We start from the raw sequence: 115,343 nt of genomic DNA, 5'->3' as shown, positions 1-115,343 counted from the left end.
GGTCCCTCTCGGCACAGCTCTCTGACTCACCAGAGACACACGGAACCTCCGCGCGGTGGGCCGGACAGCGAAAAGGACAAGATCGTGAGACAGAATGCCGGGCCAACCGAATTAGACAACGCGAGAACACGCAGGTCGTCACGACGGAACGGGACATTCCAATTGCGGCCCTACACGAGACCGAAGGGCTTCCCGCAGCGGACCGCAAGCCGTACAAGCCGTGGTCCTACGACTCGGCAAACGCCGAACTGTACATCCCGCGCCTGGAAGCGGGGCAGGACCGCTGGTTCGCCGCCGCGCTCTCGGATCAGAAGGGCAAGGCGCCCTCGCGTCTGGCAGTGTTCGCCGAACGCCCCCAGCACAAGCGCTGGGAGATGGTCTCCGTCGTCGACCTGGACAGCCAGAAGCGGCCGGACATCGCCCTTGACCGGGACGGGTACGCGACGGCCGTTCCCGCCGTCGGCACCAAGCGGCTGGCAGCGGACGCCGACCTGCTACGCACAGCCGTGCTCGACAACTTCGCCACCGGAGGCACGGACACCGGGACGAAGGTCTTCGCGCCGACCAAGGCAAGCAAGCGGCAGATCGAGGTTCACGACAAGACCGGCACCCGCTACGGGAACCAGGGCACCACCGTCTTCGCCGGCGCCGCCAACCGCTACACGGACGCCTACGCCCTCAGGACCACCGACGGCGGCGCGTTGATCCTCTTCTCCCACACGCACACCCAGACCGACGCCGTCGCGCACTCCGGCCTGCAGATCAACCCCGGCAAGGACGACCGGGCGTGGCTCCACGACGTGCCCCGCACGTCCATCACGTACACGTTCGTGTGCAACGACGCCGCCACCGTCCCCGCGAAGGCCGAGCCGTCCCGACTGATCGGCTACACCTGCGCCCGCACCGACGCCTCCGGCCCCCCGGTCGCCTCCTGACCGGACCGCGTGAAAGCGCACCACCCCTGACGGGCCGCGCGCCCCTGATGGCCGCCCGCCGTCCCCGCTTCCCTGCTCGATCCGGAGAACTCCCTGTCCACACGTTCCTTCATCGCCCGCCCCACCACCGGCACGGGTTACAGTGGCATCCACGTCCAGCTCGACGGCGTACCCAGCCACCACCTGCCGCTGCTCCTGGCCGCCTACCAGTACAAGTTCGGACGCGATGTGGAAGCCATGTCCCGTCACCTCATCGACGACGTCGCCGTCGGCTGGGACGAACTGGGCACCGACCTCCTCGACGGCGCCCCGCCCTCGCTCGTGGCTGCGCTGACCGGCGGCGAGCAGTGGCCCAGCCGCACCCTCGACCGCCTGATCACCCCGGACGGCTCCCCGCCGCGGCGCATGTCGGTCACCGACGAGACCGCAGACGGGCAGGACATGCAGTGGGGGTACATCCTGCACACGGAGGGCATCGAGGTGATCAGCCTCCTCCACGAGGACATCGGCCCGGTCGTGGACTGGGCCACCGACCCGCGCACCGCCTTCAACGACCACCCGGCGGCCTGGTCCTCCCTCGACCCCGCACCGGTTACCCGGGCATCGCGCAGCACGCCGCCCCCGGGCGCTCCCGCTGCATCCCCGGCGAAGGCCCACGCCCCGCGTCCCGCCACGCGCCGCTAGTTCACTCTCGCTTCCCGGAGCCTCCCCTGCCCTCGCACACCCTGCCCCTGATCACCGTCGTCATCGCCAGCCGCCTGCGCGAAGACCGGCTCGACTACCTGACCGCCATGCACGCCAGCCTCACCCGGCAGTCCGTGCCGTGGGAGGCCGTGATCGCGCTCGACGGTGCCTCGCCGGACCGCCTGCCCGACCCGCTCGCGCAGGACTCCCGCGTCCGCACGCTTGCTCTGCCGCGCCCGGTCGGCACCGCCTGCGCCCGGAACCTGGCCCTCGCCCATGTCCGCACCCAGTACACCAACTGGGCAGATGACGATGATGAGTTCACCGACGACGCCATGGCTGTGCGGCTGAACATCCTGAAATCGACGGGGGTCGGCTGGTGTGCGGGATGGAGCGAGGACCTGCACCCCGATGGCTCGACCACCCTGTGGCGCTGCCCCGCCCCGCCCGGCCGGCACGAGGCTGGCGACGTGTGGACGTACTGGAAGTCGCCGGCGGACACCATCCCCATCGGGCCGACCACCATCCTCGCCCGCACCGACCTGGTGCGCGCCGCCCCGATGGGCGGGCTCGTCCAGGGCGAGGACTACTGCGCCGCCCTCGGCGTCACCAGCCTCGCCCCCGGGATCCTGCTTCCCCTGCCGGTCTACCGGTACCGCAAACACCCTGGCCAGATGACCCGCCAGGACGCCTATGACGTCCTGGAGCCGGAGGCTCGGCGGCATGCGTGGAACTACGGACGCAGCCTGCGAGCCGCCCTCCGCGCCCGGGAGACAAGCGCTGCGGCCGGGGTGGTCTGATGTCTTCCTCCGTCACTCCGGCCACATTCGACTACCTGGCCAGGCGTCTGGAGGAACTGGCCGCCTCATTCCCCACCAGCCCCGAAGCCGTCAACCTGATCACGCTCACCGACGACATCGGCGTGCTGGCCCACCATCTGCAGCACACCATCGAACACGCGCAGGAACGGTTCACCACACCGCAGACGGTCTACCCGCCCGAACGCGTCGCCCTGGTCCAGCTCGCCCGGGCCGCCGCCGGTATCACGCGAGTTCTGGACACACTCGCCGAAGCCCTGACCTACGCCACGACCGGCTTCCAGCGCGAGGCCGTGGAGGATCTCGCCCACTCGCCTCTGCGCAACGACCCCGAAGTCCTGCGGATCATGACCGCCGAGAAGTACGTCGCGGCCCGCGCACGCCTGCGCCATACCTCCGCCGCCCTGCGCGCGACCTCCACCCCGGCACCGTCTGGGCCGTCCACCCCGCGCGCGACCGGCCCACGGACCCAGCCAGCTGCCGCCGCCCAGTCACGGCAGCCGAACCGCCACTGAACGACACCAGCAGACCCCGGGATGCCCCCGAACCCTCTTGCCGAGATCCGGCTCGCCTACAACCGCGCCGCTGCCCCGGCCGCCATCGCCCAAGCAGTAGCAGTGGGCCAACACCGCCTTGGACCAGGCCGGATTCACCAAACGGGACGACGGAAGCGACAGCATGCCCGGCCCCGACGTTCGCCCAGCCCTCCCCGGCGGACCCGCCCCCTTGAGACCAGCCCGTCGTACTACGACCCATCCGCCGTCCCCTCGCCGCTGACCAGTAGAAAGAAGGGGTCCTTCTCTGTCCGACCACTTCCGCTTCCGTGCCCATCCCGAACATGGTTTCGTCGCCACCGCCGCACCGAGCTTCACCCCTCACCTGGCCGAGTGGTTCCTCGTCCGCGAGCAGTTCGAGCCCGTCCCCTTTTCGCCGGGCCTGTACCGGCTCACCGAGCCGGAGCGCGAGGGGCTGCGCCGTACCCGCCAGGCCGTCCACGACCTGCGCAGCCTCGGCTACAGCGTGCCGACCGACATTCGCCCCGACCCGTCCCTCTCCGCCGGCCCACCACGCCCGGCCCGGCCGAACGGGCTCCAGGAGCGCCGCAGCCGTCTCGCCCAAGCAGCAGCCGGCCGAACAACGCAGCGCGCCACACCGCCCACCACTTCCCCGCCCTCGGCCCGACCGATCCCGCCGAAGCCCGCCTACGCACCGACCGTCCACCTGACGGCCTCGGGCAGTGGACGGTCCCGATGACGCCCGCGAGCAATCCGACCCCGGACGGCTCCGTCCCGGTGACACCGGAACTCACAGACGGTGCACGCAACTTCCGGCTGCGGATGGCGGTCATCGACCGCGAGAGCGAGGCCGCGCTCGACATGACATGCGACCGCTACGGTCGCACCGTCCACGCAGGCGCCGCGGCAGCCGCACGAGCCCACCGCAACAGGGCGGCGGCGGAGGCGTACACCACACACCTCGCCCCGCACGCCGACACTCTGCTCGACGCCGCCCGCCGTGCGCTCGACGAACTGCCACCCGCCCGGCACCTGGCCGCATGGCGGGCCGTGCTGGACGGCCTGGCCGCCTCTGCCGCCGAGATCCGCCGGACCCTCGACCGGCCGGACACCCCCGGCTCCCCGGCCGAACGCGCACAGCACTCGGCCCTATGGCCGCACCTCGCCGCCTGGGCGGATCACAGCTTCATCGCCAGCGACCTCGCCGACAAGAACAAACACCACCACCACAAAGCCCCGCTGACCGACGAAGAACAGCGGATGTGGACCGAGAGGGCCCAGGCCGCGCAGAAGCGAGGCGAGCTGGAGCTGACCGAGTCGTGGTATGCCGCCGACGGGCAGCCGATCACCCTCGCCCACCTCATCGAGAACGATGACTCGACGCTGGTCGCGCTGCGAGGCGACCCGGACGCACCGGGCTGGCAGGTGATCGGGCACTACGCCCACGAATACGAGGCAGGGAAGGTACTACCTGCCCCGGTCCCGCCCGGTGTGCTGCGCGCGGACGTCTCCCGGTTCAACCGCCCGGCGCCGGTCCCGGAGGTGTCGCTGCAGGAACTCATCCGCGACGTCGTCGAAGGCCAGACCGCAGGAGACGCCTCCGAAGCTCTCCTCGGCGCCGTCCAGCGCGGCTACACCCCGGGCCCGATGGTCCGTCTCCAGGAACTCCTGGAAACAAGCAGCCAGTTCGCCAGCGCGCTGGAGACCGTGCAGGGCCGCCAGATCGCCGCCCGCCTCTCGGCGCTGGGCCGGCAGATCGAGTTCCTCACCCGCGAAGTCGAGGAGGCGGCCGAGGACCTCGGCGCGACCGTCGCCGTCCTGCCGCCGCACCGCACCCCCGTGCTGCGCGTCCGCCCGCGGCCGGCCGTGGACACCGCACCACCCACGCCGCCACCCCGCGCCATCACGCCCGCCCGCCACCGCTAAGCACCGAGAAAGCACCCGTTGTCCCTGACCGCATCCCCGGCCCCGGCCCCGCGCATCTCCTACGGCGCGGTGCTGGGCAGCCCGTACGTCGCGCGCCTCCTCGGCGGCACCCTCACCGGCCGACTTCCCAACGGCATGGCGCCCGTCGCCATCCTTCTGTTGGCCACCGCGAGCGGCAGCAGCATCGCCTTCGGCGGACTGCTCAGCGCCCTGTACGGGCTGTCCTCCGCGCTGTCCCAGCCAGTCAAGGGACGCCTCATGGACCGCCACGGCCAGAGCGCGGTACACCTTCCGGCCGCCCTGCTCAACTCGGCCCTCCTGGTGGCTCTGCCCCTGGCCGGACCGTACGGCGGACCGGGCCTCGCCACGGCCATCGTCGTCGGCGGCGGCCTGACCACGCCTCCCCTGGAGGCCGGACTCCGGGCGCTGTGGCCGAGCGTGCTGCCAGACCCCCGGCTGCGGCACGCCGCACTCGCGCTCGACACCGGCACGCAGGGCCTGCTGTACATCGTCGGCCCCCTGCTCTCCGCCGCGCTCGCCTCCGCGTACAACCCCGCCGTCGCGCTCGCCGTCACCGCAGCCCTCGGCCTGGCCGGCACCGCCGCGGTCGCCCTCGCTCCGCCGTCGCGACGCTGGCGACCCGAACCGTTCGTGGGGCAGGACGCGGCCCCGGCTCGGCAGTCGGCCACCCCTGCCGCGTTGCTGCTGTTCGTTTTCCTCACCGGCATCGGGTTCGCGATCGGAGCCATGAACGTGTGGTCCATCTCCATGGCCGAGCACCACCACCAGGACATGCTCTCAGGCATCATCCCCGCCGCGTTCTCCACCGGCGCCTTCCTCGGCGGCCTCATCTACGGAATCCGCACCTGGACCGGCACCACCACCAGGCGACTGATCATCGCCACAGCCGCGTTCCTGGCCGGGTGGCTCCCGCTCCTTGCCCTTCCTGCCCCGTATGCGGCCACCGCCGCGGTCACCGTGCCCGGTGCGTTCCTGACCATCGTGGTCGCCTGCGCCTACGTCACCACCGACGCCCTCGCCCCCGCAGGCCGCACCAGCGAGGCGTACGCGTGGCCCAGGCTCGCGATCGGCGCCGGGCAGTCCGCCGGCACCGCCCTCGCCGGACGCTTCGCCGAGCAGCCTCTCGCCAGCGCTGCGCTCCCCGCCGCCGGCGCGGCCTTCGCTCTCACCGTCCTTCTCGCCGCTCGCCGACGTCTCGGCTCCACCGGACACATGCAGTGCGGCCGGCACCGCCGCCCGCTCCGAGGCCGGCACAAGACGCCCTGATCCTGGCGCAACACCCCCACTTTCCAACCCTTTTGAGGAGATCCATTTATGGCTGTTGTTGGTACACCCGGCTATCAGAACGTGCGGAAAGGCGAGTCAGGTAGCTGCGGGGCGGTGAGGGCCCGCCCTGGAGCATGTCGGCAGTCATTGCCCATCGTTCGTGGTCCAGCCACGCACCGTTGATGTGCTGGAAGCTCCGGGCCCGCCTCGCCTTCGCCCAACACCCCACCGCTTTCCCGCCACCACCGATAGGAGATCCGCCTTGCCCGAAGCACCAGCAGAGCCGTTCATGACGATCCGGCACACCATCACCGGCGAGATCACCACCACCGGCTACAACGCCGCCGCCCGGCGGATCCTGCTCCAGGCCGGCTTCGAAGAGACGCCAGGCTGCGCCTGCCGGGCGACGGAACCCGATACGGAGCGGACGCACGGGCCTGCTCGGCAGCCGGCGAGCTGCTCGTCGCCGACCATCCCCTGCACCTGGACCGAGCCCTCGGTCGGCCGGTGAGCGCCGACGGTACGCCCCGGTTGGCCCGGTCGCCGATGTCGGCACAGTCCGTGAGCCGCTCCGAGAGCGGCCAGCCTCTCCAGCGCATCGCCAACCCCGCCCGCACCCGCACCTGTTGAAGGACCCTCGTTTTGACCACACCCGGACCGCCTACCAGTCCAGCGCGCACCAAGGGCGGCGAACTACGGGCCAAGGTGGCCCAACTGCTGGCCGACCGGCCGGCGGACACGCTCACCATCGGGGACATGGCCAGGCAGCTGGGCCACTCCCACGGCGCCGTCCGCAACGCCGCCCTCACCCTGGTGCGACGCGGCGAGGCCGACCAAAGCGGGACCGGACAACCGGAGTTCCTCGCGAACGCGAGAACCGCCGCAGCCGCGCAGACCGCTGTGATCAGCCCACCAGGCACCCACTCTCCCCGCGCCCAGCCGGCCACGGCCCGCACCACCACTCCCGCAGCAGCCACGCCCAGGCAGACCGGCCCGATCCGCCGCGCCGGGGGCCAGCTCTACCACCCCCGGGAGCTGGCCGATCTGCCCGACGTCGAGGCGTTGAATCGCCTGCGCGACGCCGACGTGCCGGTGCTGCTCTACGGCCCTCCGGGCACCGGCAAGACGAGTCTGGTCGAGGCGGCGTTCGAGGACCTGCTCACCGTCGCCGGTGACGGCGACACCACGGTCGGCGACTTGATCGGCGAGTACACACAGGACGACGCCGGCGGCTACGTCTTCCAGTACGGTCCGCTGGTCACCGCGATGACCGAGGGCCGCGCCCTGCTGATCGACGATGCCACCTTGATCTCACCGAAGGTCCTGGCGGCGCTGTATCCCGCAATGGACGGGCGCAGGCAGATCCAGGTCAAGGCCCACAAGGGCGAGACCATCAAGGCCGAGCCGGGCTTCTACGTGGTGGCGGGCCACAATCCCGGCGTCCACGGGGCGGTTTTGACGGAGGCGCTCGCGAGCCGGTTCAGCGTGCAAATCCAGATCGGCACGGACTATGACCTCGCCCTGGCCTTGAGGATCGATGCCCAGGTGGTCCGCGTCGCCCGACACCTCTCCCGCCAAGTCGAACTCGGCGAGCTGGGCTGGGCCCCCCAACTGCGAGAGCTGCTCAGCTACCAGAAAACCGAGGCCGTCCTCGGCACCAAAGCCGCGCTCGCGAACCTGGTCGGCATCGCCCCTGTGGAGGATCGCGACGCCGTCGCCGCTGCCGTCATCAAGGCCGTCGGCGTCAAGGAGGTCGCTCCCCTCACCCTCGGCAAGCAGCTCTCCGCCTCGGCCGTCCGGCAGCCCCCGGGCAGCACCGGCCCCGCGCACCGGGGCCGCTCGCGATGAGCGCCCACCACCACGTCCAGTCCCCCGCCACCACACCGGACGACGACGCCGACCTCGCGCGATGGGACGACGACGGCGCCCCGCCCGCGCAACCCCGTTCCTCCCCGCACTTGTGGCTACGCGTGGGAGCCGAACTCGGCGACCGGCTGGTCGCCCTCTCCGGCCGCCAGGACCTCCTCGTCACCTGCCGCCCCGGCACACGCAGCGGCGCACCGGCCGCATTCTTCCCCACTCTGGGCGAGGTCGAGTTCGACGCCGGCCTGTTCGCCCCGCTCCAGCCCCACGAGATCCATCCGCGGATCATGGGCGACGAGGAGCGATATCCCGCCGCCTGGGGAGTGTTCGTCCACGAGGCCGCGCACGCAGCCCACTCCATCTGGACGCAGCCTGCCGGAGCGAACCCCCGTGTCGTCGAGGCCGCGCTCCTGCTGGAGGAGAGCCGCGTCGAAGGCGCACACCTGATCACGCGGCCCACGGACCGCACGTACCTGCGCACCAGTGCCCGAACCCTGGTCATGCCCGACACCGCCCACCCCACCCTCCAAGGCATCGAGCACGCCGCCGCCGTGGCGGCCCTCGTCCTCGGCCGCCGTGACGTCGGCATCCTGGACGCCGGCGAGACCCGAGCCGTCGCCGACCTGTGCGAAAAGGTGCTGGGCGCAAACCTGCTGGCCACACTCACCCGCATCTGGACCGCAGCCCACCAGTGCGCCGACCACGACGCCACGACCATGCTCGCGCACGCGAAAGAATGGTGCGACGCTCTGGACACCGCAGCCCCCGCCCTGCCCGTGCCGGAGAACCTCACCGATCTGCTGTCCGGCGCCGTGGGGGCCGTCATGGACAGCACGGCAGCCACCGACGCCGCCGACCTCGCGGCACAGGCCGCAGCGACCAACGCCATGGCCGCACAGTCCAAAGCGCAGGCCCAGGACCGCGCCCAGCGGGCCGACCAGCGACGCAAAGCCGCCGCCACCGCCAAGTCGGTCTTCAACGCCCATGGCACCACCGTCACCCCCGACGGCACACCGGCGCCCTACGGCAACCCGGTCACCGGCACCCGCAGGCCCACCGCCGCCGAGCAGCGTGCCGCCGCGCGCCTGAGCCGCGCCCTGCGTGCCGCCGCCTACCGCGAGCGGACCGAGGAGCGGACCACCAGCCCCACCCCGCCCGGCCGCCTCAACATGCGCGCGGCCCTCGCCCGCGACGCTCAGCGCGCGGCCGGGTCGGTCCCCACCGCGGAACCGTTCACCCACACCCACCGCCGAAACACCCCCACCCCACCGCTGCGTGTGGGTATCGCCGTCGACGTCTCCGGCTCCATGCGAGCCGCCTGCGCGCCCGTCGCGTCCGCTGCCTGGATCGTGGCACGCGCAGCAGCCCTGACCGACCCCGACTCCCTTACCGCCACCATCGCCTATGACAAGCACCTGACCGCATTGACCCGACCCACCCACCGAGCACCAGAGCGCGTAACGACGTTCGATGCCAACGGCGGCCACCACAACCTCGGCGACGCCATCGACGCCCTCGACCACGGCCTCGAACTCAGCCGCCCCGGCGCCGGCCGCCTCCTCGTCATCGTCACCGACGCCCGGTACGGCAGCGACGAAACCGCTCAAGCCGTCACCCGCATCAAGCAGCTCACGACCGCCGGCTGCGCCGTACTCCAACTCACCCTCACCGCCAAGTCCCACCACTTGCCGGGGACCACCTTGCTGCACCTGCCCCAGCCCTCCAGCGCTCCCGTCGCCATCGCCACGGCGGCCACAGACGCCATCCGCAGGACACGCTGAGACGACGCAGAAGGCGGAAGCGTCCCCGAGACCACCGCCAAGCACTCCAGACCACCTCCGCAGGCCAGCCCATGTCGCGCGCCGCTGAACCCCCACCATCAGTCCGCTCGACCACACATACCCGGCCTTAACCCCTGAACTGCCCGCCACGGCAAGGAGATCACCCAGAACATGGCTGTCCGTACGACCTGGAAAATTGTCCACAGCTGTGGACACGAAGTGACGCATAACCTGTCCGACCGACCTGCCGACCGGCGCGCGGGATTCGCCCGCTGGCTCGAAGGCCGCGACTGCACCGACTGCTGGAAGGCCGCCCGCGACGCCGACACGGAATCGAAGGAGGCGTGGCTCGCCGCCAAGCGTGCCGAGGAGCAGCAGGCCGCCCGCGAGTGGGCCGAGCAGTTCGACATGCCGCAGTTGGAAGGCCCGGCCAAGGCCCTGGACTGGGGCGAGCGCTCCCGCCACCAGCTGATGACGGCCGCGCACACCGCGCTCGTCGTGGAGGGGAGTTGGGACGAGGCGGACTGGGCGGAGCTGGAGGAGAAGGCCCGCGCCATCACCGCCGCCGGATGGTGGATCGACCAGCGCGACGCAGGGGGCACTGACCTGCTCGAACTTCTCGACGCTGCAGGCGAGAACGACCGCGGTACGGAGAACCCGTTTCGCTGACGGCGGGGGAACATAGCCGGGAAACGCCGGTTAGCCAAACCGGCGTTCCTCCGGACCATTGTTCCTCCCACCCCGCCACCGATTGCGTGGAAGGAACCCATGTCCCAGCCCCCGCCCACGTCTGCCTTCGCGCCGACGCCCGACCCGCTCACCTCCGACCGGGACATCACGCACCAGCACTTCCAGGCCGGTGACACCGTCGTCGTCCTGAAGGGGGTGGCCGGCGGGGAACTGTGGGGCGACGCGATGCGCATCGTTGCCCCGTCCTGGCACACCCCGACCGACGAGGACGGCTGGCGGCTGCGTGATGCGACCGGCGGCGCCCAGTCCTACGTCACCGGCCACCCCCGCTACCTCGTACACCTCTCGCGCCGCTGCCCGGACTGCCTGATCTACCTGCGGGCCATGGAAGACGCCCTCCTGCCGCAGTACGCCGACCGCAACGAGCTGATCGACTGCGGCTGGTACACCACCACCGCCCTCAACCAGTTGGTGCACATCGCCGACGTCCGGGGGGGCCGGTGATTCCCCGCCTGCACGAGCGGACCCACACGCCGCACGACCCGCTCGCCGAGGCGCTGGGGCGGCCGGTCTCGCCTCACGAGGGCCTGACGGAGTACACGGTCGTCGCCCACTGGCCGGGCCTGGATTACTTCACCCTGGACGACGAGCAGAGGATCTGGACGTCCGTCCAGTGGGCCGAGCACCTCGAAGACCCGTATCTGGAGCAGCCGTTCGCCGCCAGCCCGGACGACGACCGGCGGGCGATCCTCCACCTTGACATCCGGCTTCACCCGGACGACCGGGAGCTGACCGGCCCCGAGTGGGCTGAAATCGCTCACCGGCTCGCGCGGGCCGCCGGCATCGAGATTCCCGGCAAGGAGCGCGGCTGCCGGTGGATTTCCGTTCAGGCGCAGCCCGGACGCCTCGATTTGATCGCCAATCTGATCAGCCTCGACGGCGCGTGGCACGCACCGCCCGCCGACATCCTGCGGCGCCTTGCGGACGAGTCGCGCCGCATCGAGCAGGACCTCCGCCTGATTCCCGTGCGCTCCGGCCCCACGGCGCGGCCCGCCCTCCGGCCGGCGCCCACGGCATCGGCCCAGCTCGCGAGCGTCCTCACGCAGCTCGCCGACGAGCACGTCGGTCCGCTGGCCACGGTCCGCGGACTCATCGAGCACACCGCGCACCGAGTCGCACGCCAGCCCGGCGCCGCCGGCACCGACACGGCGCACCGCCTGGAGCTGATCGCCCGCCGCCTCCACGCCATCCAGCAGGACCTGGACACCACCGCGGCCCACCTGGTCCAGCCCCGGGTCGCCGCCGCACCACCCGCCGCCCGGTACACCGCCCACCGATCGCCGTAGGAGAAACGTCTCCTTGCCCCGTACCGACCGCATCCTCGCCGCTTCCGCCGAACTCCTCGCCCGCGGCGGCGACTCCGAGGCGCACAGCGTCCTGCAGCGCGCCGGTTTCATCGCCGTTGTCCGCGTCCACGAGACCTACCACCGCGCCCCCACCGGCCTCACCGAGGACGGCGAGTCCGATCTCGCCATCGACGCCGTCGCCCTCCTCCGGGCCGCCGGGTACCACGTCGACTGCGACGAGGACTTCGACACTGGCTACCGGCCGGCCAGTTACCTCCCGCTGGGCTCCTCCGTAGCCCACATCGCCGAGCGCATACGCGAGGCCACCACCACGGAAGAGGCGGCCGACGCCCTGACCGAGCTGACCGCAGCCCACGACGGCATCCTCGCCGCGCTGGAGGAAGTGCTCATCGCCACCGCCGACTTCCACGACGGGCTCGGCCAGGCGGCCGACCCCTACATCGCACGGCGGTTGCGCTACCTCGTCGACGAGCACCTGCACGTCATCCGCACCGACGTCGCCCACACCCGCAACGCCCTCGCCGACCGGCACGCCCCGCACCCGGGCCGCAGCACCTGCACCGGTCAGGTCCCCGCCCCCGAACACGAACGCTCCGCTGTGTGCGCCTGCCCGCCCCCGCCGCGCACGCTCCCGGTCCCGCCGCCCCCCGTGGCCGCCGGACTGCGCCGCTGACCCTACTTCGCCCAAGGACACCATGCACGACTACGACACCTCCGAGCGCCTCGCCTCGTACGCCGACGTCCTCGCCGGCGAACTCCCCGACACCTGGACCAGCACTCACCTCCCGCCGGACGCCAAGGGCGACCTCACCGAACTCGCCGACCGCATCTGGGACTTGGGCCTGGTCGCCGCGTCCCTCGCCGAGCACCCGCTGCGGCAGGCAGCCGTCCTGAGCCGCCCCGACGGCGCCCAACTCGTCCTTGTGGACCGGCACGATGAACGCGACGGGTTCCTCCTCGCCGCCGTCGCCCCCCGCGCCCTGCCCGACGAGGCGTACCGCGCCGTCCCCGAGCCCAACGGCATCGCCCTGGCGGACGACCCGTTCCTGGGCGCCGAGCAGGTCGCCGGCGACCTGCTCACCCGCTACGACAGCGCGCTCGCCCAGGTCCGGCACAACGCCCTGGGCGGCATCCAGCCCTCCCAGCCGGACCGGGTCGTCCTGACCTGGCAGCCGGACGGCAGCGTCGCCACCGCCCCCGTCGACGACCGTGCCGGCGCGATCCTCGTCGCCCACGGCTTCGTCCAGGACCCGCAGAGCGGCATCTACCGCCTCACCGGCGACGACACCAGAGCGCAGGCGCGCGCCCTGCGCGAGCTCGGCCCGCAACTCGACGCACTCGGCATCGGCACCGCCCTCCAGCACCCCGCAGGCCGGACCGCGCCCACCTCCGCCCCAGCCTCCATGCCGCCCTCCCCGGCCGGCAGTCGTGCGCCGGCCACCAGGGCTCGATGAAGCAGACGGAGCCCGAGTTCTGGGTGCTGGAGTACATCACCATCACCAAGGACCCCCGCACCGGCCTGGTCGTCGCCATCGGCGGCACCGAGAAGGCGGCTTACATTCTCCAGCGAACCGGCGGCTTCCTCTCCGCTCCCGGACCGAGCGGGAACTACCACCGGCTTCCCCACGGCCTGCCCGTCGAGCACCAGCGCCTGAAGGCGACCGCTGCCTCGCACGCCCTGCTTGCCGCCGGTCACAGCGTCCACCTCGACCCCGCCCTGAACGCGCTGGTCACACCGGACAGCGAACACAACGCGGCCCTGCGCTTCCTCACCCAGCTCGCCGAGCGGGCCTCTGCCGCCAAGACCAGCAGTGCGGTGGCCGAGGTGCTCACCGAGATCGCCGCCCCGGTCAATGGACTGCTGCCCCTTACCAGGGAAGTGGTCGTCCGGGCCTGGATCGCTGCCAGTGCCCTCCAGGGGGCGGCCCCCGGCGAGGAACCCGAACCCCTCGCACGGCTCAGGGACACCGCGAACTCCATGAGCCAGGCCGCGTGCGTGATCCTCCACGCCCGCAACCACGCCGCCCGGGCTCCGCAGCCGGCGGCCCTCACACCGCCGCCGAGCACCGCCCATCCCTCGGCCTCCCGCCACCGTTGATCCCAGAGGGAAACACATGGCCAACCTGGCCGACGAGTACGGCACGGACGTTGAGATCTACGTCAAGACCCTGACGACCACCCTCCACGCCGACACCCCCACCGGCGCCCCCGCCCAGCTCCATGACTTGCTGGAACAGCTCGGCCTCGAACGCCACGAATACCCCACGGGCGCGCCGCTGTACATCTGACACACGGTGCCCGAACACCTTGGTGCCGACGAGCAGAAACGCCTGGCGACCCGCGCCATCCCCGCCCTGCTCCTGGCCGGGTACGAGGTCAACTGCACGCCCGACGTCTTCGAGGAAGCCACCTACCGGCAGGCCGTGCACGACATACGTGCCCGCGCGGCCCGCCCTGCCGCGCAGCCTCCGGCACCGGCCGACTCCCCCTCGCGCCCCGCACCGTCCCGGCGCACCCCGTAAGACCCCCTGGTGGCCCCGGCACCTCGCCGGGGCCACCCACCGCACCGCTCGATCCCGGAGAAACCCGTAGCAGCCCGCACACCCCCACCGATCAGCAACCGGCTCCAACCCCGACTCGCGACAGCCCTGTTCCGCCGCTACCTGTGTGCCTGCATCCCGACGGGCCCCGACCGCGCCTCGCCGCTGGCCGGCGCCCGCCCGGAGGCCGTCCTCGCCGAGACCCAGCGCGTCGGCCACCGCCACCACCACTGACCGCACCCCGCCCCGGAGGAGCATGTCCCACCCCGCCCCCTACCCGGTGAGACTGGCCGACGAGATCACCCGCCAACTGGGCCAGCTCGCCGACCACCTCTCTCAGCTTCCCCCTCCCCAGGCCGCGCAGGTCATCGCCCGCGTCCTCGACCCGGACACCGGAGTCCTCGGCGGCATCACCCACCTCGTCGCCACCGGCAGCGTGTTCGCCAAGGACCAGGCCGAACGAGGCGCACTCCCCGCAGAGGTGTGGCTCGCCCTGGGCCGTGCTTCGAACGAACTGCACGACATCACCCTCGACCTGGACGAACACAAGGACACCCTGCGGCACGTCGGCACCCAGCCCGCCACCACCGCGGCGAAGCTCCCGGCCCCCGCACCGCTCGTCGTCCGGCGGCACCGGTGAAGAAGAAGCAATGGCAGGGCTGGGGTCCAGGCGAGCAGGCCGAGCAGCACTACCTCGTCCAGCCCCGTGCCCTCTCCGGCGGCGGCGACGTCCGGCACGTCTCGGAGTTCCTGCGCGCCTCGGGCTGGCGGGACAAGTCCAAGCCGAACGGCCCGCTACTCATGGAAAGCCCCGACCGCACCGTCCGTGTCGCCTACGACCCCTACATCCTGCCCGGCGGGTGGACTATCCACGGCCAAGCGGACGGCCTGAAGGGCGCATGGACGGCGAACCTGGGCCGACAGACGCCGGTGGAGATCGTCGCCGGTATGACCGACGCCCTCACCCGCCCCCGCTCCGCCCACGCCCCCAACGTCTGGGCGCCCCTGCAGGAGCAGAACTGGCACACGCGTTCCGAGGGCGAGCACTATACGGCGACCAGCCCCGACGGCACCGCGTGGATGCAGTACCACCACAGCCCCGACGGCACGGCGATGTGGTGGACCGGAGCGAAGGACCAGCAGGGAAACGGCTGGACGGCCAACTTCACGCCCAACACCCCGATGCACCTGGTACAAGCCCTCTCGGCCGAACTCGCCAATCCCGATCCCGTGATGCGTCCGCGCGGGCGCGTGCCGCACAGCGCACAGATCCGCACCTGGTCGGTCTCCGTCAAGCCCTCCCAGCTCAGTGCGTGGCAACAGGCCCGGATCACGGCCGCCCGCGCCGCCACCTGGGCCCAGGGCAGCGCTCGAAGCACACGGCCACGCACCACCGCCCGTACCCATACCCCGGCCGGCGGTGCCCGGACCCGCCGCTGACCCGACGTACCCGTCCCAAGGAGCCCGATGCCCGCACTCACCCCGGACACCATCCACGCCGCGACCGAAACCCTGTCTGACCTCACCGACTACCTGCGCGAGAACCCTGACCCCGTGGAGGCCCTCGCCCTCGTGGAGCCCCTTCTCGATGAGTACACGGGCCTGCCCGTCCAGCTCGCCGACATCCTGCGCGCCCTCGCCCGCACCCTGCAGGAACACCTGGACACGCCGCGCACCGCACAGGTCGACCTTCTGATCACCGAGTTGCGCACGGCCGCGTGGGAGCAGGCCGACCAGCACACCCTCCACTACGTCCTGGACGACCTCCGCGACCTGTACGGCAGCACCGCCGCGAGCGAGCAGGGGGACGGCCTGTGCCGCTGAGCGAACGGCAGCTCGCCGCGTTCACCGACAAGCACGCCTGGCAGATCCCGTTCGACACCAGCCCCCGTCACCTCGCTGGCCCCGGGGATGCCCGCCACGTCACCCACGGCCTGGCCGCCGCCGGGTGGAGCGCCGTCTCCGACCCGTTGAGCGCCGAGATCGTGCTGCGCAGCCCCGACCTGCGCCACCGCCTCCAGTTCGACCCGCAGTCCACCACCTCCGCATGGTGGCGGCTGCGGGCCGAGCCCGCCGGCACCGAGCCGGGCTGGTACGCCGAGTTCGGCGAACTCGTGCCCGCCGAGGTCCTCGCCCGGTTCACCGACGCCCTCATCGCCCCGCCGCCACAACATCAGGACCCGTGGCAGCCGGTGACCTCGGCAGGGTGGCACCGCGATTCAGACGGCACAGCGCGCTCGCCAGACTCCATGTGCCACATCGAACTGCGCCCGTTGAGCGAATTCAGCCGCGGGCCGTCCTGGCACGTCGAGACCCGTGAGCCCGGCCACGGAGAGTTCCGCGGCCCGTGTATCTGGCACGCCTACTTCGACGAGAGCACCCCCGCCCGCCTCGTCGGTTCGTTCCTCACCGCGCTGGTCGACGCTAGCCCGCTCCAGCGCGGCATGTACGACCGCACCGGCCACTACAGCGCCGTGCAGGAGTCCAGCCCGCTGCGCCCGCAGCAGGTGGTCGACGCGCACACCGCGCGTATCGAGTCGCTCCGCGCCCGGGCACGCTCCGCCCGCCGGCAGCAGATGAAACCCGCACCGACCCCGGCGAAGGCCCACACCGCCCAGCCAGCGGCCCGCCGCTGAACCGACAGGACTCCTCATTTCCGCCGATCACCGCGCACACCGCGACTTCCTCCGTCACCTCGACCGCTACGTGAGCGACAGCAAGAAGATCCTCGATGCCTGGGACGCCTACTCCGACGAGCACACCGACCTCGACGGATGGCCCTACGACGACTACGCCTACGGTCTGCGCGCGAGCCAGCGCGACGCCGACACCGCCGAGGCGTTCGAATCGCTCCGTTACGGGGCCCGTCACCTGCTGGCCACAGCGGAGACGCAACTGGGCCGCCTGCCGGAAGGTACCGTGCAGAGCCGCTGGGTCTACCAGTTGGGTGTCCTGCACGCCGCCCTCGGCCGGCTCGAGCAGCTGCACGAGCAGTGGCTGGAAACCCGAGACGCCCTGCCCGCCACCGCTAAGCCCGGCACTACGGCCTTCGACGACGCCCTCGCCGAGTACCACGCCGAATCGTGGAGCTACCTCGACGACTGGGCCACCCATGGCAAGACACTCCGCGAGATCAACGCCGCTGCCCGCAGCGCCCCCTCACCTCTGGCGCCTGCACCATCGCCGGCTCCCGCGGCCGACCGGCGAACCCCGGCACGGAGGTGACCATGCCCCTGGCTCCCGAGACTGTCGAGGTCGACTTCATCGCCCCGCGCCACCTGGCCGGTGGCGGTGACCCCGCCTGGATCACTGTCCCTCTCCACCGCGCCTGCAGTGCATCCACGGCAACGACCCCCTGATGGCGCGCGTCCTGCTCTCCAGCCCGGACCAGAAAGCCCTCCTGCGCCTGGAGCCCGAACCCGACGGCCAGTGGTGGACCCTTCACCACGCTGCGGAGCCGGACCGGCCCGCGTGGTACGCGAGTTTCGGTGCCCTCACCCCGGTCGAACTGATCGCCGCTGTTACCGATGCCCTCACCGATCCAGCCGCAACCGCGAGCAGACCGTCCGATCCGTACGAGCCGCTCCAACAGATCGGCTGGTCGCCCGCCTCCGCGGACAACGGCCTCGTGTCACCCGACGGCACCGCGTACGTCCAGCGGCTGGGCAGCGCGGAGGAACCGGGCGCCTGGTTCGTCACCGCCGCACTCGGCCCGGACCGGCCTGTGTGGCAGGCCCGCTTCGGCGCGCACACTCCTGCGCGCCTGGTCGCCGCGTTCACCGCTGCGCTCGCCGATCCGAATCCCGTAGCGCGCATCGACAGCGGGCGCAGTCTCCCGTCCCGCGACCCGAACGTCGTCGCCCGGAGGACCACGGACGTGCTCGCGGTGTACGTGTCCGGGGCGCTGGAAGAACGCGTCCACTCCCTCGCTGCCCGGCACACCAACCCGCCGACGAGTCCGCTCCGCTCGCGACAGCCGCCGGCCAAGAACCACCCCAGCCGCTGATCCCACCGCCCCCGCCCGGAAGCACGTAGCCCTTGCCCCCTTCCTCCTCCAACAGCAACACGGACGGGTACGACCTCGTCCTGCGCCTCCTTCTCGGCGTGCTCGCCGTCGTCGTCCCCCTCTCCCACCTCGCCTGGCTGTCCGGCAACGTCACCGCCTACCTCACCGGCGCCGACTGGGCCCCTTACCAGCCGACAAGCGCCCTGCTCCACCCCGATCAGCTGTGGCCCAAAGCGGGAGAGACGTCCCTGCTGATCGGTGCCCGCATCGTCCCTGTTGTCCTTCTCCTGGCCCTCGGTGTGGGGGTGGGCGTCCTGTGGGCCCGGCACAAAAACCGCAGCAGCGCCCGGAAGAAGAAGATCACCGGCATGGCCAAGGCCCGGGATATCGAGCCGCTGATGGCCAAGGCGATCACCGACAAGGCCCGCTCTCTGCGCCCGAGCCTGAAGGACGCCAAGCACATCGAGGCCCGCGACACCGGCATCCTGCTCGGCAACCTGCAGGGCACCAAGCACGAGGTGCGCATGGGCTACGAGGACGTGGCCGTCGCCATCATGGCGCCCCGCTCGGGCAAGACCACCAGCCTCGCGATCCCCTCCATTCTCGCCGCGCCCGGCCCGGTCCTGCTGACCTCGAACAAAGCCGCCGGCGACGCCTTCACCGCCACCTACGACGCCCGCGCCCGCGTCGGACAGGTGTGGTCGATGGACCCGCAGCAGATCGCGCACGCCGCACGCGAGATGTGGTGGAACCCCTTGGCGGACGCCAAAACCCTGGACGGCGCCGGGCGGTTGGCCGGCCACTTCCTCGCCGCCTCGGTGGACGCGAGCCAGCAGGGCGACTTCTGGTCCAAGGCCGGATCCAACATCCTCGCCCAGCTCTTCCTCGCCGCGGCCCTCGACGACCGGCCGATCACCGACGTCATGCAGTGGCTGGCCTTCCCCGCCGACCGCACCCCGCTCGACATCCTCCGCGACCACCAATTCGCCGCCGTCGCCGCCCAGCTCAAGGGCACCGTGGAGGGACCGCCGGAAACCAGGGATGGCATCTACGAGACCGCCCGCCAGTACGCCGCCGCGCTGCTGAACAGCGAGATCGCCGCATGGGTCACCCCGCAGAAGGACACTCCTGAGTTCAAGCCGTCCGCGTTCGTGACCTCCACCGACACGCTCTTCCTGCTCAGCAAGGACGGCGGCGGCGGCGCCTCGGCGCTGATCGCTGCGTGCGCGGACTCGGTGATGCGGGCCGCGACCGCTCAGGCCGAACGCGCCGGCGGACGGCTCGACCCGCCCATGCTCGCGATCCTCGACGAGGCCGCCAACGTCTGCAAGATCAGCGACTTGCCGGACCTGTACTCGCACCTCGGGTCGCGCGGCATCATCCCGATCACCATCCTGCAGTCCTACCGCCAGGGCCAGAAAGTGTGGTCGGACGCCGGAATGGACGCCATGTGGTCCGCCTCAACCGTCAAGGTCATCGGCTCCGGGATCGACGACCCGGACTTCGCGGACAAGCTCAGCCGTTTGATCGGCGACCACGACGTCGAGACGACCTCCACCTCGCACTCGGAGTCCGGCAAGTCGACCTCGGTCAGCATGCGGCAGGAACGAATCCTGCCCGCCGACGCCATCCGCGCCCTCCCCAAGGGCACCGCCCTCTGCTTCGCCACCGGTATGAGGGCCGCCATGCTGGACCTGCGCCCGTGGTACCTGGAGCCCGGAGCGAAGGAGCTGTCCGCAGCGTCGGCCCGCGCGTCCAAGGCGATCACCGCCCGCGCCGTGGCGAAGCACGCGCCGACGCAGTCCGACTTCGGGAAGGCCGTGTGAGCGCCGTCCGGCTGCATCTGGTGCCGGTGCGCTCACGTGAGGCGAAGGACTTCGTGGGCGCCTGGCACCGCCACCACCCGCCGCCCGCAGGTCAGATCTTCACCGTCGGAGCCGCCGACGAGCCCGGCACGCTGCGCGCCGTGGCCATCGTCGGCCGGCCGGTTGCCCGACACCTTGATGACGGCACCATCCTCGAAGTCACCCGGACCGCCAGCGACGCCGCACGCAACGCCAACTCCCTGCTGTACGGAGCATCGTGGCGCGCGGCGAAAGCCCTCGGTTACCAGCGCCTGATCACCTCTACCCAGACGGGCGAGAGCGGCGCGTCCCTGTGCGGCGCGGATGGCACCTGATCGCCAGCCGCCCGCCCCGGGCCAGATGGCACACCCCCTCCCGGCCCCGGGCCGGCCACGGCAACGGCCACATCGCCCGCTTCCTGTGGCAAGCCCCCTGAACCACATGCCTGGAGACGCCCTGCACACTTACGAACCCACCGACCTCGACGAGATGTCCCCGCGCCAAGCCGGAGACGCCGTGACCACGGACATCCGCGACCACCACATCACCGTGGACGGCACCGGCCTGTTCAACGCCACGCGACACATCGGCCTGCTGTGCCACCTCGCCGCCCGCATGGCCGCCTACGTCGAATACCCTCTCGCCCCGAACATCGCCGGCCTCCCGCCCGCCAAGCCCCTCGGCGCGAGCGCCGGCCACGTCGGGCGGTCCATCGCCCACTACACCCAGGCCCTCGCCCCGCTCATCACCCTCACCACCACGGCGCAGGACACGCTCCAGCAAAAGCTCGACTCGCTCGACCACCACAGCCGCCTGCGGATCCACCTCGACGACGCCAGGCGGGCCCTGGCAGCAGCCCGCACCGCGCTGGAGGTACCGCGGACCCCCGCTGCTGCGAGCGCACCCACCCCAGCTTCGTTGCCCACCCCGGCTATCCGGCGCCGCGCATGACGACACCGCCCACCGATGGCCTTCTCTTTGAAGTGGCCCCGCCACCGACGCCGGTTGAACGGCTCATGCTGCTCGCAGACCAGTACGTGGCACACAACGACACGCTCGACCGCCTCCTGCGAGCCGGATCCCAATCCGAGCCTGACGCCTACGTCGCTTCTGCCCAGCGACTCGCCTCCGCGACCCGCACCGCCATCAAAGCGGTCACCGACGAACGCCTCTACGAAAGTCACGAACTGTCGGACGCGGTGGTCCGTCTCCAGCAGCTCGCCTTCCTGAGCAGCGCCTCCACGGACCACCGTCTTCCCATGGCGCGCACCCTGACCGCCCTGGCCCCCGAAGCCGCCATGAGCTGCGCCGACAGCATCGCCCACGAAATCCGCCGCCGACGCTGGAGCACCACCGATGCTCCAGACCACCAGCTGACCGCCACGCAGCGCACCGCCCTGTGGGAGATCGCCTGCGGGCACGTCGTGGCCACCCGCTCCCTGGGACGGCAGTACGTCCACTACCGCGACGAGCGCGTGCTCATCGGCACACTGCGGTCGTTGGAGGCGAACGCTCTGGCCGAGCGCGTCCCGAACTCCGCGTCCTCCGCCTACACGGGCGGACCGCTTCAAGACCGAGTCCGTCTCACCGCCGCCGGCACCACCGCCCTGGCCGCCGCCATCAGCCGCCCGACCACCGCCAGGCCACCCGGCACCACACCCGCGCCCGCCCCCACCGCCGCGACGACGGCCACCCGAAGCCACTGATCGACCCTCCGGAGCCACACCACCCCATGCCCCTGCTCGACCTGGCAGAACACGCACAACAACTCCGCACTTTGGCGCGCGACTTCGAGCGATCACGCCGCTGACTTTCCCGCCCGGCCGCTGGGGGTCGTCTCCCCGATATCCGCCCGCCCCCAGGACGGCGGCAAGCGCAGTGAGGTGCCGAACGGCCAGTTCCACGAACCCGGCCCGGACGGCGAACGGCTGCCCCCTACTGATCCCCCCTTTTTGGAAGTCCTACCTGTGCGCAACCCTCCTTCTGCCACTGAGGTGTTGTCGGTCTCCGCCGCGGACGGCACTCGCCTGTCCGTCTACCGCGACACCCCGGTGCGCCCGCGTCCCGGCGGCGCGACGGTCGTGCTGGTGCACGGCGCGTCCGTCACCGCGGACCTGTGGCGCGTCCACGCCCGGCACCTGACCGGCCTGGGCCTGACCGTCGTGCGCTACGACCAGCGCGCACACGGTCACACCCCGCGCGGCCAGGCACCGCTGACGATCCGGCAGCTCGCCGACGACCTGCACCACATCCTGACCCACGTCGTCCCTGCCGGACCGTTCGTGCTCGCCGGACATTCCCTGGGCGCCCTCGTCCTGCAGGAACTCGCCGCCCTGCACCCCCAACACCAGGCCCGCATCAGGGGCATGGTGCTGCTGTCGGCCACCGCACGCGGGGCGAGCGTGCTGCCCGGACGCGACCCGCGCGCCTGGCTCCTGGCCGCCGGACGCAGCCTGTTCGCCCTGACCTGCACCCACGCGCCCCAAGCCGTGGACCGGCTGCGGCACCGCCTGCCCACCACACACCCCTACAGCCTCGCGCCCCACCCTTACCGCCCGGCCGACGGGCCACCGCAGTGCCGCCACGGCATCCGCCACACCCACACCCGTGATCTCGCCGACCTGTGGCAGTGCCTGCGCCGCTACCAGCCGCGCGACGCCACCGTGCTCAACCAGTTCGGCGACCGGCTTCTGCTGATGGCCGGCGCGGACGACCGGCACATCCCCGCCGCCCACACCAAGCAGCTGGCCGCCCAACTCCCTGCCGCCCGCCTGGAGATCCTCTCCCGCACCACGCACGCCCTGCCGATCCGCCACCCCGCGCTCATCAGCGACCGCATCGCCCGCATCGCCGCCGAACCGAGCCCCCACCCTCCTCACCCCCAGGACCGATCATTTCCGAACTCCCTGCCTTCCGGGCAATTTCACTAGGTGCCGGTCTGTACCGAGTTCAGCGTGTTGCATGCGGTCTGCAGCGGTAGGGCATGGTTCTGTTCCGGGCCATGAGCGATCAACTGCGGGGCTTCAGGTCCCGCTTCGGGGTCTGGTACCTGCGCCGCTGCGAGCCCGACCGGCTGGTGCCGTGGTACGCCTCCGACCCAGTGCTGGCCGGTCTGCCGAGCTTGCGGGAACTCGCGGATGACCACGGGACTCGCACGGGTCAGGAATTCCTGATCAATTCCGACGGGCGGGTCATTTCCGAGGTCAATGCGTTCTTCGGGTCGTTGCGGATGCGGAACCGGTCAGCGGGGACCCGGGAGAAGTACGGGTACGCGCTGTGCACGTGGCTGGGCTTCCTCGACGCGGTGGGGGGCCGCTGGGACTCCGCCAGCACGGAGGACGTCGAGGGCTTCAAGTTCTGGCGGATGACGGACGAGTCGAACCCGGAGCGGGTGGCCGGTGGGACCGTGTCGGACAACCTGGACGCGATCAACGCCTTCTACGACTGGGCCGCTCCCAGTTTCGGAGTACGTAATCCGGTGATCCGGCTGGTGCACCAGCGGGGTTCGTCCTACACGGGTACTGCCGGTTTCGAGGCCGCACCGCATGTGGTGCGCGACCGGGACGTGAAGTGGTTCGATCCGGGCGGCTACGCCTTGTGGCGGGATGTGGGGCTGCGGGGCCTGGACCGTGAGGGCCGGGAGGTGTCGAGGTGGCGGGGCCGTAACAGTCAGCGGGACTGCACGTTCACGGACGGCCTCTACGGCACCGGGCTGCGGCTGACGGAGTGGGCCAGCACCTTGATGCTGGAACTGCCCGGCGAGAGCGTCAGCAGGAACTACTCCACGTGCCGGCTGGCGTCGGCGTGCGCGAAGGGCGGCCGGGGGCGGCGCTATTGGATGCCGCGCACGGTGCTGGCCGACGCGCTCGGCTACTGCGAGGGCGAGCGAGCTGCAGCGGTACGCCGCGCCCAGCGGGCCGGCCGCTACGAGCGGCTGTCCGAGGTCCTGGTGCTGCACCGGGTGCTGGGCCAGCGGCGGCTGCAGCTGGTCGACGGCACGGGATCGCTGATGCGGGTGTCGCTGGACGCGCTGACGCCGCAGGTCCGCAGGCGGATCTTCCTCGACACCCCGGCGGGGCTGGCTCCGGCGGTCTTGTGGCTGAACGAGGATGGGCTGCCCCGGGCTCCGCGCGGGTGGCAGCACACCTTCGACACCGCCAACGAGCGGGTGGCCCGCTCCGGGCTGGAAGGGGTGGCGGCAACCGCTCACATGCTGCGCCATTCGATGGCTCTGCGCTGGTTCTCGGTCGGGCGGCTGCTCTATGAACGCCGCTTCGCCCATCTGGACGGCGAGGAACTGCGGGACTTCCGGGCCCAGTTCGGCGACACCTGGCACCTGGTGCAGACCCTTTTGGGGCATGCGGACGTGTCCACCACGATCGACACGTACCTGGAGCCGTTCCGCGACCTGGATGTCGCCCTGCTGATCGAGCACGCCCACGGCACGGTCCTGGCCGAGCTGATGGCGGAGATGTTCGCCGCCCACCGGCAGGTCATCACCGCCCCGGCGGTGACCGGATGAGCGGGGCGGGACGCCGGGCGGTGCTGCCCGGGGCCGGTTACCGGCTGCCGCAGCGGTTGTTCGTCGACGACAGCCAGTGCCGGGTGCTGTTCTTCCCGGAACGCGGCGGCGAGCCGGTGGACATCGACCTGTCGGTCCTGCCGGTCGCACGCGAACTGCGCGACTGGATGGCCCTGGGAGTGCTGGGGGTGACGGGCCCTGCCGGGACTCGCCGCACCACCACCTCGGCCCTGGACACGGTGAACATCCTGAAGCGGTTCGCCCGTTATCTGGCTGCCCTCTCCAACCCTCCGACTGCTCCGGCCCAGCTTCGGGCCATCCACCTGGACGGATACATGCTGACCGGGGCGACCACGCTGCACCGGGACATTTCTGCGCTGCGGACCATCTTGCGGTTCGCCCCCGATCCGCCGTCGGAGTTCGCCGCCCGCCTGGCCCAGGCACGGGTCGCCAAGTCCGATACGCCTACCTGCAGTTACACCGCAGCCGAGTTCCGGCGCATCACCACGACGGCGCGATCCGAACTGCGGACCGCAGCCGCACGCATCCGCGCCGGCCGCCATCTCCTGGCCGACTGGCGGGCAGGCTCCATCGACCGGGAGAGCGACCGGCTCCGCTGGGAGATCGGTGATCTGCTGGACCATCTCGACCGGCACGGCGACATTCCCCGCTACGAGTGCGGAACACCACGCGCACTGGAGGTCGTGCGCCGGGTCGGCGGCATCGGCGCGGTCTTCGCACACCTGCACCTCACCCACCACGAGACCGGCGCCGCCGCGGTCCTGCTGCTCTGCCTGACCGGACAGAACTACTCGACCCTGGCCGCGGCAACCACCGCCCACCACCGGCCCGACGCGCACGCCGGGGGTACTCCGACCGCTCAGCTCGACCTGGTCAAACCCCGTCGCGGAGGCCGCCGGGCCGCAATGACCGTGGCCTTGCGCGATGTCCCGGCGGAGCCGGCGGAGGCGCGTGAGGACCTGAACACCCCATTCGGGGTCCATGCCCTGCTGCTGGACCTGGCCGCGCCCGCCCGCAACCGGCTGAAGTCCGACGCGCTGTTCGCGTTCTACAACGCCCGCAACGCCAGTGGCTTCGGCCACGGCCTGCCCAAGCAGATCCTGCAGCTGTGGGGCAAGGCCACCGATCTGGTCTGCGACGCACCCGATGCCGAAGGCCGGGCGGTGCCCCTGCACATCGACAGCCGCCGGCTGCGGCTGACCTGGCTGGAGATCAACCAGCGGCCGGTCGCCCACACGGAGACGACGCTGGCCAACGAGTACCTGGCCCGCAACCGCGGGAATCTGGCCGAGTACCAGAAGATCGTCGCTGATGTCCTGGACCAGCAGGTCGCCCGCGCCCGCACCGCTCCGCCGATCCCCGTGCTGTCCGCCCAGGACATCGAACAGGCCCGCACCGACCCGGCGGCGGTGGCCGTCCGGCACGGCCTGGACACGACCACCCTCCAGCAACTGATCACCGGTCGTCTGGACACGGTCCTCGCTGGCTGCACCAACCCGCTGGCCAGCCCCTACACCCCGGCTGGCAAGCCTTGCGGCGCTTCCTTCCTGCTCTGCCTGTCCTGTCCCTGCGCCAGAGCGACACCGGCCCATCTGCCCGTTCAGGTTCTCGCCCTGGATGCGCTGAAGGCCCGTCAGCAGGAGATGACGCCCCTGCGCTGGGCCGAACGTCTGGCCGAACCGACCGCCCGTCTGACCGACCTGCTCAGCCACTATTCGCCTGCCGCCGTCGCGGACGCCCGCACTTCTGCCACCCCCGCCGACCAGGCGCTCGTTGACCGCTTCCTGAGCCGAGGACTGGACCTGACATGACACCCGCCCTGCCCGCCGCCGCGCCGCCTGTCCGGCGCCTGCTGCCCGGACCCGACACCCCGGTCCTGGCCACCCGCCCGCTGCGTCCCGGCACGAGGGCCGATGACCTCTCACTGTTCGGTGAGGACCGCTGGAATCTGACTCCGGGCTTCTTCCAGGAGCACACCTCCCGCACCTGCGTGGACTTCCACGATGCCCCGGCCGCCTTCCGGCTCCCGATCAAGCTCCTGGCCTGGCTGATGCTCAACCATCAGGACGCCGACCACGGCGGCTTCCTCCCGGGCATCCCACGGCCCGCCGTCCGCACCGTCGTTCCCTACTGCCGATACCTCAAGAGCTTCGCCCACTGGCTGGAGAACCGAGGCATCACCCGTTTCGGCCAGGTCACCGACACGGACCTGGATGCCTACGCGGCCGACATCAAGGACGCGGCCGTCTCCCACGAACTACGCGAGGACTTCCTCGCCGTAGTCGTACGCACCTGGACACTGCGCGATCTGCTGCCCGACGAGGACGACCGCCTGCCCCAGGCACCGCCCTGGAACGGTGAGCGCATCCAGGACATCCTGGGGCAGCGCCGCACCAGCGAGGAGAACCGCACCCCGCGCATCCACCCCGCAACCATGACGCCGCTGCTGAAGTGGGCTCTGCGATTCGTCGAGGACTTCGCGGACGACATCATCGCCGCCTTCGACGAGTACAAGACACTCTCCCTCCGCGCCAGGGCCGCATCCACCCGAAGCGCCGCTCCACCCGGCAAGCAGCGCCGCCCGCCGGGCACGGTTCCCCTGCTGGTGGCCGAGCTCGCCGACGACTACCGGGCCCGCGGCCTGCCCCTGCCCGGACGCCGGAGTGCCGACGGACACACCACCATCAACACCCACTTCCTCAGCCTTCAACTGGGCGTCCAGATCACCCGCGCAGCCGCCAGCACTCTCGCGCACTCGGGACTGCCCGTCGCGGACGACACATACCTCACCACGCCCGTCCACGGCCTCCTCGACAACGAGCCCTGGCTCACCACTCGCATCACCTACGATCAGGCCCCCGTCCTGGCCCGCCACCTGAGCACCGCCTGCCTGGTCATCGTCGGATATCTGTCAGGTCAGCGGCCCGGTGAGACGCTCAACCTCGAACGCGGCTGCGTCGAACACGACCCGGTCACCGGCCTGATCCTGCTGCGCGGCAAACACTGGAAAGGCGTCCGCCACCCCGACGGCGCTCTCCGCGCCGAAGGGGAACAGCGAACCGATCCCTGGGTGGTCACCGCCCCGGTCGCCACCGCTGTCACCGTGCTCCAACGTCTCCACGACGCGCGGCTGCTGTTCCCCAACACCCTGCTCGTCAATGGCAAATCCGAGGCGGGACCCCTGCGGGAACGCGTCGGCCGGGCCCGCAACGACTCCGGCTGCAACAAGGACATCACCGAACTGATCGGCTGGATCAACGACTACTGCGCAGCCCGGCACCGCGACGACGCGATTCCCGCCGATCCCACCAATCCGAAGATCGCCCTCAGCCGCCTACGCAGAACGCTTGCCTGGTTCATCGCCCGTCGCCCCCGCGGCCTGGTCGCCGCCGCGATCCAGTACGGCCACGTCCGCGTCAACATGACCCTCGGCTACTCCGGCAACTACGCCTCCGGCTTCCCCGACGACCTGGCCTTCGAGGAATGGCTCGCCCGCCTCGAAAGCCTCGCCGAAGCCCACGACCAGCTCCAGGCCGGCGAGCACGTCAGCGGCCCCGCCGCCGACACCTACCGCCACCGCGTCGCCGCCTCCGCCAAGTTCACCGGCCGTGTCCTGCGCACCACCCGCGAAGCCCACACCCTGCTCACCAACCCCGACCTGCAGATCTTCCCCGGCCAGGGCATGACCTGCGTCCTTGACCCCGCCCGCGCCGCCTGCCGGCTGAGTACTGACGAACGCAGCAGTCGCCGCACCCCCGACATCGACGACTGCAGACCCTCGTGCGTGAACATCGCCCGCACCGACCGCGACATCGACTTCCTGCGCACACGCGTCGACACCCTGCAGGCCATCGTCGACGACCCGCTCGCCCCACCCATCCGCCACGCACGCGAACAACACGAGCTCGCACGGCTCCAGCAGGTCATCGCCAACCACCAGGAGCCCCGGCCATGAGCACCAACCGCACAGCCGAACGCGACGCCATCCGAGCGGCAATGCAACGCCTGCTGGCCGGCACACCGACCTGCTCCACCGGAGCCCTCACCGTCATCCAGCTCGCCGCCGAGGCCGGAGTAAAGCGATGGGTCCTCACCCACAAACACCCCGACCTTCGCAAGGAATTTGAAAAAGCCCGGGAATCTGTGAACGGAATTCCCGCCGCGTTCCAAACCCTCCAGGCCAAGGTCGACGACCTCGAAGCCGCACACAAACGGCTACGCCAGCACAACAGCGAACTGACCGAACGAAACGAGATCTATGCCCAAGTCATCCACGCTCTCACCACCGAACTCGCAGAGCTCCGACGAGACAGGCCCCTCCCAGCGAACGTCCGCCGTCTCCCGGCCGAAGCCACAACACCACCGCGGGCCTGAACTCTGTGCCGCCGCCCGGCTGGCGTCACGGTCGGCTCGGCGACCTCCGCACTCACGGGCGGCGGCTACACACGCTCAGCTGGTCAAAGTTCCCTGGTGGAAGTACATCCGCCAGCCCGTCTCTGTCAGGCGCCACAACGAACTCCGCCATGCCCGGCGGCCCTGGTTGTCGGCGAAGTACGTCAGATGGACGATGCCCGGAGCAAGGACGGCACCGGACATTTCGCTGACCTTGACCGGAGACTCCGGGGACACCGAGCCGCCGCTCGTCACGGTGAGGATCGACTCCACATCCCACCGGCGTCCAGAAGCGCCGATCTCGGTGAACTCCGGATCCAGAAGCTCCAGGACACGGGCCGGAGAAGCACGCACCTCAGGGTCGAGAAGCCGCAACTCCCCATCAATGGCCGCTTGCACGGCCTGCTCACTCTCATCCGCCATGCAGGAACCCTACGGACACGCCTGCCCGGAGCACAGCGAATTCTTCACGCGACGCGGCCACGGCACGGAGATGCCGCCAAGACTCGCGAACATCTCTGAACAGGCGATGGCCACCTGGCCCCGGAACTCGTGCGCAGGTGCTGCCGTCCGACGCGAACGAGGCCAGCCACTGGCGCTCCGCGCCAGAGGCTGGATGCAACAGCCCCGAATAGGTGACAGAGGTGCCGGTATCCAGTCCAGCGCCATGCTCGCCCTCTCCGCACAAGGCATCCTCCCGAAGGTCGACTACGCAATTTTCGCCGACACGGGCTGGGAACCTAGAGCCGTTTATTCCCATCTCGACCGGCTGGAGCGAGAAATAGCCGGACCCGCAGGCATACCCGTTCTCCGCGTATCGTCCGGAAACATACGCAACGATGCCCTGGACCCCGACCACAGGTTTGCGTCGATGCCGCTCTACGTCCTGAACAAGGACGGAAATCCGGGTATGACCAGGCGGCAATGCACCGGGGAATACAAAATTAATCCGATCAAGAAAAAGGTCCGCGAAATACTCGGCTACCCCTATCCGGCACGCATCCCCAAGGGCGTCTTCGTCGAGCAGTGGGTCGGCATCTCCACCGACGAATTCCACCGGGCCAAGGACGCCGACGTCAAGTACATGCGCAACCGGCACCCGCTCATCGACATGGGCTGGTCACGATCCGACTGCGTCCGCTATCTGACGTCGCTCGGTCTGGCCGACACCCCGAAATCGAGCTGCCTTGGGTGCCCGTTCCACGGAAACGCCCAATGGCGCAACATCCGCGACAACTCCCCGGAGGAATGGGAGGACGTGGTGGAGTTCGACGCAGCCATCCGCAAGGGAAACGCCCGCGCCAACGCCACCGGCAACCGTCTGCTCGGCGAGGCGTTTCTCCACCGCTCCCGCGTACCCCTCAGCGAAGCTCCCATCGATCACGTCACCGCCGCCGAATGGGCGGCGATGCAGCAAGAACTCACCGACAGCGGACCGGACCTTCAGGAGGTGGAGCAGGGCGTCGTCGACGGCTGTTCCCCGTGGGCCTGCCGCGGTGAAGCCGAGCCGGTACAGGACGACTTCGGGCTGGCCTCTTGACCATCCTGGACCTGTTTGCGGGACCGGGCGGATGGAGCCACTCGCTTAACGTCCTCGGCGTACGGGACGTGGGCCTGGAATGGGATGAGTGGGCCTGCAAGACCCGTGCGGCGGCAGGGCAGTTGACCATTCGCACCGACGTGGCGCTTTATCCCGTCTGGCCCTTCCTCGGCAAGACCGCCGGGCTGATTGCGAGCCCGCCCTGCCAGGCATGGTCCATGGCCGGCAAGCGCCTCGGCCTGGTGGACCAGCCGCTCGTGCACCAGGCAGTGGCAGACCTCGCCGCCGGACGCGACACCCGCGAGAAGCTCCTGACCGCCTGCCGGGACGAACGCTCGCTGCTGGCCGCCGAGCCCATGCGCTACCTCCACGCCCTCAACACCGTCGGCGAGCCTGAGTGGGTCGCCATGGAAGAAGTGCCCGACGTCCTGCCGCTGTGGAAGCAGTACGCCTCCGTGCTGCGCGGATGGGGCTTCTCCGTCTGGTACGGGATCCTCAACGCCGCCAACTTCGGCGTACCGCAAACCAGGCGGCGGGCAATCCTGCTCGCCTCCCGCGTCCGCACCGCCCAGCCACCACCACCCACGCACGCCCAGACCGCCGAGCCGGAGAGCCTGTTCGGGCCAGGCCGTGACCGATGGGTGTCGATGGCCGAGGCCCTCGGCTGGGGCGCCACCGACCGGCCCGTCCCCACCGTCTGCGCCGGCGGCGGACCCGGCGGCGGGCCCGAACCGTTCCCTTCAGGCTCCCGCAAGACGCTCTCCGACGCCCGGGATCGCGGCACGTGGATGCCGCGGCCGAAGGCTGTGGTCCTGCAGTCCCGCCGCGAAGGAACCGGACGGGCCGCCCGGCTCGGCACCCGCGAGAACCCCACCGCCACCGCCCCGGCGCCGACGTTCACCGCCGAGGCGCACCGCTGGTCCTGGTCCCTGCGCAGCAACAACCCGGCCAACGCCACCATCCGTCCGCTGTCCGAGCCAGCAGGCACGCTGTTCTTCGGTCACCGGGCGAACGAGTGCACCTGGGTCGCCGCACCGGCCCTCGCACCGATGCAGGACACGGACACGCCAGCGGTGCCGGAGCCGATCCGGATCACCGCCCGCGAGGCCGGCCTCTTGCAGACCTTCCCTGCCGACTACCCCTGGGCCGGAAACAAGGGCCAGCAGTTCTCCCAGATCGGCAACGCCGTACCGCCGTTGCTCGCCGGCCACCTCCTCGCCCCGCACCTCGGCGTCACCCTCGACCCCAACGACTTCACCCTCGCCGCCTGATGTCCTACACCCCCGAACCTGACGAGGACAGCGACCTCGACGACCTGCCCGACACGCATCCGCCGCCGCCCGTGCACTACGTCGAGCAGGCCCTCCTCGGCGCCCTTCTCCTCGATCCGCACCGTCTCGCCGACGTGACCGGCATCGCCGGCAACTCGTTCTCCACTGCCGCGCACTCCGCCTTGTACACAGCGATCAGCACCCTGCCCCCGCCCGACCCTGCCGAGCACGCCAAGAACACCAAGTGGCTCGACCAGGTACTCGCCACAAGCCGCGAGCAGGCGCGCGGACTGACCGCCTCCTACCTGCACACCCTCGTCCAGGTCTGCCCCTGGCCCCGCCACGCACCGGCCTACGCACGGATGGTCGAGGCCGAACACGCCCGCCGCCGTCTGCAGACGGCCGCCGAACGCCTCGTCCAGACCGTCCACGATGCCTCCCACCCACAGCCCGTCCAGACGGTGCTCGCCGAGGCCGACGCGCTCGCCGCGGTCGTGGACGACATCGCGAGCCGCTTCCCACCGCGCGCCGGCGTCCTGCCACGCACGCTGGCACCGCCGCCTGCCATCACGCCCGACTACATCGAGGCAGTCGAGGAGGAGCGGCTGCTGCTCGCGACCGCCACCGCCCACCCATCCGATATCGAGTCCGTCCGGTGGCTGCTCCCCGACGACCTCACCCGGCCGCTGCACGCCGGCCTGTGGCAGTGCCTGACCGCTCTTGCCCGGCGCCGCGAGCCCGTCGACCCGGTCACTGTCCTGTGGGAGGCCCAACAGCGCGGTCTGCTGGACGACGGAAGTGAACCGGGAGAGGTGCTCCGCCTGCTGGCCGAACCAGCCGGGTCCGTGGAGCACTGGGGCGAGCGCGCCCTGCAGCGCTCCCTCCTGGCAACCGCCGATCACACCGGCAGACGCATCGCGGCGTACGCCGGCGACCCGGCGAACACGCCGTTCCAACTCGTCGCCGGCGCCCGCCGATCCCTCGCCGAGATCGGCGCCGTCCGCACCCGCTGGCAGCACGCCACCAAAACGGTCCCGCCGCAGCGACCGAGGCCGGCGCCCACCACTCGTGCCGGCCCGCCGACCACCACGGCCGCCCACAGCGCCCGCGCCGCGCGAGCAACCCGATAGCACCCCGCATACGCCGGTGGCCGGACCCGAAGACCCGGCCACCGGCAGAAGAGACGACACCCCAACGTGACCACTGCACTCCCCATCGACGCCCACGTCCGCCTCGACACCCACCCCACCCATCCCAGCGCCGTGACCGCCGTCCTGACCGGCACCCAGGCCCACATCGCCCACTTGGGTCTGGAGGCAGCCGACTGGACCGTCGTCGCCGACAACGTCCTGGTCCTGGTCCGCATCGACCACGAGGAGCCCTACTGGGCCCAGGACGCAGCCAAGCACCTGACCGCCGAAGGCGCTCAGGAGTTCGGCGGCGACACCACCCCGCTCGCGCCACAGGTTCATGTCCCGGACCACGATGAGGTGGCTGCGGGCGCGCGTGATGGCGACGTTCCACAGGTTGAGTTGGCGGTGGACCCAGCCGATGGCGCCTGCGTGCATGCCCTCGCCTGCGACGAGGGAAAAGACCATGACGTCGCGTTCCCCTCCCTGGAAGGTGTGTACGGTGCCGACGCGCACGCGCTGCTGGTCGTATTGCCGCAGCCGGTCCCGGAGTTCGTCGGCTTGCGGCTTGAACGGCGTGGCCACACCAATCGAGGCGTCCTCAGGAAGCTGTTCCAGCAGCGTGCGTACGAAGCTGTCCACCTGTCTGATCTCGTCATAGTTCACCCAAGAGCTGCCGGACGGGGACCGGGTGGCTGGGCCGGGAACGTGCGACCAGAAGATTGATCGCCTCGGCAGGGACGGCCGGCCTCGGGTGTCGGTGAGGACCGTCAGGCCCTGTTCGTAGATACCGTACGGCTTGAGCCGCACCTGGCCGTCTCCGGGGACGATCTCCACGCGGCGGATCAGCAGCGGGGCGAACTTCGGGTGCCGCCACGGCCGACCGCCACGCGGTCCGGTCACGAGCACGGCCGGGTAGCGGCCCAGAGTTCGGCCTCCTGTTCGGTGGCGGACTCGATCAGAAGGCTGGCCTCTGCCGGGCCGGGGATGCAGCCGTCGTCGTCGACATCACCGGACAGAAAGCGCTCCGAGCCGGAGAGGCAGACATATAGGCGGACTCCCGATCGCCTACAGACATCAGCGGTGTATCGGTCTCGTCGGACAGCACGCACTCGCGGTAGTACTCGAGCAGACGGGGCCAACTTGGCCGAGACTGCGCGGACTTGCAAGTGCTTGCCTGCTCTGCCCGCTGGCGGGCGCTGGTGACGACATGGCCCCAGTGCCAATGGCGGCCGAGGCGGAGGATCTGACGGCAGCCGGTGGGACGAGGTGGCCGGCCGGGCTGAACAGGCCGCAGGCGGTGGGGTTCCCATGCCACCGCTTGTACGGGCCGGACCTACAGCTACGGTCCTGTGACGACGTCGAGAAGCCAGGCTTCGGTCTGCTCGGCGACTTCCTTCCAGACCGGGTCGAGCGACAGACAATGACCAGCGTCCTCGCGATAGATCTCATACGCCCCGAGGGCGCGACCGAGGGCACGAACGTGGTCGGCCGGCGCAAGAACGTCGTCGCCGGCGGCGACTACGAGTGACGGCGCCCGGACCGCAGCGACGTCGACCTCAGCAGTCCAGCGTGTAGCCTGCCAGACGGCCGTCGGCGACTCCGGTTGGAGCCGCGCGTAGTACGTCTTCGCGACCTCCTGGTTGACCCGCGGCCAGAACAGTTCGCGGGCGACTTCCAGCGGCGGCGGCCCCCATGGCTGGTCCATGTCGATCGCGAGATCCACCGGTTCTGGAGCGAAACGCCCCGGCAACACCGGTGCCATGAGCGCGATCGCAGCCAAGTCTCGACCAGTGGTCGCGGCGTAGGTCAAGGTGGCCAGTCCCCCCATGCTCTGTCCGACGACGATCGGTGCAGCGTCGGTCGTCTCAGCCAGGCGCGCGACCGCGATTTCGACGTCTTCGGCGACTGCAGTGATGGGACGCTTGAGCCACTGCTGCTGCTCCATGGGTGCAGAGGAGCCGTGTGAGCGCCAGTCCAATGCGACATTGCGCCAGCCGCGCGCGGCGAACCAACCCTGCCATTCGGCAAAGCACCACGCGCCGTGGCACCCACCGTGGACGAAGACGATCGGGTTGGCGTGGGTGGCTCCGCCATCCGGTTCGACCTGCGTCAGCGCGATTCCGTCGACAACTTCGGTTGTCGTAGAGGAAGTCTTATTTGGCATATGTTGATCGTCCCTGCGAAGCGGGCAGTTCTGTGTCACCCGCACGGGGCAATTCGGGGTCTTGCGAACCTGCGGCGCAGGATTGCGTCTCAGACCGGTGGTGACGACACGTTCGACCGCGCCGCGGTAGCGGCCCGGTGCTGGGGAAGCTCTGCGCGGGCATTCACGCACAGCGCGCCGATCTGGTGCCCGCGGCGGGCAAAGATCGCGACGAGTCTGCGATGGGTGCCGGTCTGGATGTCGATTTCGTCGGCGGCGATGGCTCGACCGACGAACCGCGTCTTCGCGTCGAACTGGTCGGAGCAGAAATAGAGGATGGGGGCGTAGGCGTCCTCTGCGCCCAGCAGTGTCGGTGCGGCGTGGCGTCCCTCCGTCACGTTGGTCCACTGTTCGACCCGCATGTCCTCCTCGAAGAACGGGTGTACCACCGGGCCACGCCGCCGGCAGCGACGACGTCGGGGACGGTAGTTCGCAGGGCGAAGTCGCAGACAATGCCGTCGGATACGGCCACTCCGCTGCCGGAGAGCCGACCAATGACCGGCACCGCATCGAGTGCACCGACCACGAGGTCGGCACGGACCGACTCGCGACCGGGCACCGAGACGACGTACTCCTCACCAACACGGTCGACGCCCGTGGCAAGCCCATTGCTGGCCGCCGCGCCGCAGATGCGCAGTGGCCACGCCCTGGCCGACCAGATCACCACCGCTCTGGCCGAGCAGACCGTGCAGGTCTCTGGCACGACCTCGGGGGAGTTCATCTCCGGAACGGCAGAGTCCCTCTCCGTCGTACTCAAACGCCGAGACGTCCTGGAAACGCGGGTCGCCGCCCTGCTGGAGGCCCATCCTCTCGCCAAGGTCCTGACCTCCATGCCCGGGGTCGCGGTCAGGACCGGAGCCCGCATCCTGGCCGAGGTCGGCGACGCCGGCGTGTTCCCCACCGCCGCCCACCTGGCCTCCTACGCGGGACTGACCCCCCGCGACCCATCGCTCTGGGACCTCCATCCGGGGCGAAGGACCGACCCGCGGCGGCAACAAGATGCTCAAACGGGCCCAGTTCCTGGCCTCGTTCGCCTCGCTGAGCAGCCCCGAATCGCGGACCTACCACGACAAGAAGCGCGCCGAGAAGAAGCGCCACAACGCGGCCCTCATCTGCCTCACCCGCCGCCACGTCGACGTCCTGCACGCCATGCTCAAGCACCGCACCCTTTACCGACCCGGGCACGAACAAACAGCCTGACCAAACCCACAGCCTTGACCGAACAGATAGAAGCACCCCCAGACCATCACCACACCATGATGCTCGTGCAGACGCCGGAACCACCTGCCCAGCTCGTCGCCGAGGGCGCGCGCCATCGGCACCGGCGCCACCTCGATGACCGTCGTGAGCACTCCGATCCCGGTCGCCCTGGCAGTCACCTCGAGCGCGGCGAAGTCGCCGCCGATCACCGCGACACGAGACGCGGCTCGTAGGCGTTCCCGTAGCGGCGCTGCGTCATCGGCCGTCCGCAGGTAGCAGATGTGCTACCGCAGTCGTCCACGCGCACGACCAACGAATTTCCATGTCCAGCAGTTTCCCTTTCACCCTGGGTGGCCGTCGCGGCGACGGGAAGTCCCGCCTTCAGGGCGACCATGGAGTACTCCTAAATCTCGGCCGTACTCGGTCCCGGACCCGGGCGGGCCCAATACACCCGAACGGGGACTGTGTGGCGGCAGCAGCTTTCCTAGTGTCTTTCCCATCGCTGCAGCGTCTGCAGGCAGAGCCGCAATGGAGGAAAGTGCCGTGAGTGGTCTGGTCGTCCGTAGGACCTTCGCCCAGATAGAGGAAACCCATCTCGCCGCCGGACGGACGGACGGCCAGGGGCCGCTGAAGAAGATCGCGGTCTGCGCCGTGGTCACCAACCCGTTCGCCGGCCGCGGTTACGTCGCCGATCTCTCCGAGCTCATAGAAGCGTCCCAGGAGATCGGCACCCGACTCGGTGAAGAGGCCGTGCGTCTGCTCGGCCAGGCACCGCAGAGCTACGGCAAGGCGGGCGTCGTCGGCACCGACGGCGAGCAGGAGCACATCAACGCCGCGCTCACCTCCACCTTCGGCAACGCCCTGCGCGACGCGATCGGCGGCGGCAAGGCGTGGATCACGTCCGTCACCAAGGCGGGGGCCGCCGGCACGACCATCGACGTACCCCTCGCCTTCAAGGACGAGATCTGGGTCCGCAGCCACTACGACGCGATCACCGTGCACCTCCCTGACGCCCCCCACCCCGATGAACTGGTCATCATCGCGGCGGTCGCCAACCGGGGCCGGATCAATGCCCGGGTGGGTGGAATGACCGCCGCCGAGGCGAAAGCCACGGACACGTCCAAGGCGACGTCGTGAGCAGCATCGCCGTCACCGGCGCGGGCACGATCCTGTCCGGCGACCACCGGCAACCCGTCATCGCGGACGCCGATACCGTGATCGCCGTCGACGGCACGATCACAGCGGTCGGCCGGAGGGCGGAACTGGCCGCACAGGTGAAGGCAAGCGAGGTCGTCGTCGACGCCCAGGGCGCGACGATCGCCCCAGGGCTGATCGACTCGCACTGTCACGTCGTACTCGGGGACTACACACCTCGTCAGAAGACCGTCGACTTCCTGGCCAGTTATGTGCACGGCGGCATCACCAGCGTGGTTTCGCCCGGCGAGATCCACGCCCCCGGACGACCGCACGACGCCACGGGCGTCAAGGCGCTGGCCATCGCCGCCAGGTCCTGCTTCGCGGGCTTCAACCCAGGAGGCATGACCGTGCACGCGGGGTCCGTCGTCCTCGAACCGTGCTTGACCGACCAGGACTTCGCGGACCTCCAGGCCGCCGGTGTCCGCCTCGCCAAGTTCGGGTTCGGGCTCTACGAGGACCCGGCTGACGGATACGACCAGGTCCGCGCCGCGCAGCAGCACGGCATCACGGTCATGTGCCACTCCGGCGGTGCCAGTATTCCCGGCAGCAAGCCGATCACACCGGAACACCTGCTCCACCTCGCGCCCGACGTGTGCGGACACATCAACGGCGGCCCCACGTCGCTGCCGGCTGCGGGCGTGGACACGATCATCGAGCAGACCGGGATGGCCCTGCAGCTGGTACAGGCCGGAAATCTCCGGTCCGCGGTCCGGATCATCGAGAAATGCCACGCGGAGGACCGCTTCGACCGTGTGGTCATCGGCTCGGACACGCCGACCGGCACCGGTGTGATGCCGCTGGGCGTCATCAAGACGGTGGCGGAGCTCTCCTCCCTGTCCGGTATCGACCCGGCCCAGGTGTGGGCTGCCGCCACCGGGAACAACGCCCGGACCTGGAGCCTGCCCGCCGGTTTCATCGCCGCCGGGGCGGCCGCTGACATCGTCGTGATGGACGCGCCCTGGGGATCGACCGCCGACGACGCGATCGCAGCCCTGGCCATCGGGGACATCCCCGGCATCACCGCCGTGATCACCACCGGTGTCCTGCGAAACCTGACCAGCCGCAACACACCCAGGGCGGCGCGCCTGGTGCAGGTCGAGCCGGCCATGCCACACCTCGCCGCCGCCGGTCACTAGAGCAATCCCCGACTGGGGCCATCAGCGGAACGTGCCCCGCGTGAACAGGAAGAGTGTCATGTCCGTCCAGGTGATCTTCGAACCGGCCAAGTGCCAGGGGTACGCCAACTGCCTCATCGAAGCCCCCGAGATATGGGACTTCGACGAAGACGGCAACAGAGCGGTCCTTCGCCTGAGCGACCCCGGCGACGCACTGCGAGCTAAGGCCGAGGCGTCCGCCCGCTGCTGCCCGGCCCAGGCCATACGCGTCGAGGGGCCGAAACCGTGAAGCGCATCGTGGTGGTTGGCGGTTCTCTGGCAGGCGTCAACGCGCTGGAGGAGATACGGGAACGCGGCTTCTCAGGCGAACTCGTCCTCGTGGGCGCGGAGTTGTACCTTCCGTACACCAGACCGCCGCTGTCCAAGGAGGCGCTGGCCGGCGGAGTCGACCACGGAGAACTGGCGTTGCGGCCCTCCGGCTGGTACGCGGAGAACGGCGTCACCCTTCGCCTCGGACACGCTGCCTCGGGCCTGGACACCCACCGTCGAGTCGTCCTGCTGGACGACGGGAGGACGATCGCGTACGACGGCCTGGTCATCGCGACCGGCTCGTCCTCGCGCAGACCCGCCCAAACAGCCGGGATCACCCGTGCCCACGAGCTCCGCGGCATCGACGACGCCGAGCGGCTGCTCCGGATCCTCCGGCGCTCCGGTCATCTCGTCGTGATCGGCGCGGGCTTCATCGGAATGGAGGCAGCCGCCACCGCGCGAGGGCTGGGGCTCGACGTGACGGTCGTCGACATCGCCGCGTCGCCGATGAACCGGGCCTTCGGCCCCGGGGTGGGCGACTGGTTCCGACGTCGGCACGAGGCACACGGCGTCCGCGTCCTCTGTGCCACGGGTGTCGCAGAGATCGAGGAGAAGGGCCCTCGAACTCTGGTCCGGCTGGCCGACGGGGAGACCCTCACGGCCGATGCCCTGCTCGTCGCCGTCGGCGCGACACCCGCCACATCCTGGCTGGCCGGGTCCGAGGTGTCGCTCGGGGACGGAATCCTCTGCGAACCGGACCTCGCGACCAATGTCCCCGACGTCGTGGCCGCCGGGGATGTGGCCCGATGGCACAACCGGACATTCGACGAGTCGATGCGCGTCGAGCACTGGACCAACGCCGTGGAGCAGGGCCGTCACGCCGCCGCGACCCTGCTCGGCGAGCAGCGCCCCTTCGAGTCCGTCCCCTTCTTCTGGACCGACCAGTTCGACGCGAAACTGCGCTGCGTCGGCCGGCCGGGGGCAGCGGACGACGTCGCGATCCTCGCCGAGAACGACACCACCCTCGTCGCGGTCTACGGCCGCGGAGGACTCCTGAGCGGCGCCGTGTGCGTCAACGCTCCACGCCAACTCGCCACGCTGCGCCAGGCGGTCGCTGCCCGCACACCCTTCCCCGAGGTGGTCGGGTCCGGCCTGGTCGCCTCCTGACCCGCCCCAGCACAACGCCTCCCTACCCAAGGACACAGATGACCAGCACAGCCATAACCGAGAACCGTGACGCCCTGTCGATCATCGAACTGTTCCCGCAGGACGAGGACTGGTCGCTGCAGACGATGCGTCTGCTCGCGCAGGTCGCCGTTGGCGGCGCCGACCTCTTCGAGTGTGCGCGCACCGCCGCCCGCATCGGTCGTACAACGACCGACGGTGAGATCTGGCAGCGAGAATGGAGCCGTACTGCCGAAGAGGTCGCGGCTGCCGGCGAGGCGGCCCTGGAACGCGGTGACATCACCACCGCGCAACGGTCCCTGCAGCGGTCGTGCAGTTACTACCGGCACTCGGAGTTCTTCCTCGCGTCCTCCGACCCGCGCCGAGAGCAGGCGTACAGGAAGGGGACGGCGAACTTCCAGAAGGCCGCCGAGCTCACCGACGGACTGATCGAGCGCATCCAGGTCCCCTTCGAGGGAACGACGATGGACGGCTACTTCGTCCGGCCCGACACCTCGGACACGCCCCGGCCCACGGTCCTCTTCCTCGGTGGCGCGGACTCCTGGGCCGAGGAACTCTACTTCCTGGGCGGCTCCGAGTTCCCGGCCCGCGGCATCAACGTCGTCTTGGTGGACACTCCCGGCCGCGGCAGCTCCCTGCGCTTCAAGCAGCTCTACAGCCGTCCCGACTACGAAGTCCCCGTCGCGGCCATCCTGGACTTCCTGGAGCAGCGCCCCGACGTCGACGCCGACCGCATCGGACTCGCCGGCGTGAGCTTCGGCGGCTACTACGCTCCCCGGGCGGCAGCCTTCGAGCCGCGGGTGAAGGCGGTCGCGGCCTGGTGCGGCACGTGGAGCATCCTCACCGACTTCTACGAGTTCTACCCGCCCCTGCAGCAGCAGCTGCAGTGGCTGACCGGGTCCAAGGACGACGCCGAGGCGCGCCGCAAGCTGGCCGATTTCACGCTGGACGGCGTGGCCGAGAAACTCAGCATCCCGGTCTACGTGATGCACGGCACCGACGACATCATCATGGACATCGCGGGTGCCCAGCGCTTCATCGACGCCCTCACCACGGACGACGTGACCGCCGACATCTACGACGGCGCCGGCTCGCTGCACTGCAGCTACGACTACTTCTCCGTCGCGACCGCGCGCCTTGCCGACTGGTTCGTCCAGCGGCTCGGCTGAGGCACGGAGACCGCCATGTACTCAATCCACCGGCTCCTGTGGGACATCCGCCGGCATCCCGATGTGGCGGCCCGTTATCGGTCGAGCCCCGACGAGGTTCTCGACGCCTACGGCATCACCGGGGAGTTCCGCACCTGGATGAAGGACCTCGACTTCAAGTCGATGTACGAGCACAGGGTCAACCCGTACCTGCTGTATTTCTGCGCGATCCAGCTGGAGGTCGACCGAGCCGCGTACTACGCGCAGATCCGAGGAGAGAAGTCCTGATGAGAACGCACGGCCGCATCGTCGGCGCCTTCGCGGCATCCCACTCGCCCGGCATCACCGGGTGGCCAGAGCGCGCCGCGTCCGACGCTCGGGCCACGGTGGAGCAGGCGTATGCCGACGTACGTCGTCGCATCGAGGACCTCGAACCGGACGCCGTGATCGCGGTGTCGGTCGAGCACTTCACCAACTTCCACCTCGGCAACCTGCCCGCCTTCGCGATCGCCACCGGAGATTCCTATCTCGGGCCTGCGACCGCGGAGATGGCCGGCTTTCTACAGGTCGAGCAGCACCAGTACCCGGGCGCGGCCGCCCTGGGCAGCCACCTGTACGCCTTCGCGCTCGGGGCGGAGTTCGATCCCGCCCTGGTCGAAGGGGGACTGGAGTTCGACGAGAACTTCTGCGTCCCGCTGAAGCACCTCGACCCCGGCTCCAGGTACCCCCTGGTCCCCGTGATCGTCAACGGAGTGAACCCTCCGTGGCCCACGCCCAAGCGCTGCTACGCCTTCGGGCGCATGATCCGCGAGGCCGTGGAGAGCCAGTCCGGAGCCGAGAGAGTGGTGGTCCTCGCCACCGGCGGTCTGTCGCACTGGGTCGGACTCCCGGAATCCGGCGACATCAACGAGGAGTTCGACCGCGACTTCATCGCGCGGCTGGAGTCGGGCGATCCGGAGCGCCTGACGGAGTACACCGGCGAGGAGATCGACCGGGCCGGCAACGGCGCCCACGAGATCCGTACCTGGCTTGTCGCCGCGGGTGCGGCCGGGGTCGGCTTCGACGTCCTCGCCTACGTGCCGGTACCCGCCTGGCTCACCGGCACCGCGGTCGCCGCAGCCCGGCTGTGACCACCGCATAGGCCCCACAAGAAAACGCACTGCCGCCAGGAATTCAGGAATTACAGAAGGAGTTACCGTGAGCAAGCTTCCCAAGATCACCGGACGCGACATGCGCGGTGTGATGGCCTACCCCCCGACCCCGGCCCTGCCCGGCGCCGAGCGCGTCGACGCGGTCGACACGGTCGACCTGGACGAGACCGAGCGCATGATCCGCAACCTGATCAACGACGGCGTCGATGCGATCGCGCTCAACGGCACCCTCGGCGAGATGGCCACCCTCACCCTGGAGGAGTGGAAGGCGTACGCGGCCTGTGTCGCAGAGACCGTCCGGAGCGTCGACGAGGACTTCCCGGTCTTCATCGGCGCTACCACGCTCAACACCCGTGACACGGTCTCCCGGATGAAGTACCTGGCCGATCTGGGGATCACCGGCACGCTGCTCGGCCGGCCGATGTGGGGGGAGATGGTCGCCCCGGTGATGGAGCGCTTCTACCGCGACGTCGCCACCGCCGTACCCGAGCTCGCGATCGTCGTCTACGACAACACCGCGGCCTTCCGCGGCATCATCCCCCGGCGGGTGTACAAGACGCTCGTGGAGCTGCCGCAGGTGGTGGCGGTCAAGTACGCCGGCGGTGCGTCGGTCGGCTTCCGCTACCACAACGACATGGCGCACACCGGGACGAGGTTCCCTCTGATGTCCATCGAGACCGACTGGTACCCGGCCTGGGAGATGTACGGCGAGGAGCTCGTCGGCATGGCCTGGTCGTCCACGACCGCGATGGGTCCCGGCCCGGTCCTGGAACTGCGTGACGCGCTCCAGCAGGGACGGATGGAGGACGCCCGCTGGCTCACCGAACGGCTGCGCTGGGCCCACGAACCCTTCCTGGTGGGCCAGGACTTCATGGAGTTCGCCAAGTACAACATCCCGCTGGAGAAGATCCGGGTGAACGGCGCCGGTTACATCAGCGTCGGCAAGTGCCGCCCGCCGTACACCGAGGACCTCGTTCCGCAGGGGCATGTGACCACGACCGACGAGCACGTGAAGCGCTACCTGCAGATCCGGGCCGAGATCGAGCAGCGGTTCGGCAAGCGCACCCCGAAGCAGGCTCTGAGCCAGGTGTGACGGGATGAACACGAAACCGGAATCCCAGTCCCTCGCCGCGTGGGTCGAGGAGACCCGCGAGGGTATCGACAGCGGCCGGTTCCCGGTCCGCGCCTTCAACGACCAGGCCGTTTACGACCTGGAGCAGGAACGGCTGTTCTCGAAGACGTGGTGCTTCCTCGCCCACGAGAGCGAGATCCCCCATCCCGGCGACTATGTGACCCGGTACATCGGGAACAACAACCTCATCGTCGCCAGGGACGAGCACGGCGAGATCCACGCCAACCTGAACATGTGCCGGCATCGCGGCAACGTGATGTGCAAGGCGGAGATGGGCAACGCCTCCCACTTCCGCTGCTCGTACCACGGCTGGACCTACAAGAACTCCGGCGAACTGGTGGGCGTGCCCTACATGAAGGAGGGCTACGAAGGCAGGCTCAAGCGCAAGGACTGGGGTCTGGTCCGGGTCAGGGTGGACTCCTACGAGGGGCTTGTCTTCGGCTGCCTGGACCCGGAGGCGCCGCCCCTGGACGAATACCTGGGAGGGTTCCAGTTCTACCTGGACCTCTACCTCAAGCACGGGCTCGGCGGGGTCGAGGTCCACGGGCCGCCGGACCACTGGATAGCCGACACCGACTGGAAGATCTGTACCGAGAACTTCGCCGGTGACGGCTACCACACCCCGGTGGCCCACCAATGGGGATTCCACCTCGGCTACTTCCCTTCCTCGGGCTCGACGCACAGCCAGGGCTGGGCCGTCAGCATTCGCGGAAAGGGCCACGGCATCGGTCTGGGACACGGTCCGAACTTCCCGCCTTTCGGGGGTTTCCCCGACGATCTGGTGGCGGAGATGAAGCAGTCGCTCAGCCCGGAGCAGGTGGAGGTGTTCTCCCGAACCCGGACGGCGGTCGGGTCGGTCTTTCCCAACCTCTCCTTCCTGATGCAGCCGTTCAGCCTGGAACCCGGCGAGATCGGGGTCCGATTCGTCACCATGAGGCTCTACCACCCCGTCGGCCCGGGCCGGATGGAGATGTACTCCTGGTGCCTGGTGCCCAAGAACGCCTCTCAGGAGTACAAGAAGGAGGCCTACCGCGCCTACACCTTGGCGTTCGGCCAGGCGGGCACCTTCGAACAGGACGACTTCGAGAACTGGACGAAGGTCACCCAGGCAGCAGGGATGACGATGGTCCGCGGTGTCGACTTCCCCTACATCATGGGCATGGACAGCGCGCCGGACCCGGAGTTCCCGGGCCCGGGCCACGCGGTCGTCCCCTACGTCAACGACACCAACTTCCGGAACCTGTGGAGCCGGTGGGCGGACTACCTGGCAGGGGAGGCGTGATGGGCGAGCAACCCGTCGACCGCGACACCGCCTCCGCGATCCAGGAGTTCATGTTCCGTGAGGCGCTGGCGCTCGACGAACGCCGCTTCCGGGACTGGCTGGCGATGCTGACCGACGACATCCGCTACGAAGCGCCACTGCGAGTGATCCGGGAAGGCCTCGCAGTCTGGGATCTCTCGCCTACGTCGCGGATCTTCGACGACGACCGGCAGACCCTCGAGGTGCGGATCCAGCGGTTGGAGACCGACTTCGCCTGGGCGGAGCAACCGCCCTCCCAGACGCGGCACTTCGTCACCAACGTCCTCGCCGACCCGGGCGACAACCCGGACGAGTACAAGGTTCACTCCAACTGCTTCATCTACCGCAGCCGCGGCACCAGTCCGACACCGAGTCTCTACTCGCTGTCCCGCAAGGACGTCGTCCGTCGCACGGAGGACGGATGGCGCCTGGCCCGCAGATGGGCGGCCTTCGACCAGGCGCTGATCAACGCGCACAACCTGTCCATCCTGATCTAGCGAGGCACGACGTGGACGAGATCAGCAAGCAACCCACCATCGAGCGTCCGCCGGTCGGTGACGTCTCGCAGTACCCGGAGCAGTCAGCCGAGGGGCCGATCGTCATCGCGAACGAGTTCGCCGACGTCGTGATCCGCAAGGTCGAGACGCGCAACGGCATGCGGCTGGACATCTGGTCGCCTCGCCGGGGCAGCAGGATCCTTCTGGACGCGGTCGCCCTCGACTGCCTCACCTTCCAAGAGCCGGAGCTGATCTCGGAGCTGCTGGAGAGGAGGCCGGCACCGTGAGCGGGCGCCTCGGTGGTCTGAGCATGCTCGTCGCCGGTGCCGGTTCCGGCATCGGCAGGGCTGCCACCCTGGCCTACCTGCAAGAGGGCGCGACGGTCACAGCGATCGAGCGGTCCGCCGAGCACGCTGCCGCACTGCGCCGCGAGGGCGAGGGCTCGCCCCTGCACGTGGTCGAAGGAGACGCGGCCCGTGCCGACACCCTTGCGAAAGCAGTGGAAGAGGCAGTCCTGGCCGGCGGAGGCCTCCATCAACTCACCTGCTGCGTCGGCGTGTTCGATCATTACGCCTCGCTCCGCGAGCTGCCCGTGGACAAGCTCGTCGGTGCCGCCGAGGAGACGTGGCGGCTCAATGTCCTCAGCACTCTGGTCGCGGTCGCCACAGCGTGGCCGGCGTTGCGCGACACCCGTGGTTCCGTGACCCTCACTCTCTCGGAATCGGCCTTCCGCCCTGCTGGTGGAGGTGTTCTCTACGGGAGCTCCAAGTGGGCTCTGCGGGGCGTGGTACAGCACCTCTCAGTGGATCTTGCCCCCTATGTGCGGGTGAACGGGGTCGCACCGGGAGGTACCACGGGCACCAGGTTCTCCGGCCTGGACGCTCTCGGGCAGGGCGAGTCCACCGTCGAGGCCAGGGGCGGCCGCGACGAGCGCATCAGAGCCGGCACCGCTCTCCAGGTGAAGCCGACTCCCGAGGACCACACCGGTGCCTTTGTCTACCTGGCCGACCCGGTTGCCGCACGGATCGTCACGGGAGTCGTCATCAACAGCGACGGCGGGCACACCGAGGGCTGACGAGGCACGTGTGGCTTGCGGCCGCGCCTCGTGCGCAGCGTACGGCGAGGGTACGGCCGCGAGCCACAGGCACAGGGGTCATTCCTGCGTGTTTGCTGCACCGCCATGAGCCCAGCAGGGCGATTGCCAAGATGCTGTGACCTCGTGAGTGTGCAGGTCACAGCATGGGACGATGCAGGGAGGGCGCACGACCGGACGCAACGAAGCTCCGTTGTGGAGGTGACCTTGCCAAGTCGCCTGCGCGCAACGGAGCTTCGATGTGCCGTCAGCCTGCCACCGTCTGTCTGGTCAAGTCGCCCACTCGTCAGCACCGTGCCACGCGTCCGCCGGCCGAGCGGCTGGCCACGCTGGCCGATCCGCGGTGTCGGCGCGGGAAGCGTCGCCCCTTCGTGGCAGTGCTGCTGAGCCCCGCAGGACGTTCTGGCCCGGCTCGGTGCCCGCACCGGGACTGCGCTGGCCGTGCGTGTACCGCCCAGCGGCGCGACGATCCGCAGAGTCATCAAAGACACCTGCCCCGGCGGCCTGGCCGACCTCCTCGGCCACGACCTGGCCGGCACCGGCACACTCGCGATCGACGGCAAGAGCGCCCGCGGCTCGCGCCTCGGTGCCACCCCGGCCGCGCACCTGCCGGCCGCGATGACCGGCACCGGCATGACCGGTCACCCAGCTCAGGGTCCCTGAGAAGACGAACGAGATCACCTGTTTCGCCGCCCTCCTGGACCCCTATGACCTGCAAGGAGTCACCGTGACCGGCGACGCGCTACACACCCGGCGCGACCACGCCCGCTTCCCTGTCGAGGAGAAGAAAACTTACTGCGCCTTCACCGTGAAGCGGAACCAGAAGAACCTCTACGAGCAGCTGCGTACCCTGCCCTGGCAGAAGGCGACGGCAAAGTACTACGACGGCACCGAGGGGCACGGCTGTAAGGAGACCCGGGTCGTGCAGGTGCTGACCGTCACCGACCTCGGCGTCGGCTTCCCACACGCCGCCCAGGTCATGCGCCGCCGCAAAGCAGAGCCGCGAGACCGTCTAGGTCATCACCGACTTGACCAGCCGCCAGGCATCCCCGGAACGCATCGCGAAGATCTTGAGGGTGCACTGGGGTGCTCGAAAACAGGCTCCACTTCGTGAGGGACACCGCCTTCCGTAAGGACGCCTCCAAGATCCGAACCGGGCACCGCCCGGAGAACATGGCCACCCTGCGCAGCTTCGCCATCAACCAGCTCCGCACCGCCGGCCACACCAACATCGCCGCTGGACTCCGCACCACAGCCCTCCGCCCCTACAAACAACCACTGACCGTCCTCGGACTCAGCTGACCTGCACCAAAGGTGCGATCAACGGACTCTGCAATCGCCCTGGCGGGAACCCGCAGCGACCCTGACGTGAATCGAGGCGCATCGGTAGGACCACGGAGCTTGTCTTCAGCTGTGGGCCTGACACCGCGCCGGGTCCAGGCCCCGCGGGTGGGGTGGGACAGCTCAGTCGGCACCGTGGACGCGGCCGTCCTGATCGTCCCCGAGTTGGTCACCAATGGCCGAGCTTCCGCCATCGTGTGCTCTCTGGCTGGTGATCACGGCGGGTACGGCGACGCCGGCGGCGTGGTCCGATGGGCAGAGCCGGCCTGCTGGCGATCACCTTCAGCGCGGAGGGCGTTTACCGCATTGAGGCGGCTGCCGGTGCGTCGTCGCTCCCGCTGGAAGTCCGGACTGGGGGCGGAACGCGAGGCTCGGACACCGCCACATGCCGATGAGACCGAGCAGCGCCGCCACAAAGGTAGCCGCATGGCAAGCGGCGAACGCCGGGACGACCCGGGTTGCGTTGGGTCGCGGTCCGACGGTTCTTCGCCAAGAAGGCGCTGCCGGTCGCAACCGCACCGCTGAGGGCAAGCACCGTTCCGGTGATGCCGCCGACGAATCCCCCTTTGCCCGAACCGATTGTCCCCGTCCGGGTGACACTGCCGACGGTGTGGACCCCTGACAATCGTCGTCAACGCGGCCATGAGGCGCGAGCAGCCGAAGGGCCGCCCACTCTGACGTAGTAGCCCACCACGTCACCGGCATGAGCCTCCTCTACCAGCGCATGTCCGGCCCACGTACCCGCGCTCCTGCTCGACTGCCAGGCCGTCCAAGGGCTGGCCTCGGCGGGCCGTCGGCAACCCCGATCCTCGCCCACGGCCCTTCTGGACAAACCACGACCGGCTGAACCGATCACCAAGGATCGAGATCTGAGGTGCTTCGCCCGACGGCACGGCCAGCGAAAGCCGTCCGCCACAGGCGCTGACCCGAGGCGCCTGATCAATGCATCAGTGACCACTGAGTCAGCCCAGTAGATGTGATTCCCACCAAGAGGAGCAGTCGACAATGACCACGCCAAGTACACCGTTGCCGGCCACCAACCGGCCGTCCGCAATGCGCGCCTCGTTGATGTGCGGTCTCACCGGCGGACTGATGGGGGCCGTAGTGAGCGCCCTCATCAACTATGCGCTGATCGGTGTGCCGAGTAGCGCCACGGCCAATGCTTTGAATCATGCTCTGAGCGGCCTCATCAGTGGATTCGCTGCCGGGTTCCTCGGACTCCGCGCATATCAACGCAAGGTCTCCGCCGCGGCCGAGACCGAGAGAGCCGACCAGTGAGGCGGCTTCACACCTTGCGGCGACCAGGCCTCCCCATAGCGGCGGCGCATCGGAAAGCTGTGGGGTGAACGCCACCGGTTCCGGCATAGCCGTGACAGGAGGTACATGATGCGGCGATGGGCGACCTCTCCAACGTCCTGAGGGTGGCGACGCGGGGCGCTCCGGCTCCCTGTGGGACGTCAGAACCAGGAGGATGCCGTGAAGGCAGGTGAACCTCACAGTGACGCCTTCGACGTGCGTGTCCTCGGAGCACTGGAGCTCTACGCGGGCGACCGGCGGCTGGAGATCGCGGGAGGGCGGACACGAGGTCTCGTCGGGCTGCTTGCCCGCTCCGTGGGGCGGCCTGTGGCAACCACGGAGATCGTGCGACAGGTATGGGGGCTGGCGGAAAAGGAGGCAACCAAACCCGGGGTCCGTAACGCCGTACAGGCCCGGGTGTCGTCGTTGAGGCGCGTGCTCGGCCCGGGCGTGTTGTGTGCGGTGCCCGGCGGCTACCTCCTCGACCTTCCCGGACAGGCCGTCGACTCGGCGCGGTTCGAGACCGCGTTGTCCGAGGCCAGGGGACTGCGCCAGCGGAGCAGGGTGGATGGCGTGGCCGAGGCGTATCGGTGTGCGCTGGCGCATTGGCGGTCCGAGTCCGCCTATACCGATGTACGGCACGTCCCTGCGCTCGCGGAGGAAAGCGACCGCCTCGCTGAGCTGCGATTGCAGGCACTCAAGGAGTGTCTGACCGCGGAGGTGGACGAAGGGGCGTACGGCACGGCTGCCGCAGAGCTGTTGACGCTGACGAGGCGGCATCCGCAGGTCGAGGAGTTCTGGTCGCTACGGATGCTGACCCTGTCCCGGCTGGAACGGCAGGCCGATGCCCTGGCCGTCTACCAGGAGGCTCGGCGCGTGCTGGACGTCCGATACGGGCTCGCGCCCGGGGCTCGCCTGCAGGAGATGGAGCGACTCATCCTGCGGGACACGGACGCGGCGGGCTCCGGAGCGAAGCCGTCCAGGCCGACGAACATAGGCTGGCCCGCCACGTCCTTCCTCGGCCGCGAGGGGGAAGTCGATGCGACGCTGAAGATTCTCGGCCGTACTCGGATCCTCACGTTGACCGGCCCGGGCGGCGTGGGCAAGACAAGGCTCGCGTTCGAGGTCTCGCGGGCGTTGATCGACCGCCGGGCACCGGCGGTGGCTCATGGTGTCGTCGTGGTCGATCTTGTGCCGTACGCGCCTGGTTATGATCTGGCCTTGGCCGTTCTCGGCTCGCTAAGTGCCGCGACGCTACCGGGCGGGACGGCCAGCCGAGGACTCAGTCCGATTCGGACGCTGTGCGAGGCGCTCAAGGGTCGTCGGGTGTTGGTGGTCCTGGACAACTGTGAACACGTCGCGGACGAGGCCGCCGCACTCTCTGCCGCACTGAACGCGGGCACAGAGGGGACCACGATCCTTGCCACCAGCAGGCAGCCGCTCAGTGTTCCCGGTGAGGCCGTTCATCCGGTCGCGCCGCTGGCCGTGCCCTCGGACCTCGACGATGTCGTGGCTCTGGCCACACTGCCTGCCGTCCGGCTCTTCCTCGACCGTGCGCAGGCGGTACAGCCGGGTCTGACCGTCGACGCCGCCGGCGTACGGACCATCAGCCGTGTTTGTCATCAACTCGACGGCATCCCCTTGGCGATAGAACTGGCGGCGGTACGTGCCGGAGCGTTGGGTCCGGCCGGCGTGGAGCGTCTGCTGGACGATCGGTTCCAGCAGTTGGACCGAGGCCCGGGAAGGGGCCCGGACCGGCACCGCACTCTGGAATCGGTGGTCGGCTGGAGTTACCAGCTGCTCGACCGCCGCGAGCAACAGGCTCTGGACCGCCTGTCGGTGTTCCGCGGATCGTTTCTGCCCCAGCAGGTGCGAGGACTGTGGACTCATCTGGGCGAGGACGACACCGACGTCCGGGCCCTGCTCGGACGGCTGGCGGCCAAGTCGATGGTGCAGGCCGAGACGGCGGAAGGCTTTCCGGAGCGGTTCAGACTGCTGGAGACCGTCCGTCTCTATGCTGCCCGGAAGCTGGAGGCCACAGGTGGGACCGAACGCGTCGTACATGCCCAGGTGGACATCTATGTTTCTCTGGCGACCTCTTGCAGTCGTCGACTCGTGGGAGCCGGTCAGGCGCAGGCCGTGCGCACGTTCATGCTGGAAGAGGGCAACATCCGTGCGGCCTTCCAGCGTGCGCTGGACCGCGGCCTCGGTGACGTCGCCCACCAGTTGGTCGGTGCACTCGGATACACGACGTGGATGCGCGGCGGCCGTACGGCGGACTGGAAGCTGATCACCAGATCGCTTGCATTGCCTGCACAGGACGTGGGGATCCGAGTGCGGGCCCTCGCGTGGGCTGCACACCTGGGTTCGGCTTTCGGTCACCTTGGGGAGGCCGTGCGCTTTGGGGAACAGGCCGAACACGCGGCCCGGGGGCATGAAAGCGTCCGGATCGCGGACCTGTCGCTCGCCTACGTGGGCAGGGCGCACGCGCTGCACCGACTCGGCCGCTGGGAAGAGGGGGACGCGGTCCTGGAGGAGGGGCGGCGACTGGCGATGTCCTCGGGCGATGTGTGGACCATGGCCGCACCCTCGGTGGCGCGTGGGCTGGGAATGCTGGCGCGCGGACGTGTCGCCGACGCTGAGGCGGCCTTTTTGAGTGCAGCCGAACACTACAGTCGGTGCGCCGACAAATGGGCCCAACAGCGAGCGCTGCTGCGGCGGGCGATGACTCGCGAGGCCCGGGGCGATCTCCGCGGCGCTGCCGTGCTGCTCGCCGAAGCGGTGCAGCTGGTGGAGGAACTCGATCTGCCGGAGGTCGCCGTACCGGCAAGGGCCGCGTTGGCCCGGGTGACGCTGCTGGCCGGGCACATCGATGCCGGTCGGCACATGGTCGATGAGTTGACCCGGTCGAATGCCATGCTGTGGCTGGACGCCCCGGCCGCGCAGGTGGCCCAGTGCAAGGCCCTCCTCGCCGATGCGGACGGCAGATCGGCCGAAGCGATCCGTCTCCACCTGGATGCCGGAGTCGGCCTGGCAGATGTGGGCCTGTATGCCGAGGCCTTGGAATCATGGGCGCGGGTCGTGCTCCTCGCCGCACGGGACAGCCCCCAGTTCGCCGCCGCGCTGGGGGCCGCGGAGCAGGTGGCGGCAAGGATCCAGAGCCCGCGCGTGTTGGCCGTAGTGCGGTACATGCGAGGCCTGCGAGCGGGATCGGACTCGGCTGCGGCCGATGAACTCGCCGCAGCCGAGGGACTGTTCACCCAGAACGGCCTTGGCCTGCCCGCCCTGCTGCGACGCGGCGGCACCGCAGCAGGCTGATCCTAGAGGTCGGATCTGTGCGATCCAGAGCCCGCGCAGACAGACGAACAGACCTCGCCGCCTCGTGTTCGTATGGGTCATGAAGCGGCTTGGGATGACGGCCGTGTGCCGGAGCATCGTTGCTGCGGCCGGCCTTGAGCCTGCTGTCGCTGCCCGACAGGCGCCGCCGGACGTATCGGCGATTGACGGTTCAGGCGCCGCCGTGCATGGCACGAGTGAGCTCCACGCGTGACCGCAGTGACAGCTTGCGGTAGGTGCTCTTCAAGTACTTCTTGACTGTGTGGTGACTGAGGAAAAGCTGCTCGGCGATCTGCCCGTCTCTCAAGCCCGAGGCCACGAGGCCCGCGATCTCGTACTCCCGCGGGCTCAGGGCCTCCTGAATCAATGCCCGTGCATGAGTAGGTGCCTCAGCCGGAGTGTGCATGATCGTGATGAGGATGTCGTCGTCAGGCAGCTGCGTCGACCGTAGCTTCAGACCGGTCTCTGGATCTTCGCAGGGACGCATCGTCCCCTCGGGTGCCTTTGCCGCTCCGTCGCGTGACCAGGCCAGGAGGTCGTCGAACGTCCGGCCGCCGGAGAGACCGCCGATGATGCGCTGCGCCGCAGCGTTCGCGGTGCGTTCGGCGGTGCGGATGTCGGTCAACACCACCGGCTCGTCGATCAGGTCGAGAGCCGCGGAGGCGCGTGCGAGTCGCCTGCCGAGCTCTTCGGCAATCCTGGCACTTTCCATCGCCAGGCCGGAGAGACGGCCAAGTGCCTCCACGACGGCCAGCTCTCCCACGGCGAAAGCGCCCTGGTCCGACGTACGAGCTACGTTCAAGGTGCCCCGTACCTCCCCCGCCACGATCAGGGGCGCCTGCAACGTATGAGCGATGCTGTGCAAGGCGAGAACCTGTCGGTACAGAGGGAGAAGCATCCACTCGGCCGGCTCGTAGATCTCAGCTTCCGTCACCGCTGAACGACTGGTCAGCACCGCCTCCAGCACCAGGTCCGAGTCACGACCCTGATGTTCATACTTGGCCAGGAAATAGTCGCTCACTCCATAGGCCTGGACGCTCGATGCCGCGTTCCCCACGCTGCCCAAGAGGTACACCCCTGCGGCCTTTCCGGGAACGACGCGGCCGAGCTCATCAAGGACCTTCGCCTGGAGGTCCTGCTCCGCGCAGGCCCCCGCCTCGGCAGTGAATCGAAGCAGCCTGCTGCTCACCGAAGAGTTCACGTCTGAAGCCCTTCGCTGGTAAAACGACCGATGCTCGCCTGGCTGGCCACCATCAAGTGCTCGTTTCGGTGCTCCGTCGTCATTCGCCTGTGTCCCGAGGACCTCATGTTCAGTCGGTCCTCCGGAAGGCCGGCACGTGACGGTCTCACCGCTCGCGCCAATCCGAGGATCAACCCAATGCCGGAAAGCGGTCAAGTGTGCTGACCCCGTAGCAGCCACCGTGGACCGCCGTGTCCGGAAGATTACCCATTCGGGTGATGCTCGGGCGCGGACGCGGCAGGGCGCACCAGGCTCGGTGGACCCCAACGAGTACCCAACCCCGCAACGGTACTCGCTTGAGGTCTGCCCCATCCGGTGGCGGGCAGCCACGCTGGCTCATGAGCACCAGAGGAACCACGAGAGGAACCAGCGGTGACGAAGATCCGAGCCAGTGACTTCCAGAACCCCTACTCGGCCTACAGTTCGGAGTTCTCGTCACTGGACGCCGCCGTCATGGCGCAGATCGGCATCCAGTACCACCCAGGGACCGACGTCCAGGACATGCGCGACCAGGTACTGCACGCCCTGGAAGCAGACGCCTCCGTGTATCAGATCGAGGCCGGACGACACGTGGACGCGGCCGGCCATGTCAACGACGTGTTCCTGGTGTACTGGGTCTCGGGGGACGCCTACCGCCGATGGCATGCCGAGCACCCGCTGGAATCCTGGGTGCCGAAACCGGGCGAACGAAGCGTCGGGCTCTGGGTCGAGTCGCTGCAGGTACCGGCCCGCCGACTGGAGACGTCGTATTCCACCCAGGATGCACGGTGGGGCATGGCGAAGAACCGGTCGAAGGAGCTCAACCCGTACCACTCCTACTTCGGGTCGATGCGCGACCGCATCCACGACGCAGAGGACGGTGGGCTGCCCGGAACAGTAACGGAGCTGTCACCGGTCGCCGTGATGTCCGACAGCCGTCTCGTCTCGTTCGAGGTACCGGAGAACATGTGCTTCATCCGGTCACCTCAAGGGTGGCGGCACTGCCCCGATGCGGAGCGCGACTGGTTCGAGGAGAAGATGCTTCCGGTGTATCAGGCGGGGGTCGACTACTTGTCGGAAAACCCCCTCGACACCGGGTGTCTCAGCATCCGCAAGATCGACGTCCACCACCCTGCTGATGCGCAGGTCCAGACTGCCACGCTGGCCTGGTGGCAGTCGCTCGCGCACCTCGAGGCCTGGGCGCACAAGCATCCCACCCATCTCGCCATCTTGCAGAGCTTCGGCGAGTTGGCCCGGCACTTCGCGCCCGACGTCACCGTGGTTCTCGGTCACGAGGTCTACGTCGTGCCGGCGGGCGGTGCCCGGGCGGAATACCTCAACTGTCACGACCGCACGGGTCTCCTGCCGTTCTTGGGACACCTGAGCAGCGCTGTTTCCGATCTCGTTTCTGACCACTGAGCCTCCCGGATCGCCCGGGGCGAAGGAGAACGCGATGCCAAACCACATCGTCGACTACGAAGTCGGCGGCATCCATGTTGCCAGGCGGAGACCTGCTCCCAGTTCGACCGCCAGGCCGACCCCCGTGCTGTTGGTGCACGGCGGACTCCACGGGGCGTGGTGCTGGGACGACTTCACCGAATACCTGTCGGCCAGAGGCTGGGACTGCCACGCTCTGAGCTGGAGAGGTCACGGAACATCACAGCCGTTGCCGCGGGAAGAGGCTCTCCGGCGTTCCATCGAAGACGTGGCCCCCGATATCGAAGCGGTGGCCTCCGGGCTCCAGGAGCCACCGATCATCATCGCTCACAGCATGGGTGCACTCGCGAGCCTGAAGTACGCCGAACGCAATCGGCACGCGGGCATGGTGCTCCTGACACCCGGCCTCCCAGGAGAGGCGACGCCCGACAAACTCGAGGTACCAACCGATCCCACTCAGATGTGGGGTCCGCCGCCGTTCGAGCTGACGCAAGAACTGTTCTTCTCCGGAACCGACGACGAGCTTGCCCGGCGGTACTACGAGCTCCTCGTCCCGGAGTCCCCACGGGCAGTGGCCCAAGTCACCACGGAGTGGAGCGTCACTGTCGATCCGGTGAGGATCTCGGGGCCGCTCCTCGTCCTCGCGGCTGAGCACGATGCCTTGTCCGATCCGGCCGCTGTTCATCGGCTGGCCCGGTTGCTGGGCGCGGACTACCGCTACGCGGCTGGTTTCGGTCATGGCGTCACCCTCGACCGCAACTGGGCGGACATTGCGGAGATGACGCACCGATGGCTCTGCAACATCGCTGGTGAGGGCAAGGGCGAGCCACAAAGGGAGGCGCTGGTCCAATGATCGACTGGGACAGCCACGGTTCCCACCCCATCGGGATCCCGGATGTCCAGTACAGTGGAAAATGGCCTGAAATGCCTACGGTCAGGCCTCAAGCATCCATGGCCAGGGTCGGACGGATGGATACTCCGGTGAGCGTGTCCTCAACCCGCCGCATCGCGGACTCTCGTGCCCTCGGACCTGTGGCCACCTTCGTTCTGGATGACGAGGGCATCGTAACCGCATGGAGCCCCGAGGCGGAGGAGATCCTCGGATACAAGACGACCGAGGTCGTGGGACGGCCGGCGGCTGTGCTGTGGCCCGGAATGCCTCCGGACGTCCCCGGTGGAGTGCTTGAACGCGCTGAGGCCGACGACAGTCATGGTCGAGCTGCGGTCCTCAGGCACCGGGAGGGTCACCGTCTGAAGTTCGAACTTCACCTCGTCCCACTCACCTCAACAGAGCCAGGCAGTGACCGGACCTTGGTCCTTGCCAGTAGCGAACAGCCGCTGCAGCGCCAGGAGGACCAGTCCATCCTCGATGGACTGTTCACCCAGTCACCGATCGGCCTCGCGGTGTTCGACACCGAACTTCGATACATCCGGATGAACGACTCTCTGGTCAAGCTTCAAGGAATCGTCCGGGAAGACGTCCTGGGGCGACGAATCAGCGAAGTGCTTCCAGAACTCGACACCGAAGCGATCGAGCACCGCCTCCGAAAGGTGCTGGACACTGGACTACCCGTGATCAACTCCCTGCACCATGGACGAACCCCTTCCGACCCGGAAAGGGAGCATGTCTGGAACGTCTCCTCCTTCGCGTTGACCGGTGGGGATGGCCAGATTATCGGGGTCACGGACGCGGTGATCGACGTCACCGACCGCTACTGGGCCCGTGAGCGCCTGGCTTTCCTCGCCGAGTCCGGAGCCCGGGTAGGGACGACGCTCGATGTGGTCACAACCGCTGAGGAACTGGTCGACTTGCTTGTCCCGAGATTCGCAGACTTCGCAGCGATCGACCTGATGGCAGGTGTGACAGAGGGCGAGGAGCCTCGGCCTTCAGATGCCGGGGACGTCGTGCTGCGCCATGTGGCGCGCAAAACCGTGGGCACGTCTGCTGAGGGACCCGGTCAGATGGGAGATCTGCTGACCATCCCCGCTCACTCCCTTCAGTCCGAGAGCTTCCTGGATGGTCAACCGGCACTGTTGTCCATGCGTGACCTGAACGCCGAGGGGCTCCGCGACATCTTCGGCCCTCGGACGCGGTCCCTCCTCGAAGAGGGAGAGAACTGCGGCATGCTGGTGCCGCTGCGCGCACGCGACGTCACGCTGGGCCTCGCCTACCTGCACCGCAGTGCCCGTGCTGGGCCCTTCGAACGGGATGATCTCGTTCTCGCCCAAGAACTTGCCGCCCGCGCCGCAGTCTGCATCGACAATGCCCGGCGTTACATCCGAGAACACACAGCCGCTGTGACGCTGCACAGGAGCATGCTCCCCCACAACGTGCCGGACCAGACAGCTCTCGACGTTGTGCACTGCTTCATCCCCGCCAAGGCGTACGCCGGCGTGAGCGGCGATTGGTTTGACATCATTCCGCTGCCGGCAGCACGCGTCGCCCTGGTAGTCGGAGACGTACCAGGCAAAGGGATCCCGGCGGCGGCATGTATGGGCCAGATCAGCTCTGCGGTACGCACTCTGGCGCAACTGGACCTTACTCCTGACGAGTTGCTGGGACGGCTCGACGACATGGTGCCGCGCTTGGTGGAGCGCGAGCATGGCAAGGGAGCCGCACCCATCGCAGAGGGGCTGATGGGTGCGACTTGCCTTTTTGCGATCTACGACCCCATATCTCGCCGCTGCGTGATGGCAAGTGCTGGACACCCTGCGCCCATGATCGCTGATCCGACGGGGCAGGTCCGCTTCCCTCAACTGCCGCCGAGCAAGCCCCTGGGGCTGGGGGACCCTGTGTTCGAGCTTGCGGAGGTTGAACTCGCCGAGGGCAGCACCCTTCTCTTCCACACCAAGAGCCTGGCTCACGCCTGGCCGACGGACGCCGTCATGCGCGGCCGACTCCATTCGACTGTCGGGCTGAGCGACCAGGCTCTCGAAGACAAATGCCAGGCGATAGCCGACTCTGTGGTTCCACGTCTGCCGGCCGACGAGGATCTGGCATTCTTGCTCGTGAAGACGCGAGCACTCAGTTGCGAGCGCCACGTCACGTGGGACCTGCCGCGAGACCCAGCCGTCGTTGCCAGCGCTCGGTCTCTTGTCCTGCGGCAACTCCAGCAGTGGAATCTGGAGGACTCCGCCTTCACCACTGAACTGATCATCAGTGAATTGGTCACCAATGCCATCCGCTACACCAATGGCCCCATCAAACTGCGGTTGATCCTCGATCGGACCCTCATCTGCGAGGTCAGCGACGCCAGCAGCACATCCCCGCACATCCGCCGAGCGGCGACCACCGACGAGGGCGGCCGCGGGCTCTACCTCATCGCGCAGTTTTCCCATCGCTGGGGCACCCGCTACTCCGCCACCGGCAAGACCATTTGGGCCGAACAACTCCTCAGCCCGCCCGAGGATGCTCCGACCGGAGTGGATCAGACGTTGTCTGTTTTTGCGGACCTTGAGCCCCCATCCGGCGCATGAAACGGATCAGCAGCCTGCTGAAAGCCTCTTGACCACCTCCGAAGAGGGAAGAGGGTGACCGCCGCCGTGAAGGAGGCAGCCACCCTCGCGGCTGATCTCGACCGTGATCGACCGGGCCGAGCGCCCATGCGCACCCCGCTCGGCTTCGCCGCGCTGGTCAGTGCAGGAACCCCGGCTACGCGCTCGGGGGCGGCCGACGCTCAGACGGTGATCTGGTTCTGGAGCACATCCCGGACCAGAGTGGCCAGGCTTTCCGACTCAGTCTTGGACGTGGTCCGAGCCCGGTGGACATCGATCGTCTTGGCGCTGGTGCCCAGCCGCTGAACGATGACCTGGCTCGAAAGTCCGCTGATCACCAGTCGCAGCACCTCTCGCTCGCAGGGCGTCAGGGTCTCCAGCCGGGAACGGACCTCATGACGACGACGATGCTGGGCAAAGAGCCGCGATGCTTCGAGCAGCTGCTCCTGAACGACTTCACAACGGGGTGACGATCAGGGTGATTACAAAGTCCGTTGGAACGCAGTTGCACACCGAGAAAGACTGCGCTGGCAAGTGAGGCAAGGGAACCGGACGTCAGGGCCCCCTGTCTGCCGTTTGACCGGTGACACCCGAACGGAGACTGTGTGGCGGCAACTGATTTCCAAGTGTTTTTGCCATCGCTGCAGGGGCTGCAGCACGTGTGGCCCCGCGGCCGCTTCTCGTACGCGGCGTACGGCGAGAGTGCGGCTGCGGGGCCACAGAAGGGGGTCAACCCATCGCACCCGCGTTACCGCCATGCGCCCAAACGCGCTGGATGAGTTCCGCCCTATTGCGCGCGTCAACTTTGGCGAACATGCGCTTGAGATGCTGCTTCACCGTGTTCTCGGTGATGAAGGCCTGTTCCGCGATCTGTCTGGTGCTGAGACCCTGAGCGACCAATTCGGCGATCTCCTGCTCTCGCCGGGACAGCACGTTCCAGGCCGGCAGGGTTCGCATCCTTTCACTATCGGCCTTGAACACCAAGGTGACCGCGACGTCCTGTGTCTGCGACACGTGAAGGGACCTCGTGATCAGATGCTCGCCGGATCCGGGGTCGTGGGCACTCCCGGTGTAAACGCGCCGGCCGTTCGTGCGGAATTCTTCCATCGCCTCGGCGATGGGTACGTCGAGAGGACCGCCCAACCCGTCGGCGCCGCCCGCCTCCAGTTTGCGTGCGGCCCGGTTTCGGAACAACGTCCGGCAATCCAGGTCGGTGACGACGACAGGCTGCGCAAGCGAGTCCAGCGCCTGCTCGAGGAAGCCGACACGGCGGCCGGTGGCCTCGAAGCGCAAAGCCCGTTCCATGGCCAGGCCAAGCTGCTCACCCATGAACCCGGCTGCCACAAGATCCCTCCGACTGAACCTGGGACGGCTCTGCGCCCGCGCGAAGTTCAGAGTGCCGAAGACAACCCCGCCCACTATCACCGGCGCCTCCAGCGAGTGGACGAATCCAGCCATACCCAGCGCCGCGTGCGCACCGCTCGACTCCCATACATCGGGACGGGTGACACGAGACGAATCGATGGCCCTCAGTTCGCGTAGCGCGATTTCGAGGACTGGGTCATCCCGTCTGCCGTAATCCTCGTAATCGTCAAGAAAGCGTTGTTGCGCCGAAACTCCCATGATGCCGACCTCGCCGGCATCTGCGTGGAGTCGGTACGCGGCGTGGGCATCTGAAGGGATCATCGGTGCTCCGGCCCGCATGAACGCGTCGGTGACCTCGTCCACACTGAGGGCCGACTGCAACGCACGGACATACTGCTTACGCGTATCGATGGCTGCGGATGTCTGTGACTGCATTTCTCGATCACCTTTTACTGTGCGCCAAGTTCGCGTTGGAGACCGCTTCAGCTAGCCCGAGAGAATGACCTATTCTTTCCTCGCCCGGCCAAGGTGTCAACGAATGAGTGTGCCTCAGGGAGAGACGTCAGGGGCACGTCAGCGCGATCTTGCGGATTTTACTCACCCATGGTTCCAGCTTGGGCAAGACATGACTTTTTCCTCGCTTCCGAGAAAGCGGCGCTCGAGCTGAAGACCTCGCGGTGCCTGGCCCTGACCGCGATGGGGGCGCGCCAGGAACCCGAACAAGTACATTCGCCGCGTCCGCTGTCCGGGAGCTGTGGTTGGGCGTACGACACAGCTGCCGCGGAGCTGTTGACGCTGACGAGGCGGCATCCGCAGGTCGAGGAGTTCTGGTCGCAACGGACGCCGACCCTGTCCCGGCTGGAACGGCACGCCGACGCCCTGGCCGTCCACCAGGAGGCTCGGCGCGTGCGGCGAGCGGTTATCGGTACCCAAGTCGCTGCGCGCGGCGGCATGACTCATCGCACGGACGGCACTCTCGTCCACCGTCTCTGTCGGACGAGAGTGCAGTTCGCCGCCGTCGAAGTGGGTACGGTCCTCGATATGTCGGACACGGACGCTCTCTTGCGTACCAGACGGGCGGACCACCGGGTAGGCGCGGGCCGGTCAGAGTCGACTGTCCGCGGTCACCATGCGGTTGTCCAGGCTCGTGATCAGCCCGTCGCCGTTGAGGGTGACGTACTCGATGCCGCTCAGGGCCACCAGACGGTCGTCGACCCGGCGGGAGGCGTGCAAGCACGTCTGGAGCACCACCGTCCTCGACGACATGCCCTGGGCGAAGCCGCCGTGCGTGAGGAGCTGGCAGCCCTGCGCAAGGAGAATGCCCAGATCAAGCGTGCGAACGAGGTCCTGCGGACGGCGTCGGCTTTTTCCGCGGCCCCGCTCGACCCGACCCGGCCCAGGTGACCGCGCTCCTCGACGAGCACCCTCACCTGGGGGTCGAGCCCGTACTCCGGGAACTTTCCATCCCTTCCTCCACCTGGTGGCGCCAGGCCGAGACCGAGCCGTGCGAGCGGCGGCGCCTGGACGCCGAGCTGACGGGCATGATCCGGCAGGTCGACGCCGGTTCCGGCGGGATCTACGGCGCACCCCGCGTGCACGCCGTCCTCAAGCGTGAGGGCGTTTACGTCGGCCGTAAGCGCGTCGAGCACCTCATGCGCCAGGCCGGCCTCGCGGGGATCAGCCCCCGCCGGGGTAAGGGCTTTACTCGCCGTGACCCGGACGCCGATCTCGCCCCTGACCTGGTGCAACGCGACTTGACCGCGAACGGGCGGAACCGGCTGTGGGTCACCGACCTGATCATGATCCCCACCAGGGCAGCAACCGAACTGGTGAATCTGAAACCACGTCAACCCGCCCTGACCTGCTGGACAGCCCCTCCCGCGCAGCGGGGGTGCCTCTGTGTCTTGTCAAGGTGTGGCGGCGGGAGATTGGGCTCGTCGTTCGTCGGCGAGCATGACCTTCCAGACATGATCGGCCAGGCGACGCTTCAGGCAGCGCTTGGCCTCCTTGCCGGTCTTCCCTTCCGAGACTTTCCGCTGGTAGTAGGCGTGTCCGGGCGAGTTGGGCATACGGATCTGGACGACGGCGATGGTGTGGAGCACGGAGTTGAGCTGCCGGTCGCCAGAGCGGGAGAGTCGGTGGCGCGACTTGTCCGCGCTGGCGATCTCCACGGGAGCAGTGCCGGTGTAGTTCGCGAACGCCGCGGCGGTGGGGAAGCGGCTGGCCCGTCCGACTCGGGCGATCAGCCGTGCGGCCAGCACCGGGCCGATGCCCGGGGTTTGCATGAGCGTGCTGTCCGCAGCGGCCACGAGCTCCTCGAGGTGGGCGGCATTGGCAGCCAACTGCTTGTCGAGCGCGCGGACCTCGGCCACGAGGTCGCGGGCCAGGCCCTTACGGACCTTCTCCACCGGGCCGGCGGGCCGGACGGTGCGCAGCAGGGCAGCTGCCTGGTCGGCGGACATCTGCTCCGGGGCGCCTCCCGGCAGCAGGTCCCGCAGCAGCGCGTGCAGCTGGTTGACGGCGCGGACCCGCGCTTGGGCGAGGTTTACCCGGCGCTCGTCGAGCAGGGCCAGGGCGGTGGAGTGGTTCTCGGCCTCGACTTCCCGGCCGTCGCCGTGCAGGTGGGCCACGGTTGCGGCGGCGGCCGCGTCGATCTGGTCGTTCTTGCGTCCGCCGCCGCGCGAGAGCTCGCGGACCCGGCTGGTCGCCGTGGCGGGGACGTCGATGACGCGCTCGCCTCGGGCGATCAGTCACTGGACCAGGTGCCGGCCCAGTCCATTGGCGTTCTCCACCGCCCAACTGCGCTGCGGCCACTGCCGGGCCCAGCGCAGCAGGCGCCGGTACTCCGACAGGCTCGACCGGATCGTCACCGACGACAGCTGTTGCTGGCTCTCGGCGGCCACAGCGGCAGCGGTGTGGGTGGACTTGTGTGCATCAACTCCGAGCAGTACCACGGGAGGGTGCTCCCAACAGGCGGGTGACCGACAGGGACGTCCACGGCCGACACTCCGACTTCCGGAACCAAACGAGCCGGGACACGCCTCTGTTGAGTCAGGCCGCAGACGGACGCCGGGTCGGTGACACACCCCCGGAGAGCCAGCCTCGGAAGGCGGCAGGAACCTCACGAGCCATCCGATCCGGCGTCCTACGGAGACGCTACGAGCGGCCAACTCGACCGCGCTCCGCTACAGCTATGCAAGTCGGAACCTCACTGGCCTGCGACTGCTCGGCAGTTGGGGGGCCGACACCACACGCGCCAGGTCCGACACACCCGCGCCATCGGCCTGACACAGCCGCACCCCCGCCACGCCGGCCCACGGAGTATCCGCTGAAGACGTGGCGTGCCGCTTCGGTCCACGCCGCTGTACGGTCCCCGGGCCCCGGTGACCCGCGCGAACACCGCCGCGGATCCCGCGTCGGCGGCGACCAGCCGAGGTCGGGTATGCCGTGCTCGACCTGTGCGAGAGCCGCGGTTTCGAAGGCACGAAGGCGCGCCGACGCCGCGGGTGGCGAAGAGGCCCGTGGCATACGTGCTGGGCGAACCGGGTGGGTACCGACCGGACGTTGTGGGACACATGGCGCGTGTACGCCGCTTCGATACCTCCGGCACCAAGACATCGCCTGTCGAGGCTCAGCCGACAGCGCGAGCCGTCCACTCGGCGGTGCTCGGCCTCGTTGAGGTCTTCGGCGTTCCCGTCGGCCCGAAGGCCGTCGTGAGCGTGATCCCGCCGTACCCGACGACCTCGCGCATGAGGACGGGCGACCGCAAGCGCGTCTCCCCGAAGGCGTTGATCATCGTCCGCCGTCACCTCGCCCACGCCATGGGGCCGCCGTGGTGGCGTACGGAGCCCGAGAGGTACCACGCCGGGACTCCTCGAGACCTTCACCGAGGCCGAGGACGCCTACCCGTCATCCGCCTCGAAGAGCAGACGGAGCAGGTCGTTGAGGGGCTCGATGATGTCCAGGTCCTGATTCAGCAGCCATTTCCCCTGGAGGCCGCTGAGCATCGCCTCGATCATGAGCGCCGCGCTGGTGGGGCTGATGCCCTTGCGCAGCCTGCCGCGCTCCGCGTACTCCCGCAACCCCTCCGTGAGGTGGGCGAGCCCGTGTGCCTGGCGGTCGACGAAGTAGGAGTGCGCGAGGTGGTCCGGGCGTGAGGCGGCGGCGGCGAGCTCGATCCACAGGCACATCAGCTCGGGGTGTTCCTGGTGCTTGCGGAGCCGGGCGCTGAAGTAGGGTGCGAGATCCTCCAGGCCTGTGACCCGAGCCGTACCCTCCGCCCACTCCTCGGAGTCTCGCTGTGCGAGGACCGCACCGAGGAGTTCCTCCTTGCCGCGGAAGTGGTGGAGCAGTCCGGCGGCTGTGATGCCGGCGCGTTCGGCGATGTCGCGCAGGGAGGCCTCGGCGTACCCGCGCTCGGCAAAGCTCTCTCGTGCCGCCCGCAGGATTTCCTCCCGCCGGGCCGCCGTCTTGGCGTACGGCCCGCGTGCCTTCGCCTGACTCACGGTGTGTTCACCCTTCCTCGCGAGTTGTCCGCTATGGCCGTGCGGACCTTTGCACGCAGTCAACTCAGAGCGGATTCGTGTGGGAGACCTGACGAGCGGTCGGGGCCCGCCTCACCTTACTCATCGAGTCGAGACAGGTAGATAACGGTCTGATAACGAACGATGACCGCAGTCTTTCCACGCTTGCCTTGTGACTCTAGCGTCCGAACGAAAGTCAAACGCGTGTTAAGAATTGATCCCTCCCGGGATCACCGCTGCGCGCTCAACCCCGCTGAGGGCAACGGCGAAGTCCTCAGAACCTCCGGTCGGCGGACGAAGGAAGCCACCATGCGTATTCGAGCCCCGCACACCCCACTCCGGTCTCTGACACTGTTCGCCGTGGCCACCACAACCGTGCTGCTCACGACGACGGCGTGCGACGGCCGGGCGGCATCGTCGTCGTCGGCGACCTCGGTCCTCTCCCTGGCGATCATGGGCACCCCGAACTCGTTCGCTCCGGCCCAACTCACCGAGGGACAGCAGGCCTACGTTTGGAGCTCCCTCTACGACACGTTGCTTCTCGTCGACAACGACGGAAAACTCCAGCCCGGCGCGGCACAGAGCTGGGCGTACTCCGACGGCGGCCGGACCCTGACCCTGAAGCTGCGCAAGGGCATGAAGTTCAGCTCGGGTTCCCCGGTGACAGCGGCCGCCGTGAAGGCGACCTTGGACCTGGTCAGGACATCCGGCCAGAACCAGACGCAACTCGGCGCCGTACAGTCCATCGGCGCTCCCGACGACCGGACGGTGGTACTGAGGCTCCGTCACGCGGACGCGTCACTGCTGCACGCGCTGACCGGGGCCGGCGGGGTGGTCGCCGATCCCAGGACCATGACGACCAGGAGTTCCGCGCTCAATCCGGTCTCCTCGGGCCCCTACATCCTGGACAAGGACGCGACGGTGAACGGGTCGGTCTACGTGCTCAAGCGGCGCGACGACTACTGGAACAGGAAGGCCTATCCGTTCCCCACCGTCAAGATCAAGGTGATCTCCGACCGGGCCGCCTCGGTCAACGCGTTGAAGGCTGGTGAGATCAACGCCGGGTCCGTCGAGGTGCAGCAGCTGAGCTCGCTGAAGTCGGCCGGCTTCACGACCAAGCACATCGAGGCCGGCTCGGTGGCCACGCTCCTGCTGTTCGACCGCAAGGGTGAGGTGCTCAAGCCGCTCGGAGACGTAAGGGTGCGCAAGGCCATCAACATGGCTTTCGACCGGGAGAAGATGGTACGGCTCTTCCTCAAGGGCTCCGGCAAGCAGACGGAGCAGCTGTACCACCCCTTGGGCGAGGGCTACGACCCCGCGCTCGACACCACGTACCCCTACGACCCCGCCGGCGCGAAGAAGCTGCTGACCGAGGCCGGTTACCCGGACGGATTCTCGGTGAACATGCCGAGTCTGTACTTCACCAAGCCGTTCGAGCCGACGTTCTCGCAGTCGCTCGCGGACATCGGCGTCAAGGTCACCTGGGACCCCGTGCCGGCCCAGCAGACCATCTCGGCCCTGGCCACCAGGAAATATCCCATGGCACTGGTCGTCGACGGTCTGGACCCCATCCCGGTCCAGACCCGCGACTACTTCTCCCCGAACGGGTACCGCAACGTGTTCGCCTCCACCGATCCCCGGCTGACCCAGCTGCTGCTCAGGGCGAACAGCGCACCCGATGCCGCGAAGGCGGTGGACGTGTACAAAGAGATCGATGCGTTCACGGTGAACAACGCGTGGACGGCGCCCGTCTTCTACATCGGCGTCAACTGGGTGACCAAGAAGGGCATCGTCTTCCAGGGGGACGGCTCCTCTACGCAGAACAGTCTCCGGCAGTTCGGTCTCGCCGGCCAGGCCGGTGGGTGAGCCCCGGCATGATCCTCTATGTGCTGCGCCGCCTGACCGCGGGACTGGTACTGGCGGTACTGGTGACCATGATCACGTTTCTGCTGCTGAGCACGTCGTTCGACGACATCGCAGGCAGCATCCTCGGAAGCTCCGCGACGCCGGCCCGCATCGAGCAGCAGAAGGCGCAGCTGGGACTGGATCGCCCGGTGCTCGTGCAGTACCTGGACTGGCTGTCCCACGCCGTGCGGGGCGACTTCGGACTCTCCTACTTCACCAGCGAGCCCGTGCGGTCGGCCATCGCCGCGCGCCTCGGTGTCACCCTGTCCGTGGTGCTTGCGGCGCTTCTCCTTACCGCCGTCGTGGGTGTGACGCTCGGTGTGCTGGCGGCCACCCGCGCCGGAGTCGTCGACCGGATCGCACAGGGTGCCTCGCTGTTCGGCCACCTCGTGCCGAACCTCCTGATCGCCATCGGGCTCGTATGGCTCCTGGCCCTGCGCCTGCACTGGTTCCCGGCCACCGGATACACGCCGCTGGGGGAGGATCCCACCCGCTGGGGGAGGATCCCACCCGCTGGGCGGCCTCGATCGCCATCCCCGTTCTAGCCCTGACGGCAGCCGGGGCCGCCAGTGTCACATCCCAGGTCCGCGGGGCCATGATCGACGAACTGCGCAAGGACTACGTCCGTACCCTCCGGACACGCGGGATCCGCCCCCGCTCGATCCTGCTGCGCCACGCACTGCGCAACGCCGCGGGTCCCGCACTGACGGTGCTGTCCCTTGAGTTCGTGCAGATGTTCGGAGGGGCTCTGGTCATCGAGCAGGTCTTCGCGCTGCCGGGCTTCGGCTCGTACGCCTTCAACGCGTCTCTCCAGGGCGACATCCCGATCATCATGGGCATCACGCTCTTCGCGGTTCTGCTCGTGGTCTGCGTCAACCTGCTCGTCGACCTCGCGAACGGATGGCTCAACCCGAAGGCGAGGATTCGATGAGCACCGCACCGAGCAACGCCACGCCCGCCCGCGACCAGGGAGACCGGCAAGACCCGGCGGAGGCCGCAGCGAGCGGCAGGTCACCCCTGCGCCGGCTGCTGCGGGACCCGCAGGCGGTCATCAGCGCCGGCATCCTGCTGGTCATCGTCGCGCTGGGCCTGCTCACCCCACTGATCACCGATCACGGCCCCAACCAGGCCTCGCTCGAGGCCATCAACGCCGATGCCGGCAGCCACGGCTATCTCCTCGGCGGCGACAAGAGCGGCCGCGACATCTTCGCCAGGCTCCTCAGCTCCGTCAACACCAGTGTCGTCGCGGCACTCATCGGCACCTGCATCGCTCTTGCCATCGGCGTCACTTTCGGGCTGATCGGCGGATACTACGACCGGCGCCTGCGGGCTGTCACCGAGTGGGTGTTCAGCCTCGTCATGACCTTCCCGGGGCTGCTGTTGCTCATCGTGTTGCTCCCGGTGACGAACGGCGACTACCGCGTCACGATGATGATCTTCGGGGTGCTGCTGTCGCCCGGTGTCTACCGCCTGGTCCGCAACCTGGTCCTCAGCGTCAGGAACGAGCTGTACGTGGACGCCGCCCGGGTGTCGGGTCTGCCGGATCGGCGCATCCTCTCGCGGCACATCCTTTACACGGTCCGAGGCCCGGTCGTCATCGCCACCGCGTTTCTCGCCGGAGCGTCCATCGGCGTGCAGTCCGGCCTCGCATTCCTCGGCGTCGGATCCAGCACGGTCCCCAGCTTCGGCGCGATGATCGCCGACGGGTTCACCAACTTCTACGAGGAACCCCTCCAGTTCCTCTGGCCGAGTCTGACGCTCGGTGTCATCACCGCCTCTTTGGTCCTGCTCGGCAACTCGCTGCGGGACGTACTGGAGGGCGGACTGCCAGGGCCGTCCAGGATCACCGCGCCCGCACCTCGGCCGACGACCGGACTCACGACCGGGGCAGGGCCTTCAGGGCTGCTGACCGTCGAGGACCTCGCCGTCGCCTACCCGACTTCCTCGGGCGAGTTGAAGGAGGTGGTCAGTGGGGTCACCCTGAGCCTGGAGGCGGGAGAGACGCTCGGGCTCGTCGGCGAATCGGGGTCGGGCAAGACGCAGACCGCGTTCGCGATCCTCGGTGTACTGCCCGCGGAAGCGGTCGTCACCCGCGGCTCGGTCCGCCTCGACGGGCGCGAACTCCTGGGCCTGAGCGAGCGGGAACTGTGCAACGTGCGCGGAAGGGCCGTGGCGTACGTGCCTCAGGAGCCCATGTCGAACCTCGACCCCTCCTCCACCGTGGGCTCACAACTGGTCGAGGGGATCCGCACGGCGACACCGATGTCGCGGCGTGAGGCCGGCGAACGCGCACTTGCCCTGCTCGACCGAGTCGGAATCTCGGATCCCCGGCGGGTGTTCGCGTCCTACCCGCATCAGATATCCGGCGGCATGGCGCAGCGCGTCCTCATCGCGGGCGCCGTCGCGAGTCGGCCGTCGCTGCTCATCGCCGACGAACCGACCACCGCCCTGGACGTGACCGTGCAGGCGGAGATCCTCGACCTGCTGCGCGACCTGCGCAAGGAACTGAACATGGCGCTGCTGCTCGTGACCCATGACTTCGGCGTGGTCGCCGACAGCTGCGACCGCGTCGCCGTCATGCGGCAGGGCGAGATCGTCGAGACCAGGGACGTGCTCGACCTGTTCACCGCGCCCGGGCACCCGTACACCCGCACGCTCCTCGACTCGCTCCTCGACGAGCACTCGATGCGCACCGACCAGCCCGGTGTCGCCGACGAGTCCTGGCAGAAGGAGACGCGATGACGGCGCCACTGCTCGACCTGAGCGGCCTGCGGGTCACCTATCCCGGCCGCGGCTTCAGGGCCCGCCCCCACGACGTGCTGCACGGGGTGTCCCTGCTGGCCCGCGAGGGCGAGACCCTCGGGATCGTCGGCGAGTCCGGCTCCGGGAAGACGACCCTCGGGCGGGCCGTCCTCGGACTGGTGACACCCAGCGGCGGACACGTCCGGTTCCGGGGCCGGGACATCACCCACGCCTCCCGCAAGGAACGCCGCGCGCTCGCCCGGGACATCCAGGTCGTGTTCCAGGACCCGTACAGCTCACTCAACCCGGCCCTCGCCGTCGGCGACATCCTCAGCGAGCCGCTGGCGACGCAAGGTGCCACGACGCGCGAAGCGCGGGCCCGCATCGCGGAGTTGCTGGATCAGGTGGGTCTGCCCAAGGACGCGGCCCGTCGGCTGCCGCGCGAGTTCAGCGGCGGGCAGCGGCAGAGGGTGGCGATCGCCCGTGCCCTCGCCTCCGAGCCGAGCCTGATCGTCTGCGACGAACCCGTTTCCGCCCTTGACCTGACGACCCGGGCCCGCGTGCTGGACCTCTTCGTCGACATCCAGCGACGTACCTCGGTCGCCTACCTGTTCATCTCGCACGACTTGGCCGTCATCCGGCACGTCAGCCATCGCGTGAGCGTCATGCGAGGCGGTGAGATCGTCGAGACCGGAGACGCCGGGCAGGTGACCTCACTGCCCCGACACCCCTACACCCGGATGCTGTTGCTCGCCGCGCCCGTCCCCGACCCTGCCGCACAGCGCGAGCGCCGCCAGGAGCGTCACAGGCTTCTGGCGCGCGAACGGGCGGAACCGGGCGCGGTTCAGCGCGTCGAGCAAGGCACGGGTCCGGGGCAGTTCGGTTCATGAGCGGGGACCCCGGTGATTGCTCACCCAGCCTGCGGACATCTCCGCGAGACGGCCCGGCGCGGACCAGAAACAGGAATTCGGAGGACCTATGCTGAAGCCCCTTTCCACCGCCACCCGTGAACTGGTGAATCTCGACGGCCTGTGGGACTTCGCCGTCGGCACCGCCGCGGGCGAACACCCCTGGACCGGGCCGCTCGGCACCCGTCTGGAAGCCGCCGTGCCCGCCAGCTACAACGACCTGTTCACCGACAGCGCGATCCGTGACCACGTCGGCTGGGTCTGGTATCAGCGCCTGGTGCGTGTGCCCCGTGGCTGGTCGGACGAACAAGTGATGCTGCGTCTGGACGCCGCCACGCACGAGGGCAGGGTGTACGTCGACGACACTCTGGTCGCCGAACACGTCGGCGGATATACGCCGTTCGAGGCCGACATCACCGAACACGTCGCCGCGGGGCAGGAGTTCCGCCTGACGATCGGCGTCAACAACGAACTCACCAACCTGACGATCCCGCCGGGCACGATCACCGTCACCGAGGACGGCCGTCGGCAGCAGAAGTACCATCACGACTTCTACAACTACGCCGGCCTCGCCCGCTCGGTGTGGCTGCACAGCGTGCCGCGGGTCCACATCGAGGACATCACCATTGTCACCGGCCTCGACTCGACGACCGCGACGGTGGAGTACGAGATCGGGACCAGCGCACCCGCCGCCGTGCGCGTCCGCGTCCTGGACGCCGCGGGCACCGAGGTGGCTGCGGGCCAGGGCCCGAGCGGCACTCTGAGCATCGAGGACGTGACGCCGTGGCGGCCGGGGGCCGCGTACCTGTACGACCTGGTCGCCGAGATCGTGGACGGCGAAGCGGTCCGCGACACTTATCACCAGGCGTTCGGCGTGCGCACCGTCGAGGTCCGGGGGGCCAGGTTCCTCATCAACGGCGAGCCCTTCTACTTCACGGGCTTCGGCAAGCACGAGGACACCCCTGTGCGCGGCAAGGGGCACGACGACGCCTACCTGGTGCACGACTTCCAGCTCATGAAGTGGCTGGGCGCCAATTCCTTCCGTACGACGCACTATCCGTACGCCGAGGAGGTGCTGGACTTCGCGGACCGGCACGGGATCGTCGTCATCGACGAAACCGCCGCCGTCGGCCTCAACCTCGCCGTTCAAGGTGGGCTCACCGGCCGCCCGCACCCGCCCACCTACTCGGACGACACCCTCAACAACGACACGCGTGCGGCGCACGCCCAAGCCATCCGGGAGTTGATCGGCCGCGACAAGAACCACCCCAGTGTGGTCATGTGGTGCGTCGCCAACGAGCCGTCCACCCACGAGGACGGGGCACGCGACTACTTCGAACCGCTCGTCGAACTCACCCGCAAGCTCGATCCGACCCGTCCTGTCTGCAGCACGGCCTCCCTGCTCACCACGCACGAGAACGACCGTATCGCCGACCTGTTCGACGTCGTGTGCCTCAACCGCTACTACGGCTGGTACATCGCCAACGGTGACCTTGTCACCGCGGAAGCGCTCATGGACTCCGAGCTGCGGGCCTGGGTCGAGAAGCTCGGCAAGCCGATCCTGATGACCGAGTACGGCGCCGACACGCTGCCCGGGCTTCACTCGGTGTGGGACCAGCCGTGGACAGAGGAGTATCAGGTGGCCTATCTGGCGGCCCACCACCGTGCCTTCGACCGTTGCGGCGCCGTCGTGGGTGAACACGTGTGGAACTTCGCCGACTTCCAGACCTCCCCCGGCATCCACCGCGTCGACGGCAACCGCAAGGGCGTCTTCACCCGTGACCGCCGTCCCAAGGCCGCCGCTCACGCACTGCGGGCGCGTTGGATCTCTCTCTCCGGCCACAAGACGTCGAACGACGCCTGACAGGCCTGCCGGATACTGCCGCCATCAGCCCCGGTGTTCATCTTCTCGCAGGGAACCGGAGATCCCACCATCGACCAGTCTGTCCTCCCCGGGCAGAGCGATTTCACCGTTCACAGAAGCGAGGTTCTCGACAGATGCCCTTACGTACGCGACGCCCCTTGAAACGAGTGCTGCTGGCCGGAGGCATAGCAGCGATCCTCCTCATCTCCACGCAACCCGATGCGGTTCTGGCGGCAGAGACGCCTGAGTCGCCCGCCGGGGTTCGGGTCGACTTCGGCTCGACGGAAGGCCAACTGCCACGACCGGAGAAGCACAACAACTTCGGGAGCCTCAACTCATGGCCTCAGCAGCGTGCCGACGATGTTGCGTTCCTCAACAAGAAGGGGCTGCACGGCGAGATCTACCGCGTGTGGGTCAGCAGTCCGAAGGCGCCGCCGGAGAGCAACGTCTTCAACCTGTGCCACCTGGAGACGCAGTCCTGCGACCTGTCCATACTGGACGACTACCTCACCGACGCGAGCACCGTGTCCGATGAGCTGCTGGTGAATGTGAACCCCACGGCCTTCGTCGAGGGCAAGAAGCCCTGGAAAGACCTGGCACCGACGCTCGAGCTGATCATCCGCAGCCTCAAAGAGCAGTATCCGCGCGTCAAGTACATCGAAGCGTTCAACGAACCGGACTGGCAGTTCCACGGAGAGCAGCGCCACAACGGACACCCCGCGAACGAGACGACGTTGCAGCCCGACGGTCTGTATCGCTACTACGCGCCGTTCTACGAGGCCGTCAACAAGGTCAACAAGGGGCTGCGGCCTGCAGACCGGATCAAGGTCGGCGGGCCAAGTCTCTCCCTGATGGACCCCAAGTGGGTGAAGCCCTTCCTCGACGCGTACGCGGCAGACCGGAACCCGCGCAAGCGTCTGGATTTCCTTTCCTATCACTCCTACCTCGAGTGGGACGACGCCTATCAGGCGGCGAAGCTGTACAAGGACGACCTCCGAGTGGTGGCGTCACAGCGGAAGGTCCTCCGAAAATGGCTGACGGAGCGCCGACTCGACCGGCACCTCCCGGCCTTCATCACCGAAACAGGCATCTACCCCGGACCGAGCTACGACGACACCGACCCGAAGAAGGACTACATCCGGCAGGCAGCCGCCATGGCCACGTACGGCTACCTGTACGCGAACCAGCCCGACACTCACTTGTTCAACTGGAACGTCCGACACAAGGCCGAGGAACGCAAGGACCAGTTCGTGACCCGCACCCCGAACGGGCCGCTGAAGGACACCTTCACCCCCTACGGGAACATGATGCTGATGCAGTCCAAGATGAAGGACACCAGGGTGTCCGCCGTCGCGGAAGATGCTCTCGAAGGAGACAACGGTCTCTACACGATGGCATCGAAGGACCGCACGGGCGCGTCGCTCATGGTCTGGAACTGGCAGCACGTAGGCGACCGCAACTATCGGGCCACTGTCAACATGTCCCGGATACCGTCGGAGCTCCGACACAACCAGGTCCGCGAGCGCGTGTACCGGATCGACCAGACGACAAGCAACTACTTCGGTGACCCGGCCAAGGCCGACCTCCAACTGGTCGAGGAGAAGATCGTCAGGCTGGGCAGGACCTACACCGCGACGGTCGACCTCGCGCCCAATGCGATCTACCTGATTCTCCTCGAACGCGCCTGAAGAACAAGGATCGTCCTGAGGCGGCACCAGGGCCTCGCTCGGGCTGGTGGATCACCGCATCCACACCGCACGGAAGTGAGGCCCTGTTGATCTTCGGCCGACTCGGATGCCAGCCAGTGTTGCCGGGCCCGCTGTCGCCTTGCCCGGGTTCGAGCCCCACGCGCGGAATTGCGCAGGCGTAGTCTCCAGCCCGACGGCGCGTGGCAGGGACCAGAGCGGGGCGAGCGCTTGCCGATCCGAGAGCGCGTGTTCGATTCGCGTCACCCGCACCACGATGAAACCCCCAGGTCGAAGACGTGGGGGTTTCATCGTCACCTTCCAGAGGCCCGCCCCGGCCGAGACGCTCAGCGCGTCACTGGCGGCCGGTGCAGCGGAAGTTGGCGGCGTCGTTCGTGCTGCCGTGTCCGTCGTAGCGGGCTACGGCCGGCCACCGGCACAGCGGCCTGCTCATGGACCCGTTCTCGGCGCGCAGTGTGGTGGGGGCCTTGCCGTGTTCAACCCACTTCACCAGGGATGCCAGTGGGTCGGCCGGGGCGGCGCCGGAGCCGCCCCGGCAGTGGCCCACACCGGGGGCCGTGAAGAGGCGGGCGAACTGCTCGGTCTTCGCCCGGCCGCCCATCGCGGCGGTGACCTGCTCGTAGTACCTGATCGTTCCCTGGGAAGGGATCAGCTGGTCGGCCAGGCCGTGCCAGAGAAGCAGTTTGCCGCCGGCGGCACGGAAGGCGCTCAGGTCGGGGTCGTCCGTGCCGACCACGGGGCCCCACTCCTGACGGGAGCGGTCGAAGTAGTGGGTGAAGTTGGCCGTGGTCAGGCGGTGCCAGTCGAAAGACGGGTCCTTCGCCAGCCAGTAGGTGAACCAGCCCGACGCGAGGGGAGTCGGGACTCCGTCGCCGTTCGCGGTGGCGGCGAGTCTGGCGAACGAGGCGCCGGGCAGGATTCCGTACCACAGGCGGCGACCGTCCGAGCGTCGCGGCCCGTCCCAGATCTTTTTCACCACGGCCGCGTCCTTGGCCGTGATCGTGCCGCAGGGGGTCACGGTGCCGACCAGCGAGGTGGGGTTGAAGCGGCAGGTCCGGGGGTCCGCGATCACGCCATCGGTCACGCCATCGCGACTGTCGCACGCTTCTGTGACCGCCTTGTTGACCGCGTCGAACTTGCACGAGGGCACGAAGTCGTCGAGCTCGTGCATCACGACCTGGGGCCACATCGCCGCAGGGAGAAACCGGTCCGCCTGGATCGCCGGCGCGCCGGCCAGGATGCCGTCGTAGTCGCGGGGCTGGACCTGCGCTTCCTGAAGACCTTCCCTGCCGCCGTTCGAGCAGCCGTTCCAGTACGAGTAGGTGGGCGCCTTCCCGTAGAACGCCTGGGTGACGGCCTTGCCCTTGACAGTCGTCTCGTGCAGCGCACGCGAGATGAAGTCATTGATCAGGGACGCGTTCATGCCGGTCGGGGACCAGGCCCACGAGGCGTCGCTGGAGTCGGCGATATGGCCGGAGTCGGAACCCGCGGCGGCGTAACCGGTTTTCGCGGTGCTCTCCGTGTCCGGGATGGAGCCGTCGAAGCCACCGCCTCCCACGCCCTGGAAGCGCCCGTTCCAGGTGTCGACGGGCAGTGACACGCGCATGTGGATGTTCTGGGGAACCAGCAGTTCGACGTTGCAGATCACCGGAGTGGTGGTGGTCTGCGAGGCGCTGGTGACCGTTGTGCCGTCCGGGAAACGCAGATCCGTGAGGCTCTCGCAGGACCGGACCGGCTGGCCGGAGCCCACGGTGTCGGCTGCGCTCGCCCCGTGGACCGGCATAGCGCAGAGCCCTGCCGCGAGGATCAGAGATCCTGAGATCGCGAGCCGGCGTTGGACGGGGCCTCGCGGGGATGGTGCATGCTCGGCGCTGCCGGCTGAAGGCTTCCACTTCATGCCCGCTCACCTCCCTCTTTCTTTCTTAGCTGGGCGGATGGGGCCGGTCAGCGGTCGGCCGGCTCGTGGATGTCGGAGGGGATCGGGTCGGCGTACAGTGCGGCGATGTCCGCGCCGTACTTCTCGGCGACCTTCTGCCGCTTGAGCTTCAAGGTGGCGGTGAGTTCATCGCTCGTCGCGTCCCAGTACGCAGGAATCACCCGGAAGCGCTTGACCTGCTCCACGCGTGCCAGCCGGCTGTTGCCCTCGGCCACCGCGGCTCGCAAGGCGTCGATCAGCAGGGGGTTGCGGGCCAGGGAGCGCGGGTCCGGCTGCAGCCCGTACTCGGCGGCGAAGGCCGCTGCCGCCTCGGCGTCCAGGACGAGCAGCGCGGTGATGTAGGGGCGGCTGTCGCCGATGGCCACAACGGTGCCGATCAGGGGACTGGCGGTGGTGAGGGCCGTCTCGACCGTGACGGGCGAGATGTTCTTGCCCCCTTCGTTGATGATCAGGTCCTTCTTGCGGTCGACGATGGTCAGGTAGTCGTCCGCGTCGGACACGATGACGTCGCCCGTGTGGAACCAGCCGTCCCGGTCGAAGGCTTCGCGGGTCCGGTCGGGGTCGTTGCGGTACCCCTTCGCCACCGACGGCCCCCGCACCAGGAGTTCGCCGTCGGCGGCCCGGCGTGCTTCCAGGCCGGGCAGCAGCGTGCCGATGGTGCCGAAGCGTGCCTGCGCGGGCGGGCTGACGGCACCGAAGCAGCTCAGCTCGGACATACCCCAGCCCTCGCAGATGGGGACGCCGAGCGCCGCGAAGAATTCGAGGGTCGCCGGCGGCGTGGGTGCCGCGCCGGTCACCGCCCACCGCACCTGGTCCAGCCCCAGACGGGACCGTAGGGCGGACAGGACACCGGCGTCCGCCTCGGCATACGCGGCGGCGAGCTCGTCATCTACCGGCTTGCCCGCCTGCAGCAGGCGCGTACGCCTGAGGCCTGTCTCCAGCGCCGCCCCGACAGCTCCCCGCCGGGCCGCGTCCGGCTCGTTCTCGATACCGAGCTCCACGGCCTGCCTGATCTTGTTCCAGACCCTGGGAACAGCGCACCAGATCGTCGGCCGGCAGTCCGGCAGCGCCTTGCCGATCTCCTTGATGTCGGGCACCACCGTGACCTGCACACCGAAGATGGCCTGTGCGTACAGGCAGGTGAAGCGGTCGACGACATGCGCGGAAGGGAGGTAGGAGGTGGTCCGGTCGCCGAAGCGGAAGTCCAGTACCTGTGCCACTCCCGCGGCTTGGGCGAGCACGTTGGCGTGCGTGATCTCCACGCCCTTCGAAGGGCCGGTCGTTCCCGAGGTGTAGATCAGGGTGAGCACGTCGTCCGGCTGGACGGCGCGCCAGGCCGCGTCGAAGTCGAACGAGGTGTTCGCCCGGCCCCGGGCGCGGAGGATTTCCAGGCTGAGGGTGCCTTCCGTCGGCTTCGTCTCTTCGCCGTCCACCAGGATGAGGTGCTCGACGGCCACACCGGATTCTCGGACGACGGGGAGGTACTGGGCCTCGCACACCATCACCCTGCTTCCGGAATTGCGCAGGACGTGGGCGAGTTGGGCGGCCGGCAGGGTGTTGTAGACGGAGAACGGGATGGCGCCCAGGTGCTGGGCCGCGAGGTCGACGGGGAAGAACTCGACCCGGTTGGTCATCATCAGCGCGACGGTGTCACCACGCCCGACTCCGAGCCCGGCCAGGCCGGCCGCCAGGAGGCGCACGTCCTCGGCGAGGGCTCGCCAGGTGACGGTGCGCGTCGCGCCCACGGTGCGCAGGGCCACCATGTCGGGCGCGACGGCCGCCGTGCGCTGGAAGGCATCGCACAGCGTGGCGGGTATGGGGGTGGGGTCGGTCATCTGGCTCGGTTCCCGTCGATCGGCTCGTACCGGAACTCACGCTCGACAAGCCCGACGCGCACGCATACGGCGGCGCCGGCAAAGCCGCGGCGTGAGCGCCCGGGTTCGACGACGGCAACGCTAGGCATCCGTGGCGCGCAGGGCATCGGGCATGACACCCAACAAAGCGGCCGATGCGCTGTGATCGGATCACACCTCTGTGGAGGGAAGTGATCGGGTCTCCACCGGTTGAGGTGATCGGGTCACCCCCCGGAGCCCCGCCCGAGCAGTTTGATCGCGATCAGCAACTGCTGGAGGTCGGTGAGTCTGCGCAGGTCGCACCCCGTCCGTTCCTCGACACGAGCCAGACGGTGATGAGCGGTGTTGATGTGGACACCCAGTCGCTGGGCCGCGGCCTTCACGTTCAGATCGTTGGCCGCGTACTCCTCCACCGTTCTGATCAAGGTGCCGTCCGCCCTGGAGTCCTCGGTCACGAAAGTACGGAGCGCCGCCGGCACGATCCGTGCGGCGGTCTCGTCCGCTCGGAGCGTCAGATAGTCGAGCACGCTGAGATCGGACAGGCAGACAACACCACCCTCCGGCGGAAGAGTGCCCAGCGCGGAGACGGCCTCGTGGTACGCCTTCCCCAGGTCGATGACGGTGTCGTACCGCGTGCTGATGCCCACCGCCAGCCGTGTCCCCCGGTCGGTGAGCGTCCGCCAGGCCGTCCTCACGGGTTCCCCGGGCACGCTGCCGGCGCCCTCACGCAGGGCCCGCACGATCACGATCTCGTCCTGCCGCAGCACGGTCAGCGCACGAGCCGGGTCGCCTGTGGCCTGCCCCAGAAGCGAGGCGGCGGCGCGGAGGCTGTAGGGGTCGTCGACGGGACCCACGGGGACCGCGACCACCACGGCACACGCCGTGTCGGGATGCAGCCCGGCCTTCGTGGCCGCGGTCAGCCGTGGCCCCGGCGCCGGCTCCCGCCCCGCGATCAGGTCTTCGAGCAGGTCCCGACGCACCCGGTCGCCTTCCACGGCCAGGAACTGTTCCTCGGTCAGATAAGCCCGGGCGGCGACCGTACTGCCCCGGTTGATCAGTTCCATGACCAGTCCGCCCGCTTCCAGCGCAACGTCACGCCCGCCGGTCGTGTGCACCGCCCAGTCGGCGATCGTCTCCCACATCAGGCGGTGCGCGATGCGCAGCGCGTGCATGAAGTCGACGAGGGGCATGCCCTGCCGGGCCCGCCGCGCGGCATGCGGGCGGACGAACGCCACGTCGTCGTCCGTGACCGGACGGCCGCGGGCCAGGCTGATGCTCAGCGCGTCGACCGCCTCCGACACGTGGGCCACCACGTCGGCCAGCAGCGCTTCGTTCCTGAGGGCGGCATAGCCGGGAATCTCTGCCCGCATGGCCTCCAGAGCCGCCTCGGCCAGAGACTGCCGCTGAGCGGCGACGATGTCGGCCACCTCGCTGAGGGTGGCCACCTGACCTGATCGGCGCATCACGGCCTCAGCCTAGGGGAGCCACGGCGCCACTGCGCTGACAGATCACCGAGATGAACCGGCGCCCGGCAGGGCCCGACGCCTTGCGGGGGAGCATGCCGGCAGCGGCTCGCGCCTGGTCGACGAACGGATGCTGTAGCGGTTCACGGTCCCCAAGTCGCTGCGCGGCGACCTGACTCCTCGTGCGAACGGAGCCGACTGTCCGGGGTCACCATGCGGTCGTCGACCCTCCAGGAGGCGTGGAGCCAGCGGAGTGCTACCCGTCAACCGGCCGCACTGGCAGTCGGCACACCTCGCCTCGTAAGCGGCCTGCACCAGCTCACCACGATGACTGTCGCGCCGCCCCGGACGAGGCGATCCGGCAACTCCGGCTCGTCGGTGACCTCACATCCCCGACAGCGGCATCACCTACGTGATCAACCGCATGGAAGGGCCGTTCTGGTGCTCCGATCGGAGCCGTCGACGGCAGACGCCTGCCCCCTCTCTGCTGCGATCGCAGTAGACGCAAGTGTCTGCGAACGGCCAATGACGAGAGACCGGAGAACTGCGAGTGTTCGAGTGGGCCGTGATCGTCGGCCCGCACGCATGACAGTCCCCTGGAAAGGCTCGTCGATGTCCCCTCTCGCCCGCTGGTGCCACCGGCACCGGCTCGCCGTCGTCCTGGTCTGGGTGGGCCTGTTGCTCGCTCTCGGCGCCGGAGTCGGTGCGGCCGGCAGCGCCTTCGGCGACAGCCCCACCTCGCAGGACACCGACTCGGCCAAGGCGACGGCACTGCTCCGGCAAGCCTCCAACAGTGCGGCGGGCAAGAGCGGCCGGGTGGTCTGGCAGGTGAACGGCGGTGAGGTCACCGAGCCCGCCGCCAAGCAGGTGATGACGCGGACTCTGAAGGAGATAGCCGAGGCACCGGGCGTCGCCGAGGTGACCAGCCCCTATACACCGCTCGGCAAGGGACAGATCAGCAAGGACGGCCAGACGGCCTACGCCTCGGTCGCGTTCGACCGGGAGGTGGAGGACACCCAGGTCGACCACGTGAAGGAAATAGCCACCGGCCCGGCGTCGGGGACTCTGCACATCGCGCTGAACGGGCAGGCTTTCACCGTCAACCCCGCTCCCAACCCAGTCGCCGACGTCATGGGCATCGCCCTCGCCTTCATCGTGCTGCTGTTCGTCTTCCGGGCCGTCTGGGTGGCCGCGCTGCCAATCATCACGGCCATCGTCGGTGTCGGCACCTCCGCAGTCGCGGTAATCCTGCTCAGCCACGTCATCACCCTGTCCAGCACCACGTTGACCCTCGGTTCGCTGATCGGCCTGGGCGTGGGCATCGACTACGCGCTGTTCATCGTCAACCGGCACCGCACCAACCTCATGGCGGGCATGAGCGTCGCCGAATCGGCAGCCAAGGCCCTCAACACCTCCGGTCGGGCCGTGGTGTTCGCCGGGCTGACCGTCGTCGTCGCGCTGCTGGGCATGCTCACCCTGAACGTCGGCATCATCAACGGCATGGCGATCGGCGCGGCGATCACCGTCACACTGACCGTGCTGGCCGCCATCACCCTGCTCCCGGCGCTGCTCGGCATGATCGGCCCGCGCGTCCTCGGCCGCAAGCAGCGCCGCGAGATGTCCGGCTGGACCCGGCCGCGCTCCTCGGGCCGGGCCGGGCTGTGGGGCCGGTGGGCCGAGCGGGTGCAGGCCAGGCCCAAGACGCTGGCCCTCGTCGCCCTGGCCGTGCTCGCGGCGCTCGCGCTGCCGACGCTGTCGCTGCGTCTGGGCGCGTCCGACGACGGTAACCTGCCGACGACCTCGACGAACCGTCAGGCGTACGACATGATCGCCGACGGGTTCGGGCCCGGCTTCAACGGCCCGCTCGTCCTGGCGGTCCAGGCCCCCGACGCCGCCGGCAAGGCCGCCGAGAGGAAACTGGTCACCGCCCTCGAGAAGGTCGACGGTGTCGCCAGTGCCCACTCCGCGCCCATGAAGGACGGACAGACCGTCGGGGTGGTCTCCGTCGTCCCGACGACCTCCCCGCAGTCCGAAGCCACCTCCGACCTGATCCACCACCTGCGTGACGACGTGATCCCGCAAGCCGAACAGGGCACGTCGATGAAGGTCTACGTGGGAGGCGTCACCGCGAGCAACGACGACTTCGCCTCGGTCCTGATGGGCAAGCTGCCCGTCTTCGTGCTGGTGATCGCCGCGCTCGGCTTCCTGCTGCTGACCGTCGCCTTCCGCAGCCTGCTCATCCCGGCGGTCGGCGCACTGCTGAACATCCTCAGCATCGGAGTGGCCTTCGGCGCGATCGTGGTGGTCTTCCAGTACGGCTTCGGTGCCGGACTGCTCGGCCTCGGTGCCGGCGGACCGATCGAGTCGTTCGTGCCGATCCTGGTCGTCGGCATCATGTTCGGCCTGTCCATGGACTACCAGGTCTTCCTCGTCAGCCGGATGCGCGAGGAGTGGGCCCACACCGGCGACAGCCACCGCGCGGTCCGGGTCGGCCAGGCCGAGACCGGCAAGGTCATCGCCGTCGCGGCCACCATCATGGTCTGCGTCTTCGGCTCCTTCGTCTTCGGCGGCATGCGGGTCATCTCCGAGTTCGGCGTCAGCCTCGCGGTGGCGGTCGCTGTGGATGCCCTGCTGATCCGCATGATCGTCGTCCCCGCGCTCATGCACCTGTGCGGACGGGCCAACTGGTGGCTGCCCCGCCGGCTGGACAAGGCCTTGCCCAACGTGTCCGTGGAAGGCCCCGCCGACGAGCCCACGCATCCGCTGTACGCCGTGCGGGAACCGGAGTCCTCCGGCCTGGCCAACTGACCGTCACCACGACGGACCGACATCGCATGCGGGCCGGTGGAAGGGGGTGCCCTCGCCTTCCACCGGTCGGCGCTGCTTAGAGTGAGGGAATGGAACTGCCCATGGTGTGGCGACAGTGGCTGGCCCGTCATGACCGGATCAAAGACGCACTGCCGGCGGTACCGCTGATCGTGATCGCCGCGGCGGCGACTGCCGCCGTCGGCAAGGACGGCTGGCAGGAGCCTCGGTGGCACGAGGTCGTGTGGACGACGCTGTCGTGCGTGCCGCTGGCCTTCCGAAGCCGCTGGCCCCTGGGCGTCGCCCTCTTCACCCTGGCGGGTGACCTCACGCTGATGGCCGTAGCCTCACACATCTCGCCGGCCCCGGGAGCGAGCCTGATCGCCCTGTACACCCTCGCCCTCCTCGGCAGCCGACGCACCGCGTGGACGGTCGGGGTAGCCTCGGCCGTGGCGATCACCGGTGTCTACGCCGCCACCCACTCCGAGTCCCTGGTGGCGGGGGCCAGTCTGTTGCGGTTGGACTTCGCGATCGCGGCCACCGCGCTCGGCCGCACCGTCCGCAGCCGCCGTGAGAGCCTCGCGGCGGCCAGGGAACGCGTGGAACACGCCGAACGCACCCGGGAGGAAGAGGCCCGGCGCCGGGTCACCGAGGAACGCGTGCGCATCGCGCGCGATCTGCACGATGTCGTCGCCCACCACATCACCCTGGTCAACGCCCAGGCCGGTGTGGCCCACCACCTCATGCGCGCCAACCCCGACCAGGCGTACGAGGCGCTCGCTCACATCAAGGACAACAGCCGAGCCGCCCTCGACGAACTGCGCGCCACCGTCGGCCTGTTGCGCCAGCCCGACGACGCGCCGGGCTCGCGGGCCCCCATCCCGCGCCTGGCCGATCTCGACGCCCTCGTCACCGGCTTCGAGGCGAGCGGCCTGTCCGTGTCGGTGACCCGCACGGGCGGCCCCTCGCCGCTGGCGCCCGCAACCGACCTGACCGCCTACCGCATCATCCAGGAAGCCCTCACCAACACCCACAAGCATGCGTCCACCTCCTCGGCCTCGGTGGTCCTGGAGTATGGCGTGCACTCACTCCGGGTCACGGTGACGGATGACGGACGCCCGGGCGCGCCGAAGGGCGCGGGCACCGGCCACGGACTGATCGGCATGCACGAGCGGGCCACCGCCATCGGCGGTACCGTCACCGCCGGCCCGCGTTCCGAAGGCGGCTTCCAGGTCGTAGTCGAGTTGCCGGTCTCGCTCTCTCCCGCACCTGCCTGACACCCCGTGAGGAAACACCGCACATGACCATTCGCGTCCTGCTCGCCGACGACCAGGCTCTGCTCCGCGGCACCTTCCGGCTGCTCATCAGCGCACAACCGGACATGGAAGTCGTCGCGGAGGCCTCCGACGGGCGGGAGGCAGCCCGACTGGCCCGGTCCGAGCGCGCCGACGTGGTGGTGATGGACATCCGGATGCCCGAGGTCGACGGCATCGAGGCGACGCGGCTGATCGCCCAGGACGAGGACCTGGCCGGGGTCAAGGTCCTCGTCCTCACCACCTTCGAGGAGGACGACCTGGTCATCGAGGCCCTCCGGGCAGGCGCGAGCGGATTCCTGGGCAAGGGAGTCGAACCGGCGCAACTGCTCGACGCCGTCCGTCTGGTGGCCGGCGGAGAGGCGCTTCTCTCCCCGGCAGCCACCAAGGGCCTGATCTCCCGGGTTCTCGCCCAGCCCTCACCCGGCGACCTCGTCGACCCCCGTCGCCTGGCCACGCTGACTCCCCGGGAACGGGAGGTACTGGCACTGGTGGGCACCGGCCTGGCCAACGACGAGATCGCCGAACGCCTCTTCGTCACCCCGGTCACTGTCAAGACGCACGCCAACCGTGCCATGGCCAAACTCGGCGCCCGCGACCGGGCTCAGCTCGTCGTCATCGCCTACGAGACCGGCCTGGTACGCGCGGGGCAACGACAGGGCTGAGGCACCGGCCGGCCACGACCGGTTCCCAGGTCTCCCGGAGAACACGCGGGAAGGACGCGCCATCGGCACGTGCCCCTCAGCGGGCCGTCGGCCTTACTTCGGCTGCGCGGCGGCGAGCGCCGCCTCGGCCTTCTTGCGGTAGTTGGCGAGTTTCTCGGCGGGGGCGACGACCTGACGGCTGCGGGACTTCACGGACACGTCGTGGCCGCCCGCGGCCCTGCGCAGGGCTCCCACGGTCGCCTGTTCGCGGGGAACGTGGGCGAACGGGTCGAAGGAGTACCAGCGCATGGCGTTCTCGTGCGTCATCTTGTTGATGTCGTCGTCCGGCACGGAGTTCGCGGTCAGTACGTCGTGGAGCTCTTCGGGGGCGTTGGGCCACATCGAGTCGCTGTGCGGGTAGTCGGCCTCCCAGCAGATGTTGTCGATGCCGATGTCGTGACGGAGCCTCACCCCGATCGGGTCGCTGATGAAGCAGGTCAGGAAGTGCTCGCGGAAGACCTCCGAGGGGACCTTGCCGCCGAAGTCCTGGAGCGTCCAGGTCGCGTGCATCTCGTAGGTGCGGTCCAGACGCTCCAGAAAGTACGGGATCCACCCGGTGCCGCCCTCCGACAGCCCGATCTTGATGGCCGGGTACTCCTTGAGGACACGGGACCACATCAGGTCGGCCGCCGCCTGGACGAGGTTGATGGGCTGGAGGGTGATCATCACGTCCGGCGGGGCGTCGGGCGCGGTGATGGCGAGGCGGCCGGAGGATCCGATGTGCAGGTTCATGACCGTGCCGCAGTCGGTCAGCGCCCGCCATACGGGGTCCCAGTACTCGGAGTGGAAGCTGGGGTAGCCGAGCGGGACCGGGTTCTCCGGGAAGGTGAGGGCGTGACAGCCCTTCTCGGCGACGCGCCGGATCTCCTGGGCGCACAGCTCGGCGTCCCAGATGGCCGGGAGGGCCATGGGGATGAAGCGGCCGGGGTGGGCGGCGCACCACTCGTCGATGTGCCAGTCGTTGTAGGCGCGCACCAGGGCCATCGAGAAGTCGGAGTCCTCGGTGGCGAACAGCCGGGCGGAGAAGCCGGGGAAGGAGGGGAAGTTCAGCTGGGCGAGGACACCGCCGGCGTTCATGTCGGCGACGCGTTCGTCGACGTCGTAGCAGCCGGGCCTGATCTCCTCCAGGCCCTGCGGCTCCATGCCGTACTCCTCCTTGGGACGGCCCGCGACCGCGTTGAGCGCGGCGTTGCCGATCCTGGCGTCCCGGAACTGCCAGACGTCGCTGCCGTCCTCGCGGTGCACCAGCCGCGGCGCGTCCTTCTTGTAACGGGCCGGCAGGTGGTTGGCGAACAGGTCCGGCGGTTCGATGATGTGGTCGTCGACGCTGATGAGGATCATGTCATCGCGGTCCATGGGACTCCTTGTGGCTGTGGGCGGATCAGTCCGAGGCGGGCAGGGCCTTGGGCGGTTTGACCGCCAGTGGCTCTCCTCCGTAGGTGAGGTGGCCGGTGCCGGAAACGGTGCAGAGGAGTTCGAGCGTGTCGGCGGGGTCGACGTAGCGCTTGCCGATGAGGGTGTCCGGTGTCTGACCGGCCGGCTGTGCGGCCGGCGCGTCCTGGGCCGGGACCATCGGGCTGCCACCGCATTCGACCGGGCCCGTGACCTCCTGCGGGGCCCGGATCACGATGACGCGGGTGGTGCCGGTGACCGAGGCCAGTTGGTCACCGGGGTGCAGGGCCGGTGTGCGGGGTGACGGCATGGCGCGGTTCTCCTTGGGATGCGGGTGCCGGTGGAGTGAGCCTCTCCCCCAGCCGGTCCAGGTCGTAGGACTGGCGGGCGAGCCAGAAGCGCAGGAAGCCGGTGAGCGAGTAGCGCAGGAACAGGGCTCCGCCCACCACGGCGGCGGCGATGCCGCCGAGGCCGATGGCGAGGGCGTCGCCCTGGGCGAGGGAGTTGTCGGTTGCGTGGGCGAGGGGGAAGGAGAGCGCGCCGAGGACGAGTCCCGCGGCCATGAGCAGTCCGCCGAGCCGCAGCCAGAGCGTGGCGCGGGCGGCGGCGGGATCGGGGATCTTCAGCTCGGCCAGTTCACGGACGAACCGTTCTGCACGCGCTTCGGGAGGTGCGGTCATGTCGGGCTCCCCAGGTAGTAGGAGGAGAGTTCGGCGTGCAGGGAGCTGTCGGGGCGCCCCTGCCACTGGACGCGGCCGCGGGCGAGGACGGCGGCGTGGTCGGCGATCTTCAGCACGGCGGCGGCGAACTGCTCGACGACGAGCACGGCGACGCCCTGCCGGGCGACGCCGGCGACGAGTTCGTAGAGCTCGGCGACGACCAGCGGGGCGAGCCCCATGGAGAGTTCGTCGAGGAGCAGGACGGCGGGGTCGGTGGCGAGGCCGCGGGCGAGGGCGAGCATCTGCTGCTCGCCGCCTGAGAGGGTGCCCGCCGGCTGGGCGCGCCGGGTGCCGAGGATGGGGAAACGGGCGTAGGCGATCTCCTCGATCTCCTCCTGGGCGCGGCCCGTGAAGGTCATCATCCGGAGGTTGTCGCGCACGGACAGGTTGGGGAAGACACCACGGCCCTGGGGCACCAGGCACACGCCGGCGCGGGCGATGGCGCGCGGGTGGATGCCCGTGGCGTCCCGGCCGCCGAGCAGCAACCGGCCGGCGCTGGGCGGGTGCACGCCGGCGGCGACCGACAGCAGGGTGGTCTTGCCGGCGCCGTTGGGACCGAGGAGGGCCACCACGCAGCCCTCCTCGACGGCCAGGTCCACGCCGTGCAGCACGGTGATGCCGCCGTGGGCGGCGCGGATGCCGTCCAGCTCCAGCAGGGGTCCGCTCATGGTCGTGCCTCCCCCAGGTAGGCGGCAAGGACCGTCTCGTCGGTCTGCACTCGGGCGGGCGGGCCGCTGGCGACGACGGAGCCGAGGTCGAGGACGTGCACCTCGTCGCAGACGCTCATCACCAGGCTCATGTCGTGCTCGACGAGCAGGACAGCCGTGCCTTCGTCGGCGAGGGAGCGCAGCAACGCGGCGAACCGCTGTGTCTCCTCCGCGTCCTGGCCGGCGGCGGGTTCGTCAAGGAGCAGGACGCGCGGGCCGAGGACGAGGGCGCGGCCGACCTCGACCAGGCGGGCCAGGCCGGTGGGGAGCGCGTCGGCCGCGTCGTCGGCCACGCCGGTCAGACCGAGCCGTGCCAGTACGGCGTCGGCCGTGCGGGCGGCGTGGCGGCGCCCCGGGCCGAGTTCGGCGGCGACGAGCAGGTTGTCGCGCACGGAGAGACGACCGAAGAGCTCCAGGTGCTGGAAGGTGCGGGACATCCCGCGGCGGGCGCGACGGGCGGGGCCTTCCCGGGTGATGTCGCGGCCGTCGAGACGGATACGGCCGGTGCGGGGTCGGCGCAGCCCGCAGACCACGTCGAACAGCGTGGACTTTCCCGCACCGTTGGGGCCGATGAGGCCTGTTACCCGGCCCGCCTCGGCCGTCAGCGACACGCCGTCGAGGGCGCGGCGTCCCCCGAAGGAGACGGTGATCTTCTCAGCCCGCAACAGTGGTGGCACGGCTCAGCACCTCCCCGTCCTCGGCCCGCCAGGGGCGGCGTATGCCCCACCACTCGGGCGGGATGTCGGTGGGCGGCCGCTGTGCGGCGGCGGCGCGGACGCGCAGTAAAAGGGCCGTGACGAGGGCGATCGCGAGGAGCAGCCATCCGTTCGCCACGTCGAGCGCCGCGAGCAGCCAGCACACGCCGAGGACGCCGAGCAGCCCGCTCAGCAGCGGCCGGTTCCGTCCCAGCGGCGCCCATTCGGCGCGCATCCGGACCAGGACGCCGCTGGGGCTGTGCGCGAGTCCCATGCCGGCGAGCGCGACGAGCAGGGCGGTCACGTCGTGCACCCAGGAGCCGAGGCCGCTCATCAGCTGCGCCGGCAGGACGAAGGCGATGCCGGTGAACAGCCCCGTGCCCACCGCGCCGAGGCCGCCGATGACCGCGATCAGGAAGATCGGCAGTCCGGCGACGAGGTTGAACTGGTCGGCGGTGACGGTCTGGAGCTGCATGCCGTACAGGGCACCGCCCAGTCCGGCGATCCCGGCGGACAGGGCGAAGACGGCGGTCTTGGTGGCGAGGAGCCGTCCGCCGAGGGTGGCGTAGGCGGCCTCGCTGTCGCGCAGCGCGATCAGTCGGCGGCCGAACCGGCCCCGGCGCAGTGTGGCGACGCCGACCGAGGCGAGGGCGAGGCAGGCGGCGGAGAACACCAGCAGCTGGGCCGGTGAGGTGAGGTGCAGGCCGAACAGGTCCGGGCCGGTGACGGTCACCGAACCCTGGTCGAAGAAGGTGACGCGCACACCCAGCACCTCGAAGGCGGGCAAGGTGAAGATCCAGCGGTCGAGGACGACGGCGAACGCGGCGGTGCCGAGCGCGAGGTAGATGCCCGACAGGCGCAGGGCGGGCAGCGCGATCAGCGCGCCGACGGCCGCGGTGACCAGCGTGGCGACGGGCAGCGCCCACAGCTCGCCGTGCGCGCCGAGGTGTCCCCACACGACAGCGCCGATGCCGGCGATGGACAGCTGGCACAGGGAGATCTGCCCGGTGTATCCCGCCAGGGGCACGAAGGACAGGGCGATGACGCCGAGCGGGAAGAGCGTGCCGTAGGCGAGGACGGCGTCCTCCGCCAGGACCGTCACCAGGACGAGCGCGAACAGCACGGTCGAGCCCGCGAGGAGGAGGCTCCCGCGTGCCGACGGCAGCGGCACCCGTACGGGGGTGCGGTCACGGCCGCGCAGTCTGCGGTGTGGGAAGGCGAGCAGGGCCAGGAACAGCAGCAGCGCGGGGGCTGCCAGACGCAGGCCCGGAAGGTAGTCGTTCTGCGGCAGGTAGCCGGCGAGATAGGCCTCCAGCAGGCCGACGACGAGGGCCCCGAGGAAAGTGAGCGGCAGGCTGCGCAGTCGGCCGAAGACGGCCGCGGTGTAGGCGCTGACGATGAGCAGCGACAGCTGCTGGGCGTCGAGCGCGACGGCGGGCGCGATGAGGATGCCGCCGACGGCGGCGAGCTGGATGCCGAGCACCCAGGCGAGCCGGGTGGCACGTAGCGGATCGGCGCCGGTGAGGCCGGCGAGAGCCCGGTCGTCGACGGAGGCGCGCATCTCCGTGCCGGCGCGGGTGCGGTGCAGCAGTGCCCAGAGGGCCGCGGCGATCGCCAGGGCGACGGCCATGGTGATCGCCTGGTGCCAGGTGACCGCGGCCGGGCCGAGGCGCAGTGCGGGCCGGTCGGCGAGGAACGGCGTGAGCGGACGCGCGGTGTTGGGGTCCCACACCCAGCGGGCGAGCGCGATGCACCCGGTGAGCAGCGCGACGGTCATCACGAGGCGTTCGGCCTCGCCGAGCGCCTGCACCGGCCGCATGAGCACACGTTCCACGAACAGGCCGAAGGCGGGGGCCAGGACGAGCAGGACGAAGGCGAGGGCGAGCGGGACCGGCCAGCCCCAGCCGACGGCCAGCTGCCAGTAGGCGAAGGCGGACAGCATTCCGGCCGCGCCGTGGGCGAAGTTGAACACACCGGTGGTGGCGTGCGTGACCACCAGACCGGTGCCGATCACGGCGTAGACGGCGGCGGTACTCAGGCCGACCACCGTGAAGGCCAGGAATTGATCCATGACTTGGAAATTAGCTTCTCCCTATTGGAGAAGCAACCATCCGGAGCAATACTCCTTCAGTGAGAATTACATTCTCGTACGAGAGGACGAGGCCCTTGAGCGTCACCGACGACCTGGTGGAGATCGAACAGCTCCTCGCCCGTTACGCCGTCGCCATGACCCGCGGTGACGTGGACCGGGTGCTCGCCGTGTTCGCGCCGGACGGCAGCTACAGCGCCTTCGGCGACACCTACCCGCTCGACGAGTTCCCGGCACTCGTCTCCGCCGCCCCGAAGGGGCTGTTCCTCGTGGGCACGCCGGTGATCGAGCTGGACGGTGACGCGGCGACCGGCACTCAGCCGCTGTGCTTCGTCGAGCACTCCACGCACGAGTTGCGCATCGGCTACTACAACGACACCTACGTCCTCACCCCGGACGGCTGGCGGCTGCGCACCCGCGCCATGACCTTCATCCGCCGCAGCGGCGCCCACGACTCGGGCCGCCCGCACGCCTTCGAGCGCACCCGCTCGTGAGGGTCGAGGAGTTCCGCCGGGCGCTGGACGCCTGGCTGGACCGTCACGACCTGTCCCCCGGTACGGACCACTCCCTGGACGCCCAGGTCGCGCAGCTGGCCCGCGTCCGGCGGGAGCTGTGGGCGGCGGACTGGATGCGGCACGGATGGCCGGAGGCGGCCGGCGGACTCGGCGGCCCGAGCGTGCTGCGGGCGGTACTGGGCGAGCAGGTCGCCTCGCGGGACCTCGCCGAGCCCGGCCTGTGGTCGATGGTCGAGGTGCTGGTCCCCACACTGATCGACTACGCGCCGCCCGCGCTCGCCGCCGAAATGGTGCCCCGGCTGCTCGGCGGCGAGGAGCAGTGGTGCCAGGGCTTCTCCGAGCCCGGCTCGGGCAGCGACCTGGCGTCCCTGTCCACGCGTGCGGTCCCGCGGGGGGACGACTGGGTGGTGACGGGGCAGAAGGTGTGGACAAGCCTCGCCCAGTACGCGGCCCGCTGCGTCCTGCTCGCCCGGACGGGAGGGCCGGGGCACGGCGGCATCAGCGCCTTCTTCGTCGACATGGACTCCCCCGGCATCACCGTACGGCCGCTGCGCACGATGCACGGCGTGGACGAGTTCGCCGAGGTGTTCTTCGACGACGTGCGGGTCCCCGCGGGGCGGCTGCTGGGCTCCCCCGGCGACGGCTGGCGCCTCGCGATGGACCTGTTGCCGCACGAGCGGTCCACCTGCTTCTGGCACCGCGTGGCCCACCTCTACAGCCGCCTCGACCGGCTCCTGGCCGACGGCTGCGAGCCGGACGCGGATGCGCTGGGTGCGGTCTGGCTGGACCTGCACAGCGTGCGCTGCCGCTCGGCCGCCACACAACGGGCCCTGGCGGACGGCGAGCGGCTGGGCCCGGAGACCTCCGTGGACAAGATACTGCTGGCCGGCGCCGAGCAACGGCTCTTCGACACGGCGCGGGACCTGCTGCCGGGGTCGGTGGAGCTGGCGTCGGACGGGACGTGGCGCACCGAGTACCTCTACTCGAGGGCCGCGACCATCTACGGCGGCACTGCCGAGATCCAGCGCAACATCGTCGCCCGCCGTCTGCTGGACCTCGGGAAGGAGTGAGACGCGGTGGACGCCGCTGAACGCGCACTGCTGGAAGATGCCCTGCGCAAGTCCCTGACGACTTGCAGGCCGGAAGCCGAACCGGGCACCGCCCTGGCCGAGTTGGGCTGGGCGGAGATGCTCGCAGAGGAACCGGACACCGCGATCCCGCTGGTGTTCCGGCTGCTCGGGGAGACCGGCACGCAGGCGCCGGTCCTCAACGACGTCGTCCTGCTGGCGGCGGGCCGCCCTCTCGGGGGTACGCCGCCGCTGCCGTACGCGGGCGGGGCCTGGGTGCGGTGGGCCCGGGGGGACCGTGCGCCGACCGGTCCGCTGGATCCCGGACTTCCGCTGCGCCACGCCGAACCCGGTGACCTTCCCGCACCTGCCGTGGCGGCGGGCCGCCGGGCTCTGGGCTGGTGGCTGCTGGGCGCCGGACGGGCCATGCTGACGCTCGCCCGCGAACATGTGCTGGACCGCGAGCAGTTCGGCCGCCCCCTCGCTTCCTTCCAGGCGCTGCGGCACCGGCTGGCGGAGACGTACGTGGCGCTGGAGGCGGCGGAGGCGGTGCTGGTCGCGGCCGCGGCTCCGGAGACGGACCGCTCCGCCAGGGAGAACACCGAAGCGCCGGACAGCGCCGATGCCCTGGATAACACCGGCGCGCTGCTCGCCAAAGCCGCCGCCGGCCGGGCCGCGCTCACCGCTGCCCGCCACTGCCAGCAGGCGCTCGGCGGTATCGGCTTCACCGCCGAGCACGCCCTGCACCGACACGTCAAGCGTGCCCTGGTGCTCGACGGGCTGCTCGGCTCCACCCGTGAACTGACCCGCGAGGCCGGTCGGCTGCTGCTGCGTGAGACGCGCGCCCCTCGCCTCGTCGACCTGTGAGGGGCGCCCTGTGTCCGACCTGTGGAACGACCTGCTCGGCTGTCTCGACCTCGCTCCCTGCGGGCCGGACACCTGGGAGGGCCGCTCGCAACAACTGGAGTACCGGCGGCTGTTCGGCGGACAGTTGCTCGCCCAGTTCGCAGGGGCGGCACAGCTCGCCGCGCCGGGCAAGGGGCTGAAGTCGCTCCACACGCAGTTCCTGCGGGAAGGGCGCACGGGTGAATCGGTGCGTTACGAGACCGAGGTGTCGCAGCAGGGGCGGACCTTCGCGACCGTACGGCTGACCGCCCGCCAGGAGCGGGGAGTCGTCGCGGTGGCGAACGCGAGCCTGCACGTGTGGGAGGAGGGGCCCGACCGGCAGGTGGCAACCCCCGTGCCGACGCTGCCCGGGCCTGAACGCGCCGTCGCGCTGGGCTTGCTGCCCTGGGAGTCGAGGGCGGCGGCCGATCTCGACACCGCGAAGTCGGAGCCGCCCGAGTACGAGCTGTGGACCCACATCCCGGACGCTCCCCGGGCCCTCGCCCCCGGCCTCCTCGCCTACGCCACCGACCTCACGCCCATCGGCACCGCGCTACGTCCAGTGGAGGGCGTGACGCAGGCGGACGCGGGCCGTGCGTTCACCTCGGCCGTCACCGCACACACCGTGTGGTTCCACCGGCCGTTCACCACCGGGGACTGGCTGCTGCTGCGCCAGCACAGCCCGCTCGCCGCGCACGGGCGGTGCTTCGGCCGCGGGGACGCCCTGACGGCGGACGGCACGCTGCTCGCGTCGTACGCGCAGGAGGCGTTGGTGCGGTTCACCGCGTGAAGAGTGGCGAACGCCGTGCGGCTCCCCGTCGGGGCCGAGGTGGGTCATCGACTCCGGGTGAGGAGATCGTCGATGGTCTGGGCAGGCCGGAGGAGTTCGAATCGGACATCTCCGCGAGGACCGGTGCGGACTCCGTAGACGGCGGGTTCGGGCAGTGTTGAAGTGGTAGGGGGCGGAGAAGCAGTAGATGTCGGTGTCGAGGATGGCCACGACGTCGCCCACCGCGAGAGCGGGCAGGGGACGGGCTCGGGCGATCAGGTCGCCGGCGAAGCAGAGAGGGCCGGCGATGTCCTGCGCCACCAGTGGTCCGGCCTTGCGGACTCCGGTGGGGTGGTGGGCCGTGACCCGCAGAGGTCACGAGTCGGGCTGGAACACGGTGCGTGCGGCGACCTGGGCGCCAGCATGGCTGATGGCGATCGGGCGTCCCCCTGAGGTCTTCGTAGAACTCCTGGTAGGACCGCGCCTGCGCGGCGGGTCTCAGCGTACGGAAGGAGTCATCGAACGCCCCCGCCGTCGCAACGGACTCGGCCGCACGCGGATCCAGCAGCATCCGGAACTCGAACAGGGCCCGCACCCCAGCCAGTGAGATCGCGGCCACCCGAGCCACCTCTCCCGGCACGAAATCGACCAGCCCCTCACGGGCCAGCCGCCGGATCGCCTCCCGCACCGGCGTCCGCGAGGCACCCAGCTCCTCGCTCGGCTGGACCTCGCTCAGGTTGGCTCCCGGCCACAGCCGCAGCGACTCAATGTCAGTGTTCAGCCGCTCCTAGACCGCCTCACTCTTACCGGTTGCCCGAGCCACGGAACTCCTCGCTGATCCTGCCGCACACATTTCTGTATACAAACTAGGGGTCATCCGCCCAGGGGTTCATCACCAGGAGAAGCGGCCCGAGGCCTGCCGCGTGCCACGCCAGCCCGGTGTGCGACGGCAGCCCGTGCGGCGGCCGAAGGAGTGCTGGTCAGGGGCTGTTGGTGTTGTAGTTGCCGGTGCCCGCGCGGTCGTTCTGGATGACCGGGGTATGTCCGCGCCTGGCCAGGTACGGGCGGTGGGCGGCGTCATGAAGATGGACGCGATCTTCGACACCGCCCGGACAGCCGCCACCGTGCACGCCAACGCACGTGGCCATCGTCTCGTGAACGGAGAACGCAGGAGCGCGCGGAGTTGCGGGCCTTGCGAGCGGCGACGGACTACTGCACGGGGTTCCAGCCGTCGCTTCCGGCGAGATACTTCTGCGCGGTGTAGTTCGCCGCGGTCGCGCTGCTCATCAGCGGACGGTCGCCGGTGCCGGCACCGGCTCCGGCACCGGCACCGGTGTTGTTGTACTCACTGAACCGGCAGGTCTTCCAGGAGAAACCGCCCATGTCCTGCCAGGCACCGGCTTGACGGATGTGCGCCCCCAGCGTCGACTCACGCACCAGCACCTGACCGATCGCGTCGGCCGCGCCACCGGCATGCCAGCAGCGCCCCAGGGCGACGGTTCGCGGCGCGGCCGAACTCACCAGCGTCGACCTCGTGATCAGGATGCCGTACCGGTTGCTGGAGCTGGTGGCCGCGGCGGTGATGTAGCCGTTGTTGGCGCTGCCGCGGTCCAGAGAGCGGATGGTCGTGGAGTCGACGACCAGGGCACCATTTCCGTAGATGAAGTCGACGGCGCCTTCGATGTAACTCTTGTAGACGTACTGACGGACCTGCGAACTCCCCGTACCGCCCCAGGAGAGGAACGTGTCCTGGTAACCCAGCAGCCGTACGTTGCGATAGACCTGCCGGTCGCCGCCGGCATACAGAGCCAGTGCCTGACTGTCGTGCCGGTCGTAGGTGTTGGCGATGGTCACGCCGTTGACCGTGGTGTTCTTGGCCATGTTCAGTACAGTCGCGCTGCCCGAGGTGCCGGCGGTGGACGCGGGAGCGTTTCCCGTGATCACGACGTCGGTCGCGGTCCCGGTCATGCCCCGCAGGGTGAGGCCGGACTTGCCCGACGGAATGGATACCTGGCCACGGTAGGTGCCCGGCTTGATGTTGATGATCGCGCCGGAGGGAGCTGCCGCGATCGCGGCCTGGATGGTGGTGTAGCTTCCGGAGCCGTCGCTCGCCACCGTTATCGTGGTGGCGGCGTTCGCCGGGGTGGTCAGCCCAAGGGCGGCCAGCGGTAAGAGGGCCAGGGCGCAGGCCACGAGGGGCCGTGGTTTGCCGAGCGAGTGCATGTGTGACCTTTCGTCGATCTTCGGGGAAGTGGTCAGCGCGGTGAGCGGTTGGTGATCCTCGCTATGGTCAAGTCGTGGGCCACACGATCGAACTGGTGGGGATGGTGTCGGTCAGCCGCCGGAAATCGGCTGACGGCAGGACGCCCTGGTTGTGCAGGGCAGTGGCCACGAGTCGAGCGACCTCGATCGCGCCGAAGGCCTGGAAGTGTGTGTTGTCCTGGCTCCCGTCGGGATAGTTGGGGTACTGCCCAGCCTTGAGGATCATGAAGTACTTCTTCGTTCCCTCCACCCCTACGCGGTTCCACAGCGCGGTGCTGGACGCGGTCAGGTCGACCAGTGATACGCCTTTGGCCGCGGCGAGTTCGCGCATCGCCGCCGGATAGGCGCCATGCGACGTCGAGATGCGCCCCGCGCCGTCGAAGTGGCGCCGTTCCACGGACGTCACCAGGACGGGGATGGCACCCTTGGCCCGGCTCTTGTCGATGTACCGGGAGAGGTACTGCTTGTACGTCGTCGACGGCTCGGTGTAACGGCTTGGGTCGTCGATCTTCTCGTCGTTGTGCCCGAACGAGATGAGGAGATAGTCACCGCGCTTGATCACAGCCAGAATGCGGTCGAGCAGGCCCAGATCGATGAAACTCTTGGAACTGGCGCCCGACTTGGCCATGTTCACCACCGAGGCGTCAGCGGTGAGGAACACCGGCAGCGCCTGGCCCCAGCCGGCCCGGGGAGCCAGCGAGGAAACGTAAGTGGAGGCCGTGGAGTCTCCCGCGACGTAGACGTGAACGGGGGGCGCCGCCGAGGCGCGCGCCGCAGCACCGCCCGGCAGAGCGATCGCCAGGGTGGCTGCGGCACCGGTCGCTGCGGCGCGTAGGACGAACCGTCGGCTCGCCGGCTGTTGCCCCAACGGGCGTCTGGAGAAGGGCATGTTCCACCTTTCGGAAGAAGGACTGTCGGAGGTGTCTGCGGGAGGGATGACACGAGCAGCAGGTCTGCGCTCATGAACCGGGACATGGGGCTGCCGCTGCCGGGCGACTTGACCGGCAGCCTGGCCCCGCACGGCGCGGCGTCTGGTGCCGCCACCTGTGAGATCCGGTTGGCCTGGTCACAGGCACCTCGCCGGCGGCCTGCCCAACCGCACGCCAGGTTCAGCGGCGGGCCAGGGAAACCAACCGGGAGTAATCCCGGCAGGACGCCCCGGTCAGACCCAACAACCTGTGCGACACTGTCCAGCTCGAAATCCGCGCGCACGCCGACTGCTGGGCCGCGGCCCTCAACCCGCCGCTGCTCTCACGGACGGGCGCCGCCGAGCGTCGGTCAGCGCAGGTACGCGGCCAGGGGCAGACGCTGCTCCCGGATGCTCTGGAGCACCAGCCCGCCGATCCGCGTCGCACCGTACTGCGAAAAGTGGGTGTTGTCCGTGACGCCGTCGACGGAGGAGCGGAGGTAGAGCTGTGCGGAGGCGGACGGGCCGAGGGGCTCGACCAGCGTCTGACTCTTGGAGGTCAGGTCGATCACCGGCACGTTCTGTGCCGCGCCGACTGCGCGCATCTCGGCGGGCAGGTTCACACCGACCCCGTTGATGTGCAGCGCCGTGGGCGTGAGCCGGTTGCCGTTGAACAGCCGGCGGACCGGCGGGGTGACCAGGACCGGGACGCCGCCCTTCGCCCGGACCCGCGTGATCATGGAGGTGAGGTTGCTCCGGAAAGCGGACGCTGTGGTCTGCTTGTCGTTGTGGCCGAACTGGATGAAGACCGCGTCGTTCGCCCTGACCTTCGCCAGCAGGGCCGGAAAGAGCGCCGAGTTGGACAGGAAGCTGCCCGAACTCTCCCCTGAGTCGGCGTAGTTGGCGACGGCGGCGCCGGGACCCACCGCAGGCGTGATCATCTGGCCCCAGCCGGTGTACGGGGCGGCCGGCTGGTCGCACACGGTCGAGTCGCCGGCCAGGTAGGCGACCAGCGGCTGGGTCGCCGGCCTCACCGAGACGGCCGACACCTGCGGGTTGGATCCTGCGAACCGGATGTCCAGACCCGGGTTTCCGGTGCCGCCCTGACCGGTCGGCTGTCCTTCCGGCTGCCGCACATTGACCGTGAACGAGTACGTGGCGACGGCACCGGCTGCCGTCTTGGTCGCCGGAAGCATCAGGCGCCGGGCCTCCACCCACATCTCGGTCTGCCCGGCGGAGTCGGCGCCCCCGACGGAGACCGTCACGTCGTAGTTGCCGGGTGAGACCGCGTAGTGACACTTGATCGGCGAGGTGCCTGAACAGCCGGCCGGCACAGCCCGCGTGGCCGCATCGGCATGCGCCGCACCGGTGCCGACCAGCGTCGCAAGGGTCAAAAGACCCGCTGCTCCCAGCCTGGCCCCGTACCCTTCCGGGCCGAATGTCATATACATTACAATCACCAGTTCCCATCCTTGACCGGGGTGATGCCCGAGTTGAGGTTCACGGTCGACGCTCAGGCCTGGGTGAAGCCGTTCATGATGACGGTGGGCCGTTGCGTGGAGGAGTCCCAGGCGCCGTTGCCGTAGCCGGTGAACGGGGACATGCACTCCGGCTCCCAATAGAAGATGCCCTGTCCACCGTTGGCCTTCAGGGCCTTGATGTACGCGACCAGCGCGGCCTGAGTGGAGGAGGCTCTGTCCACCCGTCCGCCGAACTCGGTCTGCATGAAGGGCTTGCCGTAGGCGGCGGAGATCTTCTTCATGTTCGCCACGATCCCGGGGGCGAGGCTGGCGCTGCCGTAGGAGGAGAACACCGACATGTCCCACTTGCCGCCGCCCGCGGCGTAGCGGCTGAAGAACGTCGTCATCGAGTCGTACTTCTGCGGCTGGGCCAGGTGGATGCACACCGTCGAGCTCGGCGACACCGCCTTGACCTGGGTGTAGGCGGCGTTGAACAGCCCGGTCATCTGCGCCGGGTTGGAGACGCTGCCGACGGGGCGGCAGATCCCGCTGTTGGTCTCGTTGCCGATCTGCACCCAGGTGGGCAGCACGTCGTTGTTCTTCATGACCGTCATGCTCTGGTTCACGTACGTACTCATCGCGGTGAGCATCCGGCTGTAGCTCATGCCCCTCCACGCGGCGGGCGGGTTCTGCACACCCACGGAATTCCAGGTGTCGCCGAACATGTAGTCGAGCATGATCGACATTCCTGCGGCCTTGACCCGCTTGGCGAAGGCGGCGACCTCGTTGATGCCACAGTGCCCGTCGGTCGGGCTGCTGGAGGGATTGACAAATGTGCGCAATCGCACGGCGGTGATTCCGTACCCCTTGAGAATCGTCAGCAGGTCCTGCTTCTGACCGCTCGCGTTCTTCCAGGAGAAGCCGCGCGCCTCCATCTGCGGCGCCCAGCTGACGTCGACGCCCTTCACGAAAGGCGCTGCGGCGGCGTTGGCCGGTGTCTCGAGTTCGGCGAGCGCGGCGGCGGTGGCAATCGCACCGGCCGTCGCGGAGGTGGCCTTGAGCAGAGTACGGCGGCTCATCGAACCAGAGCCGGATGACTGGCTCGGAGACATGGTCGCTCCTCTCCACCCGACGACCGCACGTGAGTCGTGGCGGCCGACGGGCGGTTGGTAGTGGGTTGGGTTGGGGGTGCGTGTTTCGAGGGCTTGGTGCAGGTGAGCGGGGCGGTGGGTCGCCGTGGGACGTGTTTCGCGCCGATAGGGCGGAGCTGCTCCTCTGAGGGGCCGTCCACACGACGGCCGCAGCGGGTCTCACTGCGAACCGGCCCTGCCCCGCGCACCTGGTCGGCCGCCCATGCGGTGCAGCACGCTCGGCCGCAGGGCGGGGTTCAGGGGTGTAGACGGTTGGCCTTGGTGCCGTTGTTTGAGTGGACCCCGGATCCGGTCAGCGGGCGAGTGTCGTTGGACGTGCCGTACTTGTCGATGTGGGTGCCGCCGAGGAGTTCGCGCACCGTGTCGCCGTGCCGCCGGCTGACGAAGTTCGTGCTGGACGGCTCCCGGCCCGGGGAGGCGCCGGCGGTCGAGCGCGGGGTGGTGTCGGAGGCGGACCATGAGTCGGCGCCCGGGCTGCCGGCGTAGACCACCGGATGCAGCCGGAAGCCCGAGACCTGATGCTGACCCAATCATGACAACCCAACGATCAGGGCGGTGAGCGGTTTACCCCTCAGCCGAGGACGGACTCCCACTTGGTCTTGGGCCCGGCCGCGTCGACAGGGAGGCGGTCCCGTGCGGCGGTGTCGCTGTACATGGTCCAGCGCGCCCAGTCGACGACGGTGTTCGGGAAGCGCTTGTCGCTCCAGAAGCTGGTGTGGGTGCCGCCGACGAAGGTGAGGAACGCCTTGGGCCAGGTGATCTCCTTGTACGCCTGCCGGGCCGAGCTGTACGAGGTGGTCGAGTCCCGGTCACCGTGGACGAACAGGACCTTGGCGGAGACCGAACGGGACGGGTTGCCCATGTCCACGCAGGACTGCGGGTTGGCGGAAACGATCCGGCTGTCGGGCCAGGAGGTCAGCAGGCCATGGGTGATCATGCCGCCCAGGGAGTGGCCGGAGACGCCGACGCCGATGCCGGTGTTGAGGTGCCCGGCCAGCGGTCCGCTCGCGTTGAGTGCGAGGGTGTTGGTGAGGATCTGCGAGACGTCCTTGGAGGAGTTGCCGTTGTTGACGTCGTTGAAGTTGTGGTTGAAGTACGGGGCGGGGACGACGAAGCCCGCCGCGGCCAGGGCCCGGATGATGAACAGGGAGTTCTGCGGGCTGCTTCCGTAGCCGTGGGTGAAGTTGTAGACGGGGAAGACACCGTTCGCGACCGGGGCGTTCGTCACCGGGCTGCCGCCGGGAGTGCCGGTGGCGGGGTAGTAGACGAACGTGGTGCACCGGCGACTGCCGCGGGTCCAGTCATACTGGCGAACGCCGACAGCGAACGGCGTGGTGGGCGCGCCCTGCGGCCTGACGAGGGCGCCTGCCTGCCCGGTGCCGAGCAGGGACGCGCCCACGCCTGCAGCTCCGGCCGCGCTCAGGGCCAGGAAAGTACGCCGTTGCATGCTCATGGATGACTCCTGTGTGAGTGGGGGGATTGCTCGGAAGGGGAACGTGAGTTTGGTTCTTGGGTGAGCACCCGTCGCGCTTGAGGCAGTCCGTCACAACGTCGTTCTCCAACGCGCTCGCCGGTCCAGGCGCGACCGCAACGGTCGAGCCGACCGGCCGTGACACACACATGGAGATGCCTCGCCCGCCACATGTCTGTGAACGCTCCCACGCCGGTCGAACAACAGAACCGGACCTTGTGCGGTTGGCCGGCGGTCGGCTCACCCCTGCGATGTCAGCCGCTCGTCCTCGGTCAACACCAGCGGATTCAGCCTGCTGTCGCCCATTTCCTCCAGCAGACCGCAGCCGACAGCTGCCGTGACCGACCGGGCCGGACCGAGACGGACCACGCCTCACCTGGCGAGACGCGAACTCAGGACCAGATCACTGGCCGGTTTGCACCAGCTCGAAGTCGTCGACGTTCACCCAGTTGCCCGGATTCGCATCGGAGGCCACGCCGACCTGGATCGACCCGTTGGTCACGGTGATGCCGGAGATGCCGACCTTCGTCCAGGTGCCTATCGGCTGGTTTACAGGACGGTCCATTTCGCCCGCGCCGAAGTTCTTGGCGAAGATGTTCGCCGCCTTCTGCCCGCCGCTGCTCTTGACCCAGGCCGACAGCGTGTACGTCCCGTTCGGGACCGTGATGGTCTGGTACATGGCGGCCTTGTAGGCGGAGGCGTAGGACTGCGCAATCGCCCAGCGTCCGGTGTGTCCGCCGAGGTGGTTGCTGTTCGGATCGCTGCTGACGTTCGACGAGTTCGTCCATCCGGCGAGCTTCGTCTGGGAGACCCGGTCGGCCTCGACGCTGGGGTTCAGAACGTGGTTGTTGCCGCTGCCGACGGACCATGTGCCCGCGGCGGCGTCGACGTTCCACTGGTTCAGTGAATGGAAGACCGGCGTCGTCCCGTCGAAGGTGACCGGAACCCACTGGTTGTAGCCGATGCCGTTGCCGGCGAAGTCGCTCCAGCGGTCGCCTCCGAACATGACGAACGATCCCGATGAGCCGCTCACCTCGAACGCCAGGCCGGTCTGCGTCACATGTGAGAAGTCGGCGTCCGTGCCCTGCAGAACGAACTCCGAAGAATATCCGCTGCTTATCTTCGACGACTTGATGCAGTAGGTGTGGGACGCGTTCCAGCCGTGCAGATCCGAGGAGCAGAAGTAGTACGTCCCGGCGTGCTTGAACATGATGTTGCCTTCACGCCCGCCCGCTGAACTGCTGTAGATCCGCGTGGCGTTGTCGACGTGCAGGTAGTCGGAGGAGCGCAGCGGGGCGACGTACAGGTTCGAGCGGCCGCTCTTGTTGCTGAAGATGAGGTAGGCCCGTCCGTCGTCATCGGTGAAGACCGACTGGTCGCCGGACATGCCGGTGCTGACGTTGCCGATGCTCGACTGCGTGCCCGCGCGGCTGAAGTGGCCCGCCGGAGTGCTGCTCGTGCCGAACACGAGCCCGCTGTTGAGCTGGGAGACCAGCACGTACTTGCCGGTGTTGGGGTTGTGTGCGACACCCACCCGGCCGACCCAGGATGATCCACCGATGTCCGAGGAGGTCATCGCGTTTCCCTCGAACTTCCAGTGCACCAGGTCGGTGGAGGAGTAACAGGTGATGGCGTTGAACGACGTGTTGCTGTTCTTCCCGCCGGCGGGGTTGTTGTAGTAGCTGACGGCTCCGTTGTACTTCACGCCGTACCAGTAGTACGTGTTGCCGACTTTCAGCACGCCTCCGCCTTGGGAGTAGATCGGGTTCCCGGAGGTGTCCTTCCAGAAGACGTCGTTCTGCAGCACCGGGGCGGCAGCGGCCGCTGCATTCTGGGGCAGAGGGGCCGCGGCTCTCGCGTCGGCGAAGTCGCCGAAGAAGGCCAGGGCGATCACGAAGGGGAACAGCAGTGCAGCGATCGTCCATCGGGGAAGTTTTCCCAGCATTTCACATCCTCCGCTTCGGTTGCTCTCCAGGCTGTTCGGTCGAGGTTCCGAGATGGTGGGCGGTACCGGTCTGGTTCTCGAAGGCCCCGATGTTCGGCAGGCGGTTGTAGACCGTGGCCCCCGTGTAGTCGACACCGCCGTTGTCGGTCACGCTGACGCCGGTGTCGATGGCCGGCGAGCCCGCCTCGGCACCGGTCTCTCCGGCCACCCGTCACCTACTGCCGACGGACGTGCCGAGGATGATGCGGTGATCCGGTCGTCACAGGTGATCCGTGGTCGCAGACGTCGAGTTGAGTGCGGACCGGTGTGCAGTCGACTGTCGTGTCGCGGTGCTGGACTCATGTCGTGCCAGCTTCATGTGCCGGCGCGTCAGCGTCATGTCCTGGCTCGTCAACGCCATGTCCCGGCGCGTCAGCGTCGTCGCGATCCGCACGCCGACGGGGTCGAGAGCGAACAGGTTCTCCACCTGCCGCGTCGCGCAGCGCGCGCCCAACGCGACACCGTGCGTGAACGCCCGCGTGAATCAGGCACGATGACCTCCGATGTGGGGGCGAGTGGACGCGGCACCCGAGGTGAGAGGTGATCGTTCACTCTGGAGGCGTGGGAGCGTTCCCACGTCGGTGAGAGTAGGAAAGCTCCGACGCGTCGTCAAGAATTTTGTCCGACTCTGCTGTTCGGTCATGTTCGAATGCGACAACTCGCGACACCCGGCAGAACAACGCCCCACCATCATCCCGTGCTCCTGCGGAGTGCATCTGACCTGCGCCTCCCTCTCCTGATCGCAGCCGGTCAGACCGCTTGCCACCGCGCTGCGTCAGCAGCTCTCAAACAATGCGCGACCCGCCAATCCGCCAGATCCCGTTGACAGGTACGCGTCCTGCCGGGAGGCTGCGTGACACATCCCACGCTCATCGACGCCTGGGGCTCTGCCCCACCGTCAGTCCGATCTGTGAACGAACACAGACCTGGGTGGGCTGAATCTGCGCCGCTGACCGTCCAGCCTTCACAGACCGGCACCCGTGCCCGCGCCCGGAGAACCCATGAAGAGCCTTCGGATCCTTCTCACGACCACGATGGTGGTCGCCTTGTCGGCATTCGGCATCCGCGGTGCCTCAGCGGCCGGCAGCGCCGCGGGACACTGTTCCGGTACCGCCTTGCCGCGGCACCGGCGGGGCGGGCGCCTGCCCGGCCGATCACCGTGTGGCTGGCCGGTGACTCCACCATGGCCAATCCCAGTAGCCGTTGCCCCGTCGGCTGGGGCAGCCAGTTCGACGCCCTGTTCAACAGCGAAGTCGTCGGCAAGAACCGGGCCGTCGGCGGTCGCAGCATCCAGACCTGGTTGTACGAGTCGAACGTGAGCAACACCAAGGGCCCCGACGGCGAGTGCCGGCTCAGGTCCGACGCGTACTCGTCGCGCTGGCAGTCGATGCTGAACGCCACCACCGGGATGAAGCCCGGCGACTACCTCTTCATCCAGTTCGGCATCAACGACACCGCCTCGGCCTGCCCGCAGCACGTCGGCAGGCCCCGCTTCCAAGTGCTGATGACCATGATCGCGCAGGCCGCCCTGGCCCGGGGCGCGCACCTCATCCTGCTCACCTCGGTGGCCGCCATCACCTGCTCCGGCGGTACGGCCACCAAGAACCGGGCCTTCGTCCCCCAGACGTTCGCGGCCGGAACAGCCACCGAAGCACCCGTCGTCGACCTCGAGACACTGAGCGTCTCGCTCTACAACAGCCTGCGCTCTGCCCGAACAACGGTGACTACGGATCAGGCCCGTTGGGCGCGTTCTTCTGCAACGACCACACCCACTTCGAAACCTACGGCGCGCAGCGTATGGCCCGCCTTGTCGCCGACGACACACGCCGCAAGGACCTCCCGCTCGCCACATACCTCAGGTAGCCACGCCCTGACGGCAGCGGCCCCCACTGAGCCGGACCGGACTCCGGACGTTCCGGCTCCCGCTGACCAACTGCCCGCCGACCGCGCAACTCTCGCGCGATCGGCGGGCTGGAAGGACCCGATGTGCCTTCTCCATCCCCCTCTGCAGGTTCCGGGCGGATCACCCGCCGAACCCTGCTCGCACTTCGCACCCCACCCGCCGATTCCCTGGTCTGGAGAGCCCGAGTCTGCGCGCTCGCTTTCCTGCTGATGGCACCGCTGGCCCTCGCCTGCACGACAGACGCCGCCTCGGCCGGCGCCACCTCCGTGGCTGTGACCAGCACCGGCACCGCGACCAGGTACCGCACGGTCACGGACTTCGACCCCGGCTGGCGCTTCCACTATGGCGACGCGAGCGGCGCGAGTGCCGCCTCCTACGACGACAGTGGCTGGCGCGGGCTGAGTGTGCCGCACGACTGGAGCATCGAGGGCCGGACCCCGCCGTCAGACCCGTACTCCCAGTCGGCGTCGAGCACGGGCCGCGGCGGCTATCTGCCCTCGGGCATCGGCTGGTACCGCAAGCACTTCTCACTGGCCGAGGTGCCCGCCGACCGCAAGGTGTACATCGAGTTCGACGGCGTGATGGCCAATGCCAGCGTGTACGTCAACGGCAAACTGATCGGCACCCATCCCAACGGCTACACCAGCTTCCGCTACGACATCACAGGCGCGGTGAAGGCCGGCGGTACCGACAACCTGATCGCCGTCAAGACCGACACCAGCCTGCAGCCGGCCTCCCGGTACTACACCGGGGCCGGCATCTACCGCGACGTGCGCCTCATCGCGACCGACCCGGTGCACATCGACCAATGGGCCACCTACGTCACCACGCCGAACGTCAGCAGTTCCGCCGCCACCGTCCACGCGCAGACCACCGTGGTGAACAACGGCACCACCGCTGCGAGCGTCAGCGTCCGAGGGGTGCTGAGCGATCCTGACGGCACCGCGCTCCCCGCCGTCACCACGGCCGCCAGGACCGTCCCCGCGGGCGCCTCCGCCACCTTCGGCTACGACATCCCCGTCACCAACCCCAGGCTGTGGGACCTGAAAACACCGAACATGTACGAGCTGGCGACCTACGTCAACGTCGGCGGCATCCCGGTCGACGACGACCTCACTCCGGTCGGCATCCGCAGCCTCGCCTTCAGCCCCACCGGCGGGATGAGTCTGAACGGCCACAGCGTCAAGCTGCAGGGGGTCGCCCTGCACCAGGACTACCACGCCCTCGGGACCGCCGCCCCGCAGCGCGCAATGCAGCGGCGGCTCGCCCAGCTCAAGGCCCTGGGGGTCAACGCCGTCCGCACCGCGCACGAACCCCCCAGCCCGGCCTTCCTGGAACTCACCGACCGGATGGGCTTCCTGGTCCTGGACGAGTTCTTCGACACCTGGACACAGCACAAGTACAGCGACGCCGGCGACTACGCCGCCTACTTCAACCGCACGGCGTCCTCGCCCACCGGCACACCGGCCGTCCCGGGCGCGAGCGGATCGGCGCCCTGGTACCAGGTCGACACCACCGGCATCGTCATGCGCGACCGCGGTCACCCCAGCGTGGTGATGTGGAGCGCCGGCAACGAGATCCGCGACCCGCTCTCCACCCGGCAGCCGCTGCTGAGCAGGATGGTGTCGATCTCGCACGCCCTGGATCCGTCCCGCCCTGTCACCCAGGCGCTCTTCCGGCCCAAGGACAGCGGCGACGTCACCGGCGCCACCCGCACCACGCTGGACGTCTTCGGCGGCAACTACCGGCCCGACGAGGTGGTGGCCGCGATGGGCATGTCGCCCAAGCGACCAGGTCTGCTCACCGAGATGGGCACCGACACCTCGTCCTGGACGACGGTGAAGAACAACCCGGGCCTGATCGGCGAGTTCCTCTGGACCGGCGCCGACTACCTCGGGGAGGCCGACGGTCTGTGGCCCACCGTGGGAAGCAGCTCCGGCCTCATGGACGCGGTCGGCACGGTACGGCCCATCGGGTATGCGTGGCAGAGCGCTTGGGGCGCTCCCCACACCTCACCGCCACCTACGGGGACGACGGCCGGCCGGGTGGTGCTCAAGCCCGACCACAGCACCGTATCGACGGACACCGACGACATCTCCTATGTACAGGCCGCCGTCACCGACTCCTCCGGCCGGGTCGTGACCGGTTCGTCCGCTCCGGTCACCTTCAGCATCAGCGGGCCGGGCGTGATCCTGGCGGTCGACAGCGGCAGCCAGACGCAGGAGAGCTACCGCGGCACCGTACGCAAGGCCTACCACGGGCTCGCGTACGCCCTCGTCCGGGCGACCGGGCCGGGCACCATCACCGTCACCGCCCGAGCGGACGGCCTCACCCTGGGCACGACCACGCTGACCGGCACAACGGCACCCTTCGTGCCGTGCTCGGGAACCTGCGACTGACCCACAACGGCGCGGCGCCGGACCCGAGTTCACCCACCTGCGCTCCGAGCGAACTGGAGAAAGCAATGAAACGTTCCAAGCACGGGAGGCTCGCTCTCCCGGTCGCCGCGGTCCTGGCGGCCGTCGCCACGACGGTCGTCGGGTCGGCGGCATCCGGCAACGCGGCAGCCGGGAAGGTTTTCTACGTCTCCCCCACCGGCAGCGACAGCGCCGCCGGAAGCGAAGCGGCTCCCTGGAAGACGTTCGCCCACGCCCAGTCCGTCGCGCAGGCCGGTGACACGGTCTACTTCCGCGGCGGCACGTACGCCTACTCCCGCGCGAACGCGGGCTGCAAGAGCCAGACCGACAAAGTCGACGCCATCACCCTGAACAAGAGCGGCAGTTCGGGCAGCCTCATCAACTACGTGGCCTATCCGGGAGAAAAGCCGGTCTTCGACTTCTCGCAGATGAAGGACGACTGCCGGATCAAGGGCATCGACATCACCGGCAACTGGATCCGACTCAAGGGGCTGACGGTCACCGGCGTCCCGCAGAACAACAACCTCAACCACGAGTCCTGGGGAATCTGGATCTCCGGAAGCAACAACACCTTCGAACAGCTGGACCTGCACCACAACATGGGCCCCGGTCTGTTCATCCAGGACGGCGGCGGCAACCTCGTCCTCAACTCCGACTCCCACCACAACTACGACCCGCACACCTCCAACGGGGCCGGCGAGAGCGCCGACGGTTTCGGCGCCCACATCTCGGCCAACCATCCCGGCAACGTCTTCCGGGGCGACCGCGCGTGGTGGAACTCCGACGACGGCTTCGACCTCATCAACGCGTTCTCGTCCGTCACCATCGAGAACTCCTGGGCATGGCTCAACGGCTACCTGCCCGGGACCACCACCCCGTCTGGCAACGGCAACGGCTTCAAAGCCGGCGGCTACGGCGGCAAGTACGTCTCCAACGGGGTCAAGCACACCGTCCGCTCCTCCGTGGCGTTCAACAACCGGTCTTCCGGCTTCTACGCCAACCACCACACCGTCGCGGACGACTTCTTCAACAACACGAGTTACGGAAACCACCCCGACTTCAACATGCTCGGTATCTCCCCGACCGGTGCCGCCATCGGCCTGGGCAACCTGCGCAACAACATCGCCTACACCGGCACCCTGTTGTCGAACATGACCGGAACCAGCGCCTCGTACAACTCCTGGAATCTGAACGTCAACCTGTCCAACTCCCAGTTCCAGAGCGTGTCGACATCAGGCTGGGACGCGTCCCGCCAAGCCGACGGGAGCCTGCCGGTACTGCCGTATCTGCGCCTCGCGTCGAACAGCACCCTGATCGACAAGGGCGTCAACGTCGGCCTGCCCTACAACGGCTCGGCCCCGGACCTCGGCGCCTTCGAACGCTGACCCGCGCCGCCCGCGCGACAGCCCCTGGACGCCCTGGCCGCTGCCGCGCCCGGGGGTCGCGGGGCGAAGGACCGCGTTCGACGGGCTGGTGCCGACCGCTCGGTGAGGTGGCTCCGCCGGCCTGCTCCGAGCACGGCTTCCCGAAGCCGGTCCTGAGCCATCGTCAGGCATGCAACCGCTCCCCAACGGCGACGATCCTCGGCAGCGGCCCCCAATGGACTCACCGGCCCCGACGAGACATACACGCTGCCCGCCCGCCAGGACTTCGGGCCCGCCCGTGGCCTCGCCACGGGCAAGCACGTCGAGCCGGCGAGACCGAGCGGAAACCGGTTCTTGAGGACACGTCGAACCGGAGTGCCGGGATTTTCCCGGCACTCCGGCCACCATTTCGTGTGACTCAGGCGGGTTCCCCGGCCGCGACGGACGCGTCGGGCCTTGTCACCACCCCGCGCACCGCGTCCGCGGGTGCGGGAGCCGCGTCGGCGTGGTCGCTCTCGCCCGGTCGGACCGCCCGGACGTTACCCCGCCGCGTGCGATGTCAGTCGGCGGCGTCGTGCAGCGCCTCGTCGATGTCACTCAGCGCGCCGGTCAGCCGGGTGCAGTCGCCCTCACGGTCACGCCCTGTACAGGAACGGCCAAGCCTGAGGAGCCGCAGGTTGCGGTCGAATCCAGCCTGCTGATCGTGTGACGCCCCGCCCTCCTCAGGTACCGTCACAGCCCCGGCACCTCCAGGACCAGCGCCGAACCCATCCCCCCGCCCGCGCACATCGACGCGACGCCCACACCCCCGCCCCGGCGACGGAGCTCGTGGACGAGCGTGACGACCATCCTGGTGCCCGTGGCGGCGACGGGGTGGCCCAGTGAGCAGCCACTGCCGTTGACGTTGACGGTGTCCGGGTCGAGGCCGAGGCGGCGGACCGCGGCGAGTGGCACCGAGGCGAACGCCTCGTTGATCTCGAACAGATCCACGTCGGACAGCGTCATGCCCACCCGCCCGAGCGCCTTGGGGATGGCGTGCGTGGGGGTCAGGCCGGTCTCGGCCGGGTCCCTGGCCACGGAAGCCCAGGACCGCACTCTGGCCAGGGTGGGCAGTCCGAGGTCATCCCGCGCGAGACGCTCGTCGGCCACCGCCACGGCCGCCGCCGCGTCGTTGGCGCCGCACGCGTTGCCCGCCGTGATCGAGAAGCCCTCGATCTCCGGGTGGAGCGGCTTGAGCGCGGCGAGCTTCTCGGGGCTGGTGTCACGCCGCGGGTGCTCGTCGCTCTCGAAGGGGCCGTGTGAGGTGGCGACCGGCACGGTCTCGTCTTTGAAGCGGCCTTCGTCCAGTGCCCGGACGGCGTTGCGGTGCGAGCGCAGCGCCCACGCGTCCATCTCCTCGCGGGTGAGGCCCTCCCGTACGGCGGTGTTCCAGCCGACCGTGATCGACATGTCGAGGTTGGGGGCGTCCGGGCGGTCCGGGTGGGAGGGCGGCACCCAGCGTTCACCGCCCAGGAAGGACAGCCTGGGCGCGGTGGACGCGGAGTTGACGCCACCGGCGAGCACCAGCCGGTCCATGCCTGCCCGGACGGATGCCGCCGCGGTCGAGACCGCGGCGAGTCCGCCCGCGCAGTGCCGGTTCAGGGCGAGACCCGGCACCTGTGGCAGGCCCGCCGTCACGGCCGCGTGGCGGGCGACGACCCCGCCGCCGTAGTGCGACTCGGCGAGGATCAGGTCGTCCACGAGGTCCGGGTCCAGCCCTTCGGCGACGGCCGTGACCACACGGTCCGCCAGGTCGTAGGCGGACGTGGCGCGCAGGCTCCCCTTGAAGGCGGTGCCGATCGGGGTGCGCAGGGCGGCGACGAGCACGGCTTCAGGCATCGGCGGCCTCTTCCAGTTCGGTGACCAGGGTGCGGCGCAGCAGCTTCCCGGTGGGCGTGCGGGGCAGTTCGGCGCGGAAGACGACTGTGTCCGGCGTCTTGGAGGAGCGCAGGCGCTCTTTCGCGAAGGAACGGATCTCGTCCGGATCGCCGGTCCCGACCAGCACCGCGACCAGGCGCTGGCCCCACTCAGGGTCGGGCAGCCCCAGCACGGCGGCCTCGCGCACGCCCGGGTGCTGGAGCAGTACATCCTCGATCTCGGCGGGGGCGATGTTCTCCCCGCCCCGAATGATGGTGTCGTCGGCGCGGCCCTCGATGAAGAGGTAGCCGTCCTCGTCCAGCCGGCCCCGGTCGCGGGTGGCGAACCAGCCGTCCGTGTCGCTGCCGCTCGTCTCCGCGTACTCGCCGGAGATCTGCTCCCCGCGCACGAAGACGAGTCCTGTCTCGCCCGGTCCGAGGGGTTTCCCGTCCTCGCCCCGGATCTCGGCCTCGACGCCGGGCAGCGGACGGCCCACGGAGCCGAGGCGGGCCCGTACCACCGGGTCGTCGGAGATGATCGCTCGCCAGTGGTCGTCAGGGCCCAGCACGCAGACGGACGAGGCGGTCTCCGTCAGCCCGTAGGCGTTGACCAGACCGGTGTGCGGGAACTGCCGCAGCGCCCGCTCCACCACCGGGCGGGGGCAGCGCGCTCCGCCGTAGGCGAGACTGCGCAGGGTCGGCACACCGGCCTGCGCGTCCCCCAGCTCCGCCGTGATCCTGGCGAGCATGGTGGGGACGACCATGGCGTGGGTGACGCCCTCGCGGCGCACCGTGGCCAGCCAGTCGGCGGGACCGAAGGCGGGCTGGTAGACGACGCGCCGGCCGGCGTACAGGTTCGTCAGCAGGTTCATCAGGCCGGCCACATGGTAGGGCGGGAGGGCCACCAGGCTCGCGTCGGTCACCTCCGCCGAGCCGAAGTCCTGGGTGTTGAACACGTAGGCGAGCAGGTGGCGGTGGCGCAGCAGGGCCGCCTTGGGGGCGGCGGTGGTGCCGCTGGTGTAGAGGACGACGGCGGTGGCGTCGCGGTCCTCGGGGACGGGTCGTCGCTCGGCCTCCCCCTGCGGCGGGGTCAGCAGCGCGTCGAGATCGGCCGGGTGCAGCACCTCGGCTCCAGGATGCCGGAGGACCAGGGAATCCAACTGCTCTTCGGCGAGGCGGTAGTTGAGAGGGACGAAGGGGATACCTGCCAGCGCCGCGCCGAACAGGGCGACGGGGTAGGCGAGGTGGTTCGGCCCCAGGTAAAGGACCGCGGCGCGGTCACGGAAGCGGTCGGCCGCATGCTGTGCGAGGCGATGGAGCTCGGCCGCGGAGAGCGAGCGGCCGCCCTCCGTGACGGCCGGCCGGTCCCCCGCGGAGGCGGCCATTTCCAGGATCACGGCTATATTCATGAGAACGTCATTCTCTTACACTCAGAGCGCGACTCGCAAGAGAGGGGAATGACGTGCGGATCGAGGATTCGGCGGCCCTGGTGGTCGGAGGCACGGGCGGCCTCGGTGAGGCCACGGTACGGCGACTGCACGCGGCGGGCGCCCGGGTGGTGATCGCCGACCTCGCCGACGACAAGGGCAAGGCCCTGGCCGAGGAGCTCGGCGTGCGATATGTCCGCACCGACGCCACGGACGAGGACTCGGTGGCGACCGCGGTGGCGGCAGCCGAGCAGGCGGGCGAGTTGAGGATCGCCGTCGACTGTCACGGCGGTCCGGCGAGCGGCGGCCGGCTCGTCGGCAAGGACGGCTCACCCCTGGATCTCGCCGGCTTCCGCGCCACCGTCGACATCTATCTGACCGGCGTCTTCAACGTCATGCGCATGGCCGCGGCGGCACTCGCACGCACCACCCCCCACGACGAGGACGGCGGGCGCGGCGTGATCGTCACGACGTCGTCCATCGCCGCGTACGAGGGCCAGATCGGCCAACTGCCGTACGCCGCCGCGAAAGGAGGGGTGAGTGCCATGACGCTGGTCGCCGCCCGGGACCTGTCGCCCCTTGGCATCCGTGTGGTCTCCGTCGCCCCGGGCACCGTCCTCACTCCCGCGTACGGAAAGGCAGCCGACCGTCTGGAGGCGCACTGGGGCCCCAAGGTGCCGCATCCGCGGCGCATGGGACGCCCGGAGGAGTACGCCGCACTGGTCCAGCACCTGTGCGAGAACGACTACCTCAACGGTGAAGTGGTCCGCCTGGACGGGGCGTTGAGGTTCCCACCGAGATAGCCTCCCACGCAGGTCTCAGCGTTGCAGCGCCAGGGCCTCGCCGCCCTGGGTGCCCCCGGTCGGCATCACCACCGGGGTGCAGGACGGCGAGGCAGGGCCGTACAGGCCGCCGGCACGCCCACCACGACGGTCGGCGGCCGGACGTACCACCAGCCGGTGAACGGCATCTGAGACCTTCAGGACTCAGTCACGCTCCATTTCCTGGCGGGCCTTGGCCCACAGCCATCCCGCGTAGGCATGCAGCCCGTCGCCCAGCTCGCGGTTCATCTTCCCGGCGAGGGCGCGGGCGTAGCTGCCCTCCAGAAGGGCGGCCAGGCGGAAGCAGGCCAGAACCTGGTACCAGCGGAAGGCGGAGACGTCCCGGCCGGTCGACTCGGCGTAGTGCGCGACGAGTTCGGCACGGCCGGGCATTCCGTCCCAAGGCTGGAACTGAGGGTCGCTGCCGGGCGGGTCGTCCTTCTCGCGCCAGGCGGTGAGGATCCAGGCCAGGTCGAGGAGGGGGTCGCCGAGGGAGGCCATCTCCCAGTCGACGATGGCGGCGAGGCGCGGGGCGTCGTGGGCGAACATGACGTTGGCGAACTGCAGGTCGCCGTGGACGATCCCGGTCGCGCCCTGCTTCGGGGTGTGCGCGGCGAGCCAGTCGGCGACGGGGTCCACCTGCGGGTTCTCAGTCTCGCGGTAGGCGGGCTCCGTGCGGTAGCCGTGCAGCATCCTCAGGTACTTGGGGGTCTGCCGCTCCAGCCAGCCCTCCGGCCTGCCGAGGTCGGCCAGGCCGTGCGCGGACGGATCCACGGCGGCGAGGCGCGCGGCGCCGTCGACGAGGGCGAAGGCGACCGAGCGCCGCCACCCGGCGTCCTGCGCGTATTGGCCGGGCAGCTGCCCCCGGGGCATGAAGCCGTCGATCTTCTCCAGGACGGAGAATGGTGCGCCCAGCACCGCATCATCCTGCACGCTCGCGTACAGGCGCGGATGGGGTACGTCGGTGTCGGCGAGAGCCGTCAGGACGCGGCTCTCCCGCCGGAAGGCGTCGGACGCGCCGGACCGGAGGTGGCGGCCGGGGCGGCGCAGGACGAGTTCGGTGCCGTCCGCCCGGCGGAGGGTGAACAGGAGGTTCTGGGCGCCGCCGGTGAGGGTGTCGAGGGCGGTGACGGGGCCGTCACCGGGAAGGTCGGCGAGGCCGGGCCAGGCGTTGAGACGGTCGAGGTCGGGCGTGGTGTCGTCGGCGGTGCTTTCCTTCTGCGAGGTCACCGGGTCACCGTCGTCTCGTTCAGGCGGTCCGCGTACTTCGCGCGGGCCGCGGCCAGCCGGGTGGGCAGATGTTCCGAGCCGAACAGCGGGTCGTCCGCCGGGACCGCTTCCTTCAGCAACAGCCGGGCGACGACGTCCTGGTGTGCCTCGGTGGGGCCGTCGGCGACACCGAGGGTGGGACCGGCCTGCCACATCCTGGCCAGCGGCAGCTCGTTGGAGACGCCGAGCGCGCCGTGCAGGTGCAGGGCGCGGTAGGCGACGTCGACGAGCACCTTGGGCGTGGCGACCTTCACCCCGGAGACGTGGAGCCGGGCGCTGCGGGCGTCCGCCGGGTCGCCCGTGGCGTTCGCCCGGTCCATGTGCCAGGCGGCGTGCAGGACCTGGAGGCGGAACTGCTCGATCTGGATCCAGGTGTCGGCCAGTTGGTGGCGCACGGACTGCTGGTCGGCGAGCGGGCCGCCCCGGGTGCGGCGGGAGGCGATCCGCTCGGTCATCATCTCCAGGGCACGCCGGCACTGGCCGACCGACCGCATGGCGTGGTGCAACCGGCCACCGCCGAGCCGGGTCTGCGCGATCAGGAAGCCGGAGCCGGGCTCGCCGAGCAGGTTCTCGGCCGGTACGCGGCAGCCGGTGAACCGCAGGTAGGCGTGGACGCCCTGGCCGAGCGGCTCGCCGGCCAGGCCCGTGCCGCGCACCATCTCCATGCCCGGGGTGCCGGCCGGGACCAGGATCATGGACGCGCCTTTGTGCACGGGCACGTCCGGGTCGGTGATCACCATGGCGATGACGAAGGCGGCGTGGGGGTAGTTGGAGGCGAACCACTTTTCGCCGTCGATCACCCACTGGTCGCCGTCACGGACCGCGCGGCAGGTGAAACCGCCCGGGTCGGCGCCGCCGGTGGGCTCGGTCATCGCGAAGGTCGAGACGATCCGTCCGTCGAGCAGCGGCTCCAGGTACTCCTTTCGCTGCTCCTCGGTGGCGTAGTGGGCGAGGATCTCCGCGTTGCCCGAGTCGGGGGCCTGGGTGCCGAACACCATCGGGGCCCAGCCCGAACGGCCCAGGATCTCGTTCAGCAGGCCGAGGTTGACCTGACCCATACCCATGCCGCCCAGCGACGGCGGCAGGTGGGCGGCCCACAGCCCCTGGTCCCGCACCCGCCGCTGAAGCGGCCGGACGACTTCACGGAAGACCTCGCTGCCCCGGTCGTACGGCTCGGCGTTGCCCGGGAACAGCACGTCGAGCGGCTCGATCTCCTCACGGACGAACGCCGCGGCCCAGTCCAGCTTCTCCTGGAACGCGGCATCGGTACTGAAGTCCCACATGACGCACCCACCTCCATCAGAATACGATTCTGAACTTAGCAGAATGCCATTCTCGCGTACAGCTATCACCCTTACCGCCGACGGCAGTCGGGGGCTCGCACGCCTGCAAGGAGGAAGCCGACCAGGTGCTCGGTCTCGACGCGCCCGGGCGCCTCTTCAGTGAACGACCAGTACTGCAAGGCCGCGACGACCCCACCCGCCGTGGTGCGGGCGGCACGCATCGGATCACCCGCACCCAACTCGGCCGCGGGCTGCGCGAACAGCGCGGCGAGGGCGTCCACGAGAGCGACGGTGACGTGCGCGGCTCGGGGCGTGTGGCCGGTGGCGTTGGACAGGACGGCCCGGGTCTGCCGGGCCAGATCCTCGGCGGAGGCCTGCCGCAGCGCCGCCTCGATCCCGGCGCGCAACCTGGCCTCCGGTCCACCGTCGGACGCCCGCGCCATCCGGTGGCGCACATAGCCGACGACCGTGCGTGCGCCCCGCTCGACGATGGCCTCGACCAGGGCGTCCTTGCTTGCGAAGAAGCGGTAGAAGGCGTCGTTGGACAGACCGGCCGCGGCCACGATGTCGGCCACGCGCGGGCGCCGCCCCGGGGCCGCCACCATGAGCGCCAGCCCCGCGTCCAGCAGCGCCAGAGCAGCCTCGTCACCGGTGGCTTCTTCCGGCTCCCCAACTCGGCCGGGCGCAGCCGGTCGGACCGGCGGGGATGAGTTGGTCTCGGATTTCATAGGCGCTCACCGTCCGGGAAGTGGGCGATCGGAGCGCAGGCCAGCAGCGTCAGCGAAGGACCGTCCCGCCGTCGACGTTCACGACCTGCCCGTTGATCCATTCGCCTTCGTCGGAGAGCAGGTAGGCCACCATGCCTGCGATGTCCTCGGCCCGGCCATGACGTGTGCTGCGGGTCCGGGCGAGCATGCTCCGCAACATCTCCGGGGGTGCGCCCCGTTCGATGTCGGCGGTCAGGACGAGTCCCGGTGCGACCGCGTTGGCCCGAATGCCGTCCCGTCCCCAGCGC

The 115,343-nt window shown here is 69.3% G+C and carries 113 protein-coding genes and 8 pseudogenes (2 of these 121 only partly in view); 81 read left to right on the top strand and 40 right to left on the bottom strand.

Annotated elements, in window-relative coordinates; translation table 11 throughout:
- The 35 genes from C6376_RS36980 to C6376_RS36820 all read left to right on the top strand — a co-directional run.
- Positions 1-25, top strand: partial view of a hypothetical protein gene (locus C6376_RS36980; protein WP_107447399.1) — the 3' portion only. Its footprint begins 329 nt before the window's first position; 25 of the gene's 354 nt are visible here — the last part of the coding sequence; its start codon lies off the left edge, out of view; its stop codon occupies positions 23-25.
- Positions 26-338: 313 nt separating this feature from the next.
- Positions 339-935 carry a hypothetical protein gene (locus C6376_RS36975; protein WP_254076225.1) on the top strand — a complete coding sequence of 199 codons (597 nt, stop codon included), beginning with the start codon at positions 339-341 and terminating at the stop codon, positions 933-935.
- A gap of 237 nt (positions 936-1,172) precedes the next feature.
- Positions 1,173-1,619 carry a hypothetical protein gene (locus tag C6376_RS36970; protein WP_367881071.1) on the top strand — a complete coding sequence of 149 codons (447 nt, stop codon included), beginning with the start codon at positions 1,173-1,175 and terminating at the stop codon, positions 1,617-1,619.
- A 47-nt stretch (positions 1,620-1,666) separates the two neighbouring features.
- Entirely contained in the window at positions 1,667-2,419 is a 753-nt protein-coding gene (locus C6376_RS36965; RefSeq protein ID WP_107449402.1) for a glycosyltransferase, read from the top strand.
- Positions 2,419-2,952, top strand: coding sequence for a hypothetical protein (locus C6376_RS36960; RefSeq protein ID WP_107447396.1), 534 nt, complete (start codon positions 2,419-2,421; stop codon positions 2,950-2,952). The genes C6376_RS36965 and C6376_RS36960 overlap by 1 nt, the downstream gene beginning before the upstream one ends.
- Before the next feature lie 286 nt (positions 2,953-3,238).
- The gene (locus tag C6376_RS45880) at positions 3,239-3,691 is read left to right on the top strand and encodes a hypothetical protein (protein WP_107447395.1); all 453 of its coding nucleotides are present in this window, start codon (positions 3,239-3,241) and stop codon (positions 3,689-3,691) included.
- On the top strand, positions 3,688-4,878 hold the full coding sequence (locus C6376_RS36950; RefSeq protein WP_107447394.1) for a hypothetical protein: 1,191 nt from the start codon (positions 3,688-3,690) through the stop codon (positions 4,876-4,878). The genes C6376_RS45880 and C6376_RS36950 overlap by 4 nt, the downstream gene beginning before the upstream one ends.
- An 18-nt stretch (positions 4,879-4,896) precedes the next feature.
- Positions 4,897-6,165 carry an MFS transporter gene (locus C6376_RS36945; RefSeq protein WP_107447393.1) on the top strand — a complete coding sequence of 423 codons (1,269 nt, stop codon included), beginning with the start codon at positions 4,897-4,899 and terminating at the stop codon, positions 6,163-6,165.
- 289 nt (positions 6,166-6,454) lie between these two features.
- Positions 6,455-6,676, top strand: coding sequence for a hypothetical protein (locus tag C6376_RS36940; protein ID WP_107447392.1), 222 nt, complete (start codon positions 6,455-6,457; stop codon positions 6,674-6,676).
- 194 nt (positions 6,677-6,870) lie between these two features.
- Positions 6,871-8,013 (top strand): AAA family ATPase, encoded by a 1,143-nt coding sequence (locus C6376_RS36935; RefSeq protein WP_173985952.1) that lies wholly within the window; start codon positions 6,871-6,873, stop codon positions 8,011-8,013.
- Positions 8,010-9,809, top strand: coding sequence for a hypothetical protein (locus C6376_RS36930; RefSeq protein ID WP_107447390.1), 1,800 nt, complete (start codon positions 8,010-8,012; stop codon positions 9,807-9,809). The genes C6376_RS36935 and C6376_RS36930 overlap by 4 nt, the downstream gene beginning before the upstream one ends.
- Before the next feature lie 171 nt (positions 9,810-9,980).
- The gene (locus C6376_RS36925; RefSeq protein ID WP_173985803.1) at positions 9,981-10,478 is read left to right on the top strand and encodes a hypothetical protein; all 498 of its coding nucleotides are present in this window, start codon (positions 9,981-9,983) and stop codon (positions 10,476-10,478) included.
- Positions 10,479-10,577: 99 nt separating this feature from the next.
- Entirely contained in the window at positions 10,578-11,003 is a 426-nt protein-coding gene (locus C6376_RS36920; RefSeq protein ID WP_107447388.1) for a hypothetical protein, read from the top strand.
- Positions 11,000-11,845: a relaxase/mobilization nuclease gene (locus C6376_RS36915; protein ID WP_107447387.1), complete on the top strand. Its 846-nt coding sequence runs from the start codon at positions 11,000-11,002 to the stop codon at positions 11,843-11,845. The genes C6376_RS36920 and C6376_RS36915 overlap by 4 nt, the downstream gene beginning before the upstream one ends.
- Before the next feature lie 13 nt (positions 11,846-11,858).
- A complete protein-coding gene (locus C6376_RS36910; RefSeq protein ID WP_173985802.1) occupies positions 11,859-12,539 on the top strand; it encodes a hypothetical protein in 681 nt (226 codons plus the stop codon).
- 22 nt (positions 12,540-12,561) lie between these two features.
- The gene (locus tag C6376_RS36905) at positions 12,562-13,320 is read left to right on the top strand and encodes a hypothetical protein (protein WP_107447386.1); all 759 of its coding nucleotides are present in this window, start codon (positions 12,562-12,564) and stop codon (positions 13,318-13,320) included.
- Positions 13,317-13,964 carry a hypothetical protein gene (locus C6376_RS36900; protein ID WP_107447385.1) on the top strand — a complete coding sequence of 216 codons (648 nt, stop codon included), beginning with the start codon at positions 13,317-13,319 and terminating at the stop codon, positions 13,962-13,964. The genes C6376_RS36905 and C6376_RS36900 overlap by 4 nt, the downstream gene beginning before the upstream one ends.
- Before the next feature lie 16 nt (positions 13,965-13,980).
- Positions 13,981-14,154 carry a hypothetical protein gene (locus C6376_RS45875; RefSeq protein WP_254076223.1) on the top strand — a complete coding sequence of 58 codons (174 nt, stop codon included), beginning with the start codon at positions 13,981-13,983 and terminating at the stop codon, positions 14,152-14,154.
- A gap of 6 nt (positions 14,155-14,160) precedes the next feature.
- The gene (locus C6376_RS45870) at positions 14,161-14,388 is read left to right on the top strand and encodes a hypothetical protein (protein ID WP_254076222.1); all 228 of its coding nucleotides are present in this window, start codon (positions 14,161-14,163) and stop codon (positions 14,386-14,388) included.
- Between the two features lie 9 nt (positions 14,389-14,397).
- Entirely contained in the window at positions 14,398-14,640 is a 243-nt protein-coding gene (locus C6376_RS44105) for a hypothetical protein (RefSeq protein WP_159083373.1), read from the top strand.
- Positions 14,641-14,662: 22 nt separating this feature from the next.
- Positions 14,663-15,046, top strand: a complete 384-nt coding sequence (locus C6376_RS36890; protein ID WP_107447384.1) for a hypothetical protein — start codon at positions 14,663-14,665, stop codon at positions 15,044-15,046.
- Positions 15,043-15,846, top strand: a complete 804-nt coding sequence (locus tag C6376_RS36885) for a DUF317 domain-containing protein (RefSeq protein WP_107447383.1) — start codon at positions 15,043-15,045, stop codon at positions 15,844-15,846. Before C6376_RS36890 ends, C6376_RS36885 begins: the two co-directional genes overlap by 4 nt.
- Positions 15,847-15,873: 27 nt before the next feature.
- Positions 15,874-16,230: a hypothetical protein gene (locus C6376_RS36880; RefSeq protein WP_107447382.1), complete on the top strand. Its 357-nt coding sequence runs from the start codon at positions 15,874-15,876 to the stop codon at positions 16,228-16,230.
- Complete coding sequence (locus C6376_RS36875; protein ID WP_107447381.1) at positions 16,221-17,042, top strand: DUF317 domain-containing protein; 822 nt, start codon at positions 16,221-16,223, stop codon at positions 17,040-17,042. Before C6376_RS36880 ends, C6376_RS36875 begins: the two co-directional genes overlap by 10 nt.
- A 70-nt stretch (positions 17,043-17,112) precedes the next feature.
- The gene (locus C6376_RS36870; RefSeq protein ID WP_173985801.1) at positions 17,113-17,631 is read left to right on the top strand and encodes a hypothetical protein; all 519 of its coding nucleotides are present in this window, start codon (positions 17,113-17,115) and stop codon (positions 17,629-17,631) included.
- Positions 17,632-17,764: 133 nt separating this feature from the next.
- Positions 17,765-18,412, top strand: coding sequence for a DUF317 domain-containing protein (locus C6376_RS36865; protein ID WP_367881070.1), 648 nt, complete (start codon positions 17,765-17,767; stop codon positions 18,410-18,412).
- Positions 18,413-18,444: 32 nt separating this feature from the next.
- Positions 18,445-20,238: a type IV secretory system conjugative DNA transfer family protein gene (locus C6376_RS36860; RefSeq protein WP_107447379.1), complete on the top strand. Its 1,794-nt coding sequence runs from the start codon at positions 18,445-18,447 to the stop codon at positions 20,236-20,238.
- On the top strand, positions 20,235-20,591 hold the full coding sequence (locus C6376_RS36855; protein WP_254076221.1) for an XF1762 family protein: 357 nt from the start codon (positions 20,235-20,237) through the stop codon (positions 20,589-20,591). The genes C6376_RS36860 and C6376_RS36855 overlap by 4 nt, the downstream gene beginning before the upstream one ends.
- A gap of 106 nt (positions 20,592-20,697) precedes the next feature.
- Positions 20,698-21,207, top strand: coding sequence for a hypothetical protein (locus C6376_RS36850; RefSeq protein WP_107447378.1), 510 nt, complete (start codon positions 20,698-20,700; stop codon positions 21,205-21,207).
- Between the two features lie 65 nt (positions 21,208-21,272).
- The gene (locus C6376_RS36845; protein WP_254076220.1) at positions 21,273-21,962 is read left to right on the top strand and encodes a hypothetical protein; all 690 of its coding nucleotides are present in this window, start codon (positions 21,273-21,275) and stop codon (positions 21,960-21,962) included.
- 288 nt (positions 21,963-22,250) lie between these two features.
- Complete coding sequence (locus C6376_RS36840) at positions 22,251-23,186, top strand: alpha/beta fold hydrolase (protein WP_254076219.1); 936 nt, start codon at positions 22,251-22,253, stop codon at positions 23,184-23,186.
- A gap of 71 nt (positions 23,187-23,257) precedes the next feature.
- Positions 23,258-24,778, top strand: coding sequence for a site-specific integrase (locus C6376_RS44860; protein ID WP_216825632.1), 1,521 nt, complete (start codon positions 23,258-23,260; stop codon positions 24,776-24,778).
- Entirely contained in the window at positions 24,775-26,610 is a 1,836-nt protein-coding gene (locus tag C6376_RS36830) for a hypothetical protein (protein WP_107446520.1), read from the top strand. Before C6376_RS44860 ends, C6376_RS36830 begins: the two co-directional genes overlap by 4 nt.
- Complete coding sequence (locus tag C6376_RS36825) at positions 26,607-28,754, top strand: hypothetical protein (protein ID WP_107446519.1); 2,148 nt, start codon at positions 26,607-26,609, stop codon at positions 28,752-28,754. The genes C6376_RS36830 and C6376_RS36825 overlap by 4 nt, the downstream gene beginning before the upstream one ends.
- On the top strand, positions 28,751-29,173 hold the full coding sequence (locus tag C6376_RS36820) for a hypothetical protein (protein WP_107446518.1): 423 nt from the start codon (positions 28,751-28,753) through the stop codon (positions 29,171-29,173). Before C6376_RS36825 ends, C6376_RS36820 begins: the two co-directional genes overlap by 4 nt.
- A gap of 75 nt (positions 29,174-29,248) precedes the next feature.
- Here the strand turns inward: C6376_RS36820 and C6376_RS36815 are convergent, their stop codons facing one another.
- Positions 29,249-29,614: a DUF4440 domain-containing protein gene (locus tag C6376_RS36815; protein WP_254076151.1), complete on the bottom strand. Its 366-nt coding sequence runs from the start codon at positions 29,612-29,614 to the stop codon at positions 29,249-29,251.
- Positions 29,615-29,858: 244 nt separating this feature from the next.
- Between C6376_RS36815 and C6376_RS36810 the strand changes: the two genes are divergently transcribed.
- The 4 genes and pseudogenes from C6376_RS36810 to C6376_RS36795 all read left to right on the top strand — a co-directional run.
- Positions 29,859-30,731 carry a hypothetical protein gene (locus C6376_RS36810; RefSeq protein ID WP_173985800.1) on the top strand — a complete coding sequence of 291 codons (873 nt, stop codon included), beginning with the start codon at positions 29,859-29,861 and terminating at the stop codon, positions 30,729-30,731.
- Positions 30,728-32,002, top strand: a complete 1,275-nt coding sequence (locus C6376_RS36805) for a DNA cytosine methyltransferase (RefSeq protein ID WP_107447375.1) — start codon at positions 30,728-30,730, stop codon at positions 32,000-32,002. Before C6376_RS36810 ends, C6376_RS36805 begins: the two co-directional genes overlap by 4 nt.
- The gene (locus C6376_RS36800; protein WP_107447374.1) at positions 32,002-33,132 is read left to right on the top strand and encodes a DnaB-like helicase N-terminal domain-containing protein; all 1,131 of its coding nucleotides are present in this window, start codon (positions 32,002-32,004) and stop codon (positions 33,130-33,132) included. Before C6376_RS36805 ends, C6376_RS36800 begins: the two co-directional genes overlap by 1 nt.
- Positions 33,133-33,198: 66 nt before the next feature.
- Positions 33,199-33,426, top strand: a pseudogene (locus C6376_RS36795) (hypothetical protein); the annotation flags it as partial.
- Positions 33,427-33,534: 108 nt separating this feature from the next.
- Here the strand turns inward: C6376_RS36795 and C6376_RS45865 are convergent.
- The 4 genes and pseudogenes from C6376_RS45865 to C6376_RS44590 form a co-directional block, all read right to left on the bottom strand.
- Positions 33,535-33,942 (bottom strand): annotated as a pseudogene (locus C6376_RS45865) (AAA domain-containing protein); the annotation flags it as partial.
- A 532-nt stretch (positions 33,943-34,474) separates the two neighbouring features.
- A complete protein-coding gene (locus tag C6376_RS36785) occupies positions 34,475-35,299 on the bottom strand; it encodes an alpha/beta hydrolase (RefSeq protein WP_107447373.1) in 825 nt (274 codons plus the stop codon).
- Between the two features lie 89 nt (positions 35,300-35,388).
- Positions 35,389-35,700: an oxidoreductase C-terminal domain-containing protein gene (locus C6376_RS36780; RefSeq protein WP_159083372.1), complete on the bottom strand. Its 312-nt coding sequence runs from the start codon at positions 35,698-35,700 to the stop codon at positions 35,389-35,391.
- Positions 35,673-36,059 (bottom strand): hypothetical protein, encoded by a 387-nt coding sequence (locus tag C6376_RS44590; protein WP_173985545.1) that lies wholly within the window; start codon positions 36,057-36,059, stop codon positions 35,673-35,675. Before C6376_RS44590 ends, C6376_RS36780 begins: the two co-directional genes overlap by 28 nt.
- On the opposite strand from C6376_RS44590, the pseudogene C6376_RS46610 reads away from it, so the two are divergent.
- Positions 35,968-36,222 (top strand): annotated as a pseudogene (locus C6376_RS46610) (IS110 family transposase); the annotation flags it as partial. The gene C6376_RS44590 and the pseudogene C6376_RS46610 sit on opposite strands and share 92 nt — an antisense overlap.
- Before the next feature lie 115 nt (positions 36,223-36,337).
- Positions 36,338-36,538: a hypothetical protein gene (locus C6376_RS44585; RefSeq protein WP_107447371.1), complete on the top strand. Its 201-nt coding sequence runs from the start codon at positions 36,338-36,340 to the stop codon at positions 36,536-36,538.
- Here the strand turns inward: C6376_RS44585 and C6376_RS46605 are convergent.
- Positions 36,508-36,810, bottom strand: a complete 303-nt coding sequence (locus tag C6376_RS46605; protein WP_367881095.1) for an FAD-dependent oxidoreductase — start codon at positions 36,808-36,810, stop codon at positions 36,508-36,510. The genes C6376_RS44585 and C6376_RS46605 overlap by 31 nt on opposite strands.
- A gap of 271 nt (positions 36,811-37,081) precedes the next feature.
- Here C6376_RS46605 and C6376_RS36760 point away from each other — a divergent pair, with 271 nt between their 5' ends.
- The 17 genes from C6376_RS36760 (at position 37,082) to C6376_RS36680 (ending at position 52,620) form a co-directional block, all read left to right on the top strand.
- Positions 37,082-37,675 carry an amino acid synthesis family protein gene (locus tag C6376_RS36760; protein WP_254076218.1) on the top strand — a complete coding sequence of 198 codons (594 nt, stop codon included), beginning with the start codon at positions 37,082-37,084 and terminating at the stop codon, positions 37,673-37,675.
- On the top strand, positions 37,672-38,871 hold the full coding sequence (locus C6376_RS36755; RefSeq protein WP_107447368.1) for an amidohydrolase family protein: 1,200 nt from the start codon (positions 37,672-37,674) through the stop codon (positions 38,869-38,871). Before C6376_RS36760 ends, C6376_RS36755 begins: the two co-directional genes overlap by 4 nt.
- A gap of 40 nt (positions 38,872-38,911) precedes the next feature.
- On the top strand, positions 38,912-39,139 hold the full coding sequence (locus tag C6376_RS36750; RefSeq protein ID WP_159083370.1) for a ferredoxin: 228 nt from the start codon (positions 38,912-38,914) through the stop codon (positions 39,137-39,139).
- Positions 39,136-40,326 (top strand): NAD(P)/FAD-dependent oxidoreductase, encoded by a 1,191-nt coding sequence (locus C6376_RS36745; protein WP_107447366.1) that lies wholly within the window; start codon positions 39,136-39,138, stop codon positions 40,324-40,326. Before C6376_RS36750 ends, C6376_RS36745 begins: the two co-directional genes overlap by 4 nt.
- A gap of 38 nt (positions 40,327-40,364) precedes the next feature.
- Entirely contained in the window at positions 40,365-41,513 is a 1,149-nt protein-coding gene (locus C6376_RS36740) for a S9 family peptidase (protein ID WP_107447365.1), read from the top strand.
- Positions 41,514-41,528: 15 nt separating this feature from the next.
- The gene (locus C6376_RS36735) at positions 41,529-41,780 is read left to right on the top strand and encodes a hypothetical protein (protein WP_107447364.1); all 252 of its coding nucleotides are present in this window, start codon (positions 41,529-41,531) and stop codon (positions 41,778-41,780) included.
- Positions 41,780-42,622, top strand: coding sequence for a 2,3-dihydroxyphenylpropionate 1,2-dioxygenase (locus C6376_RS36730; protein WP_107447363.1), 843 nt, complete (start codon positions 41,780-41,782; stop codon positions 42,620-42,622). The genes C6376_RS36735 and C6376_RS36730 overlap by 1 nt, the downstream gene beginning before the upstream one ends.
- A 67-nt stretch (positions 42,623-42,689) precedes the next feature.
- Positions 42,690-43,736, top strand: coding sequence for a dihydrodipicolinate synthase family protein (locus C6376_RS36725; protein WP_107447362.1), 1,047 nt, complete (start codon positions 42,690-42,692; stop codon positions 43,734-43,736).
- 4 nt (positions 43,737-43,740) lie between these two features.
- Entirely contained in the window at positions 43,741-45,057 is a 1,317-nt protein-coding gene (locus C6376_RS36720) for an aromatic ring-hydroxylating dioxygenase subunit alpha (protein ID WP_107447361.1), read from the top strand.
- A complete protein-coding gene (locus tag C6376_RS36715; protein ID WP_107447360.1) occupies positions 45,057-45,572 on the top strand; it encodes a 3-phenylpropionate/cinnamic acid dioxygenase subunit beta in 516 nt (171 codons plus the stop codon). The genes C6376_RS36720 and C6376_RS36715 overlap by 1 nt, the downstream gene beginning before the upstream one ends.
- A gap of 11 nt (positions 45,573-45,583) precedes the next feature.
- Positions 45,584-45,859, top strand: a complete 276-nt coding sequence (locus tag C6376_RS36710) for a dihydrodiol dehydrogenase (protein WP_234311807.1) — start codon at positions 45,584-45,586, stop codon at positions 45,857-45,859.
- A complete protein-coding gene (locus C6376_RS36705) occupies positions 45,856-46,647 on the top strand; it encodes an SDR family NAD(P)-dependent oxidoreductase (protein ID WP_107447359.1) in 792 nt (263 codons plus the stop codon). The genes C6376_RS36710 and C6376_RS36705 overlap by 4 nt, the downstream gene beginning before the upstream one ends.
- A 459-nt stretch (positions 46,648-47,106) precedes the next feature.
- Positions 47,107-47,328 carry a hypothetical protein gene (locus tag C6376_RS36700; RefSeq protein ID WP_107447358.1) on the top strand — a complete coding sequence of 74 codons (222 nt, stop codon included), beginning with the start codon at positions 47,107-47,109 and terminating at the stop codon, positions 47,326-47,328.
- Positions 47,329-47,392: 64 nt separating this feature from the next.
- Positions 47,393-47,779, top strand: coding sequence for a hypothetical protein (locus tag C6376_RS36695; protein WP_107447357.1), 387 nt, complete (start codon positions 47,393-47,395; stop codon positions 47,777-47,779).
- Complete coding sequence (locus tag C6376_RS36690; RefSeq protein ID WP_254076217.1) at positions 47,776-47,967, top strand: hypothetical protein; 192 nt, start codon at positions 47,776-47,778, stop codon at positions 47,965-47,967. Before C6376_RS36695 ends, C6376_RS36690 begins: the two co-directional genes overlap by 4 nt.
- Before the next feature lie 1,044 nt (positions 47,968-49,011).
- Positions 49,012-49,284: a hypothetical protein gene (locus C6376_RS36685; protein ID WP_107447355.1), complete on the top strand. Its 273-nt coding sequence runs from the start codon at positions 49,012-49,014 to the stop codon at positions 49,282-49,284.
- 198 nt (positions 49,285-49,482) lie between these two features.
- Positions 49,483-52,620 (top strand): BTAD domain-containing putative transcriptional regulator, encoded by a 3,138-nt coding sequence (locus tag C6376_RS36680; protein ID WP_159083369.1) that lies wholly within the window; start codon positions 49,483-49,485, stop codon positions 52,618-52,620.
- Positions 52,621-52,810: 190 nt separating this feature from the next.
- Here C6376_RS36680 and C6376_RS36675 read toward each other — a convergent pair whose 3' ends face one another.
- A complete protein-coding gene (locus tag C6376_RS36675) occupies positions 52,811-53,827 on the bottom strand; it encodes a response regulator transcription factor (RefSeq protein WP_159083368.1) in 1,017 nt (338 codons plus the stop codon).
- Positions 53,828-54,250: 423 nt separating this feature from the next.
- On the opposite strand from C6376_RS36675, the gene C6376_RS36670 reads away from it, so the two are divergent.
- From C6376_RS36670 to C6376_RS36660, 3 genes are all read left to right on the top strand, one after another.
- Complete coding sequence (locus C6376_RS36670; protein ID WP_107447352.1) at positions 54,251-55,276, top strand: phenylacetaldoxime dehydratase family protein; 1,026 nt, start codon at positions 54,251-54,253, stop codon at positions 55,274-55,276.
- Between the two features lie 34 nt (positions 55,277-55,310).
- Positions 55,311-56,147, top strand: a complete 837-nt coding sequence (locus tag C6376_RS36665; RefSeq protein ID WP_107447351.1) for an alpha/beta hydrolase — start codon at positions 55,311-55,313, stop codon at positions 56,145-56,147.
- A 179-nt stretch (positions 56,148-56,326) separates the two neighbouring features.
- Complete coding sequence (locus tag C6376_RS36660) at positions 56,327-58,771, top strand: SpoIIE family protein phosphatase (RefSeq protein ID WP_159083367.1); 2,445 nt, start codon at positions 56,327-56,329, stop codon at positions 58,769-58,771.
- 200 nt (positions 58,772-58,971) lie between these two features.
- On the opposite strand, the gene C6376_RS45855 is transcribed toward C6376_RS36660, so the two are convergent.
- Positions 58,972-59,229 (bottom strand): LuxR C-terminal-related transcriptional regulator, encoded by a 258-nt coding sequence (locus C6376_RS45855; RefSeq protein ID WP_107447349.1) that lies wholly within the window; start codon positions 59,227-59,229, stop codon positions 58,972-58,974.
- 289 nt (positions 59,230-59,518) lie between these two features.
- Positions 59,519-60,589, bottom strand: coding sequence for a LuxR C-terminal-related transcriptional regulator (locus C6376_RS36650; RefSeq protein WP_107447348.1), 1,071 nt, complete (start codon positions 60,587-60,589; stop codon positions 59,519-59,521).
- 168 nt (positions 60,590-60,757) lie between these two features.
- Here C6376_RS36650 and C6376_RS46600 point away from each other — a divergent pair.
- Positions 60,758-61,078 (top strand): annotated as a pseudogene (locus tag C6376_RS46600) (BTAD domain-containing putative transcriptional regulator); the annotation flags it as partial.
- Positions 61,079-61,258: 180 nt separating this feature from the next.
- On the opposite strand, the gene C6376_RS45850 reads toward C6376_RS46600, so the two are convergent.
- A complete protein-coding gene (locus C6376_RS45850; protein WP_254076215.1) occupies positions 61,259-61,420 on the bottom strand; it encodes a hypothetical protein in 162 nt (53 codons plus the stop codon).
- A gap of 134 nt (positions 61,421-61,554) precedes the next feature.
- On the opposite strand from C6376_RS45850, the pseudogene C6376_RS46595 reads away from it, so the two are divergent.
- A pseudogene (locus C6376_RS46595) lies at positions 61,555-61,833 on the top strand (IS3 family transposase); the annotation flags it as partial.
- A 228-nt stretch (positions 61,834-62,061) separates the two neighbouring features.
- Here C6376_RS46595 and C6376_RS36635 read toward each other — a convergent pair.
- From C6376_RS36635 to C6376_RS36630, 3 genes are all read right to left on the bottom strand, one after another.
- A complete protein-coding gene (locus C6376_RS36635) occupies positions 62,062-62,901 on the bottom strand; it encodes a transposase (protein ID WP_301554750.1) in 840 nt (279 codons plus the stop codon).
- 3 nt (positions 62,902-62,904) lie between these two features.
- The gene (locus C6376_RS44855; protein WP_216825717.1) at positions 62,905-63,108 is read right to left on the bottom strand and encodes an IS110 family transposase; all 204 of its coding nucleotides are present in this window, start codon (positions 63,106-63,108) and stop codon (positions 62,905-62,907) included.
- 948 nt (positions 63,109-64,056) lie between these two features.
- Positions 64,057-64,659, bottom strand: a complete 603-nt coding sequence (locus C6376_RS36630) for a TetR/AcrR family transcriptional regulator (RefSeq protein WP_107447346.1) — start codon at positions 64,657-64,659, stop codon at positions 64,057-64,059.
- A gap of 378 nt (positions 64,660-65,037) precedes the next feature.
- Between C6376_RS36630 and C6376_RS36625 the strand changes: the two genes are divergently transcribed.
- The 7 genes from C6376_RS36625 (at position 65,038) to C6376_RS36600 (ending at position 73,784) form a co-directional block, all read left to right on the top strand.
- On the top strand, positions 65,038-66,543 hold the full coding sequence (locus tag C6376_RS36625; protein ID WP_254076214.1) for an ABC transporter substrate-binding protein: 1,506 nt from the start codon (positions 65,038-65,040) through the stop codon (positions 66,541-66,543).
- 8 nt (positions 66,544-66,551) lie between these two features.
- Positions 66,552-67,127, top strand: a complete 576-nt coding sequence (locus C6376_RS45845; RefSeq protein ID WP_254076213.1) for an ABC transporter permease — start codon at positions 66,552-66,554, stop codon at positions 67,125-67,127.
- The gene (locus C6376_RS45840; RefSeq protein ID WP_254076445.1) at positions 67,028-67,513 is read left to right on the top strand and encodes an ABC transporter permease; all 486 of its coding nucleotides are present in this window, start codon (positions 67,028-67,030) and stop codon (positions 67,511-67,513) included. Before C6376_RS45845 ends, C6376_RS45840 begins: the two co-directional genes overlap by 100 nt.
- Complete coding sequence (locus tag C6376_RS36615; protein WP_107447344.1) at positions 67,510-69,324, top strand: dipeptide/oligopeptide/nickel ABC transporter permease/ATP-binding protein; 1,815 nt, start codon at positions 67,510-67,512, stop codon at positions 69,322-69,324. The genes C6376_RS45840 and C6376_RS36615 overlap by 4 nt, the downstream gene beginning before the upstream one ends.
- A complete protein-coding gene (locus C6376_RS36610; protein WP_107447343.1) occupies positions 69,321-70,214 on the top strand; it encodes an ATP-binding cassette domain-containing protein in 894 nt (297 codons plus the stop codon). Before C6376_RS36615 ends, C6376_RS36610 begins: the two co-directional genes overlap by 4 nt.
- An 88-nt stretch (positions 70,215-70,302) precedes the next feature.
- A complete protein-coding gene (gene uidA / locus C6376_RS36605; protein WP_107447342.1) occupies positions 70,303-72,096 on the top strand; it encodes a beta-glucuronidase in 1,794 nt (597 codons plus the stop codon).
- A 158-nt stretch (positions 72,097-72,254) separates the two neighbouring features.
- Positions 72,255-73,784, top strand: a complete 1,530-nt coding sequence (locus C6376_RS36600) for a hypothetical protein (protein ID WP_159083366.1) — start codon at positions 72,255-72,257, stop codon at positions 73,782-73,784.
- Between the two features lie 352 nt (positions 73,785-74,136).
- Here the strand turns inward: C6376_RS36600 and C6376_RS36595 are convergent, their stop codons facing one another.
- The 3 genes from C6376_RS36595 to C6376_RS36585 form a co-directional block, all read right to left on the bottom strand.
- Entirely contained in the window at positions 74,137-75,585 is a 1,449-nt protein-coding gene (locus C6376_RS36595) for a tannase/feruloyl esterase family alpha/beta hydrolase (protein ID WP_159083365.1), read from the bottom strand.
- A 161-nt stretch (positions 75,586-75,746) separates the two neighbouring features.
- Positions 75,747-77,573 (bottom strand): AMP-binding protein, encoded by a 1,827-nt coding sequence (locus C6376_RS36590; protein WP_107447339.1) that lies wholly within the window; start codon positions 77,571-77,573, stop codon positions 75,747-75,749.
- A 242-nt stretch (positions 77,574-77,815) separates the two neighbouring features.
- Positions 77,816-79,054 (bottom strand): CdaR family transcriptional regulator, encoded by a 1,239-nt coding sequence (locus C6376_RS36585; RefSeq protein WP_254076444.1) that lies wholly within the window; start codon positions 79,052-79,054, stop codon positions 77,816-77,818.
- Positions 79,055-79,666: 612 nt separating this feature from the next.
- On the opposite strand from C6376_RS36585, the gene C6376_RS36580 reads away from it, so the two are divergent.
- From C6376_RS36580 to C6376_RS36570, 3 genes are all read left to right on the top strand, one after another.
- The gene (locus C6376_RS36580; protein ID WP_107447337.1) at positions 79,667-81,862 is read left to right on the top strand and encodes an MMPL family transporter; all 2,196 of its coding nucleotides are present in this window, start codon (positions 79,667-79,669) and stop codon (positions 81,860-81,862) included.
- A gap of 89 nt (positions 81,863-81,951) precedes the next feature.
- Positions 81,952-83,136 (top strand): sensor histidine kinase, encoded by a 1,185-nt coding sequence (locus tag C6376_RS36575; RefSeq protein ID WP_107447336.1) that lies wholly within the window; start codon positions 81,952-81,954, stop codon positions 83,134-83,136.
- Between the two features lie 23 nt (positions 83,137-83,159).
- Positions 83,160-83,837, top strand: coding sequence for a response regulator transcription factor (locus C6376_RS36570; protein ID WP_107447335.1), 678 nt, complete (start codon positions 83,160-83,162; stop codon positions 83,835-83,837).
- Positions 83,838-83,930: 93 nt separating this feature from the next.
- On the opposite strand, the gene C6376_RS36565 is transcribed toward C6376_RS36570, so the two are convergent.
- Genes C6376_RS36565 through C6376_RS36540 form a run of 6 tightly spaced genes read right to left on the bottom strand, consistent with a single transcriptional unit; the run spans position 83,931 to position 89,460 of the window.
- The gene (locus tag C6376_RS36565) at positions 83,931-85,232 is read right to left on the bottom strand and encodes an amidohydrolase family protein (protein WP_107447334.1); all 1,302 of its coding nucleotides are present in this window, start codon (positions 85,230-85,232) and stop codon (positions 83,931-83,933) included.
- A 25-nt stretch (positions 85,233-85,257) separates the two neighbouring features.
- Positions 85,258-85,578 (bottom strand): hypothetical protein, encoded by a 321-nt coding sequence (locus C6376_RS36560; RefSeq protein ID WP_107447333.1) that lies wholly within the window; start codon positions 85,576-85,578, stop codon positions 85,258-85,260.
- On the bottom strand, positions 85,541-85,948 hold the full coding sequence (locus tag C6376_RS36555; protein WP_216825651.1) for a hypothetical protein: 408 nt from the start codon (positions 85,946-85,948) through the stop codon (positions 85,541-85,543). Before C6376_RS36555 ends, C6376_RS36560 begins: the two co-directional genes overlap by 38 nt.
- Positions 85,945-86,655, bottom strand: coding sequence for an ABC transporter ATP-binding protein (locus tag C6376_RS36550; RefSeq protein ID WP_107447332.1), 711 nt, complete (start codon positions 86,653-86,655; stop codon positions 85,945-85,947). Before C6376_RS36550 ends, C6376_RS36555 begins: the two co-directional genes overlap by 4 nt.
- Positions 86,652-87,371, bottom strand: coding sequence for an ABC transporter ATP-binding protein (locus tag C6376_RS36545; RefSeq protein WP_254076212.1), 720 nt, complete (start codon positions 87,369-87,371; stop codon positions 86,652-86,654). The genes C6376_RS36550 and C6376_RS36545 overlap by 4 nt, the downstream gene beginning before the upstream one ends.
- Positions 87,349-89,460, bottom strand: a complete 2,112-nt coding sequence (locus C6376_RS36540; protein ID WP_107447331.1) for an ABC transporter permease — start codon at positions 89,458-89,460, stop codon at positions 87,349-87,351. Before C6376_RS36540 ends, C6376_RS36545 begins: the two co-directional genes overlap by 23 nt.
- A 95-nt stretch (positions 89,461-89,555) precedes the next feature.
- Between C6376_RS36540 and C6376_RS36535 the strand changes: the two genes are divergently transcribed.
- The 4 genes from C6376_RS36535 to C6376_RS36520 are packed head-to-tail and all read left to right on the top strand — an operon-like array spanning position 89,556 to position 92,735.
- The gene (locus C6376_RS36535) at positions 89,556-89,972 is read left to right on the top strand and encodes a nuclear transport factor 2 family protein (RefSeq protein ID WP_107447330.1); all 417 of its coding nucleotides are present in this window, start codon (positions 89,556-89,558) and stop codon (positions 89,970-89,972) included.
- On the top strand, positions 89,969-91,063 hold the full coding sequence (locus C6376_RS36530) for an acyl-CoA dehydrogenase family protein (protein WP_107447329.1): 1,095 nt from the start codon (positions 89,969-89,971) through the stop codon (positions 91,061-91,063). The genes C6376_RS36535 and C6376_RS36530 overlap by 4 nt, the downstream gene beginning before the upstream one ends.
- Positions 91,064-91,069: 6 nt before the next feature.
- Positions 91,070-91,927, top strand: coding sequence for an acyl-CoA dehydrogenase family protein (locus C6376_RS36525; RefSeq protein ID WP_107447328.1), 858 nt, complete (start codon positions 91,070-91,072; stop codon positions 91,925-91,927).
- Between the two features lie 10 nt (positions 91,928-91,937).
- The gene (locus C6376_RS36520; protein WP_107447327.1) at positions 91,938-92,735 is read left to right on the top strand and encodes an acyl-CoA thioesterase II; all 798 of its coding nucleotides are present in this window, start codon (positions 91,938-91,940) and stop codon (positions 92,733-92,735) included.
- Positions 92,736-92,990: 255 nt separating this feature from the next.
- Here C6376_RS36520 and C6376_RS45835 read toward each other — a convergent pair.
- The 11 genes and pseudogenes from C6376_RS45835 to C6376_RS36465 all read right to left on the bottom strand — a co-directional run.
- A pseudogene (locus tag C6376_RS45835) lies at positions 92,991-93,035 on the bottom strand (hypothetical protein); the annotation flags it as partial.
- 316 nt (positions 93,036-93,351) lie between these two features.
- A pseudogene (locus C6376_RS46270) lies at positions 93,352-93,495 on the bottom strand (GntR family transcriptional regulator); the annotation flags it as partial.
- Positions 93,496-93,923: 428 nt separating this feature from the next.
- Complete coding sequence (locus tag C6376_RS36505) at positions 93,924-94,937, bottom strand: pectinesterase family protein (RefSeq protein ID WP_107447326.1); 1,014 nt, start codon at positions 94,935-94,937, stop codon at positions 93,924-93,926.
- 67 nt (positions 94,938-95,004) lie between these two features.
- The gene (locus tag C6376_RS36500) at positions 95,005-95,865 is read right to left on the bottom strand and encodes a rhamnogalacturonan acetylesterase (protein ID WP_107447325.1); all 861 of its coding nucleotides are present in this window, start codon (positions 95,863-95,865) and stop codon (positions 95,005-95,007) included.
- A gap of 389 nt (positions 95,866-96,254) precedes the next feature.
- On the bottom strand, positions 96,255-97,277 hold the full coding sequence (locus C6376_RS36495) for a rhamnogalacturonan acetylesterase (protein WP_254076211.1): 1,023 nt from the start codon (positions 97,275-97,277) through the stop codon (positions 96,255-96,257).
- 119 nt (positions 97,278-97,396) lie between these two features.
- Positions 97,397-98,422 (bottom strand): glycosyl hydrolase 53 family protein, encoded by a 1,026-nt coding sequence (locus tag C6376_RS36490; RefSeq protein WP_254076210.1) that lies wholly within the window; start codon positions 98,420-98,422, stop codon positions 97,397-97,399.
- 326 nt (positions 98,423-98,748) lie between these two features.
- A pseudogene (locus C6376_RS36485) lies at positions 98,749-98,982 on the bottom strand (rhamnogalacturonan lyase); the annotation flags it as partial.
- 83 nt (positions 98,983-99,065) lie between these two features.
- Positions 99,066-99,947 carry an alpha/beta hydrolase gene (locus tag C6376_RS36480; protein ID WP_107447322.1) on the bottom strand — a complete coding sequence of 294 codons (882 nt, stop codon included), beginning with the start codon at positions 99,945-99,947 and terminating at the stop codon, positions 99,066-99,068.
- A gap of 421 nt (positions 99,948-100,368) precedes the next feature.
- Positions 100,369-101,910, bottom strand: coding sequence for a family 43 glycosylhydrolase (locus tag C6376_RS36475; protein ID WP_107447321.1), 1,542 nt, complete (start codon positions 101,908-101,910; stop codon positions 100,369-100,371).
- A 1-nt stretch (position 101,911) separates the two neighbouring features.
- Positions 101,912-102,118: a hypothetical protein gene (locus C6376_RS36470; RefSeq protein ID WP_107447320.1), complete on the bottom strand. Its 207-nt coding sequence runs from the start codon at positions 102,116-102,118 to the stop codon at positions 101,912-101,914.
- Positions 102,119-102,169: 51 nt separating this feature from the next.
- A complete protein-coding gene (locus C6376_RS36465; RefSeq protein ID WP_107447319.1) occupies positions 102,170-102,403 on the bottom strand; it encodes a hypothetical protein in 234 nt (77 codons plus the stop codon).
- Between the two features lie 705 nt (positions 102,404-103,108).
- On the opposite strand from C6376_RS36465, the gene C6376_RS36460 reads away from it, so the two are divergent.
- The 3 genes from C6376_RS36460 to C6376_RS36450 all read left to right on the top strand — a co-directional run bounded on the left by C6376_RS36460 (position 103,109) and on the right by C6376_RS36450 (position 107,654).
- Positions 103,109-104,062 carry a hypothetical protein gene (locus C6376_RS36460; RefSeq protein WP_254076209.1) on the top strand — a complete coding sequence of 318 codons (954 nt, stop codon included), beginning with the start codon at positions 103,109-103,111 and terminating at the stop codon, positions 104,060-104,062.
- Entirely contained in the window at positions 104,062-106,251 is a 2,190-nt protein-coding gene (locus C6376_RS36455; protein WP_107447318.1) for a glycoside hydrolase family 2 TIM barrel-domain containing protein, read from the top strand. Before C6376_RS36460 ends, C6376_RS36455 begins: the two co-directional genes overlap by 1 nt.
- Before the next feature lie 65 nt (positions 106,252-106,316).
- Positions 106,317-107,654 carry a right-handed parallel beta-helix repeat-containing protein gene (locus C6376_RS36450; protein WP_107447317.1) on the top strand — a complete coding sequence of 446 codons (1,338 nt, stop codon included), beginning with the start codon at positions 106,317-106,319 and terminating at the stop codon, positions 107,652-107,654.
- Between the two features lie 538 nt (positions 107,655-108,192).
- On the opposite strand, the gene C6376_RS44090 is transcribed toward C6376_RS36450, so the two are convergent.
- Genes C6376_RS44090 through C6376_RS36435 form a run of 3 tightly spaced genes read right to left on the bottom strand, consistent with a single transcriptional unit; the run spans position 108,193 to position 110,937 of the window.
- The gene (locus tag C6376_RS44090; RefSeq protein ID WP_159083364.1) at positions 108,193-108,369 is read right to left on the bottom strand and encodes a hypothetical protein; all 177 of its coding nucleotides are present in this window, start codon (positions 108,367-108,369) and stop codon (positions 108,193-108,195) included.
- A complete protein-coding gene (locus tag C6376_RS36440) occupies positions 108,366-109,511 on the bottom strand; it encodes a thiolase family protein (protein WP_107447315.1) in 1,146 nt (381 codons plus the stop codon). The genes C6376_RS44090 and C6376_RS36440 overlap by 4 nt, the downstream gene beginning before the upstream one ends.
- Positions 109,504-110,937, bottom strand: coding sequence for a class I adenylate-forming enzyme family protein (locus C6376_RS36435; protein ID WP_107447314.1), 1,434 nt, complete (start codon positions 110,935-110,937; stop codon positions 109,504-109,506). Before C6376_RS36435 ends, C6376_RS36440 begins: the two co-directional genes overlap by 8 nt.
- 53 nt (positions 110,938-110,990) lie before the next feature.
- Here C6376_RS36435 and C6376_RS36430 point away from each other — a divergent pair, with 53 nt between their 5' ends.
- Positions 110,991-111,758, top strand: a complete 768-nt coding sequence (locus C6376_RS36430; RefSeq protein WP_107447313.1) for an SDR family oxidoreductase — start codon at positions 110,991-110,993, stop codon at positions 111,756-111,758.
- A 183-nt stretch (positions 111,759-111,941) separates the two neighbouring features.
- Here C6376_RS36430 and C6376_RS36425 read toward each other — a convergent pair whose 3' ends face one another.
- From C6376_RS36425 to C6376_RS36410, 4 genes are all read right to left on the bottom strand, one after another.
- Positions 111,942-113,006 carry a phosphotransferase family protein gene (locus C6376_RS36425; RefSeq protein ID WP_107447312.1) on the bottom strand — a complete coding sequence of 355 codons (1,065 nt, stop codon included), beginning with the start codon at positions 113,004-113,006 and terminating at the stop codon, positions 111,942-111,944.
- Positions 113,003-114,328: an acyl-CoA dehydrogenase family protein gene (locus tag C6376_RS36420; RefSeq protein ID WP_107447311.1), complete on the bottom strand. Its 1,326-nt coding sequence runs from the start codon at positions 114,326-114,328 to the stop codon at positions 113,003-113,005. Before C6376_RS36420 ends, C6376_RS36425 begins: the two co-directional genes overlap by 4 nt.
- A gap of 71 nt (positions 114,329-114,399) precedes the next feature.
- A complete protein-coding gene (locus C6376_RS36415) occupies positions 114,400-115,056 on the bottom strand; it encodes a TetR/AcrR family transcriptional regulator (RefSeq protein ID WP_107447310.1) in 657 nt (218 codons plus the stop codon).
- Between the two features lie 49 nt (positions 115,057-115,105).
- Positions 115,106-115,343, bottom strand: the 3' portion of a protein-coding gene (locus C6376_RS36410; protein WP_107447309.1) for an SDR family NAD(P)-dependent oxidoreductase. 524 nt of this gene lie beyond the right edge of the window; only the last 238 of its 762 coding nucleotides appear in the window; its start codon lies beyond the right edge, outside the window; it ends in the stop codon at positions 115,106-115,108.

Source organism: Streptomyces sp. P3, from assembly GCF_003032475.1.
Lineage (GTDB): Bacteria > Actinomycetota > Actinomycetes > Streptomycetales > Streptomycetaceae > Streptomyces.
This window is presented reverse-complemented; position numbering and strand designations above follow the sequence as displayed.

Coding starts and splice junctions, on each gene's coding strand:
- C6376_RS36970 (WP_367881071.1), top strand. CDS start 1,173: ATGTCCCGTCACCTCATCGACGACGTCGCCGTCGGCTGGGACGAACTG.
- C6376_RS36960 (WP_107447396.1), top strand. CDS start 2,419: ATGTCTTCCTCCGTCACTCCGGCCACATTCGACTACCTGGCCAGGCGT.
- C6376_RS36950 (WP_107447394.1), top strand. CDS start 3,688: ATGACGCCCGCGAGCAATCCGACCCCGGACGGCTCCGTCCCGGTGACA.
- C6376_RS36940 (WP_107447392.1), top strand. CDS start 6,455: ATGACGATCCGGCACACCATCACCGGCGAGATCACCACCACCGGCTAC.
- C6376_RS36930 (WP_107447390.1), top strand. CDS start 8,010: ATGAGCGCCCACCACCACGTCCAGTCCCCCGCCACCACACCGGACGAC.
- C6376_RS36925 (WP_173985803.1), top strand. CDS start 9,981: ATGGCTGTCCGTACGACCTGGAAAATTGTCCACAGCTGTGGACACGAA.
- C6376_RS36920 (WP_107447388.1), top strand. CDS start 10,578: ATGTCCCAGCCCCCGCCCACGTCTGCCTTCGCGCCGACGCCCGACCCG.
- C6376_RS36905 (WP_107447386.1), top strand. CDS start 12,562: ATGCACGACTACGACACCTCCGAGCGCCTCGCCTCGTACGCCGACGTC.
- C6376_RS36900 (WP_107447385.1), top strand. CDS start 13,317: ATGAAGCAGACGGAGCCCGAGTTCTGGGTGCTGGAGTACATCACCATC.
- C6376_RS45875 (WP_254076223.1), top strand. CDS start 13,981: ATGGCCAACCTGGCCGACGAGTACGGCACGGACGTTGAGATCTACGTC.
- C6376_RS36890 (WP_107447384.1), top strand. CDS start 14,663: ATGTCCCACCCCGCCCCCTACCCGGTGAGACTGGCCGACGAGATCACC.
- C6376_RS36880 (WP_107447382.1), top strand. CDS start 15,874: ATGCCCGCACTCACCCCGGACACCATCCACGCCGCGACCGAAACCCTG.
- C6376_RS36865 (WP_367881070.1), top strand. CDS start 17,765: ATGGCGCGCGTCCTGCTCTCCAGCCCGGACCAGAAAGCCCTCCTGCGC.
- C6376_RS36850 (WP_107447378.1), top strand. CDS start 20,698: ATGCCTGGAGACGCCCTGCACACTTACGAACCCACCGACCTCGACGAG.
- C6376_RS36845 (WP_254076220.1), top strand. CDS start 21,273: ATGCTGCTCGCAGACCAGTACGTGGCACACAACGACACGCTCGACCGC.
- C6376_RS44860 (WP_216825632.1), top strand. CDS start 23,258: ATGAGCGATCAACTGCGGGGCTTCAGGTCCCGCTTCGGGGTCTGGTAC.
- C6376_RS36830 (WP_107446520.1), top strand. CDS start 24,775: ATGAGCGGGGCGGGACGCCGGGCGGTGCTGCCCGGGGCCGGTTACCGG.
- C6376_RS36825 (WP_107446519.1), top strand. CDS start 26,607: ATGACACCCGCCCTGCCCGCCGCCGCGCCGCCTGTCCGGCGCCTGCTG.
- C6376_RS36820 (WP_107446518.1), top strand. CDS start 28,751: ATGAGCACCAACCGCACAGCCGAACGCGACGCCATCCGAGCGGCAATG.
- C6376_RS36815 (WP_254076151.1), bottom strand. CDS start 29,614: ATGGCGGATGAGAGTGAGCAGGCCGTGCAAGCGGCCATTGATGGGGAG.
- C6376_RS36810 (WP_173985800.1), top strand. CDS start 29,859: ATGCTCGCCCTCTCCGCACAAGGCATCCTCCCGAAGGTCGACTACGCA.
- C6376_RS36800 (WP_107447374.1), top strand. CDS start 32,002: ATGTCCTACACCCCCGAACCTGACGAGGACAGCGACCTCGACGACCTG.
- C6376_RS36785 (WP_107447373.1), bottom strand. CDS start 35,299: ATGCCAAATAAGACTTCCTCTACGACAACCGAAGTTGTCGACGGAATC.
- C6376_RS36780 (WP_159083372.1), bottom strand. CDS start 35,700: ATGCGGGTCGAACAGTGGACCAACGTGACGGAGGGACGCCACGCCGCA.
- C6376_RS44590 (WP_173985545.1), bottom strand. CDS start 36,059: ATGAACTCCCCCGAGGTCGTGCCAGAGACCTGCACGGTCTGCTCGGCC.
- C6376_RS44585 (WP_107447371.1), top strand. CDS start 36,338: ATGCTCAAACGGGCCCAGTTCCTGGCCTCGTTCGCCTCGCTGAGCAGC.
- C6376_RS36740 (WP_107447365.1), top strand. CDS start 40,365: ATGACCAGCACAGCCATAACCGAGAACCGTGACGCCCTGTCGATCATC.
- C6376_RS36735 (WP_107447364.1), top strand. CDS start 41,529: ATGTACTCAATCCACCGGCTCCTGTGGGACATCCGCCGGCATCCCGAT.
- C6376_RS36730 (WP_107447363.1), top strand. CDS start 41,780: ATGAGAACGCACGGCCGCATCGTCGGCGCCTTCGCGGCATCCCACTCG.
- C6376_RS36720 (WP_107447361.1), top strand. CDS start 43,741: ATGAACACGAAACCGGAATCCCAGTCCCTCGCCGCGTGGGTCGAGGAG.
- C6376_RS36715 (WP_107447360.1), top strand. CDS start 45,057: ATGGGCGAGCAACCCGTCGACCGCGACACCGCCTCCGCGATCCAGGAG.
- C6376_RS36685 (WP_107447355.1), top strand. CDS start 49,012: ATGACCACGCCAAGTACACCGTTGCCGGCCACCAACCGGCCGTCCGCA.
- C6376_RS36665 (WP_107447351.1), top strand. CDS start 55,311: ATGCCAAACCACATCGTCGACTACGAAGTCGGCGGCATCCATGTTGCC.
- C6376_RS36650 (WP_107447348.1), bottom strand. CDS start 60,589: ATGCAGTCACAGACATCCGCAGCCATCGATACGCGTAAGCAGTATGTC.
- C6376_RS45850 (WP_254076215.1), bottom strand. CDS start 61,420: ATGTCGTCGAGGACGGTGGTGCTCCAGACGTGCTTGCACGCCTCCCGC.
- C6376_RS45845 (WP_254076213.1), top strand. CDS start 66,552: ATGATCCTCTATGTGCTGCGCCGCCTGACCGCGGGACTGGTACTGGCG.
- C6376_RS36615 (WP_107447344.1), top strand. CDS start 67,510: ATGAGCACCGCACCGAGCAACGCCACGCCCGCCCGCGACCAGGGAGAC.
- C6376_RS36610 (WP_107447343.1), top strand. CDS start 69,321: ATGACGGCGCCACTGCTCGACCTGAGCGGCCTGCGGGTCACCTATCCC.
- uidA (WP_107447342.1), top strand. CDS start 70,303: ATGCTGAAGCCCCTTTCCACCGCCACCCGTGAACTGGTGAATCTCGAC.
- C6376_RS36595 (WP_159083365.1), bottom strand. CDS start 75,585: ATGCCGGTCCACGGGGCGAGCGCAGCCGACACCGTGGGCTCCGGCCAG.
- C6376_RS36590 (WP_107447339.1), bottom strand. CDS start 77,573: ATGACCGACCCCACCCCCATACCCGCCACGCTGTGCGATGCCTTCCAG.
- C6376_RS36585 (WP_254076444.1), bottom strand. CDS start 79,054: ATGCGCCGATCAGGTCAGGTGGCCACCCTCAGCGAGGTGGCCGACATC.
- C6376_RS36580 (WP_107447337.1), top strand. CDS start 79,667: ATGTCCCCTCTCGCCCGCTGGTGCCACCGGCACCGGCTCGCCGTCGTC.
- C6376_RS36575 (WP_107447336.1), top strand. CDS start 81,952: ATGGAACTGCCCATGGTGTGGCGACAGTGGCTGGCCCGTCATGACCGG.
- C6376_RS36570 (WP_107447335.1), top strand. CDS start 83,160: ATGACCATTCGCGTCCTGCTCGCCGACGACCAGGCTCTGCTCCGCGGC.
- C6376_RS36565 (WP_107447334.1), bottom strand. CDS start 85,232: ATGGACCGCGATGACATGATCCTCATCAGCGTCGACGACCACATCATC.
- C6376_RS36560 (WP_107447333.1), bottom strand. CDS start 85,578: ATGCCGTCACCCCGCACACCGGCCCTGCACCCCGGTGACCAACTGGCC.
- C6376_RS36555 (WP_216825651.1), bottom strand. CDS start 85,948: ATGACCGCACCTCCCGAAGCGCGTGCAGAACGGTTCGTCCGTGAACTG.
- C6376_RS36550 (WP_107447332.1), bottom strand. CDS start 86,655: ATGAGCGGACCCCTGCTGGAGCTGGACGGCATCCGCGCCGCCCACGGC.
- C6376_RS36540 (WP_107447331.1), bottom strand. CDS start 89,460: ATGGATCAATTCCTGGCCTTCACGGTGGTCGGCCTGAGTACCGCCGCC.
- C6376_RS36505 (WP_107447326.1), bottom strand. CDS start 94,937: ATGCACTCGCTCGGCAAACCACGGCCCCTCGTGGCCTGCGCCCTGGCC.
- C6376_RS36500 (WP_107447325.1), bottom strand. CDS start 95,865: ATGCCCTTCTCCAGACGCCCGTTGGGGCAACAGCCGGCGAGCCGACGG.
- C6376_RS36490 (WP_254076210.1), bottom strand. CDS start 98,422: ATGAGCCGCCGTACTCTGCTCAAGGCCACCTCCGCGACGGCCGGTGCG.
- C6376_RS36480 (WP_107447322.1), bottom strand. CDS start 99,947: ATGAGCATGCAACGGCGTACTTTCCTGGCCCTGAGCGCGGCCGGAGCT.
- C6376_RS36475 (WP_107447321.1), bottom strand. CDS start 101,910: ATGCTGGGAAAACTTCCCCGATGGACGATCGCTGCACTGCTGTTCCCC.
- C6376_RS36455 (WP_107447318.1), top strand. CDS start 104,062: ATGGCACCGCTGGCCCTCGCCTGCACGACAGACGCCGCCTCGGCCGGC.
- C6376_RS36450 (WP_107447317.1), top strand. CDS start 106,317: ATGAAACGTTCCAAGCACGGGAGGCTCGCTCTCCCGGTCGCCGCGGTC.
- C6376_RS36440 (WP_107447315.1), bottom strand. CDS start 109,511: ATGCCTGAAGCCGTGCTCGTCGCCGCCCTGCGCACCCCGATCGGCACC.
- C6376_RS36435 (WP_107447314.1), bottom strand. CDS start 110,937: ATGAATATAGCCGTGATCCTGGAAATGGCCGCCTCCGCGGGGGACCGG.
- C6376_RS36420 (WP_107447311.1), bottom strand. CDS start 114,328: ATGTGGGACTTCAGTACCGATGCCGCGTTCCAGGAGAAGCTGGACTGG.
- C6376_RS36415 (WP_107447310.1), bottom strand. CDS start 115,056: ATGAAATCCGAGACCAACTCATCCCCGCCGGTCCGACCGGCTGCGCCC.